106 protein-coding genes, 1 tRNA gene and 2 pseudogenes (2 of these 109 cut by a window edge) are annotated in these 115343 nt (G+C 59.2%); 61 read left to right on the top strand and 48 right to left on the bottom strand.

Going from position 1 to position 115343, the window contains the following annotated elements; all coding sequences use genetic code 11:
• Positions 1–242: the start of a sensor histidine kinase gene (locus tag ACA052_RS23130; protein WP_497646949.1), read on the bottom strand. It extends 1525 nt beyond the left edge of the window; 242 of the gene's 1767 nt are visible here — the first part of the coding sequence; its start codon is at positions 240–242; the stop codon falls past the left edge of the window.
• A gap of 212 nt (positions 243–454) precedes the next feature.
• Entirely contained in the window at positions 455–1978 is a 1524-nt protein-coding gene (locus tag ACA052_RS23125) for a fumarate hydratase (RefSeq protein WP_003214142.1), read from the bottom strand.
• Between the two features lie 471 nt (positions 1979–2449).
• On the opposite strand from ACA052_RS23125, the gene ACA052_RS23120 reads away from it, so the two are divergent.
• Genes ACA052_RS23120 through ACA052_RS23110 form a run of 3 tightly spaced genes read left to right on the top strand, consistent with a single transcriptional unit; the run spans position 2450 to position 5262 of the window.
• Positions 2450–3556, top strand: a complete 1107-nt coding sequence (locus ACA052_RS23120; RefSeq protein ID WP_497646948.1) for a GGDEF domain-containing protein — start codon at positions 2450–2452, stop codon at positions 3554–3556.
• Positions 3549–4484 carry an iron-sulfur-binding ferredoxin reductase gene (locus ACA052_RS23115; protein ID WP_497646947.1) on the top strand — a complete coding sequence of 312 codons (936 nt, stop codon included), beginning with the start codon at positions 3549–3551 and terminating at the stop codon, positions 4482–4484. The genes ACA052_RS23120 and ACA052_RS23115 overlap by 8 nt, the downstream gene beginning before the upstream one ends.
• 28 nt (positions 4485–4512) lie before the next feature.
• A complete protein-coding gene (locus ACA052_RS23110; RefSeq protein ID WP_497646946.1) occupies positions 4513–5262 on the top strand; it encodes an enoyl-CoA hydratase-related protein in 750 nt (249 codons plus the stop codon).
• A gap of 158 nt (positions 5263–5420) precedes the next feature.
• Here the strand turns inward: ACA052_RS23110 and pyk are convergent, their stop codons facing one another.
• Positions 5421–6872 (bottom strand): pyruvate kinase, encoded by a 1452-nt coding sequence (pyk, locus tag ACA052_RS23105; protein ID WP_497646945.1) that lies wholly within the window; start codon positions 6870–6872, stop codon positions 5421–5423.
• 158 nt (positions 6873–7030) lie between these two features.
• Here pyk and ACA052_RS23100 point away from each other — a divergent pair, with 158 nt between their 5' ends.
• Together ACA052_RS23100 and ACA052_RS23095 are read left to right on the top strand one after the other, a co-directional pair.
• The gene (locus tag ACA052_RS23100; protein ID WP_497646944.1) at positions 7031–7405 is read left to right on the top strand and encodes a tetratricopeptide repeat protein; all 375 of its coding nucleotides are present in this window, start codon (positions 7031–7033) and stop codon (positions 7403–7405) included.
• A gap of 229 nt (positions 7406–7634) precedes the next feature.
• Positions 7635–7994: a PilZ domain-containing protein gene (locus ACA052_RS23095; RefSeq protein WP_497646943.1), complete on the top strand. Its 360-nt coding sequence runs from the start codon at positions 7635–7637 to the stop codon at positions 7992–7994.
• A 107-nt stretch (positions 7995–8101) separates the two neighbouring features.
• On the opposite strand, the gene ACA052_RS23090 is transcribed toward ACA052_RS23095, so the two are convergent.
• The 6 genes from ACA052_RS23090 to ACA052_RS23065 form a co-directional block, all read right to left on the bottom strand.
• On the bottom strand, positions 8102–9433 hold the full coding sequence (locus tag ACA052_RS23090) for a DUF58 domain-containing protein (RefSeq protein WP_497646942.1): 1332 nt from the start codon (positions 9431–9433) through the stop codon (positions 8102–8104).
• Between the two features lie 97 nt (positions 9434–9530).
• A complete protein-coding gene (locus tag ACA052_RS23085) occupies positions 9531–10532 on the bottom strand; it encodes an AAA family ATPase (RefSeq protein ID WP_497646941.1) in 1002 nt (333 codons plus the stop codon).
• Positions 10529–11692: a DUF4350 domain-containing protein gene (locus ACA052_RS23080; protein ID WP_497646940.1), complete on the bottom strand. Its 1164-nt coding sequence runs from the start codon at positions 11690–11692 to the stop codon at positions 10529–10531. The genes ACA052_RS23085 and ACA052_RS23080 overlap by 4 nt, the downstream gene beginning before the upstream one ends.
• The gene (locus tag ACA052_RS23075) at positions 11689–13233 is read right to left on the bottom strand and encodes a DUF4129 domain-containing protein (RefSeq protein ID WP_497646939.1); all 1545 of its coding nucleotides are present in this window, start codon (positions 13231–13233) and stop codon (positions 11689–11691) included. The genes ACA052_RS23080 and ACA052_RS23075 overlap by 4 nt, the downstream gene beginning before the upstream one ends.
• Positions 13220–14197, bottom strand: a complete 978-nt coding sequence (locus ACA052_RS23070) for a stage II sporulation protein M (protein ID WP_497646938.1) — start codon at positions 14195–14197, stop codon at positions 13220–13222. The genes ACA052_RS23075 and ACA052_RS23070 overlap by 14 nt, the downstream gene beginning before the upstream one ends.
• Positions 14194–14919 carry an RDD family protein gene (locus ACA052_RS23065; RefSeq protein ID WP_497646937.1) on the bottom strand — a complete coding sequence of 242 codons (726 nt, stop codon included), beginning with the start codon at positions 14917–14919 and terminating at the stop codon, positions 14194–14196. Before ACA052_RS23065 ends, ACA052_RS23070 begins: the two co-directional genes overlap by 4 nt.
• A gap of 185 nt (positions 14920–15104) precedes the next feature.
• Between ACA052_RS23065 and sbcB the strand changes: the two genes are divergently transcribed.
• The gene (sbcB, locus tag ACA052_RS23060; protein WP_497646936.1) at positions 15105–16535 is read left to right on the top strand and encodes an exodeoxyribonuclease I; all 1431 of its coding nucleotides are present in this window, start codon (positions 15105–15107) and stop codon (positions 16533–16535) included.
• 102 nt (positions 16536–16637) lie between these two features.
• Here the strand turns inward: sbcB and mvaT are convergent, their stop codons facing one another.
• Positions 16638–17015 carry a histone-like nucleoid-structuring protein MvaT gene (mvaT, locus tag ACA052_RS23055; protein WP_497646935.1) on the bottom strand — a complete coding sequence of 126 codons (378 nt, stop codon included), beginning with the start codon at positions 17013–17015 and terminating at the stop codon, positions 16638–16640.
• Positions 17016–17353: 338 nt separating this feature from the next.
• Between mvaT and purU the strand changes: the two genes are divergently transcribed.
• Together purU and ACA052_RS23045 are read left to right on the top strand one after the other, a co-directional pair.
• Positions 17354–18202, top strand: a complete 849-nt coding sequence (purU, locus tag ACA052_RS23050; protein ID WP_497646934.1) for a formyltetrahydrofolate deformylase — start codon at positions 17354–17356, stop codon at positions 18200–18202.
• 86 nt (positions 18203–18288) lie between these two features.
• The gene (locus ACA052_RS23045; protein WP_497646933.1) at positions 18289–18465 is read left to right on the top strand and encodes a hypothetical protein; all 177 of its coding nucleotides are present in this window, start codon (positions 18289–18291) and stop codon (positions 18463–18465) included.
• Between the two features lie 72 nt (positions 18466–18537).
• On the opposite strand, the gene gpgF is transcribed toward ACA052_RS23045, so the two are convergent.
• From gpgF to ACA052_RS23020, 5 genes and pseudogenes are all read right to left on the bottom strand, one after another.
• A complete protein-coding gene (gene gpgF, locus ACA052_RS23040; protein WP_497646932.1) occupies positions 18538–19533 on the bottom strand; it encodes a glucosaminyl phosphatidylglycerol flippase in 996 nt (331 codons plus the stop codon).
• Positions 19530–20306, bottom strand: coding sequence for an N-acetylglucosaminyl phosphatidylglycerol deacetylase (gene gpgD / locus ACA052_RS23035; protein ID WP_497646931.1), 777 nt, complete (start codon positions 20304–20306; stop codon positions 19530–19532). Before gpgD ends, gpgF begins: the two co-directional genes overlap by 4 nt.
• Positions 20299–21420 carry an N-acetylglucosaminyl phosphatidylglycerol synthase gene (gene gpgS, locus ACA052_RS23030; protein WP_497646930.1) on the bottom strand — a complete coding sequence of 374 codons (1122 nt, stop codon included), beginning with the start codon at positions 21418–21420 and terminating at the stop codon, positions 20299–20301. The genes gpgD and gpgS overlap by 8 nt, the downstream gene beginning before the upstream one ends.
• A gap of 188 nt (positions 21421–21608) precedes the next feature.
• Positions 21609–22373, bottom strand: a complete 765-nt coding sequence (locus ACA052_RS23025) for a methyl-accepting chemotaxis protein (RefSeq protein ID WP_497650382.1) — start codon at positions 22371–22373, stop codon at positions 21609–21611.
• Between the two features lie 93 nt (positions 22374–22466).
• Positions 22467–23498, bottom strand: a pseudogene (locus tag ACA052_RS23020) (HAMP domain-containing protein); the annotation flags it as partial.
• 188 nt (positions 23499–23686) lie between these two features.
• Here ACA052_RS23020 and ACA052_RS23015 point away from each other — a divergent pair.
• The gene (locus tag ACA052_RS23015; RefSeq protein ID WP_497646929.1) at positions 23687–25174 is read left to right on the top strand and encodes a helicase HerA-like domain-containing protein; all 1488 of its coding nucleotides are present in this window, start codon (positions 23687–23689) and stop codon (positions 25172–25174) included.
• A gap of 89 nt (positions 25175–25263) precedes the next feature.
• Here ACA052_RS23015 and ACA052_RS23010 read toward each other — a convergent pair whose 3' ends face one another.
• Positions 25264–25719, bottom strand: a complete 456-nt coding sequence (locus tag ACA052_RS23010) for a DUF721 domain-containing protein (protein WP_497646928.1) — start codon at positions 25717–25719, stop codon at positions 25264–25266.
• A gap of 307 nt (positions 25720–26026) precedes the next feature.
• Between ACA052_RS23010 and secA the strand changes: the two genes are divergently transcribed.
• The 4 genes from secA (at position 26027) to ACA052_RS22990 (ending at position 31829) form a co-directional block, all read left to right on the top strand.
• On the top strand, positions 26027–28762 hold the full coding sequence (gene secA, locus ACA052_RS23005) for a preprotein translocase subunit SecA (protein WP_497646927.1): 2736 nt from the start codon (positions 26027–26029) through the stop codon (positions 28760–28762).
• A 120-nt stretch (positions 28763–28882) separates the two neighbouring features.
• On the top strand, positions 28883–30100 hold the full coding sequence (gene argJ, locus ACA052_RS23000) for a bifunctional glutamate N-acetyltransferase/amino-acid acetyltransferase ArgJ (protein ID WP_497646926.1): 1218 nt from the start codon (positions 28883–28885) through the stop codon (positions 30098–30100).
• 149 nt (positions 30101–30249) lie between these two features.
• Positions 30250–30882, top strand: a complete 633-nt coding sequence (locus ACA052_RS22995; RefSeq protein WP_497646925.1) for a glutathione S-transferase family protein — start codon at positions 30250–30252, stop codon at positions 30880–30882.
• On the top strand, positions 30879–31829 hold the full coding sequence (locus tag ACA052_RS22990) for a Nudix family hydrolase (RefSeq protein WP_497646924.1): 951 nt from the start codon (positions 30879–30881) through the stop codon (positions 31827–31829). Before ACA052_RS22995 ends, ACA052_RS22990 begins: the two co-directional genes overlap by 4 nt.
• 97 nt (positions 31830–31926) lie before the next feature.
• Here the strand turns inward: ACA052_RS22990 and ACA052_RS22985 are convergent, their stop codons facing one another.
• Genes ACA052_RS22985 through ACA052_RS22975 form a run of 3 tightly spaced genes read right to left on the bottom strand, consistent with a single transcriptional unit; the run spans position 31927 to position 35510 of the window.
• On the bottom strand, positions 31927–32508 hold the full coding sequence (locus ACA052_RS22985) for a cob(I)yrinic acid a,c-diamide adenosyltransferase (RefSeq protein WP_497646923.1): 582 nt from the start codon (positions 32506–32508) through the stop codon (positions 31927–31929).
• A gap of 2 nt (positions 32509–32510) precedes the next feature.
• The gene (locus ACA052_RS22980) at positions 32511–34547 is read right to left on the bottom strand and encodes a sensor histidine kinase (protein ID WP_497646922.1); all 2037 of its coding nucleotides are present in this window, start codon (positions 34545–34547) and stop codon (positions 32511–32513) included.
• Between the two features lie 45 nt (positions 34548–34592).
• Positions 34593–35510, bottom strand: coding sequence for a putative 2-dehydropantoate 2-reductase (locus tag ACA052_RS22975; protein WP_497646921.1), 918 nt, complete (start codon positions 35508–35510; stop codon positions 34593–34595).
• Positions 35511–35651: 141 nt separating this feature from the next.
• On the opposite strand from ACA052_RS22975, the gene ACA052_RS22970 reads away from it, so the two are divergent.
• A complete protein-coding gene (locus tag ACA052_RS22970; RefSeq protein ID WP_007906601.1) occupies positions 35652–36137 on the top strand; it encodes a YajQ family cyclic di-GMP-binding protein in 486 nt (161 codons plus the stop codon).
• A gap of 182 nt (positions 36138–36319) precedes the next feature.
• On the top strand, positions 36320–37162 hold the full coding sequence (locus tag ACA052_RS22965; protein ID WP_497646920.1) for a mechanosensitive ion channel family protein: 843 nt from the start codon (positions 36320–36322) through the stop codon (positions 37160–37162).
• Between the two features lie 78 nt (positions 37163–37240).
• Here the strand turns inward: ACA052_RS22965 and ACA052_RS22960 are convergent, their stop codons facing one another.
• On the bottom strand, positions 37241–38602 hold the full coding sequence (locus ACA052_RS22960) for an OprD family porin (protein WP_497646919.1): 1362 nt from the start codon (positions 38600–38602) through the stop codon (positions 37241–37243).
• Positions 38603–39497: 895 nt separating this feature from the next.
• On the opposite strand from ACA052_RS22960, the gene ACA052_RS22955 reads away from it, so the two are divergent.
• Together ACA052_RS22955 and ACA052_RS22950 are read left to right on the top strand one after the other, a co-directional pair.
• A complete protein-coding gene (locus ACA052_RS22955; protein WP_497646918.1) occupies positions 39498–39923 on the top strand; it encodes an HIT domain-containing protein in 426 nt (141 codons plus the stop codon).
• Between the two features lie 3 nt (positions 39924–39926).
• On the top strand, positions 39927–40133 hold the full coding sequence (locus tag ACA052_RS22950) for a SlyX family protein (RefSeq protein ID WP_008029236.1): 207 nt from the start codon (positions 39927–39929) through the stop codon (positions 40131–40133).
• Positions 40134–40207: 74 nt separating this feature from the next.
• Here the strand turns inward: ACA052_RS22950 and ACA052_RS22945 are convergent, their stop codons facing one another.
• The gene (locus ACA052_RS22945) at positions 40208–40810 is read right to left on the bottom strand and encodes a cold-shock protein (RefSeq protein WP_497646917.1); all 603 of its coding nucleotides are present in this window, start codon (positions 40808–40810) and stop codon (positions 40208–40210) included.
• 307 nt (positions 40811–41117) lie between these two features.
• Here ACA052_RS22945 and ACA052_RS22940 point away from each other — a divergent pair, with 307 nt between their 5' ends.
• From ACA052_RS22940 to nadA, 19 genes are all read left to right on the top strand, one after another.
• Positions 41118–41588: a Dps family protein gene (locus ACA052_RS22940; protein WP_497646916.1), complete on the top strand. Its 471-nt coding sequence runs from the start codon at positions 41118–41120 to the stop codon at positions 41586–41588.
• Positions 41589–41810: 222 nt separating this feature from the next.
• Positions 41811–42149, top strand: coding sequence for a ribbon-helix-helix domain-containing protein (locus ACA052_RS22935; RefSeq protein ID WP_497646915.1), 339 nt, complete (start codon positions 41811–41813; stop codon positions 42147–42149).
• Positions 42150–42285: 136 nt separating this feature from the next.
• Positions 42286–42507 (top strand): FmdB family zinc ribbon protein, encoded by a 222-nt coding sequence (locus tag ACA052_RS22930; RefSeq protein ID WP_010457489.1) that lies wholly within the window; start codon positions 42286–42288, stop codon positions 42505–42507.
• A gap of 122 nt (positions 42508–42629) precedes the next feature.
• Complete coding sequence (aspS, locus tag ACA052_RS22925) at positions 42630–44405, top strand: aspartate--tRNA ligase (protein WP_497646914.1); 1776 nt, start codon at positions 42630–42632, stop codon at positions 44403–44405.
• 120 nt (positions 44406–44525) lie between these two features.
• Positions 44526–45272: a YebC/PmpR family DNA-binding transcriptional regulator gene (locus tag ACA052_RS22920; RefSeq protein ID WP_056741401.1), complete on the top strand. Its 747-nt coding sequence runs from the start codon at positions 44526–44528 to the stop codon at positions 45270–45272.
• A gap of 130 nt (positions 45273–45402) precedes the next feature.
• Entirely contained in the window at positions 45403–45927 is a 525-nt protein-coding gene (ruvC, locus tag ACA052_RS22915) for a crossover junction endodeoxyribonuclease RuvC (RefSeq protein WP_019693260.1), read from the top strand.
• Between the two features lie 116 nt (positions 45928–46043).
• Positions 46044–46661 (top strand): Holliday junction branch migration protein RuvA, encoded by a 618-nt coding sequence (gene ruvA, locus ACA052_RS22910; protein WP_497646913.1) that lies wholly within the window; start codon positions 46044–46046, stop codon positions 46659–46661.
• On the top strand, positions 46662–47723 hold the full coding sequence (ruvB, locus tag ACA052_RS22905) for a Holliday junction branch migration DNA helicase RuvB (RefSeq protein WP_219095501.1): 1062 nt from the start codon (positions 46662–46664) through the stop codon (positions 47721–47723).
• A gap of 127 nt (positions 47724–47850) precedes the next feature.
• A complete protein-coding gene (gene ybgC / locus ACA052_RS22900; RefSeq protein ID WP_149657887.1) occupies positions 47851–48318 on the top strand; it encodes a tol-pal system-associated acyl-CoA thioesterase in 468 nt (155 codons plus the stop codon).
• Positions 48308–49003 (top strand): protein TolQ, encoded by a 696-nt coding sequence (tolQ, locus tag ACA052_RS22895; RefSeq protein WP_497646912.1) that lies wholly within the window; start codon positions 48308–48310, stop codon positions 49001–49003. The genes ybgC and tolQ overlap by 11 nt, the downstream gene beginning before the upstream one ends.
• A gap of 23 nt (positions 49004–49026) precedes the next feature.
• Positions 49027–49479: a protein TolR gene (gene tolR / locus ACA052_RS22890; protein WP_172681793.1), complete on the top strand. Its 453-nt coding sequence runs from the start codon at positions 49027–49029 to the stop codon at positions 49477–49479.
• Positions 49479–50558, top strand: a complete 1080-nt coding sequence (gene tolA, locus ACA052_RS22885; protein WP_497646911.1) for a cell envelope integrity protein TolA — start codon at positions 49479–49481, stop codon at positions 50556–50558. The genes tolR and tolA overlap by 1 nt, the downstream gene beginning before the upstream one ends.
• Positions 50555–51856 (top strand): Tol-Pal system beta propeller repeat protein TolB, encoded by a 1302-nt coding sequence (gene tolB, locus ACA052_RS22880; protein WP_497646910.1) that lies wholly within the window; start codon positions 50555–50557, stop codon positions 51854–51856. The genes tolA and tolB overlap by 4 nt, the downstream gene beginning before the upstream one ends.
• Before the next feature lie 52 nt (positions 51857–51908).
• Positions 51909–52406: a peptidoglycan-associated lipoprotein Pal gene (gene pal, locus ACA052_RS22875; protein ID WP_003178634.1), complete on the top strand. Its 498-nt coding sequence runs from the start codon at positions 51909–51911 to the stop codon at positions 52404–52406.
• A 6-nt stretch (positions 52407–52412) separates the two neighbouring features.
• Positions 52413–53273 (top strand): tol-pal system protein YbgF, encoded by an 861-nt coding sequence (ybgF, locus tag ACA052_RS22870; protein ID WP_497646909.1) that lies wholly within the window; start codon positions 52413–52415, stop codon positions 53271–53273.
• Between the two features lie 166 nt (positions 53274–53439).
• Positions 53440–54087, top strand: a complete 648-nt coding sequence (gene queE / locus ACA052_RS22865) for a 7-carboxy-7-deazaguanine synthase QueE (protein WP_046032066.1) — start codon at positions 53440–53442, stop codon at positions 54085–54087.
• A 1-nt stretch (position 54088) separates the two neighbouring features.
• The gene (gene queC / locus ACA052_RS22860; RefSeq protein ID WP_497646908.1) at positions 54089–54781 is read left to right on the top strand and encodes a 7-cyano-7-deazaguanine synthase QueC; all 693 of its coding nucleotides are present in this window, start codon (positions 54089–54091) and stop codon (positions 54779–54781) included.
• A 63-nt stretch (positions 54782–54844) separates the two neighbouring features.
• Positions 54845–54920 (top strand) — tRNA-Lys (locus ACA052_RS22855).
• Positions 54921–55193: 273 nt separating this feature from the next.
• Positions 55194–56252, top strand: a complete 1059-nt coding sequence (gene nadA, locus ACA052_RS22850) for a quinolinate synthase NadA (protein WP_497646907.1) — start codon at positions 55194–55196, stop codon at positions 56250–56252.
• Positions 56253–56341: 89 nt separating this feature from the next.
• Here nadA and ACA052_RS22845 read toward each other — a convergent pair whose 3' ends face one another.
• The 12 genes from ACA052_RS22845 to arcD all read right to left on the bottom strand — a co-directional run bounded on the left by ACA052_RS22845 (position 56342) and on the right by arcD (position 70828).
• Positions 56342–56830 carry an RDD family protein gene (locus ACA052_RS22845; RefSeq protein WP_497646906.1) on the bottom strand — a complete coding sequence of 163 codons (489 nt, stop codon included), beginning with the start codon at positions 56828–56830 and terminating at the stop codon, positions 56342–56344.
• A gap of 95 nt (positions 56831–56925) precedes the next feature.
• A complete protein-coding gene (locus tag ACA052_RS22840; RefSeq protein ID WP_003175786.1) occupies positions 56926–57138 on the bottom strand; it encodes a cold-shock protein in 213 nt (70 codons plus the stop codon).
• A gap of 402 nt (positions 57139–57540) precedes the next feature.
• Entirely contained in the window at positions 57541–58665 is a 1125-nt protein-coding gene (gcvT, locus tag ACA052_RS22835; RefSeq protein WP_497646905.1) for a glycine cleavage system aminomethyltransferase GcvT, read from the bottom strand.
• A 41-nt stretch (positions 58666–58706) separates the two neighbouring features.
• Positions 58707–60083: an L-serine ammonia-lyase gene (locus ACA052_RS22830; protein WP_497646904.1), complete on the bottom strand. Its 1377-nt coding sequence runs from the start codon at positions 60081–60083 to the stop codon at positions 58707–58709.
• Positions 60084–60241: 158 nt separating this feature from the next.
• Complete coding sequence (gene gcvP, locus ACA052_RS22825; RefSeq protein ID WP_497646903.1) at positions 60242–63094, bottom strand: aminomethyl-transferring glycine dehydrogenase; 2853 nt, start codon at positions 63092–63094, stop codon at positions 60242–60244.
• A gap of 11 nt (positions 63095–63105) precedes the next feature.
• Entirely contained in the window at positions 63106–63489 is a 384-nt protein-coding gene (gene gcvH, locus ACA052_RS22820) for a glycine cleavage system protein GcvH (protein WP_497646902.1), read from the bottom strand.
• Between the two features lie 431 nt (positions 63490–63920).
• A complete protein-coding gene (gene gcsR, locus ACA052_RS22815; protein WP_497646901.1) occupies positions 63921–65429 on the bottom strand; it encodes a transcriptional regulator GcsR in 1509 nt (502 codons plus the stop codon).
• A 181-nt stretch (positions 65430–65610) separates the two neighbouring features.
• A complete protein-coding gene (locus ACA052_RS22810) occupies positions 65611–65973 on the bottom strand; it encodes a DUF5064 family protein (protein ID WP_497646900.1) in 363 nt (120 codons plus the stop codon).
• Positions 65974–65985: 12 nt separating this feature from the next.
• Positions 65986–66915: a carbamate kinase gene (gene arcC, locus ACA052_RS22805; protein ID WP_497646899.1), complete on the bottom strand. Its 930-nt coding sequence runs from the start codon at positions 66913–66915 to the stop codon at positions 65986–65988.
• 170 nt (positions 66916–67085) lie between these two features.
• Positions 67086–68096 (bottom strand): ornithine carbamoyltransferase, encoded by a 1011-nt coding sequence (locus ACA052_RS22800; protein WP_497646898.1) that lies wholly within the window; start codon positions 68094–68096, stop codon positions 67086–67088.
• Positions 68097–68108: 12 nt separating this feature from the next.
• A complete protein-coding gene (gene arcA, locus ACA052_RS22795) occupies positions 68109–69365 on the bottom strand; it encodes an arginine deiminase (RefSeq protein WP_497646897.1) in 1257 nt (418 codons plus the stop codon).
• Positions 69366–69400: 35 nt separating this feature from the next.
• Positions 69401–70828, bottom strand: coding sequence for an arginine-ornithine antiporter (gene arcD, locus ACA052_RS22790; protein WP_497646896.1), 1428 nt, complete (start codon positions 70826–70828; stop codon positions 69401–69403).
• A gap of 372 nt (positions 70829–71200) precedes the next feature.
• Here arcD and ACA052_RS22785 point away from each other — a divergent pair, with 372 nt between their 5' ends.
• Entirely contained in the window at positions 71201–71740 is a 540-nt protein-coding gene (locus ACA052_RS22785; protein ID WP_497646895.1) for an AlkA N-terminal domain-containing protein, read from the top strand.
• Positions 71741–71861: 121 nt separating this feature from the next.
• On the opposite strand, the gene ACA052_RS22780 is transcribed toward ACA052_RS22785, so the two are convergent.
• The 8 genes and pseudogenes from ACA052_RS22780 to ACA052_RS22745 form a co-directional block, all read right to left on the bottom strand.
• Positions 71862–73193, bottom strand: coding sequence for a CoA transferase (locus ACA052_RS22780; RefSeq protein WP_497646894.1), 1332 nt, complete (start codon positions 73191–73193; stop codon positions 71862–71864).
• Between the two features lie 114 nt (positions 73194–73307).
• A complete protein-coding gene (locus tag ACA052_RS22775) occupies positions 73308–74063 on the bottom strand; it encodes a methyl-accepting chemotaxis protein (protein ID WP_411738967.1) in 756 nt (251 codons plus the stop codon).
• A gap of 102 nt (positions 74064–74165) precedes the next feature.
• Positions 74166–75173 (bottom strand): annotated as a pseudogene (locus tag ACA052_RS22770) (methyl-accepting chemotaxis protein); the annotation flags it as partial.
• Positions 75174–75647: 474 nt separating this feature from the next.
• The gene (locus ACA052_RS22765) at positions 75648–76049 is read right to left on the bottom strand and encodes a YbaN family protein (protein ID WP_497646893.1); all 402 of its coding nucleotides are present in this window, start codon (positions 76047–76049) and stop codon (positions 75648–75650) included.
• Between the two features lie 95 nt (positions 76050–76144).
• Positions 76145–76753 carry a biliverdin-producing heme oxygenase gene (locus ACA052_RS22760; RefSeq protein ID WP_497646892.1) on the bottom strand — a complete coding sequence of 203 codons (609 nt, stop codon included), beginning with the start codon at positions 76751–76753 and terminating at the stop codon, positions 76145–76147.
• 114 nt (positions 76754–76867) lie between these two features.
• Positions 76868–79432: a TonB-dependent receptor gene (locus tag ACA052_RS22755; protein WP_497646891.1), complete on the bottom strand. Its 2565-nt coding sequence runs from the start codon at positions 79430–79432 to the stop codon at positions 76868–76870.
• A gap of 122 nt (positions 79433–79554) precedes the next feature.
• Positions 79555–80463, bottom strand: a complete 909-nt coding sequence (locus tag ACA052_RS22750) for a FecR family protein (RefSeq protein WP_497646890.1) — start codon at positions 80461–80463, stop codon at positions 79555–79557.
• 155 nt (positions 80464–80618) lie between these two features.
• Positions 80619–81137 (bottom strand): RNA polymerase sigma factor, encoded by a 519-nt coding sequence (locus ACA052_RS22745; protein ID WP_497646889.1) that lies wholly within the window; start codon positions 81135–81137, stop codon positions 80619–80621.
• Between the two features lie 296 nt (positions 81138–81433).
• Between ACA052_RS22745 and ACA052_RS22740 the strand changes: the two genes are divergently transcribed.
• Genes ACA052_RS22740 through ACA052_RS22720 form a run of 5 tightly spaced genes read left to right on the top strand, consistent with a single transcriptional unit; the run spans position 81434 to position 88254 of the window.
• Positions 81434–82288, top strand: a complete 855-nt coding sequence (locus ACA052_RS22740; protein WP_497646888.1) for a hypothetical protein — start codon at positions 81434–81436, stop codon at positions 82286–82288.
• 11 nt (positions 82289–82299) lie between these two features.
• A complete protein-coding gene (locus ACA052_RS22735; RefSeq protein ID WP_497646887.1) occupies positions 82300–83145 on the top strand; it encodes a hypothetical protein in 846 nt (281 codons plus the stop codon).
• Between the two features lie 11 nt (positions 83146–83156).
• Complete coding sequence (locus ACA052_RS22730; RefSeq protein WP_497646886.1) at positions 83157–85319, top strand: lipase family protein; 2163 nt, start codon at positions 83157–83159, stop codon at positions 85317–85319.
• A 33-nt stretch (positions 85320–85352) separates the two neighbouring features.
• Entirely contained in the window at positions 85353–87413 is a 2061-nt protein-coding gene (gene tssI / locus ACA052_RS22725; protein WP_497646885.1) for a type VI secretion system tip protein TssI/VgrG, read from the top strand.
• Positions 87406–88254 carry a DUF4123 domain-containing protein gene (locus tag ACA052_RS22720; protein ID WP_497646884.1) on the top strand — a complete coding sequence of 283 codons (849 nt, stop codon included), beginning with the start codon at positions 87406–87408 and terminating at the stop codon, positions 88252–88254. Before tssI ends, ACA052_RS22720 begins: the two co-directional genes overlap by 8 nt.
• 14 nt (positions 88255–88268) lie before the next feature.
• Here ACA052_RS22720 and ACA052_RS22715 read toward each other — a convergent pair whose 3' ends face one another.
• Positions 88269–88733 (bottom strand): methylglyoxal synthase, encoded by a 465-nt coding sequence (locus ACA052_RS22715; protein WP_497646883.1) that lies wholly within the window; start codon positions 88731–88733, stop codon positions 88269–88271.
• A gap of 284 nt (positions 88734–89017) precedes the next feature.
• On the bottom strand, positions 89018–90019 hold the full coding sequence (gap, locus tag ACA052_RS22710) for a type I glyceraldehyde-3-phosphate dehydrogenase (protein WP_497646882.1): 1002 nt from the start codon (positions 90017–90019) through the stop codon (positions 89018–89020).
• A gap of 220 nt (positions 90020–90239) precedes the next feature.
• Between gap and edd the strand changes: the two genes are divergently transcribed.
• From edd to ACA052_RS22655, 11 genes are all read left to right on the top strand, one after another.
• A complete protein-coding gene (edd, locus tag ACA052_RS22705; protein ID WP_497646881.1) occupies positions 90240–92066 on the top strand; it encodes a phosphogluconate dehydratase in 1827 nt (608 codons plus the stop codon).
• Positions 92063–93022, top strand: coding sequence for a glucokinase (locus tag ACA052_RS22700; protein ID WP_497646880.1), 960 nt, complete (start codon positions 92063–92065; stop codon positions 93020–93022). The genes edd and ACA052_RS22700 overlap by 4 nt, the downstream gene beginning before the upstream one ends.
• Positions 93023–93206: 184 nt before the next feature.
• Positions 93207–93938 carry a response regulator gene (locus ACA052_RS22695; RefSeq protein ID WP_497646879.1) on the top strand — a complete coding sequence of 244 codons (732 nt, stop codon included), beginning with the start codon at positions 93207–93209 and terminating at the stop codon, positions 93936–93938.
• Positions 93928–95397: an ATP-binding protein gene (locus ACA052_RS22690; RefSeq protein WP_497650381.1), complete on the top strand. Its 1470-nt coding sequence runs from the start codon at positions 93928–93930 to the stop codon at positions 95395–95397. Before ACA052_RS22695 ends, ACA052_RS22690 begins: the two co-directional genes overlap by 11 nt.
• Before the next feature lie 183 nt (positions 95398–95580).
• Complete coding sequence (locus ACA052_RS22685; RefSeq protein ID WP_497646878.1) at positions 95581–96840, top strand: D-mannose isomerase; 1260 nt, start codon at positions 95581–95583, stop codon at positions 96838–96840.
• A gap of 117 nt (positions 96841–96957) precedes the next feature.
• Positions 96958–98259, top strand: a complete 1302-nt coding sequence (locus ACA052_RS22680; RefSeq protein ID WP_497646877.1) for an ABC transporter substrate-binding protein — start codon at positions 96958–96960, stop codon at positions 98257–98259.
• A 156-nt stretch (positions 98260–98415) separates the two neighbouring features.
• On the top strand, positions 98416–99324 hold the full coding sequence (locus tag ACA052_RS22675; protein ID WP_497646876.1) for a carbohydrate ABC transporter permease: 909 nt from the start codon (positions 98416–98418) through the stop codon (positions 99322–99324).
• The gene (locus ACA052_RS22670) at positions 99317–100162 is read left to right on the top strand and encodes a carbohydrate ABC transporter permease (protein WP_497343160.1); all 846 of its coding nucleotides are present in this window, start codon (positions 99317–99319) and stop codon (positions 100160–100162) included. The genes ACA052_RS22675 and ACA052_RS22670 overlap by 8 nt, the downstream gene beginning before the upstream one ends.
• A 2-nt stretch (positions 100163–100164) precedes the next feature.
• The gene (locus ACA052_RS22665) at positions 100165–101325 is read left to right on the top strand and encodes an ABC transporter ATP-binding protein (RefSeq protein ID WP_497646875.1); all 1161 of its coding nucleotides are present in this window, start codon (positions 100165–100167) and stop codon (positions 101323–101325) included.
• 229 nt (positions 101326–101554) lie between these two features.
• Entirely contained in the window at positions 101555–102901 is a 1347-nt protein-coding gene (locus ACA052_RS22660) for a carbohydrate porin (protein ID WP_497646874.1), read from the top strand.
• Positions 102902–103016: 115 nt separating this feature from the next.
• Entirely contained in the window at positions 103017–103871 is an 855-nt protein-coding gene (locus tag ACA052_RS22655) for a D-hexose-6-phosphate mutarotase (protein ID WP_497646873.1), read from the top strand.
• A gap of 90 nt (positions 103872–103961) precedes the next feature.
• On the opposite strand, the gene ACA052_RS22650 is transcribed toward ACA052_RS22655, so the two are convergent.
• Positions 103962–104822 carry a MurR/RpiR family transcriptional regulator gene (locus tag ACA052_RS22650; RefSeq protein WP_175649041.1) on the bottom strand — a complete coding sequence of 287 codons (861 nt, stop codon included), beginning with the start codon at positions 104820–104822 and terminating at the stop codon, positions 103962–103964.
• 226 nt (positions 104823–105048) lie between these two features.
• Here ACA052_RS22650 and zwf point away from each other — a divergent pair, with 226 nt between their 5' ends.
• The 4 genes from zwf to ACA052_RS22630 all read left to right on the top strand — a co-directional run bounded on the left by zwf (position 105049) and on the right by ACA052_RS22630 (position 108971).
• On the top strand, positions 105049–106518 hold the full coding sequence (gene zwf / locus ACA052_RS22645; protein WP_497646872.1) for a glucose-6-phosphate dehydrogenase: 1470 nt from the start codon (positions 105049–105051) through the stop codon (positions 106516–106518).
• Positions 106505–107218 carry a 6-phosphogluconolactonase gene (gene pgl, locus ACA052_RS22640; protein ID WP_497646871.1) on the top strand — a complete coding sequence of 238 codons (714 nt, stop codon included), beginning with the start codon at positions 106505–106507 and terminating at the stop codon, positions 107216–107218. The genes zwf and pgl overlap by 14 nt, the downstream gene beginning before the upstream one ends.
• 17 nt (positions 107219–107235) lie before the next feature.
• On the top strand, positions 107236–107901 hold the full coding sequence (locus tag ACA052_RS22635; protein WP_497646870.1) for a bifunctional 4-hydroxy-2-oxoglutarate aldolase/2-dehydro-3-deoxy-phosphogluconate aldolase: 666 nt from the start codon (positions 107236–107238) through the stop codon (positions 107899–107901).
• Between the two features lie 344 nt (positions 107902–108245).
• Entirely contained in the window at positions 108246–108971 is a 726-nt protein-coding gene (locus ACA052_RS22630) for an intradiol ring-cleavage dioxygenase (protein WP_497646869.1), read from the top strand.
• A 2-nt stretch (positions 108972–108973) separates the two neighbouring features.
• On the opposite strand, the gene ACA052_RS22625 is transcribed toward ACA052_RS22630, so the two are convergent.
• Both ACA052_RS22625 and ACA052_RS22620 read right to left on the bottom strand, forming a co-directional pair.
• Complete coding sequence (locus ACA052_RS22625) at positions 108974–110155, bottom strand: aminotransferase class V-fold PLP-dependent enzyme (RefSeq protein ID WP_497646868.1); 1182 nt, start codon at positions 110153–110155, stop codon at positions 108974–108976.
• A 17-nt stretch (positions 110156–110172) separates the two neighbouring features.
• On the bottom strand, positions 110173–110409 hold the full coding sequence (locus tag ACA052_RS22620) for a DUF3820 family protein (RefSeq protein WP_003213031.1): 237 nt from the start codon (positions 110407–110409) through the stop codon (positions 110173–110175).
• Between the two features lie 203 nt (positions 110410–110612).
• On the opposite strand from ACA052_RS22620, the gene ACA052_RS22615 reads away from it, so the two are divergent.
• From ACA052_RS22615 to ACA052_RS22600, 4 genes are all read left to right on the top strand, one after another.
• Complete coding sequence (locus ACA052_RS22615; RefSeq protein ID WP_497646867.1) at positions 110613–111080, top strand: ferritin-like domain-containing protein; 468 nt, start codon at positions 110613–110615, stop codon at positions 111078–111080.
• A 233-nt stretch (positions 111081–111313) separates the two neighbouring features.
• Positions 111314–113302 (top strand): FUSC family protein, encoded by a 1989-nt coding sequence (locus tag ACA052_RS22610; protein ID WP_497646866.1) that lies wholly within the window; start codon positions 111314–111316, stop codon positions 113300–113302.
• Positions 113289–113495: a DUF1656 domain-containing protein gene (locus tag ACA052_RS22605; protein ID WP_497646865.1), complete on the top strand. Its 207-nt coding sequence runs from the start codon at positions 113289–113291 to the stop codon at positions 113493–113495. The genes ACA052_RS22610 and ACA052_RS22605 overlap by 14 nt, the downstream gene beginning before the upstream one ends.
• 11 nt (positions 113496–113506) lie before the next feature.
• Entirely contained in the window at positions 113507–114367 is an 861-nt protein-coding gene (locus ACA052_RS22600; RefSeq protein WP_497646864.1) for an efflux RND transporter periplasmic adaptor subunit, read from the top strand.
• A gap of 80 nt (positions 114368–114447) precedes the next feature.
• Here the strand turns inward: ACA052_RS22600 and ACA052_RS22595 are convergent, their stop codons facing one another.
• Positions 114448–114918 (bottom strand): MaoC family dehydratase, encoded by a 471-nt coding sequence (locus ACA052_RS22595; protein ID WP_008151121.1) that lies wholly within the window; start codon positions 114916–114918, stop codon positions 114448–114450.
• A 40-nt stretch (positions 114919–114958) separates the two neighbouring features.
• On the bottom strand, positions 114959–115343 hold the final stretch of the coding sequence (locus tag ACA052_RS22590; RefSeq protein ID WP_497646863.1) for an alpha/beta hydrolase. It continues 560 nt past the right edge of the window; the window shows 385 of its 945 coding nt (coding positions 561–945); its start codon lies off the right edge, out of view; its stop codon occupies positions 114959–114961.

The raw sequence follows: 115343 nt of genomic DNA, 5'->3' as shown, positions 1-115343 counted from the left end.
CCGTTGAGTGCCGAACGCAACTCCGGGTCCAGCGCCAGCACGGCGGGCAGGGCGCGGTATCGTTCGATCAGGGTGTGCAGGGACGTGGCGTACAAGCCCAGTTGCTGATTGGCGCGGGCGGCGTCTTCCACCAGGGCCTGACGCTCGGCGTGACGCATGGCCAGGGTAGCGGCGATGGCTGCACCGGCGAGGATTACAACGGTGTACAGCGCCAGGCGCAGGGGACGGGAAAACTCAGACATGCCGGGCATTACACAATGTTTACAGGGGGCCGCACCATAACACGGGGCCTGGTAGGAGCTGCCGCAGGCTGCGATCTTTTGATCTTGATTTTTTTGATACCGCCGAAGATCAAGATCAAAAGATCGCAGCCTGCGGCAGCTCCTACAGGACAACCATAAAAAAGGCGACAGGAGCGTGACCCCTGTCGCCTTTGCTTAGCCGGTCGAAGCGCTTATTGCACTTCTACCGCCAGGCTTTCACTGATCTTTTTCTGCCAGATGGCAGGACCGGTGATGTGTACCGATTCACCCTTGCTATCCACCGCAACGGTCACCGGCATATCTTTAACGTCGAACTCGTAGATCGCTTCCATGCCCAGCTCGGCGAACGCCACCACGCGGGATTTCTTGATGGCTTGCGCCACCAGGTACGCCGCGCCGCCGACTGCCATCAGGTAAACGGCCTTGTGGTCCTTGATCGCTTCGATCGCGGTCGGGCCGCGCTCGGATTTGCCGATCATGCCCAGCAAGCCGGTTTGCTCGAGGATCTGACGGGTGAACTTGTCCATCCGCGTCGCGGTGGTCGGACCGGCAGGGCCAACCACTTCTTCGCGCACCGGATCGACCGGGCCAACGTAGTAGATGAAGCGACCCTTCAGGTCCACCGGCAAGGTTTCGCCCTTGTTCAGCATCTCGACCATGCGCTTGTGCGCCGCGTCGCGACCGGTGAGCATTTTGCCGTTGAGCAGGACGGTTTCGCCCGGCTTCCAGCTCTGCACGTCTTCCGGGGTCAGCGTGTCGAGGTTGACGCGACGGGCCGAAGGGCCAGCTTCCCAGACGATCTCCGGGTAGGCGTCCAGCGGTGGTGCTTCCAGCGAAGCCGGGCCGGAACCGTCGAGCACGAAGTGCGCGTGACGGGTGGCGGCACAGTTCGGGATCATGCACACCGGCAACGAAGCGGCGTGGGTCGGGTAATCCATGATCTTCACGTCGAGCACGGTGGTCAGGCCACCCAGGCCCTGGGCGCCGATGCCCAGTTGGTTGACCTTCTCGAACAGCTCCAGGCGCATCTCTTCGATACGGTTGGACGGGCCGCGCTTTTTCAGCTCGTGAATGTCGATGGACTCCATCAACACTTCCTTGGCCATGACGGCGGCTTTCTCGGCGGTACCGCCGATGCCGATGCCGAGCATGCCCGGTGGGCACCAGCCGGCGCCCATGGTCGGAACGGTCTTCAGCACCCAGTCGACGATCGAGTCGGACGGGTTGAGCATGGCCATTTTCGACTTGTTCTCGGAACCGCCGCCCTTGGCCGCCACGTCCACTTCCACAGTGTTGCCCGGAACGATGGAGTAGTGGATAACGGCCGGGGTATTGTCCTTGGTGTTTTTACGAGCGCCCGCCGGGTCGGCGAGGATCGAGGCACGCAGGACGTTTTCCGGCAGGTTGTAAGCCTGGCGCACGCCCTGGTTGATCATGTCGTCCAGGCTCATGGTGGCGCCATCCCAACGCACGTCCATGCCCACACGGACGAACACGGTCACGATGCCGGTGTCCTGGCAGATCGGGCGGTGACCGGTGGCGCACATCCGCGAGTTGATCAGGATTTGCGCCATCGAATCGCGGGCTGCCGGCGATTCTTCACGCAGGTAGGCCTCGTGCATCGCCTGGATGAAATCAACGGGGTGGTAATAGGAAATGAACTGCAGGGCGTCGGCAACGCTCTGAATCAGGTCGTCTTGCTTGATCACGGTCATGAGTCGCGCTCCTCTAAAAGACGGGAACATTCAATAAGGTGCTTGCAGCTTGGGTGCATCGGTCGGTTGCAAGCACCTTTCAAGGCACGCCGGGGCTGCTGGCGCGACGCTAAAAAGGCGCGGCAGTATACCGCGGCTCGCTGACGGGTACACGCGCCGGCAGTCAATCGTTGGTCGCATACCGCCCACAATCCCTGTAGCAGCTGGCGAAGCCTGCGTTCGGCTGCGCAGCAGTCGTGTAAATGCGCACCGAGATATGTCAGGTAAAACGCGGCGTCTGTGGTACGACTGCTACGCAGGCTTCGCCAGCTGCTACAAGGGGTGGTGTTTTAGGGCGAGCAGGGTCATGGTTTTGACGCCAGTTTTTCGCTCTAAAATTGAATGGTCATTTATCAGACACGCCACTAAAGTGGCATCCGGCCTGTAGAGTAGGACACTCAAACAGCCTCCCTTCGCACGGTGAGTCAACGATTGACCCATAACGCCATCCAACGTCTTCTGCTCAAACGCTTTGCCCTCGCAGCCGGCACTTACGCCCTGGCTTTGATTCTGCTGTGGCTGGCGTTTTTCACCGGTCACTTTGATGAGTCTTTAGCCAGCGTGGCCACCGGCAGTGCGCTGATAGTGATCAGCCAGGCGGCGCTTTTTGCGGTGTTTTATTCAGGTTGCAACCTGCGGTTCAGCGACCCTAGCCTGACCGAAGCGCAAGTGCTGCTGGGGCTGTGTTGGCAAACCTGGCTGATCGCCCATCTGGATGTGGCGCGCGGCGCGTTTCTGGTTTTCTACGTACTGATTCTGATGTTCGGCCTGTTCCATCTATCCCGACGAGCCTTGATTCGTTGTGCGCTATTGGTGTTCTTCAGCTTCTGCGCGATCAATCTCTGGGAGGGCTACCACTTCGAGTTGGCCGATCCGGCGCTGGCCGTCTTGCAGGTGTGCGTGCTGTTTATTGTGCTGGTCTGGCTGGTGTTTTACGCCCGTTACGTCCAGGCCTCGAGGCAACGCATGCGTCAGCGGCGCTTCGCTTTGCAGGCCCACCAGGACACATTGCGCGGAATGATGCGCCAGCTTGAAGACCTGGTGGCCACCGACGAATTGACCGGCCTGTTCAATCGCCGGCATTTCCTGCGCCTGGCTTCCCGCGAGCTGAACGCCATGGAAGCCGGGGTGGTGCATGGCCTGGCACTGATCGACCTCGACCATTTCAAACGGATCAACGATGTGCACGGCCACGCCGCCGGCGATCAGGTGCTGCAAGCCTTTGCCGGCGTCGCCACCGCCTGCCTGCGCGAGGGTGATGTGCTGGCCCGTTACGGTGGCGAAGAGTTTGTGGTGTTGTTACCCGATTGCAACGCCGAGCGTTTGACTTCGTGTTGCGAACGGCTGCGCATCGCATTCACCGATGTCGAGTTGATCGGCCTTAAAGTGGGCAATCTCAGCCTTTGCGCCGGCATGACCCTGCTGGAGCTCGGTGATGATCTGGACGACGCGTTGCAACGCGCCGATCAGGCGCTCTATCGCGCCAAGCGCGACGGCCGCAATCGTTGCGCGGCGGCATGGGAGAACGTCGATGCCTGAGCTACGGGTCGGCGATCGCCATTGGTCGGTGGCGGCCGGCAGCAATTTGCTCGATGCCTTGAATCAGAACGGCGTGTCGGTGCCTTACAGCTGTCGCGCTGGCAGTTGCCATGCGTGCCTGGTGCAGTGTGTGCAAGGACTGCCCAGCGACAGCCGACCCGATGCCTTGAGCGCCGAGCAACGTCAGCAAGGCTGGCGCCTGGCGTGCCAGTGCCAGGTGACTGAAGACTTGCAGGTCCACACCTTTGACCCGGAGCAGGACGGGAGTCCCGCCGAGGTCATCGCCGTCGATTGGTTGAGTGCCAGCGTGTTGCGCTTGCGCCTGGTCACTCAGCGTCCATTACGCTACAACGCCGGGCAGCATCTGGTGTTGTGGACGGGGCACGTGGCACGCCCGTATTCCCTTGCGAGCCTGCCGGAAGATGACCGATTCCTGGAGTTCCATCTTGATTGTCGCCAATCGGGGGCATTCAGCGACGCCGCCCGCCAATTCAAGATCGGTGATTCGATCCGCCTCGGTGAGTTGCGCGGCGGCGCATTGCACTACGACGCCGACTGGCACAACCGACCGCTGTGGCTGATGGCCGCCGGCACGGGGCTGGGGCCATTGTTCGGTGTCTTGCGCGAAGCATTGCGTCAGGATCATCAGGGCGCTATCCGCGTCATTCACCTGGCCCATGACGGCAACGAGCATTATCTGGCCAAACCCCTGCAAGCCATGGCCGCCAGCCGCCCGAACCTCATTATCGAGCTCTGGACCCCGGCCGAGCTGCCAGCAGCTTTGGCGCAACTGCGGCTTGTTTCCCGGCAAACCCTGGCCTTACTCTGCGGTGCCCCCGACAGTGTCGACGCCTTTGCCCGGCGGCTTTACCTGGCGGGACTGCCGCGCAATCAACTGCTGGCCGATGTCTTCCTGCCCCGTGGTTGAGCGCTGATTTTCAGACGCGAGACTGACCATGATCGATGCCATCCAGATTGAACGCGAACGCGGCTTGCTGACCCTGCGGCTGAACCGCCCGGACAAGAAAAACGCCCTGACTCGCGCCATGTACAGTCACTTGGCGCAAGCGCTGAAGCAGGCCGACAGCGATCCCGAAATCAACGCTGTGCTGATCACCGGCAGCAGCGAATGTTTTACGGCTGGCAATGACATCGCCGACTTCCTGCAGCAACCCCCGAGCAATCTCGATAGCCCGGTTTTTCATTTCATGCTCAATTTGCTCGAATGCCGCAAGCCGGTGATCGCAGCCGTGGCCGGTGCGGCGGTGGGGATTGGCACGACGATGCTGCTGCATTGTGATCTGGTGTACATCAGCCGGGATTCGCGGTTGCGCATGCCGTTCGTCAATCTTGGGTTGTGCCCTGAGTTCGGTTCCAGCTTGATCCTGCCGAATTTGCTCGGGCACGCGAAAGCCGCCGAATTGTTGTTGCTCGGCGAAGGCTTCAGTGGCGAGCAGGCGGCTGCATGGGGCATTGCCACTGAAGCGCTCGGCAGCGGCGAAGCCGCATTGGCCAAGGCGCGGGAGATGGCGATGCGTTTCGAAGCCTTGCCACCTGAGGCGGTGCGCATCAGCAAGCAGTTGATGAAAGCCCCGGGTCGGGAGCAGTTGCGCAAGGTCATCGAAGAAGAGGGCGCGTTGTTCACCCAGCGACTGCGCTCGCCGGAAGCGATTGCGGCGTTGTCGGGGTTTATCCGCCGGCGGTGAATGTGTGGTGCGCCCGAAAAGATCGCAGCCTTCGGCAGCTCCTACATGGACCGCAATCCCCTGTAGGAGCTGCCGAAGGCTGCGATCTTTTGATCTTCAAAACGCAAAAAGCCCCGCCATTCACATGGCGGGGCTTTTGTTTTTCAGTGGTCGATCACTCAGACCATCGGGTCGCCAACGTGCAGGATTTTCATGCCGTTGGTGCCGCCGATGGTGTGGTAGCTATCACCTTTGGTCAGGATGACCCAGTCGCCTTTCTCCACAACACCGCGCTTGAGCAACTCGTCGATTGCGGCCTGGCTGACTTGCTCAGGCGGCAACGATGCCGGGTCGAACGGTACGGTGTAGACGCCACGGAACATCGCCGCGCGGGCCTGGGTTTCACGGTGCGGGGAGAACGCATAGATCGGCACCGAGGAACGGATGCGCGACATGATCAACGGCGTGTAGCCGCTTTCGGTCAGGGCGATGATCGCCTTCACGCCCGGGAAGTGGTTGGCGGTGTACATGGCCGCCAGGGCGATGCTCTGGTCGCAGCTTTCGAAGACCTTGCCGATGCGGTGGCTGGAGGTCTTGCTGGTCGGATGCTTTTCAGCGCCGACACAGATGCGTGCCATGGCTTGCACCGCTTCCAGCGGGTACAGGCCGGCAGCACTTTCCGCCGAGAGCATCACGGCGTCGGTGTAGTCGAGCACGGCGTTGGCCACGTCGGACACTTCGGCGCGGGTCGGCATCGGGTTCTGGATCATCGACTCCATCATCTGGGTCGCGACGATGACTGCCTTGTTGTGGCGGCGTGCGTGCAGAATGATTTTCTTCTGAATGCCCACCAGCTCGGCGTCGCCGATTTCCACGCCCAAGTCACCACGGGCCACCATGACGGCGTCGGATGCATTGATCAGCGCGTCGAGGGTGTCGTCGTCAGCCACGGCTTCGGCGCGTTCGATCTTCGCCACCAGCCAGGCAGTACCGCCGGCTTCGTCGCGCAGTTGACGGGCGTATTCCATGTCGGCGGCGTCACGCGGGAAGGACACCGCGAGGTAGTCGACTTCCATTTCGGCGGCGAGCTTGATGTCGGCCTTGTCTTTTTCAGTCAGGGCCGGAGCAGTCAGGCCGCCACCGCGACGGTTGATGCCTTTATGGTCCGACAGCGGACCGCCGATCAGTACGGTGCAATTCAGTTCGGTGGCGGTGGCGGTATCAACGCGCATGACCACTCGGCCGTCGTCGAGCAGCAGCTCGTCGCCCACGCCACAGTCCTTGACCAGGTCCGGGTAGTCGATGCCGACTACTTGCTGGTTGCCTTCGGTCAACGGATGGCTGGTGGAGAAGGTGAACGTGTCACCGATCTTCAGCTCGATCTTCTTGTTGGCGAATTTGGCAATACGGATTTTCGGGCCTTGCAGGTCACCCAGCAGGGCGACGAAGCGGCCGTGCTTGGCAGCGAGCTCACGCACCAGCTTCGCGCGAGCCTTGTGCTCGTCGGGAGTGCCGTGGGAGAAGTTCAGTCGGGCGACGTCCAGGCCAGCCAGAATCAACTGTTCGAGAACTTCCGGCGAGTTACTGGCCGGGCCAAGGGTAGCGACGATTTTGGTACGACGGACGGACATGCAAAGACTCCTGAGTTCAAGCGCTGAGTGAGGCTACTATGCTCTCTGGTTGTAGTCATTGTTCATGTGCACTACTTATTCGCTTGTTTCTTTAAAACGAACATTCCTGAAGATTTTCACAAACGGGTCGATAAAGAGCTCAAGACAGGAGAACCCCCATGCGATTTGCGCTCATTGCCGTCCTTGCCCTCAGTGTTGTGGGCTGCACCCGTTGGTCGATGAACCATCATTTGAATAACGCCTACAGTGCCTATGACCGTGGCAATTGCGAGCAAGTGATGCTCGAACTGTCCAAGGTCGATCGCGCCAGCCGCGAGCGGCGTTACGTGCAACCTGAAGTGTCGATGATGCGCGGCCAGTGCCTGGAGCGTCAGAAGTTGTTTATCGATGCGGCCCAGACCTATCAGTACATCATCGCGTCCTATCCGCAAAGCGAGTACGCCTACCGCGCCCGCGCGCGGCTGGAAACCTTGCAGAGCCTGGGTCATTACCCGACCCGCTCTGCCGCAGTCGTGCGCCCGACGCAGTTCTGATTGCACGTATCATTTAAAGGCTGGCCGACCGGTGGTGGTGAGCTATAGTCGAATAAACCGGTGTTGGAGTCGTGTCTCTAAACCGAGGTAACACCTGTGATCGGCGGATGTAAGCGGCAGCGGTTTCATCGACTGTCGCACCGGGATCAGGGAGAGCGCGTCTGCCACGCAGATCCGTTCCGAAGCATTAGTGCGGTCCTGCTTAAGGGCCTTGCATAGCGAATTCAGTATGTTCACTGACCGCCGGATCGAGCGGCATCAACTGCCGTATTTTCTGAAAGTGTTTAACAGCGTCACCGACAAACCCATCGGCTTCCTGGGCAACGTGTCCGAAGACGGGCTGATGCTGATCAGCCATCTGCCGATGATGATCGGCGCGGACTTCGATCTGCGCCTGAAAATCCCATCCATCGATGGCCTCCTGCAGGTCATTGATGTGCGGGCGTGTTGTTTGTGGTGCCATGAAGACGCGACACCTCATCACTATGACGCAGGGTTCAGCCTGCAACGGGCGCCTGCGGAATATGGGCAGTTGGTCAGTGCGTTGCGGACGTACTTCAGTTTTCAGCCGATGCCTGCGTCTGCCTAAAATCAAAAGATCGCAGCCTGCGGCAGCTCCTACATGAACGGTTTCACCGCCAATATCGCGGATAAATCGATCCTGTAGGAGCTGCCGCAGGCTGCGATCTTTTGATCTTAACTGCCACCCCCACGTTTCCAGTTCAAGTAATGCGTCACCAACGTAGTCCCCAACTCGCTCGGCCGCGCATCCAGTACAGGAACACCATGGGCGCTCAAACGTTCATGGAGTTCTGCGCGTGCATTCAAATACTCGACAGTCCCGCAATAGTTCAGCGCTTCGGCCAAGGTTTGAACCGGCGATTGTCGGGTAGCGTCGAGCGTTTCCTCGCGCAGGCTCGCCACGAGTACGCGATGCTGTCTGCTTAGCCGCTGGACCGCGCTCAACAGTTCGTCATCGTCTTCGTCGCGCAAGTTGGTGACCAGCACCACCAGTCCTCGACGTTTCTGGCGGGCCAGTAGCTGGCTGGCTGCCGCCTGATAATCTGCCGGTCCCTGGGTGGTGTCCAGATCGTAAACCGTGTTGAGTAGCACGTTGAGCTGGCCGCTGCCTTTGACCGGGGCCAGGTAACGTGGCTGCTCGCTGGCAAATGTGCTCAACCCCACCGCATCACCCTGGCGCAACGCGACATAACTCAGCAGCAGGCAGGCATTGAGCGCGTGATCGAAATGCGCGAGTTCACTGTCCTGGCTGCGCATGCGGCGACCGCAATCGAGCATGAAAATGATCTGTTGGTCACGCTCGTCCTGATACTCCCGGGCGATCGGCGTGCGCTGGCGGGCAGTGGCTTTCCAGTCGATCTGGCGCAGGCTGTCGCCTTCGCGAAATTCGCGAAGCTGATGAAACTCCAGGCCCAGGCCGCGCCGTTGATGTTGGCGCACGCCGAGTTGGCTCAGCCAGTTGTCCACCGCCAAAAGCTGTCCGCCATAAAGGCGGGCGAAGTCGGGGTAGACGCGGGTGATGTCGGTCACGTTCACCATGCGTTTGCCGGACCACAGTCCCAACGGACTCGGCAGGCTGATTTCGCAATGTTCGAAGCTGAAGTGCCCGCGTTTGAGCGGGCGCAGGCGGTAGCCGATCTGACAGCGCTGGCCGGGCTGCAATTCGACCGACAGCGGGAGGTTTTCGAAGCTCAGGCCTGCGGGCACATGGTCGAAGATCTCTATGTTCAGTGGTTGAGCAAAATCGTGCGCGACCTCCAGCCGCACTTCACCCCAACGGCCCAACGAGAGGCTGCCAGGCATCTGCCGCTGCACGTGGGGGGAGGGCAGGCGTTTGAGGCGGATGGCGTCAAGTATCGCCAAGGCCAGTAGTGCCAGCAGCAGTCCCCAGTTGATCCGTAGCAGGTTCTCGGGCACGGCAAAATCCAACGCCCGCAATGCGCCCAGCACGATGCCGATGGCCAGCAGCACGGTCAGCCAGATGAGCAGCAGGCGTGAGGGTTTCATGGTGTGACACCGGGGAGCCAGATCAAAAGATCGCAGCCTTCGGCAGCTCCTACAGGGGGATGCGAAAGGCTGCGATCTTTTATTCCTGCCGCGCCGTTCACAGGCGCGGCGCCGGTACTTGGTCGAGCAGTTGCCGCAGTACGTGATCGACCTCCAGTCCTTCGATATCCAGCTCCGGGGCGATGCGCACGCGATGGCGCAGTACCGCCAATGCACAACCTTTTATGTCATCCGGAATCACGAATTCTCCGCCGCGCAACAAGGCACGCGCCCGGGCGCAGCGTACCAGGGCAATGGAAGCCCTGGGGCCGGCGCCGAGGGTCAGCCCCGGCCAGCTGCGGGTGCTGCGGGCCAGGCGCACGGCGTAATCGAGCACCTGGTCGTCCAGCGGCAGGTCGCTGGCGATGCGTTGCAAAACCAGCACGTCCTTGGCTTGCAGCACGGTGCGCAGGGGGTGCACGTCGAGCATGTCGGCACGGGTCGAGCGACTGACCTGGCGCACCATATTCAGTTCTTGTTCCGCGTCGGGGTAATCCATGCGCACCTTGAGCATGAAGCGATCCAGCTCGGCTTCCGGCAGCGGGTAGGTGCCTTCCTGTTCGATGGGGTTTTGCGTGGCGAGCACCATGAAGGGTTGCGCGATGGGAAGGGCGCGACCTTCGAGGGTGACCTGCCGTTCCTGCATGGCTTCAAGCAGTGCGGCCTGGGTTTTGGCCGGGGCGCGGTTGATTTCATCGGCCAGCAACAGGTTGGTGAACAGCGGACCTTTGCGCAGTTTGAATTGCTCGGTCTGCAAGTCATACACCGCGTGCCCGGTGACGTCGCTGGGCATCAGGTCCGGGGTGAACTGGATGCGCGCAAACTCGCCGCCGAAGCAGCGAGCCAGTGCCCGCACCAGCAAGGTCTTGCCCAGCCCCGGCACCCCTTCGAGCAGCACGTGGCCACCGGCGATCAGTGCCGTGAGCACGTCGTCGATCACGCTGTTCTGGCCGATCACGGCTTTTTGCAGTTCAAGGCGCACGGCCTGGGCCAACTGGCTGGCACGTTGGCGTTGTTGAATGGCGTGGCTGGGTGCTTCAGGCTCGATCTGTTCAGTCATAAGGCATTCCTCAAGGTTTGCAGGTGAGCCACCTGGCGGCTGAATTCAACGCTTGCAAGCCGTTGCTTCGGCCGCGGGCTCATGGCCTGGCTGATTGCGCGTGTGGGTTGGCCGCTCAGGCGCGCGAGCACCAGCCATTGTTCGGCAACGCCGAGCTGTTCAAAACCAGGGTGGCGGCGCCGCACGCGCCGCAAGATGTCCTGTTGCAAGGCGTGCAACAGACGCTGCTGACCGTTGTGGCGCAACATGAAATCGGCACTGGCGTGCAGGTGCTCCTGAAGTTGCCGGCGGCCCTTCGAGGCGTGTTCCAGCAGCGGACCATGGCGCACCCCGACGTGCCAGAAGCCGAGACCGATCAAGGCAATCAATGCCACCAATGCTTGCGGGAAGTAACGCAGCAGCAAGGTCAGCAGGCTGTCGTGTTCGATGTTGAACAGCAATGTCACGCTCGTGTCCGTATTCAGGTACCACAGCAGCCAGGCATTGTCGTATTGGCCGATGGCCGGGGTTTTCCACAGATCGGCGTCGGTCACCACGGTGATCGAGCCTAGCCCGTGGTTCAGCTGCATCATGTGCGTGGCCTTGCCACTGTTGGCCCAGGCCTGTGCGAGGTTTTTCGGGTCGTCGAGATGGAATGCCGTGTCGAAACTCGCGTAGGCCGGCGCGTCTTCGTCTTCCAGATAGAGCTTGGTCAGGTTGGGGTAAGGGTCGTCGACTTTATCGGGCGGCGGGTCCTTGAGGTCTTTGCTCAGAGACTGGTGCAGTTGGACCCGGTCCAGCAGCAGGTCATTGCTTTGGCCGGTCTTGTCATCCCACAGCGATTGGGCGACAAACAATAGACGCCCGCCCGCGCGAGTCCAGTTCATCACTTGATCGATCTGGCGCGGGGTCATGTTGTACCGGTCCCCGAGCAACAACAGGCTGTGCTGACGCGGGTCCAGAGTGGGCAGGATGTCGAGGCTGTTGGCATGGCTGACGGTCAGTCCCTGTTGGCGCAGGAAATGCTCGGCGGCCAGGTAAGGATTGGCCAGGGCTTCAGGCGAGGGGCCGTGATCGATTTCTGCCTGATACGGCGTCGCCTTCACATACAGGTAAATACTCAGCGCACCCAACAGTACGGCGATGGACACGCCAGCCGTCAGCCACAGCCGGCGGCTCAATGGGTTGCTCCGGGGCTGAACAACGTTCGCCAACCGTCACACAACTCCTGTTGCAAATGCGCGGGTGGCAGGCGATGCCCATAGGCCATGTTTTGCCAGTGCCCGGTCAGCTTTTTGCTGAAGGCCAGCAAGGCCGGTTGTTGCAATTGTTCAACATGCTCCAGCACCTGGCCTTCGGTATCGGCGGGTTTCAACGCCATGTTGTAGTCGTGCAGCAAGTGGCTGAGCAGGGCGCGATAGAGCAAGCCGAGCGCCTCGCGAGGACTGGACTGCCAGAGGCTTTCAGCAGTGCCGGCAATGTCCGGGGGCAGGGATTCGCGGTTGAGGTCCAGGCCGAACGCCTGCTGCGGCAACGGGCGTGCGACTTTGTTTTTCAAGGACGGTCGACGACTGACGAAGGCCTGCAACCAGTCACGGTAACGCCAGATCAACAAGCCTATGGCTCCGACCACCGACCCCCACAGCAACACTTCAATCAAGGTCGCCAATGCGCCGAAGCGTTGGTTACCCAGCAGCTTGAGCAGCGCCTTCAGCCATTCGGGTGCCTGGTCATCGTTCGCGGTTTCGGTGGCGGGCTTGTCCTCGCCAAAACGATAGCGCGTGATGGTTTCCTTGTTCTTGAACGGCGGCTGATCGAGGATCGCCTTGATGCTGTCCCGGGACGCCTGGCTGGTCAGCGGCTGGTCCAGCAGGCGCGGAGTGTCGGGTGAAATGACGGGGTCGGCGGCCCAGACGGAGTGCGCCGCAGGCATCAGCAGCAATGCCCCCATTAGCAGCGTGACGGCTACACTGCTCAAGCGTTGGCGCATGCGGCGGAACACCAGTTCGATATCCCAGGCCTCCAGCACCGTGCGCCGGTTCAGGTAAAGGCTGAAACCGCAGGCTACGTAGATCGGTTCCCAAATCACCAGCACTAACACGTAAAACACATTGGTCAGGTGCTCCAGCCAGCGCCAGTCTTGTGTGGCGGCGGACAGCAACGTCTGCCAGCTCCATTCGAGTTCCACCTGTTGCGGCAGGAGCATGTAGAACAACACCGTCAGGCCGATCCACAACGCGCTTTCCAGGTGCGCGCCGATGATCGTCAGCCACCGCGCCGCGCCGCCGTTGCGCTGCAGCAGCACCTGCAAGCGCTGTTGTCGTGCCTGTCCATTCAAGCCTTCGAGTTGCACCACCGGCAGCAGGAAGCTGCGAGTCAGGCTAAAACGTCGCCAGGTCAGGCTGGCCAGCAGTTGTGGCTTGAGCAATCGTGGCCATTGGCGCAGCGCCTGTTTGAGCGTGGGTGTTTCGCCGAACATGGCTTTGGAAAGGATGTACAGCGGCAGACGTTCGAACGCCGGTTTCAACCACCAGAAAATGAACGCCGCGAGGGAGGGGGAGTCCCACAGCAGCCAGGTGAGCAGGGTGAAAACAGGCACGGTCACGATGGCCCAACTGGTCATCAGCAGGCGTCGGTGACGCTGGCTCAGCAGCACCCCCAGGTCCATGGCTTCCCAGGTTGTTCGAGGGCGAATAACGACCGTCGCGTCACTCAGGCGCATGGCGCGTCCGTCCGGCAAACAGCAGATACATCGCCACCAGCCACCAGAGCGCCGTGCCGACCAGGTATTTGGTCATCGGTGCAGGCGCGGTCATGGACGACCAGTAGGCTTCGATAAAGGCCGCAATCAGCAGAAACAGCATGACCCCGCAAATCAACAGCACACTCTTGCGCGCTGCCAGGCGCAAGGCTTCGGCCCGAGGCAAGCGCCCCGGTGCGATCAAGGCCCAGCCCAGTTTCAGGCCTGCTGCCCCGGCGAGTGCGATGGCGCTGAGTTCGAAAGCGCCGTGGCCAATCACGAATGACCAGAAGGTCTGCCCGTAGCCGATATACGTCAGGTGCCCGGCCACCGCGCCAATCATCAAGCCATTGAAGAACAGGAAAAACACACTGCCCAGGCCAAACAGCACACCGCTGGCGAAGGTCTGAAAAGCGATGCCGATGTTGTGCATGATGTAGAAGCCGAACATCACCCAGTCTTCACTGGCCGCCCGTTCCGCCGAGCGCCCGAGGTGACCGGCAACGGGGTCGTACATGCTCTGCATCTCACTGACCTGCTCGGCCGGGATCAGGTTGTAGATCAGGTCCGGGAACAAATACACCAGCAGGGCGAAGCCGATCAGGCTGCCAAAAAACATCAGGCCGGAGGCAAGCACGAAACGCCATTGTTCGCGCACCAGCCGCGGGAAGCCCGCCAGGATGAAGCCCGCTACATTGGCCCCCAGACGACTGCGGTGGCGGTAAAGTTGTTGATGACCCCGCAGTACATATTGCTGCAAGGAATCAATCAGGAAACTGCTGTAGCCGCGTGCCCGGGCCAGCGCCAGGTGGTGGCACAGACGTCGGTAATCGCCTGCAAAACTTGCGACCTGCGAGGCTTCCTTGCCCTGTTCCAGCCGTTCAAGCGTCAGGGAAAACTGTTCCCATTCGGCCTGGTGGCGATTTTCGAAAAGGCTTTGTTTCATGCGGGGCCCAACAAGCCACGGGCGATGCCGTTGAGTTCGGCCACCGCGCGTGGCGCTGGAACCTGTAGCGGTTGGGCGAGGATGGAGGCGAGTTCGTTGACCCGCGCCTCGGAAAGTTCACCCTGGCGTTCGGCAAAGCCGAGAATCGCGCGTTGTTCGGTCAGCGTCAGGGCAAAGCCCGGGCGCCGGGGTTCGGCGGCGGGAAGTTGCGGTCGGATGAGCGGATGTTCCCGGTAGATCACCAGCGTACCGGCGGCCAGGTCGCCGAGGCGCTTGAAGCTGGGATGTTGCAGGCAGCTGATCGCCCCGAGGAAGTAGCCAAACGGCAGCATGTCGACGAATCGCAGCAGATTGCGCAGTAGCGAAGAAGACCAGCCGATCGGCGTGCCGTCATCTTGCACAACCCGCAGGCCCATCCACTGCTTGCCCGGCGATCGGCCCTGGTTGAGCACTTCGAACAGGACCATGTACCACCAGCTCACGACGAACAGCAGGATCGAGCCGAGACCTGCACCGAGCTTTCCCAGAAACGCCAGGACAATAAACAGCACACCAAGGATCAGCCCTCGCAGGCCGAGGTCGATGGAGAACGCCAGCGCACGGGCCATCAACCCGGCAGGGCGCAGTGGCAGGTCGATGCCTTCGGGCGTTTCGACTTGATACCGCGTATCCAGTGGCGGGGACAGCGTCGCTTTCCTTGGCAGTGCTGTGGTCTCGAGCATGGGCTACCTGATGATGTGGCCTGATCGGGATTCTCTATCCGTCCGATGCTAGCAGCCTCTCGGGGAAAAACGACATAACTATGTATTGCACGGTGAGTAGCGAGAGGTGATTGAATGACGAGACTACTGGCCTGGGCAGGATGTGAACGCCTAGACTTCGCCGATCTTCAGTTCAGGAATAGCCCGTGACCTCCATCTTCTGGTACGACTATGAAACCACGGGCATCAACCCCCGTTGCGACCGGCCACTGCAAATGGCGGGGCTGCGCACCGACTTCGATCTCAACGAAATAGACGAACCGCTCAACCTCTACTGCCAACCCAGTGAAGACATCCTGCCGCATCCGGCGGCCTGCGCGATCACCGGTATAACGCCAGGCCGATTGGCCGAACACGGTTTGAGCGAAGCGGACTTCATGACTCGGGTGCATGCCCAGCTCGCCGCGCCCGGCACCTGTGGGGCGGGGTATAACACGCTGCGTTTCGACGACGAGATGACCCGTTACAGTCTGTATCGAAACTTTTTCGATCCTTATGCACGCGAGTGGCAGGGCGGTAACAGTCGCTGGGACTTGATCGATGTGGTGCGGGCGGCTTATGCCTTGCGCCCTGATGGCATCGTTTGGCCGAAGGACGACGAGGGGCGGGTAACGCTCAAACTCGAGCGTCTGACCGCCGCCAACGGTATTGACCACGGAAATGCCCACGAAGCGCTGTCGGACGTTCGCGCCACCATTGCCCTCGCACGCTTGATTCGTGAAAAACAGCCAAAGCTATATGACTGGTTGTTTCAATTGCGCGGTAAACAAAAGGTCATGGACCAGATTCGGCTATTGCAGCCGATGGTGCATGTTTCCGGGCGCTTTTCGGCAGCTCGCCACTTCGTCGGCGTGGTGCTGCCACTGGCCTGGCATCCTCGTAATCGCAACGCCTTGATTGTCTGTGACCTGCACCTGGACCCTCAAGGCTTGCTCGATCTGGATGCCGACACCTTGCGCCAGCGGTTGTATACCCGGCGCGATGACCTGGCCGAGGGCGAGTTGCCAGTGCCGCTCAAACTTATCCACATCAATAAATGCCCGGTGGTGGCACCGTTGTCGGTACTTCGCCCGGAAGATCAGCAGCGGCTCGGCCTGGATATGGCGCTCTATCAGGCGCGGGCCCTGCGGCTAAGTGACGCACAAACAGTTTGGCAAGACAAAGTGCAGGCGATTTATGCGAGCGAGGATTTTTCCTCGAGCCAGGACCCTGAGCAACAGTTATACGATGGTTTTATCGGTGATCGGGATCGGCGTCTATGCGAGCAAGTCCGAGCGGCGGACCCTGCACAATTAGCGCAAGAGCAATGGCCTTTCGATGATGAACGTTTACCCCAATTATTGTTTCGATATCGCGCACGAAACTTCCCCGATACCTTGAGTTTCGAAGAGCAAGAGCGTTGGCGAATATTCTGTCAGCAACGTTTGTCAGACCTTGAGTGGGGGGCGCCCAATACACTGCAAAGTTTCGTAGACGCCGCAGCCCAATTGAACATTACGGCTACAACGTTTCAGCAGGAAGTGCTCAATGAATGGCAGGATTATGTGCAGGGATTACGCAAACGTTTGAATCTTTGAAAACGAATATGTCCGAGGGCTCGAATAGCGGGCATAAAAAAACGCCAGCATTTGCTGGCGTTCTTTTTTTGTCGCGGATCAGTCTGCGACAAGCTCTGTGGCTTAGCCCAGCAGAGTAGCCCAGCCTTCAACCACGTCACCGCCCCACTTGGCTTTCCACTCTTTCAGAGTTTTGTGGTTGCCACCTTTGGTTTCGATGACTTCGCCGTTGTGCGGGTTTTTGTATTGTTTAACTTTGCGAGCACGCTTGGTGCCAGTAGCTTTTACTGCGCCGCCACGTGGAGCTTTGGTTTTGGCTTCCGGATCCAACAGCGCAATGATGTCACGCAGGGACTTGGAGTACTCGCCCATCAGGGTACGCAGTTTGCCTTCGAATTCCAGCTCGGTTTGCAGTTTGTCGTCTTGGGACAGGTTCTTCAAACGGGCTTGCAGCTCTTTGATAGCTTCTTCGGTGGCGCGATATTCGTTGATCAAGGACATGAGGACTACCTTATGTTGGGCGCTGGATGGCAGGGGACAGTGCCGCAATAATAGTCAGGGTGTTTCATCAAGTAAACATTTAACCGGAGTTTATTTAATTTAGTTGCGGTGAATAGGGCATAAATTGGATGTGCATTTAAAAAGTCTGATGCATTCATCACAGATATTCACAATTGGGCTATTGAAAGTGGTTGCAATAGCACCATCGCGCGGGCGGTGGGGCTAGCGGAATTTGTGTCACTGCAACGATCTGAGACCCAGGGCATCATCATATACTGCAGTTTTGCTGCGCAATCGCTAGAATGGCGGCCTTTGCGAAGTTCTGGAGTTTCCCCCTCATGCGCACTTTTCGGCTGGTGATTTCTTGCCCGGACCGCGTCGGTATCGTTGCTAAAGTCAGTAACTTTCTGGCGTCACATAACGGCTGGATCACTGAAGCGAGCCATCACTCGGACAATCTCAGTGGCTGGTTCTTCATGCGTCACGAAATTCGTGCCGACTCGCTGCCGTTTGGCATTGAAACCTTTCGCGAGGCGTTTGCGCCGATTGCCGAAGAGTTTTCGATGGACTGGCGCATTACCGATACCGCGCAAAAGAAGCGGGTGGTATTGATGGCCAGCCGCGAGTCACACTGCCTGGCCGACTTGCTGCACCGCTGGCACAGCGATGAACTGGATTGCGAAATTTCCTGCGTGATTTCCAACCATGACGACTTGCGCAGCATGGTTGAGTGGCACGGCATTCCTTACTATCACGTTCCGGTCAATCCACAGGACAAAGAGCCAGCATTTGCCGAAGTTTCGCGCCTGGTCAAACTGCACGATGCCGAAGTGGTCGTACTTGCCCGTTATATGCAAATCCTGCCGCCGGAGTTGTGCCGCGAATATGCACACAAAGTCATCAATATTCACCACAGCTTCCTGCCATCGTTCGTCGGTGCGAAGCCGTATCACCAGGCTTCCTTACGCGGTGTGAAGTTGATTGGCGCTACTTGCCACTACGTGACCGAAGAACTGGACGCCGGCCCGATCATCGAGCAGGACGTGGTGCGCGTCAGTCACAGCGACAGTATCGAAGACATGGTGCGTTTCGGTCGTGACGTCGAGAAGATGGTGCTGGCTCGCGGACTGCGCTATCACCTGGAAGACCGGGTGTTGGTGCACGGCAACAAGACAGTCGTGTTCTGACCGCAGCACGGAACGGTTGATATTCGAAGGGCCTGGGCGTTCAATCGCTGCAGGCCCTTCGCCGTTTTTGCACTGAGGACATGATCATGGCCGATCCACTGGACAAAGCTACCTCCAAGGCGCCCGCCACATTGGGCGAAGGCTGTTTGAGCCGTTATGACCCGGAAGACATGAGCGCGGAAGATGGGACGGAGTTTCCCGGTGCGGCGGAGTTGTGGGAGCAGTTGCAAGAGAAGTCTTACGATAAAACCGGGGACGCCTGAAAAGATCGCAGCCTGCGGCAGCTCCTACATGGATCGCATTCCCCTGTAGGAGTTGCCGAAGGCTGCGATCTTTTAGGCTTGTTTGACCTTCATCAACCTCTTCAACAGCGGCCGCCCCAGCATCAGCAAAAATACCGGGCCACCGACCACTAGATAGAAGTAATACGTCACCGCCCGCCAAATCAGTATGGCCGCCGCCGCCGTGGATTTTCCCACCATCGGCGCCAACAGCGCCGCCGAGGTCAGCTCTGCCGCGCCGGCACCGCCCGGCAACAGACTGAACTGCCCCGCGCTCAGTGAAAGCATCTGGATCAGAAAGCTCCAGGCCCACTGCAAATCCGCGCCAAGCCCGCGCAGCGCCAGATACAGCACGCTGTAGCGCAGCACCCAATGCACGCAGGTGAGGGCGAAGACTTTGATCAGCGTCTGATAGGGCAACTTCAACGTGTCGGTAAAGGCCGCCAGGAAGTGCAGGAGTTTTCGCGCCCAGCGCAGGCGCGTGGTGCTTTTGACATTGAGGCGGGCCAGCAACCGACCGCTCAACCGAATCAGCAGACGGTGATACCGGGCGACCACGACACAACTGAGTAATCCGCCGAACATCGAAATCGCGCTCACCATCAATAGCCATTCCATGCGCTGGCTGAGGTGCTGGAACAAGGCGTAGATCAGAATGCCGCTCAACGCGCAGAGAAAAAACAGCAAATCGCTCAGTTGATCCATGGCAAACACCGCACTGCCCCGGGCCGGCCGCACGCCATTGCGCGCCAGTAGCGCCATGATCGTCAGGGGCCCACCGCTGCCGCCCGGTGTGGCGCAGTAGGCGAATTCGGCGGCCATTACCACTCCGAGGCTTTTGACCGGGCTCACCTTGTCGCACTGATCACCCAGCAACAGGCGTAAACGCAGGGTGTTGACCACCCAACACAGCAGGATCATGCCAAACATGATCAACAGCCACGTCAACGGAAAGCTTTGCAGTCGCGACCATGTCTGGTTACCGCCGAGCAGCAGCGGGATCAGCACCGCAGCGAGCAGGGCGACGAACAGCAGAATTCCGCGACTCATGCGGCTTGACCGATACGGTCGTCGTGCAGCGCCAGCCAGTTGACCTTGGTCATCGGCATGCGACCTGCGTCGAGCAAACGCTTGAGGGTTTGCAGCCAGTAAGTTCGCGAAAATTCATGACGCATGTCCACCGGATGCAGGCCGAGGCGAATCACCGGCGCCTGGCGCCAGCGTCCCTCGCGCTGATCGCTGACCAGTTTTGACAGGCCTCGGCGCCAGGCACTGCGGGCACTCCAGACCAGTCCTGGTGCATCGATCGGGGTGAAGTCCGGCAGGCGGTATAAATGCTGTGGATCGCTGGTGTAGCTCAGCGGTAACCGGCGCAAAGCCTCGCGGGTGCCATCGCTCATCAACCACGCCGGGGCGACGAACCCCTGCAGCGGCCAGTCATATCGCTGGAAGACTTCGATGCCAGCGCGTAGACGGACCAGTGCGGCCTCCTGCGACAGGCCGTAAAATTCGCCTTCATGGGTGTAGACCCGGCGCATGAACCAGTCTCGGGGATTGCTCGCCATGGGGCCGTCATCGCAATGGAAGTAACCGTGCAACGCCAATTCGTCGCCCCGGGCAACCCGGCGGGTCAGCAGGCGTCGAAAGCCCGGATGGGCATCCAGGTCGTTGTGCTTGTGGAAATTCGGCACCACCAGCCAGGTAATCGGTACGGCACCTAACGCATCGACGGCTTCGACGAAGGGTTGGTAATCGGCCCAGGTTTGCGGTGCGACGTCGTGCAGCACCAGTAGAAGGCTCGGCACGTTCATGAGCTCATCCATTGGCGGCCAGCGGCCATTGGCTGCCGAGGACGGCGTGATAGTGTCCCAGCAGGCTGTTAACCACTGCATCCCACGAGTAGTGCTGTTCAACATGGCTGCGGGCCTGTTTGCCCAAAACCGCGCTGCCCGAATTGAACAGCTCGCGTATGGCATTGGCCATCGCCAGCGGATTGTTTGGCGCACAGAGCAGGCCGCATTGATCGGTGACAATTTCCTGAAACGCCCCGGCCGCCACCGCTACCACGGGAATGCCACTGGCCATGGCTTCCAGTATGACCAGGCCGAAGGTTTCCTGATCGCCGGCATGCACCAGCGCATCAGCACTGGCCATCAGTCGCGCGACTTGCGTCGCCGGGCAGAACTCATCGATCACGGTGACATTGTCCGGTACCTCGGCTGGCATCGATGAGCCCACCAGCAACAGGTGATAGCGCCGTCCCAGGCGACGCATGCAATCGAGCAGCACCGGCAGGTTTTTTTCCTTGGAGCCGCGTCCGGCGAAGATCAGCAGGTGGGTGTTTTCATCGATGCCCAATTCCGCCCGCAGCTCTGGATCACGCGCATCGGGATTGAAGATTTGCAAGTCGACGCCCAGCGGCTGCACGAATACTTTTTTCACGCCTAGCCCGATCAGCTTGTCGGCCATGACCTGGCTCGGCGCCAAAACCCGGTCGAAGTTGCCGTACAGCTTGCTGACATAGGCTTCGACATTGGTGGTGACCCAGTTGCCCATGCGGTTGCTGACCAGCAGCGGCAGGTCCGAGTGATAAAAGCCGATCGCCGGGACATCGAGTTGGCGTTTGGCATCGAGCGCCGCCCACGCCGTGAGGTAAGGATCGCCGACCTCGATCAGGTCCGGCTGCAGATCCTGCAAGACATTGCGCCAGGGCGCGAGACGGAGGGGGAAGCGATAACCCTTGCCGAAGGGCAGGGCGGGGGCCGGCACCGTGTAGACGCCATCCCGTTCACTCAAGGACGCCCCGGGAATCAACAGGCTATGGCGAATGCCCGGCTTGATGCCCAGGCGACGGTGTTTTGCATCCAGATAAGTGCGCACGCCACCGCTGGCAGGGGCGTAGAACATAGTTATGTCAGCGATATGCACGATGAGCATCCCTCCGGTCCGTTGTTCTCCCTTGGTTGACCTTTATGAAGGATAGATGTTCGTTTGGGGTTTTGTGGTGGGGTGTCAGTGAGTTGTGTGTAGCTGGGCGTGACGCCTTCGCGGGCAAGCCTCGCTCCTACAGGGGCGGTGTGAATCTGTAGGAGCGAGGCTTGCCCGCGAAGACGCCAGTTCAGACACTAAATACGGAAACTGCCCACCAATTGCTTCAGGCGCGCCGCCTGATGCTCAAGGTCAGAACACGCCCGCAATGTCGCTTGCAGGTTTTCCACCCCTTCCTGGTTCAACGTGTTGATCTCGGTAATGTCCACGTTGATCGACTCAACCACGGCATGCTGTTCCTCGGTCGCCGTCGCCACCGACTGGTTCATGCCGTCAATTTCACCAATACGCAAGGTCACGCTGTTCAGACGCTCGCCGGCCAGGTTGGCGATTTCCACGCTGTCCTGGCTGTGGCGCTGGCTGTCGCTCATGGTGCTGACGGATTCGCGGGCCCCGACTTGCAGCTCCTCGATCATGGTCTGCACCTGTTGAGCCGATTCCTGGGTGCGGTGCGCCAGGTTGCGCACTTCATCGGCCACCACCGCAAAACCACGACCGGCTTCACCGGCCCGTGCCGCTTCGATGGCCGCGTTCAGCGCCAACAGGTTGGTTTGCTGGGAAATACTGGTGATCACTTCCAGAATCTGCCCGATGTTCACGGTTTTGCTGTTCAGCGATTCGATGTTGGTACTCGATGCGCTGAGCATGCTCGACAGCTGGTTCATCGCGGCAATACTGCGATCCACCACCTGCTGGCCGTCCTCGGCCAGGCTGCGGGCATCGCTGGCCTGGTTCGACGCTTGCGCGGCGTTGCGGGCAATTTCCTGGGCGGCGGCACCGAGCTGATTGATCGCGGCGGCGACGCTGTTGGTGCGCGAGGCTTGCTGGTCGGAGTTGAACATCGACGAGTTCGAGGCGGCCACTACCCGCAGGGCCACTTCGTTGACTTGCCCGGTCGCCGAGGACACTTCGCGGATCGAACCGTGAATACGCTCGACGAAACGGTTGAACGCGGTGCCGAGAATGCCGAATTCGTCGTTGTTCTGGATGGTCAGGCGTTTGGTCAGGTCGCCTTCACCGTCGGCAATGTCGGCCATGGCGCGGGTCATGACGTGCAGCGGCTGGATCAGGATGCGGATCAGCATGCCCAGCAAGGCAATGATAACTGCCACGGCAATAATGGTCGCGACCACTGCCGAGGTGCGGAACTGGCTGAGCATCGAGTAGGCTTTTTCTTTATCAACCGACAGACCGATGTACCAATTAACCGAAGGCAGTCCTTTGATCTGGGTGAAATTGAAGATGCGGGTCTTGCCGTTGACCTCGACTTCGCTGAAGTCCCTGCTGATGCGCGGCGTTCCTTGCGGGTACGCCTCAGTCAACGACTTCATCACTAGCGTTTTATCCGGATGGACCAGGATTTTGCCGTCGGCACTGACCAGAAACGCATAGCCCATGCCGCCGAAGTCGCGGGCACTGAGGTTGTCGATCAGGGTTTGCAGGCTCAGGTCGCCGCCGACTACGCCAACGCTTTGCCCGGCCTTTTTCGAGGCGGTGGCGATGGAGATGATGGTCTGGCCGGTGGCCGCATCGATGTAGGGTTCAGTCAGGGTCGCCGTACTGCTGCTTTCTGCACCTTTGTACCAAGGGCGCACCCGAGGATCGAAGCCCGAGGGCATTTTTGCGTCCGGACGAATAATGAAACTCCCGGTGGCATCGCCCAGGTAGGACGCCATGAAGGTCGATGTCAGGGCTTTCTGCTCAAGCAGGCTGGTGACCGTGCCTTGCTCCGGGTTGATGGCGATGTTCTGCGCGAGGTTATCGATGAGCAGGATGCGGCCGTTCAGCCATGTCTGGATGTCATTGGCGGTGACATCCCCCATCTCGTTGAAATAGCTGTTCAAGTCGTCGCGGATAGCGTTGCGCTGCAAGTAGTCGTTATACAGAGTGAACGAGGCAAAAGCGGCAATGACGATAAGCGCGGCGGCAAGCAGGATTTTGTGGCTGAAACGCAGATTTTTGTTCATGGCATGGACTGTCCGCTAAGGTCTTATTATGTGTAAGGCGTGTTGCTGATAACGCGCGCAAATGGCTGCGCAGAGGCGCGGTCGTATATTCCAGGCCTCCATGCGGAACGTAAGACCTTGCGATCCGTTGGGTCTCTTGCTTTTCTCTATCGGCCGTGAAGGATCAAAGATTAACCATGGGTGACCAAATGCCTGATTCATTGCAACTCGTTATCGGTGCCGATCTCGCCGGGCAGCCGATCGCTCAGGCCATGCGCCTGGCAAACCGTCATGGTCTGGTCGCGGGCGCCACCGGGACGGGTAAAACCGTCACCTTGCAACGCATGGCCGAAGCGTTCAGCGATGCCGGCGTAGCGGTATTTGCCGCGGATATCAAAGGCGATTTGTGCGGTTTGGGTGCCGCCGGCAACCCTCAAGGCAAGATCGCCGAGCGAATCGCCGGGATGCCTTGGCTGAACCACAAACCTCAGGCTTATCCGGTGACCCTGTGGGATATTCACGGCGAGTCCGGTCATCCATTGCGCACCACCTTGAGTGAAATGGGCCCGTTGCTGATTGGCGCGCTGCTGGAATTGACCGACAGCCAGCAATCAGCGCTGTACGCCGCCTTCAAGGTGGCGGATCGCGAAGGCTTGCTGCTGCTGGACCTCAAGGATTTGAAGGCACTGCTCAATCATCTGCGTGATCACCCCGAATTGCTCGGGGATGACGCTGCGCTGATGACCACTGGTTCCAGCCAGGCACTGCTGCGGCGCTTGGCTACTCTGGAACAACAAGGCGCTGAAGCCTTGTTCGGCGAACCGGCCCTGCAACTCGAAGACATCCTGCAGCCGACCGCCGATGGCCGTGGGCGCATTCATTTGCTCGACGCTAGCCGTCTGGTGCATGAAGCGCCGAAGGTCTACGCGACGTTCCTGCTGTGGTTGCTGGCCGAACTGTTCGAGCAACTGCCGGAGCGCGGTGATGCCGACAAACCATTGCTGGCGCTGTTTTTCGATGAGGCGCACTTGTTGTTCGCGGGTACGCCCAAGGCGTTGCAGGATCGCCTGGAACAGGTGGTGCGACTGATTCGTTCGAAAGGCGTGGGTGTTTATTTCGTCACCCAGTCACCGGGCGACTTGCCAGATGACGTGCTGGCGCAACTGGGTCTGCGGATCCAGCATGGCTTGCGCGCATTCACCGCCAAGGAGCAGAAGTCCCTGCGTGCGGTGGCGGAAGGCTTCCGGCCGAACCCGGCGTTCGATGCCTTGTCGGTGCTGACCGAGTTGGGGATTGGCGAGGCACTGGTCGGTACCTTGCAGGACAAGGGCACGCCGGAGATGGTCCAGCGTGTACTGGTCGCGCCGCCACAATCGCGGATCGGACCGTTGACCGAAACGGAACGCACGATGCTGATCGCGGGTTCGCCGTTCAAGGGACGTTATGACAAACCGGTTGATCGAGAGTCGGCGTATGAAGTGCTGATGGGACGCAAGGGCCTGGCGCCAGAGGCCGAAACGGTTCCGGGCAAACCGGCGGCTGAAGAGCCGAGCTTCACCGACAAGGCCGGGGAGTTCCTGGGAACGGCGGCGGGGCAGGCACTGAAATCGGCGATGCGGCAGGCGGCTAATCAATTGGGCCGGCAATTGGTACGCGGCTTGATGGGCTCCCTACTCGGCGGCAGCAAACGCCGCTAAAAGTAAAAGATCGCAGCCTTCGGCAGCTCCTACATTGGATGGCGTACCCTGTAGGAGCTGCCGAAGGCTGCGATCTTTTGATCTTGCTTCTATTCCTTGGGTTTGGCGTGAGCCGCGAGTCGTTCAAGCGCCGCTCTTAGTTTCGGATCACTGATCCCATCCGCCGTGGCCTGAATGGTCGCACCCGCATCGCTGGACAAACTGATGGTATGCCCCACTGCCCCTTGCTGAACGGTCGGCGGCTGAACCTTGAACAGAATCCGCGTCAGGCTGGCGAATTCGTCGAACATCTGCAGTTGCCGTTGCAGCCGCTTTTGCTGGTAGCGCAGACGGGTTGCCCAATGACCATCGGTGACAATCAGCAACAAACTGCCCTCGCGCCACGACGCTACATGGCAGTGCTCGCGCGCGGCGGGCTGCAATTGGCTTTCCACCAGGCGTTGTAAATGACCCAGGCGTTGAGCATGGCCGAAGATGGCTTTCAGCGGTTTGGCTTCGCGAAGCAGAACGGCGGGTGCTCTGGCCGTAAGAGGGCGAAATGCCATGATCAGACACCTGAAGTAACAGAGCCGCCATGGTAGCAGAAAGCACCCGATTGGCCCGACCCATTGCTTTGCGAGCGCTTTACCCATTAAATCAACAAGTAACTTATGCCGTGAATGGCTTGAAGTTCAGTAAAAAGCCCTTATTTTAAGTGAGCCCCGTCACAGCGCTGTGCCAGCATCGTGGAATAACGCCACTTTCCTCACCATCGTTTCCGGGTAGAATGCTCGTTCGCATGCGGCCATGAGGGCTGCACGGGCGACTCACGGGGCCGCCCTCCATCCCTTTAGTGTGGAAGATCCTGCCGATATGTTTGCGCCTTTGTTAAAGAAACTTTTTGGAAGCAAGAACGAGCGTGAAGTCAAACGCATGCTCAAGACGGTGCAATTCGTCAATGCCTTCGAAGAGCAAATGGTGGCCCTTTCGGACGATCAATTGCGTGCCAAGACAGACGAGTTCAAGGCCCGCATCGCCAAAGGGGAAACCCTCGACAAACTGCTGCCAGAAGCCTTTGCGGTCGCCCGCGAAGCCGGTAAGCGTGTCATGGGTATGCGCCACTTCGATGTCCAGCTGATCGGCGGCATGACCTTGCATGAAGGCATGATCGCGGAAATGCGTACCGGTGAAGGCAAGACCCTGGTGGCAACACTGGGCGTTTACCTGAACGCGCTGTCCGGGAAAGGCGTGCACGTTGTTACCGTGAACGACTACCTGGCCCGTCGTGACGCCAACTGGATGCGTCCGCTCTACGAATTCCTCGGCCTGACGGTCGGCGTGGTCACGCCATTCCAGCCGCCGGAAGAGAAACGTCTGGCCTACGCCGCCGACATTACCTACGGCACCAACAACGAATTCGGTTTCGACTACCTGCGCGACAACATGGCGTTCAGCATGGAAGAAAAATTCCAGCGCGAACTCAATTTTGCCGTCATCGACGAAGTCGACTCCATTCTCATCGACGAAGCCCGTACCCCGCTGATCATTTCCGGTCAGGCCGAGGACAGCTCCAAGCTGTACATCGAAGTCAACAAACTGATCCCGCAGCTGGAATTGCACGTCGAAGAAGTGGAAGGCGAAGTCACCAAGGCCGGTCACTACACCGTCGACGAGAAGACTCGCCAGGTCGAGCTCAATGAAGCCGGGCACCAGTACGTGGAAGAAACGCTGACCCGCATCGGCCTGCTGGCTGAAGGCGAAAGCCTGTACTCGGCGCACAACCTGAGCCTGCTGACTCACGTGTATGCCGGTCTGCGCGCGCACAAACTGTTCCATCGCAACGTCGAATACATCGTGCAAGACGGTCAGGTTGTCCTGGTCGACGAACACACCGGTCGTACCATGCCGGGTCGTCGTTTGTCCGAAGGCCTGCACCAGGCCATCGAAGCCAAGGAAAACCTCAACATCCAGGCCGAAAGCCAGACGTTGGCGTCGACCACGTTCCAGAACTACTTCCGTCTTTACAACAAGCTGTCCGGCATGACCGGTACGGCCGATACCGAAGCGTTCGAGTTCCACCAGATCTATGGCCTGCAGGTCCTCGTCATTCCGACGAACAAGCCGTTGGCCCGTAAAGACTACAACGACCTGGTGTTCCTGACCGCCGACGAGAAATACACGGCTATCGTCGCCGACATCAAGGAAAGCATGGCGTCGGGTCGTCCGGTGCTGGTCGGTACTGCGACCATCGAAACTTCCGAGCGCATGTCCGACCTGCTCAACAAGGAAGGCATCGAACACAAGGTCCTGAACGCCAAGTTCCACGAAAAAGAAGCCGAGATCATTGCGCAAGCCGGTCGTCCGGGTGCACTGACCATCGCCACCAACATGGCCGGTCGTGGTACCGACATCCTGTTGGGCGGCAACTGGGAAGTGGAAGTTGCTTCGCTGGAAGACCCGACCCCTGAGCAGATTGCCCAGATCAAGGCCGACTGGCAGAAACGTCACCAGCAAGTGCTGGAGTCGGGAGGTTTGCAGGTGATCGCTTCCGAGCGTCACGAATCGCGCCGTATCGACAACCAGTTGCGTGGTCGTGCCGGTCGCCAGGGTGACGCCGGTTCCAGCCGTTTCTACTTGTCGCTCGAAGACAGCCTGATGCGCATCTTCGCCTCGGACCGGGTGAAGAACTTCATGAAAGCCCTGGGCATGCAGCCTGGCGAAGCGATTGAGCACCGCATGGTGACCAACGCCATCGAAAAGGCGCAGCGCAAGGTTGAAGGCCGCAACTTCGACATTCGTAAGCAACTGCTTGAGTTCGACGACGTCAACAACGAACAACGTAAAGTGATCTATCACATGCGTAACACGTTGCTGGCTGCCGACAACATTGGTGAAACCATCGCCGATTTCCGTCAGGACGTACTCAACGCCACGGTCAGCGCCCACATTCCTCCGCAATCGCTGCCTGAGCAGTGGGATGTGGCGGGTCTGGAAGCGGCGTTGCAGAGCGACTTCGGTGTGGCGCTGCCGATCCAGCAATGGCTCGACGAAGACGATCACCTGTATGAAGAAACCCTGCGCGAGAAGCTGCTGAACGAATTGCTCGCTGCCTACAACGAGAAAGAAGAGCAAGCGAGCGCCGAAGCGCTGCGCACCTTCGAGAAACAAATCGTTCTGCGTGTGCTTGATGACCTGTGGAAAGACCACCTGTCGACCATGGATCACCTGCGTCACGGCATTCACTTGCGTGGTTATGCGCAGAAGAACCCGAAACAAGAGTACAAGCGCGAGTCCTACACGCTGTTCTCCGAGCTGCTGGATTCGATCAAGCGCGACTCGATCCGTGTGCTGTCGCACGTCCAGGTTCGCCGCGAAGATCCAATCGAGGAAGAGCAACGCCTGCGTCAGGAAGCCGAAGCACTGGCGGCACGCATGCAGTTCCAGCACGACGAAGCACCGGGTCTTGAGCAACCGGAACTGCTGGGTGAAGAGGTCGATGTAGCCCTTGCCACCGCGCCGGTCCGTAACGAACAAAAGCTGGGCCGTAACGAACTGTGCTACTGCGGTTCGGGCAAGAAGTTCAAGCATTGCCACGGGCAGATCCAGTAAAACCCGTTTCATACGCTGAAATACCCGCGCCGCGACCGGCATCAGCCGTCGCGGCGTTTTGCCATTTAAACCACCGTCCTTCCTGACGACGGTGCTGACATCTTTATAAGGAGCGCATTCATGGCTGTTGGTCTTGGTCCTTTGCCAACGTTGCACCCGGTTGCCGGTTTTGAACTCGGTATCGCCTCGGCCGGCATCAAGCGCCCGGGGCGCAAGGATGTTGTGGTCATGCGCTGTGCCGAAGGCTCCACGGTAGCGGGTGTGTTCACCTTGAACGCCTTTTGCGCCGCGCCAGTGATCCTGGCCAAGCAACGCGTGCAAGGTCCGGTGCGCTACCTGTTGACCAACACCGGCAATGCCAACGCCGGTACTGGCGAACCTGGCCTCGCCGCTGCCGAACGCACCTGCGCCAAACTGGCTGAGCTGACCGGCGTCGATGCCAGCCTGGTGCTGCCGTATTCCACCGGCGTGATCGGCGAGCCGCTGCCGGTCGAGAAGATTGAAGGCGCATTGCAAGCCGCCCTCGACGACCTGTCGGTCAACAACTGGGAAGCTGCCGCCACCGGCATCATGACCACCGATACCCTGCCCAAAGGCGCCAGCCGCCAGTTCGAGCATGACGGCGTGACCATCACCGTCACCGGTATCAGCAAAGGCGCGGGCATGATTCGTCCGAACATGGCGACCATGCTCGGCTACATCGCTACCGACGCCAAAGTCTCCCGCGATGTCTTGCAAAACCTGTTGCTGGATGGCGCCAACAAGTCGTTCAACCGCATCACCATCGACGGCGACACTTCGACCAACGACTGCTGCATGTTGATCGCCACGGGTCAGGCTGCGCTGCCGGAAATCACCCGCGCCGAAGGCGAGTTGTTCGCCAAGTTGAAACAAGCGGTGTTCGAAGTGTGCATGGACGTGGCCCAGGCCATCGTTCGCGATGGCGAAGGCGCGACCAAATTCGTCACCGTTGAAGTCAACGGCGGCGGCAATCACCAGGAATGCCTGGATGTGGGTTACACCGTGGCTCACTCGCCGCTGATCAAGACCGCACTGTTCGCCTCGGACCCGAACTGGGGCCGTATCCTTGCCGCGGTCGGTCGTGCCGGTGTGCCGAATCTGGATGTGAGCAAGATCGACGTTTTCCTCGGTGATGTGTGCATCGCCAGCCGTGGCGCTCGGGCCGCGACTTACACCGAAGCCCAAGGCGCGGCCGTGATGCAGCAGGAAGAAATCACCATCCGTATCGAACTGGGTCGCGGCGATTGCAGCGAAACCATCTGGACCACCGACCTGTCCCACGAATACGTGAAGATCAACGCCGAGTACCGTACCTGATCAACCGTTAGACCGAGTCGCTGCCTTCGCGGGCAAGCCTCGCTCCTACAGGGTTTTGCGCGAACCCGTAGGAGCGAGGCTTGCCCGCGAAGGCAGCCTTCCAGTCACCACCTAGACTGGCTTGTTTCCCTCATTGAAAGGTCCCGAACATGAGCCTCCACCTGATCATCGGCGACAAACTGCTTTCCTCCTGGTCCCTGCGCGGCGCTCTGGCCCTCGACCTGACTGGCGCCCCTTACACCGAAGAACTGATCAAGTTGAACCAGCCGGACACCCGTGACCGTCTGCTCAAGCATTCGCCGACCGGCAAAGTCCCGTTGCTGAAAACCGAACACGGCACCGTCGCTGATTCCCTGGCCATTGCCGAGTACCTGGCCGAGCAATTTCCCGAGGCTGGCCTCTGGCCCAAAGACATCGCCGCCCGTGCCCAGGCGCGTTCGGCGTGTGCGCAGATGCACGCCGGGTTCTTTGCCATGCGCGGCAACATGCCGTTCGACCTCAGTCGCGACGCCGCGCTGTCGCCGACACCGGCTGACGTCAAGGCCGATATAGAACGCATGCTGGCGTTGTGGGCGGAATGTCGCGCCGCCGCGACTGAAACCGGGCCGTACCTGTTTGGCGGTGCAACCCTGGCCGATGCTTTCTTCGCCCCGATTGCCGTTCGCCTGCGCACCTATCAGGTGAAACTGCCGGCGGCGGACGAGGCCTACGTCAACACCCTTTATCAATGGCCTGCCTTCAAGGCCTGGCAGAAGGCGGGGCTGGAGGAGGTCGGACAGTGAAACGAGTACACGTAGCCGCCGCCGTCATTCGCGATGGCAGTGGCAAGATCCTCATCGCTCGGCGCGCTGATACTGCGCATCAGGGCGGCTTGTGGGAATTTCCGGGGGGCAAGGTCGAGGCTGATGAATCCGTCGAAACCGCCCTGGCCCGCGAACTCCATGAAGAGTTGGGCATCGTGGTCAGCGCGGCGCGCCCGTTGATCAAGGTTCATCACGACTACCCGGACAAGCAGGTATTGCTGGATGTCTGGGAAGTGTCGGCTTTTACCGGCGAGCCCCACGGCGCCGAAGGTCAGCCTTTGGAATGGGTGGCGCCGCGTGATTTGTTGAACTATGAGTTTCCGGCAGCCAACCAGCCAATCGTCTCCGCTGCACGGTTACCGGCCGAATACCTGATCACCCCCGAAGAGCTGGAAACTCCGGCATTGCTGCGTGGCATCCAGAAAGCCATCGCCGGTGGTATCAAGTTGATCCAGCTGCGGGCGCCCAACGGCTATGATCCGAAATACCGCGACCTGGCGGTGGATGCGGCGGGGCTGTGTGCCGGCAAGGCGCAGTTGATGATCAAGGGGCCTTTCGAATGGCTCGGTGATTTTCCCTCCGCTGGTTGGCACATCACCTCGGCCCAGTTGCGTAAATACGCGGCGGCGGGGCGACCACTGCCCGCGTCGCGCTGGTTGGCGGCGTCGTGTCATAACGCTGAAGAACTGACGCTGGCCGAGCAGATGGGTGTGGACTTTGTGACGCTGTCACCCGTGCAGCCGACCCTGACGCATCCAGGGGCTGAGCAGTTGGGTTGGGAAAAGGCTTCGGTTTTGATCGAAGGTTTCAGTAAACCGGTGTTCTTGCTCGGTGGCGTTGGCCCGGAAGACCTTGAGAAAGCCTGGGCAGCGGGTGCGCAGGGTGTGGCGGGGATTCGGGCGTTTTGGCCTGATCCTTTGGTGTAGCTGCCGGCCTCCTCGTGGGCAAGCCTCGCTCCGACAGATTCGCGCGAAAACCTGTAGGAGCGAGGCTTGCCCGCGAAGGCGTCCTTGAAGACGCCAACTAAACCTGAGGTTTCGCCGCCGGCTGCCACAATATCTCGGCAATCCCCTGACGCTTCGCAATCATCCGCGCCATCACAAACAACAAATCCGACAACCGATTGATATACGCCAGGCCAACCCCGGCCAATGGTTCGACCGCATTCAAATGCTGGCATCGCCGCTCCGCAGTACGCGCGAGGCTCCTGCACACGTGAGCCTGGGCAATCAGCGCTGAACCGCCCGGCAAGATGAAATTCTCCAGCGGCCCCAGTTCCTCATTCCACACATCAATCGCCGCTTCCAGCCGCTCTATTTCTGCCGCGTCCAGCGCCTGATACACCGGCATCGCCAGCTCGCCACCCAGATCGAACAACCGATGCTGGCAGGGCGCCAACACCTCGATCACTTCGCTCAAGCCCGGATGCTTGGCACTCTGTTCCGCCAGCCCGGCCAGCAGCACGCCGACCTGGCTGTTCAGCGTATCGACTTCGCCAATGGCTTCGATCCGTGGATGATCCTTGGGTACGCGGCGGCCGTCGCCGAGCCCGGTTTCGCCTTTGTCGCCGGTGCGGGTGTAAATCTTCGACAAGCGAAAGCCCATGGTTACCTCGATAGCTGATTGAGTTCTTGAGAGACCACCGGGGTGCCCGCCAAGGGCAGGCGTAGCGTGAAACACGTGCCTTGGCCCAGGGTCGATTGCACTTCCATCTGTCCCTTATGGTTGTTGGTGATGATGAAATACGAGACCGACAGGCCAAGGCCGGTGCCCTGGCCGATTTCCTTGGTGGTAAAGAACGGCTCGAATGTGCGTTTGCGTACGCTTTCGCTCATGCCGATGCCATTATCCTCGACCTGGATTTCCGCCCACGGCGGATTCAGTTTGGTGCGCAGAATGATTCGCCCCGGTTCGCGGTCATCTTCGCGTTGGTGAATGGCTTGCGCGGCGTTTTTCAGCAGGTTGAGCAGCACCTGCTCCAGTTCGTTGGCGGTGCCGGGAACCGGCCCCAGCGCCGGATCGAACTGGCGAGTGATCGCCTGGCCTTTAAAGTCGAAACCAATCGCCAGGTCGAAGTCGTTGCCAGCGATTTCCACGGCCTGATCGATCAGCGCCGGCAAATCGCACGGCGCCATTTGCCGAGTGCTGCGGCGGCTGAAACTGAGCATGTGGGTCACGATCTTCGCCGCCCGTGCGCCAGCCTGCTGAATGCCGTCGAGCAGTTGCGGTACTTCGCGCGCTTGCAGGTATTTATTGACCGTGTCCAGTTCGATGCCGATGTGTTCCGCCTGTTCGAGGTTCTTCGGCAATTCTGGGGACAGGCGTCGGCGAATGTTTTGCACGTTATGCAGAATCGCGCCGAGCGGGTTGTTGATTTCATGGGCCATGCCAGCGGCGAGGCCGCCGACCGAGAGCATTTTTTCCGACTGCACCATCATTTCTTCGAGGGACAGGCGCTGGGTGATGTCATCGATCCGGATCACCACGCCACGCCCGGCGCCGCCCATCAGCGGATAGAACGTCAAGGCGTAATGCTTGGGCTCTTCGTCCTTGAACCAGGTCACGCGCTCGATTTTCGCGACGGTGTGCTGTTCGACGGTTTGCTTGAGCTGCGGCAGAAACGGCTTCAGCGGTTCAAAGGCGAGGAAAATCGGCTGGTTCAAGGCTTCGTCCAGGCGTGTGCCGGACAGTGCGCTGGCCTCCTGATTCCACTGCGTCACGTAGAGCTGTTCATCAAGGGCGATCAGCGCCGAGGGCATGGAGTCGATAATGCTGTTGAGGTAGTTCTGGAACCCGGTGAGTTTCTTCTCGATCTTGCTCCGCACCTGGACTTCGAGCTCCAGTTTGCGGTTGGTGTGGCGGGTTTCTTCGGCCAGTCCCTGCGCCTGGTCATACGCGGCCTGGGAGTCATCCCGTGCCCGTTTCAATTGCTGCTCCCGCGCTTCGATGCGCGAGAGCATGGTATTGAAGGCCTCGGCCAGGCTGCCGATTTCGTCGTGATTGCCGCGGGAAGCCCGCAGGGCGTAGTTCTCTTCCCGTGTCACTTGCCGGGACAACTCTTCGAGTTGATGGATCGGCCGGGTGATTAGGCGTTTGATCTGCCGTGCAATCACCAGCCACAACAGCACGCTGAAGATCAGGATTCCCAGGCTTGCGGTCAATGTGCCGGTGTAAAACGCGACGGGCAGCTCGCTGCTGGCGACCAGTAGCAGGTGGCCGGGCGCGGTGCCGGGGCGGGGCAGGGTGATTATTTGATTGCTGCGAAATTCGGTGGCTTGCCAGGACTCGATGTGCCGGAAACGCTCCGGCAGATTGAGTTTTTCGCCATGTTGCAATTGTGCCAGGCGCTCGCCTTTTCCGTCATAAAGCGCCGCTGCACGCAGCGGGGAATAGCTGTTGAGTTCATTGAGCAGGCGCTCGGCACTTTGTGGCGACTGCAACGCTTCGGACACCAGGCTCGGGTTCGACACCAGGCGGCCGATGGTCTGCAAGGCCTGAGGTGCCATGCTTTCCTGGGAGATGTAGTACGCGGCGCTGATAAAGGTCAGGTTGGCGACCAGCAGGACGGTGGTCAACAGCACCAGCAGGGCGGCCAGGAGTTTCTGGCCGACCGGAAGGTTTTCAAGGCGCTGGCGCAATGGCATCAGGTTCATCGCTGAATAGGAACAAGTGGCCAGCGTAGCCGCTGCTCAGTCGCTGGGCAATCCGAGGCTGTGCAGATGGGCGATCAACCGTGACTCCAGCTGATTGAGGTGGGGCAGGTTCAACTGGTGCCGTGCGGCCACTTTGCAAACATGGCCGAGCAGGTAGCTGATTTCGGTCCGGCGCTGGTTCGCCACGTCCTGGTGCATCGAAGAGTAGTTGGCGGCTGTGGCGTGGATCACTCGTTCAACTTCCTGCTGGAGGTCCTCGGCCGCTGCCGGCTGGCCACAGCGTTCAAGCAACTCAGTCAGTTCGCCGCAGAGGGTCGCGACTTCGCAATGATGTTCCTGTAACCCGCCATTGCGGCAATCGTGCAGCACCGTCAGCGGATTGATCGCGCAATTGAGCGCCAGTTTTCGCCACAGCCGGGTCAGAATTTCGGTGCTCCACTCGTGCGGAATACCTGCGGCGCTCAGATCATCCAGCCAGATGGGTGCCACGGGATGACCGGCATCGCCGAGCCAGGTGTAACCGTGGCCGGCGAATACCACGCGCCAGTCGCCATCGCGAAAAGCGCCTTCAGTGCTCGAGGCCCAGATGCAGCGCGCCTGTGGAACCTGCGCCGCCACGGCGTCCTGGCTGCCGAGGCCGTTCTGCAGCAGGATCAATTCGGCGCCGGGCGCCAGGCGCGGCGCCAGTTGCGCCACTGCTTTTTCCGCATCGTAGGCTTTGCAGGCCACCAGCAGACGGTTGATCGGCTCGCTGTTGTCGGGTGTCTCACCGGGGATGTCGTAGGTTTTTGCTGCGCCGTGTTCCACCAGCGTCAGTCCACCCGTCGCCTCATAGGCCTGCAAGCGCACCGCGTCCCTCACGATCAGTCGGACCGGTACGCCGGCCCGTGCCAGACGCGTGGCCCATAAAGTGCCGAGACTACCCGCGCCCAGGACATGCCAGGTGGTGGCCATCAGCTTTTTGCTCTGTTTATCGCGCGCATGGGAGGCTCGCAGTGAATGATGGGAAAGACCCGTTATAATCAGCGCGGATTTTAACCGCAAGCCAGGCGTGCTCCCTCGTGATTGAGCGCGCCCTTTTATTGGAGAGATTACATGCCGTCGTTCGACGTGGTATCCGAACTGGACAAACACGAAGTCACCAACGCGGTCGAGAACGCCGTCAAGGAACTCGATCGTCGTTATGACCTGAAAGGCAAAGGCACCTTCGAGTTCAAGGAAAAAGACCTGACCGTCAACCTGACCGCGGAAGCCGATTTCCAGCTCGAAGCGATGATTGAGATCCTCAAGCTGGCGCTGGTCAAGCGCAAAATCGACGTGCAGTGCCTTGAGGTCAAGGATGCCTATGCGTCGGGCAAGTTGATGAAACAGGAAGCGGTCCTCAAGGAAGGCATCGATAAAGAGCTGGCGAAGAAAATCGTCGCTCACGTCAAAGACGCCAAGCTCAAGGTCCAGGCGGCCATTCAGGGCGAGCAGGTGCGTATCACCGGCAAGAAGCGTGACGACTTGCAGGAAGCCATCGCCGCCCTGCGCGCCAAGACTTTCGATATGCCGCTGCAGTTCAACAACTTCCGCGACTGACCTTCGAAGCGGGAACCTGTGGGAGCGGGCTTGCTCGCGAAGAGGGCGTGTCAGTCGACATCACTGTTGAATGACACACCGCCTTCGCGAGCAAGCCCGCTCCCACCAATGAGCTAACCCGGCGGTTTTTTCTGCCGCTTATTTTTTCGCGTGCCGGGTAGCCGGAAATCAGGAGAAAGTAGATGGATTTGAATGCTGAAGTAGACAACCTGGTCAAGGCGTCTCAAGCCTGGATTCCAATGATCATGGAATACGGTAGCCGCGTGCTGCTGGCGGTCATCACCCTGGCCGTTGGCTGGTGGCTGATCAACAAAGTGACGCAAAAGCTCGGCGGCCTGTTGGCACTGCGCAACGCCGACCTGGCGCTGCAAGGATTCATCAGCAGCCTGGCAAATATCATTCTCAAGGTGCTGTTGATTGTCAGCGTAGCGTCGATGATTGGTGTTGAAACCACCTCGTTCGTTGCGGCGATCGGTGCGGCAGGCCTGGCCATAGGTCTGGCGCTGCAGGGTAGCCTGGCGAACTTCGCCGGCGGCGTGCTGATTCTGTTGTTCCGTCCGTTCCGTATTGGTGACTGGATCGAAGCCCAAGGTGTTGCCGGTACTGTCGATAGCATCCAGATCTTCCATACCGTACTGCGTACCGGCGATAACAAAACCATCATCGTGCCTAACGGCAACTTGTCGAACGGCATTATTACCAACACTAACCGTCAGCCGACCCGTAAGGTTGTGTTTGATGTGGGCGTAGATTACGAAGCGGACTTGCAGAAAGCCCGTCATGTATTGCTGGAACTGGCCAAAGACGAGCGTGTTTTGGCTGAACCGGCACCGCAGGCCGTGATTTCTACCCTGGGCGACAGTTCGATTACTGTTTCTCTGCGAGTGTGGGTGCAGACGGCGGATTACTGGGATGTGATGTTCATGTTCAACGAACAGTCCCGTGATCGTTTGAAAACGGCGGGTATCGACATTCCTTTTCCGCAGAGGACGATTCGAGTGGTTCAGGAATCGGCAGTGCAGTAAGTAACAAACAGGCAACAAAAAAAGGCCCATCCGAAGATGGGCCTTTTTGTTTGTTACCGCAAAACTAACTGCTAGCGATTACAAAACCGACAGCGGGTAGTCGACGATGAAACGGAACTCTTTCACGTCGCCTTCACCTTCGTCGGCGTTAGCAGTGTGCCAAGCCTGACGAATACGGAAGGACAGGTCTTTTGCTGGGCCAGTCTGAACAACGTACTTGGCTTCGAAGTTGGTTTCGTGGTGTTTGCCGTCTTCGCCGTAAAATGGTTGGCCGAAGTTAGCCGCCGTTGGATCGCTGAAACGGTACGCGCTGTTGGCAGGTGCACCGGAACCGTCGATGTTCCAACCGTTCACGTAACGGGTCATGAAGCTCAGGCCTGGAACGCCGTACTCAGCCATTTTCAGGTCGTAACGAATCTGGGCAGATTTCTCGCCAGGGGCGTTAAAGTCAGAGTACTGGATGGAGTTGGCGAGGAAGATCGAGTCGCCGCCGCGATCGTTCTTGCCCACACCGATGTAGTCAAACGGGGTGTCGCCGTTAACCTTCTGGAAGGCAAGAGTGATCGTGTGTGCTTTCAGGAACGAGAAAGCAGCAGCCAAAGAGTAGGCGGTGTTGCTGATGTCACCGGCTTTGGCATCACCAGTATCTTTGGTGCGGTAGATGTTACCGTCCAGGTTAACCGACTGATCGCCACCCAATGGGATGGTGTAGTTCAGGTTGGCGTAGTACTGGTTCCAGATATCTTCCAGCTTGGCGCCATACAGCGATGCGGAAAGGTTATCGGTAATACCGTACTTGCCACCGAAGTAGTCGATGGAGTTGGCTTGCACGCCAGCGTAGGTTGCCCACAGGCTACCATCACGGGCGTTGCGGTCCTGGCTGGTCGACGAGTAGAAGTGACCGCCTTCGAGGTCAAGGTCTTTGACTTCGCTGCTCTGCAGTTGGATACCGCTGGCAGTTTGAGGAAGAATACGGGAACCGCCAACAGCGAACACTGGAGCAGTGCTTGGCTGCATGTCACCGATTTTCAGCTCGGTTTTGGAAATGCGGAACTTAGCGGCTGCGCCTGCTTTGCCCTGGCTGTCGTTGACGTGGCCATCGGCGTCGCGGCTCATATTGCCCGTACCGCCAGTGCCGTCGCCACCGTCCAGCTTGATAGCCAGGTAACCGAATGCATCAACACCAACGCCGATAAGACCTTGAGTGTAACCGGAGCTGAAGTTGCCCCAAATGCCCTGGGTCCAGTCTTTCTGGTCGGCGTTGCCATTCTTGTTGTCACGGTTGAAGTAGTAGTTACGAACCAGCAAGTTCAAATGCGAGTCTTCAACAAGACCTTTGGCTTCAGACTGGTCAGTTACAAAAGGTGCGGCCGTAGCCAATTGAGTACTGGCTGCTGCTGCAACTGCCAGTGCGATCATGCTCCACTTCATCACGCGCATCGTGATTTGCTCCTTTGGTTTTATAAGAGTACTGCCGTCCCACCTGATTTATTATCTGGGCGGCTCTTTCTTTTTGTGTCGGCGCAAACTTATATCACGCCGACCATGTTGGCGATACTTGCGAATCTAACCTTTCAGCTTCTTTACGACGGTGTCGCAAACAGCTTCGTAGGTGTCGCAAATTTACAGCCCCGACGCAAGCGGACTGACAACTTTAGCGTTGTTTTCCAGGGCCTGAGCATCGGTGAATAAGAGTCCCTGGTAAAACGCTTGAATCTCCATCGGGCTACCTTGCCACTGTTTTTATTTGCCTTGAGGCTTCCACTTCCAGCGGAGGCTTGCAAGGCGATGTGGGTGTGAATGCAACAAGCGTGCACAAAACAGAATTCCTGCGTTTTTTTTTCTGAATACCTGCCTGTCGCTGTAAAAATCTCATAAATCCGGGGGGTTCAAGCCTGTTTATGCGGGCTTGACGCCATGAATTGCCGTGTGGTGCACCGTCGTGTTCGACGGCATGACAACCAAAAACGTTACCGGTTCACCCCATCGGTGAGTAAATGGCGGATACCCGAAGGAGTCAGCGTAGACGCACTGTACGATTTTGGTGCAAAAAATTTCAATCGGTGTACTGATTTCATACAGCAGGGCCAGTAGCCGGACGTGGACGCGTCGTTATTTATCAGTCGTTTCGGCATTTTCTGTGGGGGCATTGGTCCAGAAGTGGTGCGTTCCGTCGGAAAATGTCTCAAGTCAGGGCGTCCGCCGACCTGTTTGGGGAGGCACTTCACCATGAAGCGCGCGACGTTCGCAGGTATGCTGCCGTCCTGTCGCTTGGTGCGCCGTCTCTCGATACGGGCACTAAGCTGAAATTGATGACCCGGCGGGAGTGCGCGCAGTGTTCGCTTTAGATCCACGACTTCAACAAGACACGGTAACGATCGGGGATTTCCCACTGTGCCGGTTGCTTTTGTCCAATGATTCGAACTACCCCTGGTTCATCCTGGTGCCACGCCGTGACGGTATCAGTGAGATATTTCAGTTGGGTGTCGCGGATCAGCAGCTGCTCTGGCAGGAAACGACCGCGCTAGCGGAAATCCTCAACGACTTGTTCGATGCCGACAAGATGAATGCTGCGGCCTTGGGTAACGTCGTCAGTCAGTTGCACATGCATGTGATTGTGCGCAAACGCGAGGATGCCGCTTGGCCAGCCCCGGTATGGGGCAAGCATCCAGCCAAACCGTACACTCCCGAACAGATTGCGCAGGTTCGCGAGCGGCTGCGCCCGGTGTTAACCAATGACTTCACGTTTCTGGAGGGTTGAATCATGAGCCTGGAAGAACGCGTTACCGATCTGGAGAGCCAGTTGGCGTTTCAGGATGACACCATCCAGGCATTGAGTGATGTGCTGGCCACCCAGCAGCGCGCCGTTGAGCGTCTGCAGCTGCAAATGGCGGCATTGCTCAAGCGGCAGGAAGAAATGGCCGGCCAGTTCGAAACGTTCGAAGAAGAGGCGCCACCACCGCATTACTAAGTGGTTAGTAAAAAGAGCAGGCAATAAAAAACCGCGAACAGCCAGGCTGCTCGCGGTTTTTTTTCAGCCTTGAATCAGCGTCGCGGCAGTGCGGCGATCACGTCTTCGGCTTGCAGGCCCTTGTCACGATTCATGACAGAGAATTCCACGCGCTGGCCTTCGACCAGGACGCGGTGGCCTTCGCCACGAATAGCCCGAAAATGCACGAAAATATCATCGCCGGAATCACGGGAAATAAAGCCGAAGCCTTTCGAGGTGTTGAACCACTTGACGGTGCCAGTATCGCGGTTGCTCATGTCATAGCTTGGCGAGTTAGCGGTCGGAGAAGACTTGTAGAAGCTGATGGCCAGGTGCAAAAGAACAGCGATCAGAGCTGCCACGAGGCTGAACAGAACGGCAGGCTGACCGGCGATGACAGGCATCGGCGCGAGCAGCGTCAGGATTTGCAATACAACAGCCAGGATCAGCAGGGCGCTGACCAGGTTTTGCAATTGATGACGCGGGCCTTTGTTCCAGTAAGGGATAACAGGAGCGAGGGTGAGGTTGAGGAGGCCGAAAAAGGCCAGGTAAAGCGCATCGGGTTGTTGCAGGTACGGTGCCGCTTCAGATCGCAGGCTAGGGATGAAGGACAGCAGCAAAGCAGCTGCGCCCGTTAGCAGGTGGACGATTTTCAACATTTTGATTAACTCACGTTAAGACGGATCGCAAGGAAGAGCTGATAGGGCACGGTTCGCTTCAGAACAATAAGAGGCGTTGGACACGTACCGGCTACCAGCCTATGCGCTGCCCCCGGAAAATAGGGAGTAGCGACACACTGCCTATTTAACAGCAAAGCCTGCAGCTACTCAAATCAGCCAGTCCGGCGGTGTATGTCGGTCGATTTGTCGCAGCTCGCCGGGGCATTCGGGGCTGCGACGTGGTAGCGGGCTTGCTAGAGTAGGGCGGCACCTGTTGGATGAATTTCATCACCTTTAGGGGAAACACATGGCAATCGATATCGGTATCAGTGAAGAAGATCGCAAGTCTATCGTCGACGGACTGTCGCGGCTGCTGTCGGACACTTATGTACTTTATTTGAAAACCCATAACTTCCATTGGAATGTCACCGGCCCGATGTTCCGGACCCTGCACCTGATGTTCGAAGAGCAATATAACGAGTTGGCGCTGGCCGTCGACTTGATTGCCGAGCGAATTCGCGCGCTCGGGTTTCCTGCTCCGGGGGCCTATTCCATTTATGCGCGACTTTCTTCTATCAAGGAAGAAGAGGGCGTTCCCGCTGCCGAAGACATGATCAGGCAACTGGTCCAGGGCCAGGAAGCCGTCACGCGTACTGCGCGCGGGATCTTTCCACTGCTCGACAAGGTCAGCGACGAGCCCACGGCCGATTTGCTGACGCAGCGCATGCAGGTTCACGAGAAAACTGCGTGGATGTTGCGCTCGCTACTGGATCAGTGACCCTCCGACTGTACGTAGAGTGGCCTGATTGTTGAGTGATTTTGCATCAGGTCATGTAGGAGATTTTACGGAGTAGGACGCACTCCGCGATCTCCCAACAGTTGTTGGCTTATCCTACGACGATGGTCATAAAGTCATCTGGATATACCTTTGCGCCTGCGGTTTTATAAGCAACAGGATTGCTCTTATAGAAGGCAAGGATGGCAAAGGAGTGTCAACGATATGGATTACGAACACAGGCGAAGTGAAGGGAGGATCAGTCCGGCCAAGGACATAAGGATTGATCCATTTGTCAGCGAATTCGATATGGGGCTGGCCCAGCCGCTGTCTCGATCAGTACGACTCAACGGTTTTGCCACCTGTTTGCGGCTTGAGCAGGTGTATTGGGATATTTTGGGCGAAATGGCCAAGGTCAATTGCTGTTCGGTCAGTGCGCTCCTGTCCCACGTGGACCGCGAAGTGCATTTGCGCCACGGCGGGGTGAAGAATTTCAGCGGGCTGGTGCGGGTTGTCTGTGTCGTACACAGCTTGAAGGACGGGAGTTGCGCCGTCATGGCCTGACCGTGGCGGTGGAATGGGCAGAGTGTCGGCCTGTGCAGTCTTACGGCTGCACAGGCTGCATTTAATGGATATAATCCCGCTCTTTGCCGCAAAACCCAGTGTAAGCGGTAGCAATCTGATCGCCGAGACAACCCCCATGCCGATGTACGACTATCAATGTGCTTCCTGTGGTCATCAGTTGGAAGCCATTCAAAAGATCAGCGCAGCACCGCTGGTCGACTGCCCTGCCTGCCAGGCGCCAGAGCTGAAAAAGATGCTGTCCATGCCAGGCTTCCGCCTTAGCGGCACCGGCTGGTACGAAACCGATTTCAAGACCGGTTCCAAGAAGAATCTGGCCGGCGGCGACAAAGCCGACTAGGGTCTGGAACCTGAGTTGAACGACACGTGCGAGCGCTTGCAACCTCCAGCACCTTTATCAGGGGCGGGATGTACGCAAGGTCTCCAACCGAATTTCGAATTACGAGAAGTGAAACCACTACCATGATGCGCAGCCATTATTGCGGCCAACTGAACGAAAGCCTGGAAGGCCAGGAAATTACTCTTTGCGGTTGGGTTCACCGTCGCCGTGACCACGGTGGGGTGATTTTCCTCGATATCCGTGATCGTGATGGTCTGGCCCAGGTGGTGTTCGACCCGGACCGCGCTGAATCCTTCGCCGCCGCCGATCGCGTGCGCAGCGAATACGTCGTGAAGATCACCGGCAAGGTTCGCCTGCGTCCGGCCGGTGCCACCAACGCCAACATGGCGTCGGGCATGATCGAAGTCCTCGGCTATGAGCTGGAAGTGCTGAACGAATCGGAAACCCCGCCGTTCCCGCTGAACGAGTTCTCGGATGTCGGCGAAGAAACCCGCCTGCGCTATCGCTTTCTTGATCTGCGTCGTCCGGAAATGGCCGAGAAGCTGCGCCTGCGTTCGCGCATGACCACCAGCATCCGTCGCTTCCTGGACGAGAACGGCTTCCTCGACGTCGAGACGCCGATCCTGACCCGTGCCACCCCTGAAGGTGCGCGTGACTACCTGGTGCCAAGCCGTACTCACGCCGGTTCGTTCTTCGCCTTGCCGCAATCGCCGCAACTGTTCAAGCAACTGCTGATGGTGGCCGGCTTCGACCGTTACTACCAGATCGCCAAGTGCTTCCGTGACGAAGACCTGCGGGCCGACCGCCAGCCGGAATTCACCCAGATCGACATCGAGACCAGCTTCCTTGATGAAAAAGAGATCATGGGCATCACCGAACAAATGATCCGCAACCTGTTCAAGGAAGTGCTGGACCTGGAATTCGGCGATTTCCCGCACATGACCTTCGAAGAGGCCATGCGTCGTTACGGCTCCGACAAGCCGGACCTGCGTAACCCGCTGGAACTGGTTGACGTTGCCGACCAACTGAAAGAAGTCGACTTCAAGGTGTTCAGCGGTCCGGCCAATGATCCGAAATGCCGCATCGCCGCCTTGCGCGTTCCAGGCGCGGCAAGCATGCCGCGCAAGCAGATCGACGACTACACCAAGTTCGTCGGCATCTACGGTGCCAAGGGCCTGGCGTACATCAAGGTCAACGAGCGCGCGAAGGGCGTCGAGGGGCTGCAATCGCCTATCGTCAAAAATATCCCTGAGGCCAACCTCAACGTGATCCTTGATCGCGTTGGTGCAGTCGATGGCGACATCGTGTTCTTTGGCGCCGATAAAGCCAAGATCGTCAGCGAAGCCCTGGGCGCGCTGCGGATCAAGGTCGGTAACGACCTGGACCTGCTGACCTGCAAGTGGGCGCCAATGTGGGTCGTCGACTTCCCGATGTTCGAAGAAAACGACGACGGCAGCTTCAGCGCCTTGCACCACCCGTTCACCGCGCCGAAGTGCACCCCGCAAGAGCTGGAAGCCAACCCGGCGACCGCTCTGTCCCGTGCCTACGACATGGTCCTGAACGGCACTGAGCTGGGTGGCGGTTCGATCCGTATCCACCGCAAGGAAATGCAGCAGACCGTATTCCGCCTGCTGGGTATCAATGAGGCCGAACAGGAAGAGAAGTTCGGCTTCCTGCTCGACGCCCTGAAGTACGGTGCACCGCCGCACGGTGGCCTGGCCTTCGGCCTGGACCGTCTGGTGATGCTGATGACCGGCGCCCAGTCGATCCGTGAAGTGATCGCCTTCCCGAAAACCCAGAGCGCGGCGGACGTCATGACTCAGGCACCGGGGCAGGTGGACGCCAAGGCACTGCGCGAGCTGCACATCCGTCTGCGCGAAACGCCAAAGGCTGAGTAAGGCTGACCGCAAAGGCGCATCCTTATGGGATGCGCCTTTTCTTTAGGTCGAGATTTTTTGCTTGCTGGCCGGCACCCTGTGTGTGGCGGGCAATGTTTCAAAGAGAATTCGGAGCGAGATATGGCGGGTCATTCCAAGTGGGCGAACATCAAGCACCGCAAAGAACGTCAGGATGCCAAGAAGGGCAAGATTTTCACCAAGTGGATTCGTGAACTGACCGTTGCTGCCCGTCAGGGTGGCGGTGATCCGGGTTCCAACCCGCGCCTGCGCCTGGCGCTGGACAAGGCCCTTGGTGCAAACATGAGCCGCGACATCATCGATCGCGCGGTGGCACGCGGTGCCGGTGCTGCCGATACCGACGACATGGTCGAGCTGAGTTACGAAGGTTACGGCCCGGGCGGCGTGGCGGTGATGGTCGAGTGCATGACCGACAACCGCAACCGCACTGCAGCCGCTGTCCGCCACGCGTTCAGCAAGTGCGGCGGCAACCTCGGTACTGACGGTTCGGTGGCTTATTTGTTCGAGCGCAAGGGGCAGATTTCCTTCGCGCCGGGCGTCGATGAAGACGCGCTGATGGAGGCGGCCATGGAAGCCGATGCCGATGACGTGGTGACCCACGAAGACGGATCGATCGACGTGTTCACCTCGTTTGCCGGCTTCTACTCGGTGCGTAACGCATTGGAAGCCGCGGGTTTCAAAGGTGATGACGCGGAGATCGTCATGTTGCCGACCACCAGCGCCGAGCTGGATCTGGAAGGCGCCGAGAAGGTACTCAAGCTGATCGACATGCTCGAGGACCTGGATGACGTGCAGAACGTTTATTCCAACGCCGACATTCCCGAATCGGTCGCCGCCCAGCTCGGTTGACCGCAGCCTCCTGTGTAGGAGCTGCCGCAGGCTGCGATCTTTTGATTTTTAAAATCAACATCAAAAGATCGCAGCCTTCGGCAGCTCCTACAGTTAACCTCTGATATCGCAGTAAACCCCCGCAGGCGTTATGACTTTAATCCTTGGTATCGACCCCGGTTCGCGCATTACCGGTTATGGCGTGGTACGCGATACCGGGCGTGGCTGCGTCTACGTGGCATCTGGCTGTATTCGCACCGGTTCCGGCGAGTTGCACGAACGCCTGCAAATCGTCTATCGCGGCGTGCGTGAAGTCATCCAGACCTACGGCCCGGTCACCATGGGCATCGAAAAGGTGTTTATGGCGCGCAACGCCGACTCAGCGCTGAAACTCGGCCAGGCCCGTGGCGCGGCCATCGTGGCCGGCGCCGAAGAAAATCTGGAAATCGCCGAATACACCGCAACCCAAGTTAAACAGGCCGTAACCGGCACCGGCGCGGCGAATAAAGAGCAAGTGCAAATGATGGTCATGCACATGCTGAAGTTGACCAGCAAGCCGCAAATCGATGCCTCGGACGCCCTGGCCATCGCCATTTGCCATGCTCACACCCGTTCCAGTCTGTTACCGCATGGCCTGGGCACGGCACGCAGTCGTGGCGGGCGCCTGCGTCTCTGATAGCATCAGCAATCATTTTTTATGGAATGAGGACTTTGCGCCTGTGTTGCCGGCGCAAAACCCTCGCTCTGTCAGTCGCTAGCCATTGAACTGGCCAACGCTCAAGGATTTGAAACGTGATTGGACGCTTGCGCGGCACACTGGCTGAAAAACAGCCGCCGCACCTGATTCTTGATGTAAATGGACTGGGGTATGAGCTGGAAGTGCCCATGACCACGCTATATCGCTTGCCGTCGGTCGGTGAACCGCTGACGCTGCACACCCATTTGGTCGTACGCGAAGACGCGCAGTTACTCTATGGCTTCTTCGGCAAGCGGGAGCGAGACTTTTTTCGCGAATTGATCCGTCTCAATGGTGTAGGTCCGAAACTGGCGCTGGCGTTGATGTCGAGCCTGGAAGTCGATGAGTTGGTCCGTTGCGTGCAGTCCCAGGACACCTCGGCGCTGACCAAGGTGCCGGGCGTGGGCAAGAAGACCGCCGAGCGTTTGCTGGTGGAACTCAAGGATCGCTTCAAGGCCTGGGAAACCGTACCGGCGATGTTCGCCCTGGTGCCTAACCAGCCGGGAGGCCTGGATGCGCCGGCCCCGGTGGCCACCGCCGAAAATGATGCGGTCAGCGCGCTGATTTCCCTGGGCTACAAACCGCAGGAAGCCAGCAAGGCGATTTCCGCGATCAAGGAGAAAGGTTTGAGCAGTGAAGACATGATTCGCCGTGCCCTGAAGGGAATGATCTAAGTGATTGAAGCTGATCGTCTGATTGCCGCCACGCCGGGCCCTCGCGACCGCGAGGAAGTCCAGGATCGCGCGATTCGTCCTGTCAGCCTGGCCGAATACATCGGCCAGCCGACCGTTCGCGAGCAAATGGAGCTGTTTATCCAGGCTGCCCGTGGGCGTAACGAATCCCTGGACCACACCCTGATTTTCGGCCCGCCAGGCCTGGGTAAGACCACGCTGGCGAATATCATTGCCCAGGAAATGGGCGTGTCGATAAAGAGTACTTCCGGGCCGGTACTTGAGCGCCCGGGTGATCTCGCGGCGCTGCTGACCAACCTTGAGCCGCACGACGTGTTGTTCATCGACGAAATTCATCGGCTGTCGCCGATCGTCGAAGAAGTGCTGTACCCGGCCATGGAGGATTTCCAGCTCGACATCATGATCGGCGAAGGGCCGGCGGCGCGTTCAATCAAGCTCGATCTGCCGCCGTTCACCCTGGTCGGCGCCACGACGCGTGCCGGCATGCTGACCAATCCGTTGCGTGACCGTTTCGGTATCGTGCAGCGTCTTGAGTTCTATAACACCGCTGATTTGGCGACGATTGTCAGCCGTTCGGCAAACATTCTCGGCTTGCCGCTGGACCCGGAAGGCGCCTTCGAAATCGCCCGTCGGGCCCGTGGCACGCCGCGTATCGCCAACCGGCTGCTGCGCCGGGTGCGCGATTTTGCCGAAGTTCGCGCCAAGGGTCACATCACCAAGCCGATTGCCGATCTTGCCTTGAATCTGCTGGATGTCGATGAGCGTGGCTTCGACCACCAGGACCGACGTCTGCTGTTGACCATGATCGAGAAATTCGACGGTGGGCCGGTCGGCGTCGACAGCCTGGCGGCCGCGATCAGTGAAGAGCGTCACACCATTGAAGACGTGCTGGAGCCGTACCTGATCCAGCAGGGCTACATCATGCGCACACCCCGGGGGCGGGTGGTCACTCGTCATGCGTACCTGCATTTCGGATTAAACATTCCGTCACGAATGGGCGAGATGCCTGTGGTAGACGAGTTCCTCGATGCCGTGGACGATTAATTAACTTTTGCGCGCTGAATTTTCGGGCATTGTGCTGTCCTAGGACCGTACTTTTGCAAGAAAGCCGCAGAACAATGAAAAACAGTTGCCTGGCCGGATTGGCAACCCGAGGAGTAAGCACTAGAGTATGCGCGCGCAAAACGGGCTTGAGCCTTTCGCACATCGTTGTCGCGTTTATTACGAGGACACCGATGCGGGCGGCATCGTGTATTACGTTAATTACCTCAAGTTTATGGAACGGGCTCGAACCGAGCGGCTCCGGGAGCTGGGCTTTGCCCAATCCCAGCTGGCAGGGGAAGACCTGTTGTTCGTCGTGCATTCCAGCGAAGCGCGTTACCACGCGCCGGCGCGACTGGACGACGAGCTTCTGGTAAGCGCTGAAGTAATCGAATTGAACCGTGTCAGCCTGCGCTTTAAACAGCAGGTCAGGCGGGCTACGGATAATGTGCTGCTCTGCGAAGGGCAGTTTTTGGTGGCCTGTGTGCGCACTAACAGTTTGAAACCCCGGGCCATTCCCGAAGCTCTACGTGCGGCCTTTGCCGACGTGAGCGGCGCGGGTACACACTCAAAGCAGGAGATAAAGCGTGGAAGCTAACGTCGTCGACCATTCCTCCATGTGGAGCCTGGTCAGCAATGCCAGCGTCGTGGTGCAGTTGGTAATGCTGATTCTGGTAGCCGCATCGGTGACCTCATGGATCATGATCTTTCAGCGCAGCAACCTGCTGCGCGCCGGTCGACGTGCCCTGGAGAGCTTTGAAGAGCGCTTCTGGTCGGGTATCGACCTGTCCAAACTCTACCGCCAGGCCGGCAGCAACCCTGATCCGGATTCGGGCGTCGAGCAGATCTTCCGCGCGGGCTTCAAGGAATTCTCCCGCCTGCGTCAGCAGCCTGGCGTTGATCCTGAAGCGGTCATGGAAGGCGTGGCCCGTGCCATGCGTGTCGCGATTTCCCGCGAAGAAGAAAAGCTCGAACAGAGCCTGCCGTTCCTCGCCACCGTCGGTTCCGTCAGCCCGTACATCGGTCTGTTCGGTACGGTCTGGGGCATCATGAACTCCTTCCGTGGCCTGGCTACTGCCCAGCAAGCGACCCTGGCCACTGTGGCACCCGGCATCGCCGAAGCGCTGATTGCTACCGCGATCGGCCTGTTCGCCGCCATCCCGGCCGTTATCGCTTACAACCGCTTTGCTGCCCGCAGCGAAACGCTGATCAGCCGTTACTACACCTTCGCCGATGAATTCCAGGCGATCCTGCACCGTAAAGTGCACACCAGCGAAGAATAAGCAGGTAATTACCAATGGCTTTAATCGCTCGAGCTCGCAAAAAGCGCAAGCCGGTTGCCGAGATGAACGTGGTGCCTTACATCGACGTGATGCTGGTACTGCTGGTCATCTTCATGGTGACTGCTCCGATGCTCAATCAGGGCGTGAAGGTTGATTTGCCCAAGGTTTCCAGCGAAGCCTTGCCGCAGGACAACAACACCCAGGTTCTGACCATTTCGATCAAGGCTGACAAGACCTATTACTGGAACCTTGGCAGCGAAGTCGACACCGAAAAGCAGCAGGACAAGGCCATGACCTTGCCGCAAATGACCGATGCGGTGACCAAAATCATTCGCGCCGGCAACGAAGGCGGCAAGCACACCCAGGTCTTCATTCGCGGCGACAAGACCGTCGATTACGGTGCCGTCATGGGCGCCATGGGCGGATTGCAGAAAGCCGGGGTCGGTAATGTTGGCTTGATTACCGAGGCACCCTGATGCAGCAAATGCGAGAGCCGTCCGCCTCGGAAAGCTACTTCTGGCCCAGTGTCCTGGCGATCGTCTTGCACGTGCTGGTATTCGGCATGCTGTTCGTCAGTTTCGCCTTCACGCCTGAGCTGCCGCCAGCCAAACCGATTGTCCAGGCGACCTTGTACCAGCTGAAGTCGAAAAGTCGGGCGACCACCCAGACCAATCAGAAGATTGCGGGTGAGGCGCAGAAATCTGCTGCGCGTCAGACCGAAGTCGAACAGATGGAACAGAAAAAGGTCGAGCAGGAAGCGGTGAAGGCTGCGGAACAAAAGAAAGAAGAAGCGGCTCAAAAGGCCGAGGAAGCCAAGAAGGCCGACGAGTCGAAGAAAGCGGATGAGGCGAAAAAGGCTGATGAAGCCAAGAAAGCCGATGAAGCGAAGAAGACCGCCGAAGCCAAGAAGGCAGAAGAGAAACAATTGGCTGATATAGCCAAGAAGAAATCTGAAGAAGAAGCCAAGAAAGCCGCTGAAGAAGAGGCCAAGAAAGCGGCCGCTGAAGAAGCGAAGAAAAAGATCGTCGAAGACGCGAAGAAGAAAGCCGCGGAAGACGCCAAGAAGAAAGCTGAAGCTGAAGAGGCGAAGAAGAAAGTCGCCGAAGACGCGAAGAAGAAAGCTGCTGCCGATGCTGCGAAGAAGAAATCGCAGGATGCGGCACGTAAATCTACCGAAGATAAAAAGGCCCAGGCCCTGGCAGATTTGCTTTCCGACACGCCGCAGCGCCAGCAGGCCTTGGCGGATGAGCAGGGTGACGAAGTCGCCGGCAGTTTCGATGATTTGATTCGTGCTCGTGCAGCGGAAGGTTGGGCTCGTCCTCCTTCGGCACGCAAAGGCATGACGGTCGTGCTGCAAATCGGCATGTTGCCGGACGGTACGGTGACTTCGGTCAGCGTGATCAAGTCCAGTGGCGATGGACCGTTTGACGCTTCGACTGTAGCGGCGGTCAAGAATATTGGACGTTTGACAGAAATGCAGGGAATGAAGCCGAGCGATTTCGCTCCGTATCGTTCATTCAAGATGACATTCACACCTGAGGATCTAGCCTTGTGAGAAACCTTCTTCGAGGAATGCTTGTCGTTATTTGCTGCCTGGCAGGAATAGCGGCGGCGGATGAAAAAAACATTCTGGTCACCAGTGGCAGTGACCGGGCAACCCCGATCGCGGTAGTGCCGTTCGGTTTCCAGGGCGGCACTGTCCTGCCGGATGACATGGCCGAAATTATCGGCAATGACCTGCGCAACTCGGGCTACTACTCGCCGATTCCAAAGCAGAACATGATCAGCCAGCCGAGCCAGGCCAGCGAAATCATTTTCCGTGACTGGAAGGCTGTTGGCGCGCAGTACATCATGGTCGGCAGCATTGTTCCGGCGGGCGGTCGCCTGCAGGTCCAGTACGCTCTGTTCAACGTCGCTACCGAGCAGCAAGTGCTGACCGGCAGCGTCTCGGGCAGCGTCGACCAACTGCGCGACATGGCGCACTACATCTCCGACCAGTCGTTCGAAAAACTCACCGGCATCAAAGGTGCGTTCTCGACACGCCTGCTGTACGTGACGGCCGAGCGTTTCTCCGAGAAGAACACGCGCTACACGCTGCAACGTTCGGACTATGACGGTGCCCGCGCGGTGACTCTGCTGCAATCGCGCGAGCCGATCCTGTCGCCGCGTTTCGCACCGGATGGCAAGCGCATCGCTTATGTCTCGTTCGAGCAGAAGCGCCCACGTATCTTCATGCAGAACATCGACACGGGTCGTCGTGAGCAGATCACCAACTTCGAAGGCCTGAATGGCGCGCCAGCCTGGTCGCCGGATGGCAATCGCCTGGCGTTCGTTCTGTCGAAAGACGGCAACCCGGACATCTATGTGATGAACCTGGGTTCGCGTCAGATTTCACGCGTTACCAACGGTCCCGGCATCAACACCGAACCGTTCTGGGGCAAGGATGGTTCGACCATCTACTTCACGTCCGACCGTGGCGGCAAGCCACAGATCTACAAAACCAGCGTCAGCGGCGGCGGTGCGGAGCGTGTGACCTTCATTGGTAACTACAACGCCAACCCCAAGCTTTCGGCTGATGAAAAGACCCTGGTGATGATTCACCGCCAGGATGGCTTCACTAATTTCAAGGTGGCGGCCCAGGATTTGCAGCGCGGAAGCGTAAAAATCCTCACTGATAGCACTCTGGACGAGTCGCCTACTGTTGCGCCCAACGGCACCATGGTAATCTACGCCACCCGCCAGCAGGGCCGGGGAGTCTTGATGCTCGTGTCCATTAATGGACGCGTAAGGCTCCCGCTTCCTACCGCACAAGGCGAAGTCAGAGAACCTTCCTGGTCCCCTTACCTGAACTGACGCGGCGCTACACGTTGTACTTAACACACTGGGGTTCATTAGGAGTTTCACGATGGAAATGCTGAAGTTTGGTAAATTTGCTGCGCTGGCTCTGGCCATGGCTGTAGCTGTAGGTTGCTCGTCCAAAGGCGGCGACAACGCCGGTGAAGGCGCTGTTGATCCAAACGCTGGTTACGGCGCAAACACTGGTGCCGTTGACGGTTCCCTGAGCGAAGAAGCTGCTCTGCGCGCAATCACCACCTTCTACTTCGAATACGACAGCTCGGACCTGAAGCCAGAAGCCATGCGCGCTCTGGACGTTCACGCCAAAGACCTGAAAGCAAACGGCGCTCGCGTTGTTCTGGAAGGCAACACCGACGAACGTGGTACTCGTGAGTACAACATGGCACTGGGCGAGCGTCGTGCGAAAGCCGTTCAGCGCTACCTGGTACTGCAAGGTGTTTCCCCAGCTCAGCTGGAACTGGTTTCCTACGGCGAAGAGCGTCCAGTTGCTACCGGCAACGACGAGCAGTCCTGGGCTCAAAACCGTCGCGTCGAACTGCGTAAGTAATTCGTCATGCGAACGTGCCGTCGTGCTGTAACTGTTCTGGCTCTCAGTCTCGCACCGCTTGCGGTGTGGGCTGCGGTTCCTGTGGTCGATAATGACTCCGGCTATAACAATAGCGGGAGCAGTTATCCGCCTGCGGGTTACGGTACGAACGGCGCCTATGCCGGGGGAGGGGTTTCGGCCCCTGTCTCGGCACAGGGCGAGCTGTTCAACCAACTGCAATCCATGCAGGAGCAGATCTCGCGCCAACAAGGCATCATCGAAGTTCTGCAAAATGATGTAGCGCGCATGAAGCAGGAAAACCTGGAGCGATACCAGGATCTTGATCGGCGCATTGGATCCGGCGTTGCACCAGCCGCGACTCCTGAAAATTCTTCCACCGGTGGCGATTTGAATGCCCCCGGTGCAGCAGCAGGCGCAAGTGCAGGAGCGGCAGCCGCTGCCACTTCAACAAAAGCGCCTGCCGCGGGTAGCGAGCCGGCTGATCCGGCTGATCCGGCGAAGGAAAAACTGTATTACGATGCAGCCTTCGACCTGATCAAGGCCAAGGATTTCGACAAGGCCAGCCAGGCTTTCACCGCGTTCCTGCGCAAATACCCGAGCAGCCAATACGCGGGCAATGCCCAGTACTGGTTGGGCGAAGTCAATCTGGCCAAAGGCGATCTGCAAGGTGCAGGTCAAGCATTTGCCAAGGTTTCGCAGCTGTACCCAAAGCACCCAAAAGTGCCTGATTCGCTGTACAAGCTCGCAGATGTAGAGCGCCGCCTCGGTCATCCCGACAAGGTCAAAGGCATTCTGCAGCAGGTAGTGTCGCAATATCCGGGCACTTCTGCCGCTCAGCTGGCTCAGCGCGATCTGCAGCGCATGTAAGCCTGATTGGCTCGTTTTGAAGAAACCCGCACTTGTTGCGGGTTTTTTCGTTAGAATTCACGCCCTTTTTATGAAACACGCTTTTTGGGATCTGCGCGTTGGCGGGGTTCCTTGAAGTGCCTGACGGAGGCGGACAGCCTGTTTAGCTGTTATGCCCGTGGCGACTATGCAAGACACATTGAGAATTACTGAAGTTTTTTACTCGTTGCAGGGTGAAACGCGGACCGCCGGGCTGCCCACTGTATTTGTGCGCCTGACCGGTTGCCCACTGCGTTGCCAATACTGCGACAGCGCCTATGCGTTCACGGGCGGCACCATTCGCCCGCTCGACGATATCCTCGAGCAAGTGGCCGGTTTTCGTCCGCGCTATGTCTGTGTCACCGGCGGCGAGCCGCTGGCGCAACCCAACGCCATCCCATTGCTCAAGCAGTTGTGTGACGCCGGTTACGAAGTGTCACTGGAAACCAGTGGTGCCCTCGACATCTCGGCAGTAGATTCTCGGGTCAGTCGCGTCGTCGACCTGAAAACCCCGGGATCGAAGGAAGCGCACCGCAACCGCTACGAGAACATCGAACTGCTCACGCCCAACGACCAGGTGAAGTTTGTCATCTGCTCACGGGAAGACTACGACTGGGCCGTGTCCAAGCTGATTCAGTACGGTCTGGATCGGCGTGCGGGTGAGGTGCTGTTTTCGCCCAGCCACCATGACCTGAACGCTCGAGATCTCGCGGACTGGGTGGTAGCGGACAACCTGCCAGTGCGACTGCAATTGCAGCTGCATAAATATCTTTGGAATGACGAGCCGGGGCGCTGATATGACGGAACAACTGAACACTGCTGAAAAACGTGCGGTCATCCTGCTGTCCGGCGGCCTCGACTCGGCAACGGTTGTTGCCATGGCGCGTGCCGAAGGCTACCGCTGCTACACGATGAGTTTCGACTACGGCCAACGGTCCCACGCAGAATTGCACGCTGCCGAACGTGTTGCCCGAGACTTGGGTGTGGTCGAGCACAAGGTGATCGGTCTGAACCTGAACGGCATCGGCGGTTCGGCGCTGACCGACAGCAGCATCGATATACCGGAAGTCGCGGGTGAGGGTATTCCGGTGACTTACGTACCGGCGCGCAACACCGTGTTTCTGTCCCTGGCGTTGGGTTGGGCGGAGGTGCTTGGCGCGCGTGACATCTTTATCGGTGTGAACGCGGTGGATTATTCCGGTTACCCGGATTGCCGTCCCGAGTTCATCGAGTCCTTTGAGCGAATGGCCAATCTGGCGACCAAGGCCGGCGTGGAAGGCAATGGTTTCCGTATCCAGGCGCCACTGCAGAACCTGAGCAAGGCACAGATCGTCCAGGCAGGCGTGAAGCTGGGTGTTAATTATGGGCTGACCGTTTCCTGCTATCAGGCCGACGATAAAGGCTACGCTTGCGGCAAATGCGACAGCTGCCGTCTGCGTGCAGAAGGCTTCGCAGCGGCCGGAATCAGTGACCCAACACCTTATTTTTGAAATATTTCAAATTAGGTGTTGAATAGTCCTTAAAAATCAGTATTATACGCGCCACCACACAGCGGGTCGTTAGCTCAGTTGGTAGAGCAGTTGGCTTTTAACCAATTGGTCGTAGGTTCGAATCCCACACGACCCACCATTTTTGTAGCAGTTTTAAAAGTCTGGAAGGCCCACGCAAGTGAGGATTTCCGGATTTTTTTTTGCCCGGAATTTAAGGTGGCCCCCAGTAAGGGCCGCACTGCGTGACACAGGTCAGAATCATCTTTTGCATCCGCCGGATATTCTGTAGCCTTGCGCAGCTTCAACGCTGTCCGTGCCTGATGAATACTCACTTTCCCGGCGGTACCCTGTAGGGTCCGGAGCCGGGTGTATACTCGACTTTCGCGCGAAAGCGCCTGCAGGTCTTGCGAACATGACGCAGATTTCCGAACGCCTTCTGGTTCAAGCCCACCTCGACGCCAAACAGCCCAAGCTGCTGACGGTTGAGGAAGAGGCCTATTACCGTGCCGCCATCGCCGCCGAGCTCAAGGCTCAGGACGCGGTGCTGGTTGCGCACTTCTATTGCGATCCCGTTATTCAGGCCCTGGCCGAAGAAACCGGTGGTTGCGTCTCCGATTCCCTGGAGATGGCCCGCTTCGGCAATGCTCATCCGGCCAAGACCGTGGTGGTCGCCGGTGTGAAGTTCATGGGCGAAACCGCCAAGATCCTCAATCCTGAAAAACGCGTGCTGATGCCGACCCTGGAAGCGACGTGCTCGCTGGACCTGGGTTGTCCGGTGGACGAGTTCTCCGCGTTCTGCGATCTGCATCCGGAGCGCACGGTGGTGGTGTATGCCAACACGTCGGCGGCGGTCAAGGCCCGGGCGGATTGGGTGGTGACGTCCAGCTGCGCGCTGGAAATCGTCGAAAGCCTGATGGATAACGGCGAAACGATCATCTGGGGACCGGACAAGCATCTGGGCACTTATATCCAGCGAAAGACCGGTGCCGACATGCTGCTGTGGGACGGTGCCTGCATCGTTCACGAAGAGTTCAAATCCAAGCAGCTCGAAGACATGAAGGCGCTGTACCCGGATGCAGCGATCCTCGTGCACCCGGAGTCGCCGACCTCGGTGATCGAGCTGGCGGATGCCGTCGGTTCTACCAGTCAATTGATCGCAGCGGCGCAGAGCCTGCCGAACAAGACGCTGATCGTCGCCACCGACCGCGGCATCTTCTACAAGATGCAGCAGCTGTGCCCGGACAAGGTCTTCATCGAGGCGCCAACGGCCGGTAACGGCGCAGCTTGCCGCAGTTGCGCGCACTGCCCGTGGATGGCGATGAATACCCTTGAGCGGACGCTGAAGAGCTTGAAGGAGGGCGCGAACGAGATCTTCGTTGATCCGGCGTTGATTCCGCAGGCGATTCGGCCGTTGAAGCGGATGCTCGATTTCACCCAGGCTGCACGGATGAAACTGGCTGGTAACGCTTAAGAGCAAGATCAATAGATCGCAGCCTTCGGCAGCTCCTACATAGGTATCCCTGTAGGAGCTGCCGAAGGCTGCGGTCTTTTTTGTGGCCGTTACTTGGTTTTCTTCGGAATCCGCACCAGTTGCGTATTGGAATACATGTCATGCCAGCTGCGTTTCTGTTTGTCGAACAGCGACCAGAAGAACCCAAGCCCCACGCACAGCCAGGACGCAATCGATACCACAAAGCGCAGCAACGCCTGCCACAGGCTGATCGATGAACCATCCGCATTCTGTACGCGAATGCACCACACCTGCATGCCCAGGGTCTGGCCGGACCAGGTCCAGAACTTGGCGAAGAAACCGAACAACACGAACAGCAGCACGGTCGACAACAACGGGTCACCGTCCAGCGCGCCCGCCTCGGTGAGGCTGCGCATCTTGTCTTCGCCGATGATTGCCATCTGAATCATCTTGTAAGCGCCACTGGTGACAATCAGCAGGGCGGTGCACAACAGAAAGTCATAGAACATCGCTGCCAGACGACGACCCAGGCCAGCGGCGGGAAATTCGCCCTGGGGAGTAAGCAGGTGTTTCGACATGGCAGGCTCTCGGCGGAAAAAGAAGCCATTTTACGGATTTACGCGCACAAAAAAGCCCCTGATGTCAGCATCAGGGGCTTTTTCGTTACAGAAGATTAGGCTTCTGCTTGTACTTCGTCAGCCTGCATGCCTTTCTGGCCTTGCACAGCAACGAAAGTCACTTTTTGGCCTTCTTTCAGGCTCTTGAAGCCGTTGCCCTGGATGGCGCGGAAATGCACGAACAGATCCGGACCGCTTTCAGGAGTGATAAAACCAAAACCTTTCTCGTCGTTAAACCACTTGACGGTACCGCTCTGACGTTGGGACATTTCTTATTTCCTTTGACGCAAAAATTAATGACAGCCTCCTTCTCATGAAAGAGTACTGGGGCTGGTTGCAGGAGAGTAAGAAGACGTCGAACGGGATGTAGCTAACTTGTAGGCTACTGCCCAGGTCACGATTCCAAGCGACCCATGCAAACACAGTGAACAAACTCTACGCCAACTACGGGAGAAAAAACAAGCCCTGTGCAGAGCCCGGTTTTGCTGAGCTTGGCGACTGTAGTGAGTGTACTAGTGCTGTCTTATTCGATAGAGGTGTTCAATTGTTTTCGATCGTTATAAGGAACGTTCACAATCGAAGCTTACAGAAAGGTATGCACTGTTTTATGGCAGTTGCGTTACACATTAGTGCACTGTTAACGCAACTGCGTTACTTATAGAAACAGTCAATCAACCGCGATAGTAGCGTAGCGGAACAAATGGCATTTTGCTTACAAGCAATGGCACCTTTTTCCCACGAACAATCGCCCAGACGGGTGTGTCGATCGCGATGTAATCGCTGTCGAGGTAACCCATGGCCAACGGACCGCCCAGCGTCGGGCCGAAACCACCGCTGCAAACAGCGCCGATGATGTCGCCGGCTTCGTTGACGATCTCTGCACCTTCTCGCACCGGGGTGCGCTCCTGAGGCAACAGGCCAACGCGTTTGCGGCTGACGCCTGCTTGCTGTTGGGCGAATACGGTTTCAGCGCCAGGGAAGCCACCGGCCCGTCCGCCGTCTGCGCGACGTGGCTTGGAAATGGCCCACAGCAGGCTTGCTTCAATTGGCGTGGTGTCGGTGTTCATGTCGTGGCCATAGAGGCACAGGCCGGCTTCCAGGCGCAGAGAGTCGCGAGCGCCAAGGCCGATGGCCGCTACTTCCGGTTCGGCCAGCAAGGCACGGGCCAGCGCGTCGGCGTCAGCGGCCGGTACGGAGATTTCGTAACCGTCTTCACCGGTATAGCCCGAGCGGCTTACAAAGCAGTCCACACCGAGCAGCTTCACGCGAGCGAACTGCATGAAGGTCATTTTTGCCACTTCAGGCGCCAGGCGTGCAAGCACGGTGACAGCAGCCGGGCCTTGCAACGCCAACAGTGCGCGCTCTTCGAACAGCGGCTCGATCGAGCACTGCTCGCCGATGTGCTGGCGTAGGTGCGCCAAGTCCTGATCCTTGCAGGCGGCGTTGACCACCAGGAACAGCTTGTCGTTGCCGAGGTTGGCGACCATCAAGTCGTCGAGGATGCCGCCGGTTTCGTTGGTAAACATCGCATAACGCTGCATGCCCACCGGCAGGTCGATGATGTCCACCGGCACCAGCGTTTCCAGGGCCTTGGCGGCATTGGCGCCGGAGAGGCGGATCTGGCCCATGTGCGACACATCGAACAGCCCGGCCTGGTCACGGGTGTGCTGGTGCTCTTTCATCACACCCAACGGGTATTGCACCGGCATGTCGTAGCCAGCAAACGGCACCATGCGGGCGCCGAGTTCGATGTGAAGTGCGTGCAACGGGGTTTTCAGCAATTGTTCGGTGGACATATTCAGCTCCTGAAAAAGTCTGCAGATGCAGTGAGCGCGCATCAGCACTCGATAATGTTGACCGCCAAACCGCCACGGGCGGTTTCCTTGTATTTGCTTTTCATGTCGGCGCCGGTCTGGCGCATGGTGCGGATGACCTTGTCGAGGGAGACGAAGTGCTGACCGTCGCCGCGCAGGGCCATGCGTACGGCATTGATCGCTTTCACCGAACCCATGGCGTTGCGTTCGATGCAAGGCACTTGCACCAGTCCGCCAATCGGGTCGCAAGTCAGGCCGAGGTTGTGTTCCATGCCGATTTCGGCGGCGTTTTCCACTTGCTGCACCGTGCCGCCAAGCACTTCACACAAGGCGCCGGCGGCCATGGAGCACGCCACGCCGACTTCACCCTGGCAGCCCACTTCGGCGCCCGAGATCGAGGCGTTTTCCTTGTAGAGAATGCCGATGGCGGCGGCTGTCAGCAGAAACCGCACGACGCCGTCTTCATTCGCGCCGGGAATAAAGCGCATGTAGTAGTGCAAGACGGCCGGGACAATGCCCGCTGCACCGTTGGTGGGTGCAGTGACGACGCGTCCGCCGTTGGCGTTTTCTTCGTTGACCGCCAGGGCATACAGGTTGACCCAGTCCAGCACCGACAGCGGGTCGCGCAGTGAGGATTCCGGGTTCTTGCACAATTGCCGATGCAGCGCTGCGGCCCGACGCTTGACCTTCAGACCTCCGGGCAAAATGCCTTCGTTGCGGCAACCGGCGTCGACGCAATCCTGCATCACTTGCCAGATTTTCAGCAGGCCGGCGCGGGTTTCCGCTTCCGGGCGCCAGGCACTTTCATTGGTCAGCATCACCTGGCTGATGGACAAGCCATAGGTGGCGCAGTGACCCAGCAGGTCCTTGGCGCTTTTGAAGGGGAACGTCAGCGGTGTGGCATCTTCGACGATGCGGTCGGCGCCGGCGGCGTCTTCATCGACCACAAAACCGCCACCGACCGAGTAGTACTCGCGGCTGCGGATTTGTAGGCCCGCGACGTCGAAGGCGCGAAAGATCATGCCGTTGGGGTGATAGGCCAACGGTTTGCGAATCATCGCCAGGTGTTCTTTCTCGTTGAACGCAATGCTGTGTTCGCCGAGCAGGTTCAAGCGCCCGCTGTCACGAATGGCGTGCAGGCGGGCGGCGACGGTTTCGGTATTCACGGTATCCGGGTGTTCGCCTTCCAGGCCGAGCAGCACCGCTTTGTCGCTGCCGTGGCCCTTGCCGGTGGCGCCGAGCGAGCCATAAAGCTCGACTTTGACCGTGGTGGTTGCCGACAACAGCTCTTCACGCCGTAACCCTTCGGCAAACCGCGCTGCTGCGCGCATCGGGCCGACGGTGTGGGAGCTGGAGGGGCCGATGCCAATCTTGAACAGGTCGAACACGCTTAACGACATGGTTGTTCTCCGGTTTTCTTGTTATAGGCGCAGGAGATGCACTGTAGGAGCTGCCGCAGGCTGCGATCTTTTGATCTTGCTCTTGAAACGCAAGATCAAAAGATCGCAGCCTGCGGCAGCTCCTACAGGGGGAGCGGTGTGCCCGCTCCCTCATTGGTTTAAGCGTAGCTTTCGATCGACGGGCAGGCGCACACCAGGTTGCGATCGCCGAAGACATTGTCGACACGACCGACCGGTGGCCAGTATTTGCCTTCGATCAACGACGCAACCGGATACACCGCTTGCTCGCGGCTGTACGGGTGCGTCCACTCGCCAACCAACTCCGCCGCCGTGTGCGGGGCGTTTTTCAGCGGGTTGTCGTCCTTGTCCAGGGTGCCGTTTTCCACCGCGCGGATTTCTTCGCGGATGCGGATCATGGCGTCGCAGAAGCGGTCCAGTTCTTCCTTGGATTCGCTCTCGGTCGGTTCGATCATCAGCGTGCCAGCCACCGGGAACGACATGGTCGGGGCATGGAAGCCGAAGTCGATCAGGCGCTTGGCGACGTCATCGACACTGATGCCGCTGCTGTCTTTCAGCGGGCGCAGGTCAAGGATGCATTCGTGCGCCACCAGGCCGTTACTGCCGGTGTAGAGCACTGGGTAGTGCTCTTCGAGGCGACGGGAAATGTAGTTGGCATTCAGGATCGCCAATTGCGAAGCGCGCTTGAGACCTGCACCACCCATCATCCGAATGTACATCCAGGTGATCGGCAAAATGCTCGCGCTGCCGAACGGTGCGGCGCAGACCGCGCCTTCCTTGCGTTCCATCTGGGCATGGCCCGGCAGGAACGGGGTCAGGTGCGATTTCACGCCGATCGGGCCGACGCCCGGGCCGCCACCGCCGTGGGGGATGCAGAAGGTTTTGTGCAGGTTCAGGTGCGACACGTCGCCGCCAAACTTGCCCGGTGCGCAGAGGCCGACCATCGCGTTCATGTTCGCGCCGTCGATGTACACCTGGCCGCCGTTGTCATGAATGATGCCGCAGATTTCGCGGATGCCTTCTTCGAACACGCCGTGAGTCGACGGGTAAGTGATCATCAGTGCAGCGAGGTGTTCGCGGTGCTCGATGGCCTTGGCGCGCAGGTCTTCGATGTCGACGTTGCCGCGGGCATCGCACGCGGTCACGACCACGCGCATGCCGGCCATGTTGGCGGTAGCCGGGTTGGTGCCGTGGGCGGACGACGGGATCAGGCAGATGTCGCGACGGTCTTCGCCACGGCTCTGGTGATAGGCGCGAATCGCCAGCAGACCGGCGTATTCACCTTGGGAACCGGCGTTCGGTTGCAGCGAGATCGAGTCGTAACCGGTGGCGGCGCAGAGCATCGCTTCCAGTTCATCGGTCAGTTGCTGGTAACCGGAGCTTTGCTCGGCCGGAGCGAACGGGTGCAAAGCACCGAATTCAGCCCAGGTCACCGGGATCATTTCGCTGGCGGCGTTGAGTTTCATGGTGCACGAGCCCAGCGGAATCATGGTGCGGTCCAGCGCCAGGTCCTTGTCGGCGAGCTTGCGCAGATAACGCATCAACTCGGTTTCCGAGTGATAGCGGTTGAACACCGGGTGGCTGAGGATCGGCGATTGGCGAACCAGGGCGGCCGGGAGGGTGCTTTGGACGCTTGCAGCCAAGGCGGCGAAGTCCGGCAGCGCTTTGCCGTCGGCCAGCAGGCTCCACAGGTTTTCGACGTCGGCTTGCGACGTGGTTTCGTCGAGGGACAGGCCCAGACGTTCAGCATCGACGACACGCAGGTTGATCTGCTGGGCGTGAGCCTTGTCGTGCAGGGCGGCGGTGTTGGCGCCGGTTTTGATCGTCAGGGTGTCGAAGAAGCTTTCTTGTTCGACGGTCAAGCCCAGTGCGCTCAAGCCCTTGGCCAGGATCGCGGTCAGGTGATGCACGCGATTGGCGATCTGCGTCAGGCCTTTCGGACCGTGATACACGGCGTACATGCTGGCGATGTTGGCCAGCAGCACTTGGGCGGTGCAGATGTTGCTCGTGGCCTTCTCGCGGCGGATGTGTTGCTCGCGAGTCTGCATCGCCAGGCGCAGGGCCGGCTTGCCGAAGCGGTCCACGGAGACGCCGACCAGACGGCCCGGCATGTCACGCTTGAATGCATCTTTGGTGGAGAAATAAGCGGCGTGCGGGCCACCGAAGCCCAGCGGCACGCCGAAGCGCTGCGCGCTGCCGATGGCCACGTCAGCACCGAATTCTCCCGGAGGCGTCAGTACGGTCAACGCCAGCAGGTCCGCGGCGACCGCGACCAGCGCGTTGGCGGCGTGGAAGCGTTCGGTCAGTGCGCGATAGTCGAACACGTCACCGTTGCTCGCCGGGTATTGCAGCAAGGCGCCGAAGAACGGCGTCACGTCAGTCAATTCGAGTTCGTCGCCGACCACCACGTCAATGCCCAGCGGCTCGGCACGGGTGCGCAGCACGTCGAGGGTTTGCGGGTGGCAATGCACGGAGGCGAAGAAGGCGTGGCTGCCCTTGTTCTTGCTCAGGCGTTTGCAGAAGGTCATCGCTTCGGCGGCGGCGGTGGCTTCGTCGAGCAGCGAGGCGTTGGCAATCGGCAGGCCGGTCAGGTCGCTGATCAGGGTCTGGAAGTTCAGCAGCGCTTCGAGACGGCCCTGGGAAATTTCTGGCTGGTACGGGGTGTACGCGGTGTACCAGGCCGGGTTTTCCAGCAGGTTGCGCAGGATCGGCGACGGCGTGTGGGTGCCGTAGTAGCCCTGGCCGATGTAGGTCTTGAACAGCTGGTTTTTGCCGGCGATGGATTTGATCAAGGCCAAGGCATCGGCTTCGCTCAGGCCGTCTTCGAGGCCGAGCACGCTGGTGCCTTTGATGCTGTCCGGAATGACGCTGGCGCTCAGGGCTTCCAGCGAATCGAAACCGAGGCTGTTGAGCATGGCTTGCTCGTCGCCGGAACGCGGGCCGATGTGGCGGGCGATGAATTCGTTGGCGGTGGTCAGGTTGACTTGAGTCATGTGTTCGCTCCTCAGGCTTCGGCGTTGGCTTTGATCAGGCGGTCGTAGGCGTCTTGATCCAGCAGTTTGGCGACGGCAGCAGCGTCGGCGGGCTGGAAGCGGAAGAACCAGCCTTCGCCCAGCGGATCTTCGTTGACCAGTTCAGGGCTGCTATCGAGTGCCGGGTTCACTTCCAGCACTTCACCGTCCAGTGGCATGTACACGCCGCTGGCGGCTTTTACCGATTCCACGGTGGCGGCTTCGGCGCCTTTGTCGTAGGACTGCAGCTCAGGCAGTTGTACGAAAACCACGTCGCCCAAGGCGTTCTGCGCGAAAGCGGTGATGCCGACGGTGACGGTGCCGTCAGCTTCAGTGCGCAGCCATTCGTGATCTTCAGTAAAACGCAACTCGCTCATGGAAACTCCTAAGGGGCCAGACTCGTCTGGTGGACGCGATTGAATGCTTGGGCTAAAGCCCTGCTTTATGACTGGTTACTAAGCAAAATCGCGGCCAATGTTTTTTATTTGTTATAAATCAATTGGTTAGTAGTTTTTTGAAGGTGTAGGTCTGCGCCGGTTGTAGCGAAATCGCTACAGCTGGAGGTAAAGAAAAAAGCGTAGTGGGATCAAAGCCTTGCACAGCGGTGATCAGGAGCGGGTGTAGCGATATCGTTCCGCTGTAGCGCTTTCAGTACAGATGGAGGTCGCTTTTAAAACAGGGTAGAAGCCTTTGAATTGGAATACGCCCCGTAGGAGCTGCCGAAGGCTGCGATCTTGTCGCAGGCAACACAAGGTCAAAGTCAAAAGATCGCAGCCTTCGGCAGCTCCTACAGTTGACCGCGTATAGTTTAAGGCTTGTTTGGGATGCCGTATTTGCGCAATCGATGAGCGATGGCGGTGTGGGAGGTTTGCAAGCGATTGGCCAGTTGGCGGGTCGAGGGGTAGCTGACGTAGAGTTTTTCCAGCAGGGTTTTCTCGAACTCTTCCATGGCCTGCTCCAGGCTGTCGACGTCGCTATCGCTTTGCCGCGCCACCGAGGTGCCGGCGATGTCGAGGTCGCCGATGTCCACCAGGGTGCTTTCGCAGATCGCCGCCGCGCGGAAAATCACGTTCTGCAATTGCCGCACGTTACCCGGCCAGCGATTGCCCAGCAGCGCCGGATAAGTCCCGGGTGCCAGGCGACAGACCGGGCGCTGGATCTGCGCGCAGGCCTGCTGCATGAAGTAACGCGCCAGCAGCAGGATGTCTTGGCCGCGGTCGCGCAGGGGCGGGACTTCGACGTTGAGGACATTGAGGCGATAGAACAAGTCTTCGCGGAACGAACCTTCGCTGACCATTTTTTCCAGATCGCGGTGGGTCGCGCTGAGGATCCGCACGTTGACCTTCACTTCACGATCACCGCCCACCCGACGAAAACTGCCGTCGTTCAAGAACCGCAGCAACTTTGCCTGCAAGTACGGCGACATCTCGCCGATTTCGTCGAGAAATACCGTGCCTTGGTTGGCCAGTTCCATCAACCCCGGTTTGCCCCCGCGTTGCGCGCCGGTGAAAGCGCCGGGCGCGTAGCCAAACAGCTCGCTTTCGGCGAGGTTCTCCGGCAATGCCGCACAATTCAACGCCAGGAACGGCGAGCTGTGACGGGCGCTGATGGCGTGGCAGGCACGGGCCACCAACTCTTTGCCGGTGCCGGTTTCGCCCTGGATCAATAACGGTGCATCAAGGGTCGCCACGCGCTGGGCGCGGGCCTTGAGCGTGCGAATCACCGGCGACTCGCCGAGCAGCGCATCGAAACCTTCGGCGTGGTCGTGGTGCAGCGCGGACAGGCGTTCGCCGATGCGGTTCGGTTGATACAGGGTCAGCAGGGCGCCGGCGTCAGTGATGGGCGTGGCGTCCAGCAGCAAGGTCTGGCCGTTGACCGTGATCTCGCGCAGCGGCAAGCGGAAACCGTGCTCCAGCAAGGCGTCGAGCAGTCCCGAATCGGAAAAAAGCTCGGCAACACTTTCGCCCGCCGGTTCGCGGCCGTACAACGCAATCAGCGCCGGGTTCGCCAGCAGCACTTTACCGGCACTGTCCAATGCCAGGACCGGGTCAGTCATGGCCGCGAGCAATGCGTCCAGTTGCAGGTGCCGGCGCTGACCCGGAAGGATGTCGACCACCGTCATTGCCTGCACGCCACGCACGCTGAGCAGCGCATCACGCAGCTCTTCGAGCACGTCGGGGCTCAGCGTCGGAGCGTCGATGTAGACATTGGGCGGAACCATTTCCACCGCGTCCAGATTGAGATTGCGCCCACCGAGTAAGGCCAGGACTTCCTGGGTAATACCGACGCGGTCGATGAAGCTGACGTGGATACGCATGGGGCGGTTTTTGGTTCTGACGTGCGGAGGGTGGCAAGTATGCCTTGGAGGAGGGTTGGAGGTGAAATCGGCGATGGGGGATCGCCCAAAAGATCGCAGCCTTCGGCAGCTCCTACAAGGTTATGCGTACACCTGTAGGAGCTGCCGAAGGCTGCGATCTTTTGATCTGGGGGATAAAAAATTATTCCAGGTGTTCGGGTTTTACCGGGTCCCCCGATTTCATGTCCAGTTGCACCCGCACGTCTTCGAACATCGCATCGTAATGCGTGTGGACCGAACCAATACTGCTATGGGTCTTGGGAAGGCCGTACTTCTCGGCGATTTTCGTCACGTTGCTGGCGAAGTTGTACGCCTGATCCTTGGGCAGGAAAAACTCTTCGTTCATGTCCTTGCCCTCGATGCTGCCGTGCATCTTGAACAACATCCCCGTGCCTTCCTTGGGATCCTGTGACACCTCATAGTCGATGCACACGTCGTAGCTGAAATCGTCATCGTTCAGCGCATGACGCTCCATGTGCAGCTTGCCCGGCTCGAACGTTGCCATGGACGTTTCTCCTTATGAATAAGTTATGCCAGGTTGAGCCGTGCTGATACGGGTGCCGGCCGTGCCCTGGACGATCGCTTCGATGTCCGAGAGTGAACCGATCACCGCGGTTTTTCCAGTGTGGCGGGCGAACTCGCAGGCAGCCTGAACCTTGGGGCCCATGGAGCCGGCGGCGAAGCCGAGTTTTTCCAAGTCGTCGGGGTGGGCCTGGGCAATGGCTTTCTGGGTGGGTTTGCCGAAATCGATGAACGCCGCGTTGACGTCGGTGGCGATCACCAGCAGGTCGCTGTCCAGCTGTTCGGCCAGCAGCGCCGAGCACAGGTCCTTGTCGATCACCGCTTCCACGCCTTGCAGCTTGCCGTGGGGACCGTACATCGTCGGAATGCCGCCACCGCCGGCGCAGATCACGATGCTGCCTTTTTCCAGCAGCCACTTGATCGGGCGGATTTCGAAAATGCGTTTGGGTTTGGGGCTGGCCACCACACGCCGGAATTTATCGCCGTCCGGGGCAATCGCCCAGCCTTTCTCGGCGGCAAGTTTTTCCGCCTCGGCCTTGGTGTATACCGGGCCGATGGGTTTGCTCGGGTTCTGGAACGCCGGGTCGTTGGCGTCGACTTCGACCTGGGTCAGCAGGGTGGCGAACGGCACTTCGAAGTCCAGCAGGTTACCCAGTTCCTGTTCGATGATGTAGCCGATCATGCCTTCGGTTTCGGCGCCGAGCACGTCCAGCGGGTAGGGCGACACCGAGGTGTAGGCGGCCGCCTGCAGCGACAGCAGGCCGACTTGAGGGCCATTGCCGTGAGCGATCACCAGTTCATTGCCGGCATGAATCCTGGCGATTTGTTCGGTGGCGATCCGGATGTTGGCGCGTTGATTATCCGCGGTCATGGGTTCACGACGGCGGAGCAGGGCGTTACCGCCCAGAGCAACGACGATACGCATAATGCAGTCCTTCTACAGAGAGCTGGCAAACGGCCCGGTCTACTGTGGGAGCGGGCTTGCTCGCGAAGGCAGTGTTTCAGTCACCGTTCAAGTTGCCTGACACTCCGCTTTCGCGAGCAAGCCCGCTCCCACATTTGACCGTGTTTCGTCAGTGGGAGCCGGGTGGGTCTTTAGATATCCGCCAGCGCTGACACCAGGATCGCCTTGATGGTGTGCATGCGGTTTTCCGCTTGCTCGAAGGCGATGTTGGCCGGCGATTCGAAGACTTCTTCGGTCACTTCGACGCCATTGGCCAGGTGCGGATACCGCGCGGCGATGTTCTTGCCGACCTTGGTTTCGCTGTTATGGAAGGCTGGCAAACAGTGCATGAACTTCACGCGCGGGTTGCCGGCGGCCTTCATCATCGCGGCGTTGACCTGATACGGCAGCAGTTGTTCGATGCGCTCGTCCCACGCTTCCACCGGCTCACCCATCGACACCCAGATGTCGGTGTGGATGAAGTCGACGCCCTTGACCGCGGCTTTCGGGTCTTCGGTGATGGTAATGCGCGCGCCGCTGTCTTCAGCGAACGCCTTGCACTGGTCGATGAAATCCTGATGCGGCCACAACGCTTTCGGCGCGGCAATGCGCACGTCCATGCCCAGTTTGGCGCCGATCATCAGCAGCGAGTTGCCCATGTTGTAGCGGGCGTCGCCGAGGTAGGCGTAGCTGATTTCATGCAGCGGTTTGTCGCTGTGTTCACGCATGGTCAGGGTGTCGGCGATCATTTGCGTCGGGTGGAACTCGGCGGTCAAGCCGTTGAATACCGGCACGCCGGCGAACTTGGCCAGCTCTTCGACGATTTCCTGTTCGAAGCCCCGGTACTCGATGGCATCGAACATCCGCCCGAGCACGCGGGCGGTGTCTTTCATGCTTTCCTTGTGGCCGATCTGTGACGATACCGGGTCGATGTAGGTGACGTGGGCGCCCTGGTCATGGGCCGCCACTTCGAAGGCGCAACGGGTGCGGGTCGAGGTTTTTTCGAAGATCAGCGCGATGTTTTTGCCTTGCAGGTGCGGACGCTCGGTGCCGGTGTACTTGGCGCGCTTGAGGTCGCGGGACAGGTCCAACAGGTAATGCAACTCGCGCGTGGTGTGATGCATCAGCGAGAGCAGGCTGCGGTTGCGCATGTTGAAAGCCATGATGGAATCTCCTTAATAGTCGATAGGATCGCGGATGATCGGGCAGGTCATGCAGTGGCCACCGCCACGCCCACGACCCAATTCACCGGCGCTGATGGTGATGACTTCCACACCGGCCTTGCGCAACTGCGTGTTGGTGTAGGTGTTGCGGTCATAACCGATCACCACACCGGGCTCAACGGCCACCACGTTGTTGCCGTCATCCCACTGCTCACGTTCGGCGGCGAAGCTGTTGCCGCCGGTTTCCACCACGCGCAACGCTTTCAGATTGAGCGCCTTGGCCACGGTCTCGAGGAAGCTGGTTTCTTCGCGGCGGATGTCGATGCCGCCTTGTTTGCTGTCGTCCGGGCGCAGGGTGAAGGCGACGATCTGGTTCACCACTTCCGGGAAAATCGTCACCAAGTCGCGGTCGCAGAAGCTGAACACGGTGTCCAGGTGCATCGCGGCGCGGGACTTCGGCAGGCCGGCGACGATGATTTTTTCGACGGCGTTGTGCTTGAACAGGTTCAGTGCCAGTTGGCCGATGGCCTGGCGGGACGAGCGTTCGCCCATGCCGATCAACACCACTCCGTTGCCGATCGGCATGACGTCGCCACCTTCAAGGGTCGAGTTGCCGTGATCCTTGTCCGGGTCGCCGTACCAGATGTCGAAATCGGCGTTGGTGAACTGCGGGTGGAATGTGTAGATGGCGGCGGCCAGCAGGGTTTCCTGGCGGCGGGCCGGCCAGTACATCGGGTTGAGTGTCACACCACCGTAAATCCAGCAGGTGGTGTCACGGGTGAACTGAGTGTTGGGCAGCGGCGGCAGAATGAAGCTGGAGTGGCCGAGGAAGTCGCGGAACATTTGAATGGTCTTGCCGCCGAAGCTGTCCGGCAGGTCATCGGCAGAGACGCCGCCAATCAGGAATTCGGCGATGTGGCGCGGTTCCAGACTGCGCAACCACGAGCCCACTTCGTTGATCAGGCCGAGGCCGACCGAATCGGCCGTGACCTTGCGATCCAGAATCCAGTCCAGGGCTTCAGGGATGGCAACGATGTCGGTCAGCAGGTTGTGCATTTCCAGCACGTCGATGTTGCGTTCACGCATCTTGGTGACGAAATCGAAATGGTCGCGTTTGGCCTGGGCGACCCACAGCACATCATCGAACAGCAGTTCGTCGCAGTTGTTCGGGGTCAGCCGCTGGTGAGCCAGGCCGGGGGAGCAAACCATGACTTTGCGCAGTTTTCCGGCTTCGGAGTGGACGCCGTACTTAACTTTTTCCGTGGTCATTACCGTGTTCCTCCAGATGACAAATAAGGCGGGTGCTACAGGGTCAGGAAGCCGTCATACAGGCCATAGGCTGCCACCAGGGCGCCCACGACGACTGCGGCGAAAATCAGCTTCTCGACATTGGTGAAAATCGGTTTGTTGAGCTCCAGCTTGGCCTTGGCGAACAGGATCGCGCCGGGCGCATAGAGCAGGGCCGACAACAGCAGGTATTTGACGCCGCCGGCGTAGATCAGCCAGAGCGCGTAAATCAACGCGACGGCGCCGATGAACAGGTCTTTGCGGCGCTCAGCCGCTGCGTTTTCATAACTCTCGCCGCGCACCGCCAGCAGCAGCGCGTAGGCCGCCGACCACAGGTAGGGCACCAGAATCATCGAGGTGGCGAGGTAGATCAGCGACAGGTAAGTGCTGGCCGAAAACAGGGTGATGATCAGGAACACCTGCACCATGGCGTTGGTCAGCCACAAGGCGTTGACCGGCACATGGTTGGCGTTTTCCTTGCGCAGGAACGACGGCATGGTGTGGTCCTTGGCGGCGGCGAACATGATCTCCGCACACAGCAGCACCCACGACAGCAGGGCCCCGAGCAACGAGATGATCAAGCCGACGCTGATCAGCACCGCGCCCCAATGCCCGACCACGTGTTCGAGCACGGCGGCCATAGACGGGTTCTGCAGTTTGGCCAATTCCGGTTGGGTCATGATGCCCAGCGACAGCACGTTCACCAGCACCAGGAACAGCAGCACGGTGATGAAACCGATCACCGTGGCCTTACCCACGTCGCTGCGTTTTTCCGCGCGGGCCGAGAAAATGCTCGCGCCTTCGATACCGATGAACACCCACACGGTAACCAGCATCATCTTGCGCACCTGGTTCATCACGCTGCCCAGGTCCGGGTTTTTCACGCCCCAGATGTCAGCGGTGAAGATGTCCAGCTTGAACGCGAAAATCGCGATCAGCACAAACAACAGCAATGGCACGACCTTGGCCACGGTGGTCACCAGGTTGATGAACGCCGCTTCCTTGATCCCGCGCAGCACGAGGAAGTGCACGGCCCAGAGCAGCACCGACGCGCCGATCACGGCGGCAGGAGTATTTCCCTCTCCAAATAGTGGGAAGAAATAACCGAGGGTGCTGAACAGCAGAACGAAGTACCCCACGTTGCCCAGCCAGGCACTGATCCAGTAACCCCAGGCGGACGAGAAACCCATGTAGTCGCCGAACCCGGCCTTGGCGTAGGCGTAGACCCCGCCGTCCAGATCAGGCTTGCGATTGGCCAGGGTTTGAAAAACGAAAGCCAGGGTCAACATGCCCACGGCGGTGATGGCCCAACCGATCAGCACGGCGCCGACGTCGGCACTGGCGGCCATGTTCTGCGGCAAGGAGAAGATCCCGCCACCGATCATGGAGCCGACCACCAGCGCAACAAGTGCACCGAGTTTCAATTTTCCGGGGGATTCAGACATTGCATGACTCCAATGCAGGAGAAAAGAGGCAACAGATTAATTCCGTTGGCCATTCAATCAGCTGACTTAGATCAGTGCATTGGGCACATTCCATTGTTAATTAAAGATTTATGAAGCTTCCCCGGATATAGCGATGTTGCCGGAAAAGCCCTATTTCAAAGGCATCCTGCCGGAAAATAGGAATTAAGTCAGATCCTTGGAGTGTTTAAGCTAGTTTGTTTAACGATTTCCGCAAATTTGGGTTTGGCGCTATTTAATAAACGTTATTACGCTGTCTCTATTTAGTTAAAAACAACTCTGTGGAGACGCAGGAATGTCGCAACCGACGTAAAAACTTCGACTGAGCGCGCTGTGTAACGCGGTGTGGTTACTGTGAGGTTGTTGCTTGAGTATCAACCACCCTATGACTGGGCCGCGATGCTGGGTTTTTTATCCGCTGGGGCGGTGACCGGGATGGAAACAGTGGTCGACGGCGTTTACTCGCGCAGCATCAGTTTGAACGGAGTTCATGGCACGTTTTCGATCAAGCCTGCGACGACGGACGCCTTTGAGCTGACGCTGGAATTTCCAGGTAGCGCGTCGGTGCCGGATATCGTTGTGCGACTGCGACGGATGTTTGATCTGGACACGGATCTGGTAGCGATTCATCGGCAGCTGGCGGTTGATCCGTTGATGGCGCGGTTGCTGGCGCTGCACGGGGTGGGTGACTGGACGGCGCAGTACATTGCATTACGGCAGTTGCGGGAGATGGATGCATTTCCGAGTGGGGATGTGGGGTTGATCAATGCGCTGGCGGCGCTTGAGGGAGGGCCGGTGACGGCGCGGGAATTGTTGCAGCGTGCTGAAATCTGGAGACCTTATCGAGGGTATGCGGCGCAGTTGCTTTGGACATCGCTGAGCCGGTCTGACTGAACTGATCCAAGGTGTGGGTTGATTATTCTGGCCTCTTCGCGAGCAAGCCCGCTCCCACATTGGCCTTGCGTCGATCACAAAACCTGTGGGAGCGGGCTTGCTCGCGAAGACGCCCGGTCAATCACCACCACTGCGCGCGATGGGAACCCAATTTAGAAGCCGCCAGCGCCCATTGCAACGGCGTCCCCGTGATCTTCAGCGGCACATGCAGTCGATGCGCCGCCCCCCAGGGTGTCTGCTCAATGAGCATCCCTTGATCGTTTTCATCCTCCGCCCGTAACGCCTCGTCAGTCCCTGCGCCCTGTTCAATCAACAACTTCGCCGTCCGCGCCAACGACAGCCTTGCCGATCCACCACGGCCCAACAACGTGATCGCTGCCGCCGCCATCAAATACCCGGTGGCGTGATCCAGCGCTTGCACCGGCAACGGCGTCGGCTTGTCCGTTTTCTTCCACTGCATTCCCGCCTCGGCAATCCCGCTGCTCATTTGCACCAGGCTGTCGAACCCGCGACGGTTCTGCCAGGGGCCACTCCAGCCATAGGCGTTGAGGCAAACATCAATCAGGCCGGGCGCCAGGTGTTGACGTTGGGCGACACCGTAACCCAAACGCTCCAGTGCGTCGGCACGGTAGCCGTGGAGCAGGATGTCGGCGTCCTTGAGCAAGTGTTCAAAGACTGCGCGATCGGTTTTGTCGTGGAGGTCGAGCCGCGCACAGCGTTTGCCCAAGGTGACTTCCGGCACTACACCCGGTTCGTTCCAGGTCGGTGGATCGATACGCAAGACATCGGCGCCGAGGCCCGCGAGAAAACGGCTGGCGACGGGGCCGGCGAGAACACGCGTGAGGTCCAGCACTTTGATTCCGGCCAGCGGTTGCGCCACAGAGCCTTGCCACGGTTTCGGCAGTAGATGGCTGCTGGAGCTGAACTCAATCAATGGCTCGGCGTTCACCGCCAAACCCTGGGGATGCGTTTGCCATTGCGCCCAATTGCGCATTTCGGCTGCGCAACCACCGGCGTCGACCACGGCGTGCTCCAGATCACTTTTCGCCCACTGCGCGACCTTGCTCGCCATCGCGGCGCGGTCGGCACAGGCGCCCAGCACACGTTCGGCCGCCGCACGATGATGAGGCGCGTTGGTGTGCAAGCGGATCCAGCCATCCTGGGTCGCGTAGTCCCCGGCCACCGGGTCCCATAACGATGGAGCACTCCAGCCGACAGGGCGGATCGACGTCGAGAACCAGAAAGACGCGAGACGACGGTCGACTTCAAGGGTGGGCAAACGACCGGTTTGTTGCTGCAACAGTTCACCGACAGCCTGACCGGCAGCGGCAATGCTGGCGCACGCAAGGTCGGTGACGGCGAACGCCGAGGGCAGGGCGCCACTCGAGGTAAAGGGTATCGGCGTGTGAGGCAAGCCGAGCGCGGCTTGAATGGACGTGAGTAAACCAGTCATCGAAGGCCCTCCGGAGGAAAGGGCAGCATAGAACAAAAGGTCAAAAGATCGCAGCCTGCGGCAGCTCCTGCAGAGATCAATGTAGGAGCTGCCGCAGGCTGCGATCTTTTAGGGTTACACCCGGAACTGGTCCATCAATTTCATCTGGTGGGTGGTCAGGGAGTTGAGCTGGCTGCTGATCTGAGCCGACTCGGTGGCCTGGCCGGTCAGCGTTTCGGTGACGGTGCGGATCGCCGAGACATTGCGGTTAACCTCTTCCGCCACAGCGCTTTGCTGTTCGGCGGCGCTGGCGATTTGCAAGTTCATGTCGCTGATCACGGTGACCGCATCGCTGATTTTGCTCAGGGCCTGCACCGCTTGCTGGATTTGCCCGGCGTTGCTGTGGGCCTGGGTCTGGCTTGAATGCATGGTCGCAACCACGCCCCGGGTGCCAGTCTGGATGCGTTCGATGACGATGCGGATTTCTTCCACCGAATCCTGCGTGCGTTTGGCCAGGTTGCGCACTTCGTCGGCGACCACCGCAAACCCGCGACCGCTTTCGCCGGCACGGGCGGCTTCGATCGCTGCGTTGAGGGCCAACAGATTGGTCTGCTCGGCGATGCTGCGGATCACTTCCAGTACCGAACCGATCTGCTCACTGTTGACGGCCAACGCTTCCACTTCAGTCACGGCTTTGCTGACCTCGTCGGCCAGCTGATTGATGTCGCGGGTGCTGCGCTCGATGATCGACATGCCGTCGCGGGCCGATTGATCGGCACCTTTGGCGGCATTGGCCGCATTCGAGGCACTGTTGGCGACGTCGTGGGCGGTGGCGCTCATCTCATTGGACGCCGTGGCGACTTGATCGATTTCGCGGAATTGCACCTGCATGCCTTCGCTGGTCTGGCGGGCGATTTCCGAAGACTGGTCGGCCGTGCCGCGGGCATCGGTGATGCTTTGCTTGATCTGCGCGATCGTCGGTTGCAGCTTGTCGAGGAAGCGGTTGAACCAACTGACCAGTTCGCCCAGTTCGTCCTTCTTGCTGTAGTGCAGGCGTTGGGTCAGGTCACCGTCGCCGCTGGCAATGGCCTTGAGCATCTCGGCGACGCTGTTGATCGGCCGTGTCACGCCCGAGGCGGTGAGCCAGATCAGCAACAGTCCCACCAGACCGGCAACGACCGCGACCAGAACCGCTTTGATCGTGCCGCTTTGCTGGGCGTCATCGAGGACCATTTGCAGCTTCACCGAATCGGCGAGCAACACTTGTTTCGGCAGGTCGATCACCACCCCCCAGGCTTTGGACTCGGTAATCGGGCTGACCGGATAAACGGCGCGAATCAGGTCGCCTTGTTCGAGAATCTTCGGCGTGCCAGCGCTGAGCAACTGCAGGACATCCTTGCCCTCTGCGCCGAGGGTGTCCGCGATGCTTTTACCCACCTTGCTCGCGTCGACACTGTAACCGGCGAGGACGCCGCTGCCCGAGACGATCAGCATGTGCCCGGCGTTGTTGAACAGTTCACGTTGGGAGTCCACCGACGCCGCTTGCAGCGCATCGAGGGCTATATCCACACCGACCACGCCGATGGGTTTTCCGTCCACCAGCAGCGGCACGGAAATAGTGGTCATCAGCATTTCCTTGCCGCCGACGGTGTCGGCGTAAGGGTCTAGCAGGCAGGTACGTTTGCTGTCGCGAGGGCAGGTGTACCAGCTGTTGTATGGAATGCCGCTGATATTCTGGGTGGTCTTGGTCATGTCGTCTTCGACCATGATCGTGTTCAGCGCTTCACCTCCGGCACGGCTCCAGTAGCTGGCGAAACGTCCTGCTTCGTTGGACTGACGGGGCGCGTCATTGGCAAATTCGCTGTCCTTGCCGTCCAGGCCATTGGGTTCGAACGCCAACCAGATCCCCAATACCTTGCTGTTACGCTCGAAGGCGGTTTTCAGGCTCTGGTTCAACTCTTCACGCAGGGCACCAGCGTCAAGCGAACGCTTGGCGGCCATGTTGCGCATGTCCTTGATTTGATCGGCCAGGGCGGTGACCACCAGCAGGCTTTCACCGAACGTCTTCTGCACCCGCACCGCTTGCTCGGCAGCCTTGGCCTGGAGCAGGTCCTGCACACTCTCGGTGAGCATCTTGCTGCTGGAGGCGCTGACCAGTTCGTCGTTCTGATTGGTCTGGTAGAAGTTCATGCCAACGATCAGCGCGACCACGCCCAGCAGGCACAGGCCTGAAAGCAGGACGATTTTCAGACGGATTGAGAGAGAGTCGAACATAGGGCGAACTCGCGAATGAATGAGATGTTGGCTGTGAGTCGGGGCCGACCCGGTTCGCCAAATCCATTCAGCGCCATTAATTGCACATCGGCGAGCAGTGGAGGTTGCATGAGGGGGATGCCGACGAACGGTATTGGTTGATCGTTTGCGCGGGAAAATGTGCCGAAATGCGGGTTAAAACGGGAAAAAACTCGGTATCGATCAGGAAGGTTGCGGCAGCGATTCCGGGCGTGACCAGATCCATAGATTGCCCAGGCTCATGCCCGCGATGGCCAGGTAAATCGGCCAGCCGTGATCGAGCATCACCAGCATCAACCCGGCGCACAACAGCATGCTCACGGTGGCGCTGACCTTGGCCCGGCGGGCAATGATTTTGCCGTTGCGCCAGTTGCCGAGTATCGGGCCGAACAGTCGATGATTTTCCAGCCAGGCACTCAAACGCGGCGAACTCCTGGTTGCTGCCCAAGCGGCGAGCAGGATGAATTCGGTGGTCGGCAGGCCCGGCACGACAATGGCGATCAGGCCGATGCCGAGGCTGACATAGGCGAGCAGGCCGAAGAGGATGCGGGCGATTTTCGAGGATGTTCGAGATTTGCGGGTCATGGTGTAGGAGCTGCCGCAGGCTGCGATCTTCAAGATCAAAAGATCGCAGGCTTCGCCAGCTCCTACAGGGAGTTGGTGAGCCTGCGAAGTGGGGATTACGCGAGTTCCGGGGTGGGGATGTAAGCCTGTTCCAGCAACACAGTGAAGCGGTTGAACGCGTCGATTGCGCCTTTATCCAGATCGGCTTCTTCTTGCGCACTGAGCGCCAGCCCATCCAGGGTTTTGACGAAGCTTTTCCAGCCCTCGGCGCGACCACCGGCCGGTTCGCCGAGGTGACGGGCGCCGAAGATTTCGCTCAAGCCCAGGCCCACGGCACGCTTGATCAAAAACGCCGCCCCGAGTTTCGAGCCCTCAGACACGAACAGCCAACCCAGCGCTTCGGCTTTGCTCGGGTTGTTCACGGCGCCCACAACGGGAGCCGGGACTTCGGTTTCCAGGTCAGCGAGATCAGCCTTGGCCGCTTCCGCACGGCAGCGAGCCGACAGGTCCGGGACGATGGCGGTCAGTTCTGCGTCGTTGTACAGCGCTACCAGTTCTGACTGGAACAGGTACTGCGCCACCACGAAACGGGCGAAGTTGGCTTGGGTTTCAAACGGAGCGTGGGCTTTGACCAGGGCATCGAGCTTGGTGTGTGGCTCATTGGTGATCTGGTTCAAGCGTTGTGAACGCAGGGCGGGGCGTTGAGCAGTGTCCTGAATCGTCATGAGAAATCCTTGATGAGTAGAGGCGCTTGGTAACGAGACGAATAAGAAAGCGCCTGACAGTAAAAAAACTTCACTGCCCTGTTTTGAAAAAGCAGGGCAGTGAGGTCGGCAGGGTCAGATATCCCAGACCAGATTGATCGCGAAGTTGCGCCCCGGTTGGGTCAGGCGATCGAGATTGGCCGGTTGCGTGATCGAGGCTTCGCCGACGCTGTCGTAACCGCGCACGTCATCCCACTGCCAGTACTTTTTGTTGGTCAGGTTGTAGAGGCCGGCGTTGACGGTTACGTCGTCGGTCACCTTGTAGAAGCCTGCGAGGTCGAGCACGCCATAACCCGGCGTCTTGAATTGGGTGCTGGTACCGTCCGGAGTCTTGAAGCTGGTGCTGTCGACGCGGGTCTTGCGTTTGACCAGTGTCCAGTTCAACAGGGCGCCGTAGTTGTCCTGGTCATACCCCAGGCCGAAAACACCGGTCAGCGGATTGATGCTGTTCAGCGGCTGGCCGCTGTCATCGTTGCGACCATACAAATAGGCCACCGAGCCTTGGGTATAAAGACCGGCCGGGGCGCCGAAGCTGTCCAGGTTCAGACGACCCTTGAGCTCAACGCCTTTGATGGTGGCGTGGGCGATGTTGTTGCTCTGGAACGTGGTCTCGGTGTAACCGGGTGTGATGGCATTCTCGTCAATGAAGTCGCGGTATTTGTTGTAGAACACCGCCATATCGAATGTGCCTGCCTCGAACTGCCCACGCAGGCCGGTTTCATAGCTTTTGCTCTTTTCCGGTTCCAAATCAGGATTCGGAGCGACCTGATAGCCGCCGGCCAGGTTTTCGAAGCGACCATACAGGGCCTTGGCGGTCGGCGTGCGGAACCCTTCAGCGTACTGGCCATACCAGGTGTAGTTATCGTTAAAGCTGTAGGTGGTGCCAAGTTTTGGCGACACACGATGCCAGGTTTTGGTGTCGTCGCTTACGACGCCATTGCCGCTCTGGTCGGCGGTGACCAGGAACTTGTCGGTGATATGAGGCTTGAGTTCGGTGTAGTCGTAGCGTGCGCCAGGCAGGAAGGTCCAATTGCCCCAGCTGATTTGATCCTGCGCGAACAGGCTGTAGGTGTTAGTGGTCGGGTCCGGGAAATCGCTGGCCGGTTTCAGGGTGTCGGCGGCGCTTGGGGCACCGATGACCCGACAGGCGCCGGCCACGGTCAGACAGGTTCCGCTGCCTGTACGCAGCCCGGTGACTTTGTCCTGTTTGAGAGTGGTGCCATAGGTCACACGATGTTCGGTGTCGGCGATGGCAAACGACTTGTCAGCCTGGGCATCGAACACCCATTGACGGTCCTTGTAGGTGGTATCGCGGTTACGCAGCACGGTACGCGACGGCGCGTAGATTTCTTCGGTGCTCTGGTCGGTCTTGGCGATCTGATAGTTCAGCGACCACTTGATGTTGTCGGCCAGTACGGTGTCAAGGCCGAAGCGGTGCTCCAGGCCGAAGCGTTCGCGAGTGATGGTGTCGTTGCCGGTACGCGATTTGTAGAAGCCCAGGCCGCGTCCTGCGGCGAAGGGACCGCCAGCGGCGCTCAGTTGATTGGTGTCGCTATCATCCTTGTAGTGCTCGTAGGTCAGGCCAAGGCGCCCGTCGTCGGCGTAGTCCCAACCCAGCTTGGCCAGCACGTTGGTGGTGCGTACGTCCTCGGGGTTGGCCTCGGTGCGGTTCAAGCCTGTGCCGCCGGTCTCGCCATAGGATTCGGTTTCATGACCGTTGCGTTGGCTCAGGTGCAGCAAGCCATCGAATTCCCCGGTGCGGCCTGCCACCGTGCCCGAGGTCAGCCAACTGTCGTCAGCCGAGCTGTAACCGGTTTTCAGGCGCGCGCCTACGTCTTTGCCCGGTTTGATGATGTCGTCCGGGTCCAGCGTGTAGTAGCTGACCGCGCCACCGATGGCGTTGCTGCCGTAGAGGACGGACGCTGGGCCGCGCAGGATCTCGACGCGTTTGACGATCTCGGGGTCGACGTAGTTGCGGTTGGTCTGGGCATAAGGTCCGTTGAAGAAGCTGTCGGGCACTTGCACACCGTCGACCTGAGTCAGTACGCGGTCACCGTCGATACCGCGGATGTTAAAGCCAGTGAGACCACCGCGCTGACCGGCACCACCCACCGAAACCCCCGGTTCGTAGCGCACCAGTTCCTTGATGGTGTTGACGTTGTTGCGGTCCAGGTCTTCGCGCGTCTGCACGGTGACAGTGCTGGGCACGCTGTTCACGCTCTGTTCGTTACGAGTGGCGCTGATGGTCACCTGGTCAAGATTGAGCGCGCCGCCGTTGTTGCGCTTCTCCAGCACGATGTTGTTATTGCCCAGTTTGCGATAGCTCAGGTTGGTCCCCACCAACAGGCGATCCAGGGCTTTTTCCGGGGGCAGCGAACCACGTACGCCCGGCGAGGCGACGCCTTCAGCCAGTTCGGCCGGCAAGCCGACCTGCCAGCCTGTCACGGCGGTAAACGCATTGAGCGCCGACACCAATGACTGTTGCGCGATAGCGAACGAATAATCGCCCATGCTGCGGGTTGGCTGCTCGGCGGCGGTGGCGGCCATCAGCGGTGCAGCGCCTGCCATCAGGATGGCGGCGGTCAGCAGCGATAGCACGCGAGAGGGTGAAGAGGACTGGCGGGTAAGGCGAGAGGACATCGATAGCGCTCCGTGTCGCACGAATCTTTATAGGTGCTGATTGGCATTCAGAGATGCGAATCAATTGCATTGGCTATAACGAGACGTACGAGCTTTGGCTATCGAGTAAAAATAATTCTCATTTAGTTCAAAATCACCAGCGCCGGGAATTCCTGAAGCCGCGCAGAGGTGATGTGAGCGAGGGAGCGGACCACGTCCAGCGGCTGGTCGAGGCGGTAATTGCCCGTCACGGCGACATCAGCCAACTGCTCGTTGTTGTTGATGATCCAGCCCGGATAGTAGCGACGCAGTTCCGCCAGTACCTGGCTCAGCGGGCAGTTTTCGAACACCAGTCGACCCTGGATCCACGCCAGGTCTGTGGCCGCATCGAGCTTGGCGGGACGATCAAAACCGTTTGGGCCGATGCGAATGCTTTCCCCGGCAGTCAGCCGAACCCTGGCATCGTCGCGGGTTGCCCGCAGGTCGACATCGCCACGCTGCACGCGAACCTGTGCCACGCCGTCCAGATAACGTACGGCAAATGCAGTGTCCTGAACGCTAGCCTTGACCGGGCCGGCGTCAATCTCCAGTGCTCGGCCGCGCTCGGCTGGCACTTCGAAAAACGCCTCGCCCTGATACAAGCGGGCGACACGTTGCTGATCGTTGATGGTGCTGGAAAACGCCGAGTTGGTATTGAGCAGGACTTTCGAACCGTCCTCCAGTTGCAGGCGCTGACGTTCACCGACGACGGTCAAGTGATCGGCCTGGAGGCGCATGGGCAAGTTGCTGAAACTGAACAAGCCGAGGATCAGCACGGCGGCGGTGGCCAAGGGTTTCCAATGCGGACGAAGACGCGACAGGACCGTCACTTTCGGCGGCAGGGTGGCCAGGTTTTGTGCGCATTGCACGACGTGCGGGCCATCCCAGATCGCTTGGGCCTTGGCAAATGCTTCGGCATGTAATGGACTGGCGGCCATCCATTCGTGGAATTGTCGAGTCTGCTCTTCGTTCGGACTGCCCAGCACAATCAGCCAGTCCAACGCCTGGTCCATCGCGCTTGCGGGGTCCCGCGCCGGGGAGGGCGGAGGGGGGGCGGGGGGAGACGCTCGTTGAGTGTCCGTCACGGTGTTTCCTCGGCAGTGTCTGTGCACGGCTGTTTTTTTAATGAAGCTCGAAAGAGAGGCAAGGGTAGCAAAGCCTTGCCGGCTCAGTCGCCGTTTAACCGCTCGGCGACGCCAATGCAGATCGCCATGATCAGCTTCAGTTCCTTTTGCACGGTACTCAACGACACATCGAGCTTCTCGGCAATCTCCAGATAGCTGTGCCCGTGCAATCGGCTGAGGATGAAAATCTGTTGCTGACGGCGGCTGAGTTGACTGAGGCTCACGTTCAAACGCTCCAGCAGTTGTTCGGCGTGGGCGGCATCCTCGGCACTGCTGGCGGGGGCGGCAATGCTTTCCACCACCTCCGGCGGGACGTCGTCGAGCAGGGTCCGCGACTGGATGCGTCGCGCACGCAAATGGTCCAGCGCCAGGTTGCGAGCGGTCTGGAAAACAAAAGGTTCAAGGTGATCGATCGCCCGTTCACTCAGCGCGCGGGTCACTCGCAGGTAGGTCTCCTGCAAGAGATCTTCGGCGGTGCTGTGATTGTTGACCATCCGCTCCAACGTGCGCAGCAGCGAGACTCGCTGGGCGATGAAGACGTGATTGAAGCGAGATTGACTCACGGGAGGACCTGATCCATTTCGAGTTAATGATAATGCTTATCATCTTTGTCGGCGGTCAAGTACTAGTTTGTAAGCGTTATCACTAGGTTCAGAGCGTGAGGACGTTGATGAAGCGGTGTTCGCTTGGCAGAAAGTTGCGCACTTTTACCCACCGCAGGGCTGCATATGTCAGATATTTCAGAGACTGGCGTAGGCGTGTTCCCAAACGTTTCCTGGCCCCTCAGACAGTTCTGGATGACTGCTATACCCCCTATTGATACTTCGTTTTTTACGGGGGCAAATGGCAGGGGCATCAAGTGACGGCACTCCAGGAATGGGAAACGCCAGTTCTCAACAACGGCACATTATTGTGTTTCGCCAACCGGCCATTTGCCCGCGCATTGGCAATCGCTTTTCTGGCGCTCGCCACTGGCGGTTGTGTTTTTGCGCCGGCGCAGAGCTTTACCTTGCAGGCCGAAGTGCCGGCTGATTTCAGGGTCAAGGCTGATGCCTTTTATGTGCCGGCCACCGGCGAAACGTGTGAGGCGCCGCCGCGTGAGAGCAGAAAAGTGGCCCCCAATCGCAAGTTCTTTACCAGTGAATACCAGAGCGTTGCGCGCACGGCCGAGTTTCAGATTCCGCTGACGACGCGTGCGGGTGGGTGTCCGTTGGTGTTGAGTAGTTTGAGGCTGAACCTCGACGCGAAGTGGGGCTCGCGCTGGTCTGACATAGGTGGCGACTTTGCCAGCCTGTCCTTTCGCGATGTGCTTGGTGCTGATCTTCCAGCCTTTTCGAGCGTTGGTGTTCAGGCGTTTCAAGGGCAATGCCAGTGGCTGTTTCGTACCGTTGGCCCCAAACGCAATATCCGGAAAATCCTGCACTGCCGCGCCGTCGACGCGGACGCGGACGGGCAGATGGTGAAACGCATGGCAGGCGGGGTGTTGCAGCGTGATCAGTTACCGGGCAGGGAGGCGAGGATGGTGTTCAGGATGGCAGAACAGGAAACGCCTTATTTCGATCTGTATTGGTTCAAAACACTGAGTGGCTGGAAACCCTGTGGGGGGCGGTGGGGACGAGATATAGAAGAACTCTGTCTGGAGCCGCCTCAATTCAAGGATTTCAAAATGCCTGATGGCAGGACCTGCACCATCTATCCCAACTGTACTGAATAAGGAAATCAGACATGGCACTCCAGGAATGGGAAACGCCAGTTCTCAACAACGGCACATTATTGTGTTTCGCCAACCGGCCATTTGCCCGCGCATTGGCAATCGTTTTTCTGGCGCTCGCCACTGGCGGTTGTGTTTTTGCGCCGGCGCAGAGCTTTACCTTGCAGGCCGAAGTGCCGGCTGATTTCAGGGTCAAGGCTGATGCCTTTTATGTGCCGGCCACCGGCGAAACGTGTGAGGCGCCGCCGCGTGAGAGCGGAAAAGTGGCCCCCAATCGCAAGTTTTTTACCAGTGAATACCAGAGCGTTGCGCGCACGGCTGAGTTTCAGATTCCGCTGACGACGCGTGCGGGTGGGTGTCCGTTGGTGTTGAGTAGTTTGAGGCTGAACCTCGACGCGAAGTGGGGCTCGCGCTGGTCTGACATAGGTGGCGATTTTGCCAGCCTGGCCTTTCGCGATGTGCTTGGGGCTGATCTTCCAGCCTTTCCGAGCGCTGGCGTTCAGGCGTTTCAAGGGCAATGCCAGTGGTTGTTTCGCACCGTGGGGCCCAAACGCAACATCCGGAAAATCCTGCACTGCCGGGCCGTCGACGCGGACGGGCAGATGGTGAAGCGCATGGCGGGCGGGGTGTTGCAGCGCGATCAGCTATCGGGCAGGACGGTGAGGATGGAGTTCAGGATGGCTGCTCAGGACCAGCCGTATTACCGCGGATGGTGGTTCGAAACGACCAATGGTTGGAAACCATGCACAGGGCGTTGGGGAACTAACAATGAGGAAAGATGCACCGAGCCTCCCCAATTTACTGATTTCAAATTTTCTGATGGCAGAGCCTGCACCGTTTATCCCAATTGCACTGAATAAGGAGATCAGTCATGACACTTCAGGAGCGAGATATCCTTTGTTTCAGCAAAAAAATGCTGGCTTGCCCGCTACGGGGGCATTGGACGAGTTTTCGATTAGTTGACGAGCAGGGTGACGGTAAACCTTATGGTGGTTTGCCTTTTACCGCTGTGGACAGCGTTGGTCAGCAATACACCGGACGATTGAATGGTGAAGGTTTCGCAAAGGTGGAAAATCACTATCGAGGCTCTGTCGTACTCAAATTGGACGCTTCGTATCAAGGCATGGAGGCAACTTACCGCGACTTGATGATACGGAAGTCTTACCCCCTCCCCATCACCGAACTCCAGTTCCGCGCCGAACAAACCCGCTTCTTCCACGAAGACGGATTTCGTCGCGAACATAACCCGGTGATGAAGGAAGCCGACATTTTCCTCCAGATCGAGGTGCGGGACCTGGTCCGTGAATGCGCGCATTTACCACCGGTGGTCAAGCGCTTCTACGAACCACAAAGGACACTGCTCAGGGCCATGGGCGAACTGGGGTTCGGTCCGGAACAGTCGTTCGGCGTTGCGTTGAGCCCCAACAAACACAATGTGCTGGAAGTGCGGCCGATGCGGGCCTTGCGGCCCATGCTGTCCACCGATGACGAATTCTGTGCGCTGAACCTCTATCAATTGGCGCTGATGGCAACGCTGAGTTACACCGACTTCGCGCAGGACCCGACGAAAAATCCGCTGGACAAGGTGCGCTTCGCGCTGGACCCAAGCATCGGAAATCTGTTTGGCGAGGCGTTGGCCAGTTACCGGGAGAGCTGGCGAATCGACAAGAATCAGTCCCACCGGTATTACCCGTTGTACGAGGATGTGCCGTATTCAAAGCGACTGGAGATCCTGCCGTTCGACCCCACGCTGTATGAGCAAAACCACCCGGACAAAGGCAAAGACCAGGAACACCCGGCAAACCAGCATTTTTTCGATGATCAGGAAGATGGTGGCGATACCCAGGCGTTTATCTGTCATCACGACGAGGTCGTTCTGATTGCGGTGCGCGGCACGGCCAGCCTGAAAGACACGCTACGTGATGTGCACGCGCTGCAAGTTCCGTTTGAGGAAGGTATCGGGAGCGTCCATCAGGGTTTTTACAGCGCTTTTCAGGCGATGAAAGCGTTTGTCTTGCGGTATCTGGATAAATTTCACTCCGGCCAAAAGATCATCATTTGCGGCCACAGCCTGGGCGGCGCCATCGCCTTGTTGTTGGCAGAAGCATTACGCCGTTTCCCGGATGAGGATTACAACATCCTCCTCTACACCTACGGCGCCCCACGCGCCGGCGACTCGACCTTCGTCAAAGGCGCCGCCGACCTCGTCCACCACCGCATGGTCAATAACAACGACCCGGTGCCCGGCGTGCCGGCGCCGTGGATGGACGCTAACTGGAAGGTCTGGGTCCCGGGCCTGGCGACGACGGTCCTTTCCGGGCCGTATGGCATGTTGCTGTTTGGCGCCGGTCTGGTGCGCGTCGGCGGTGATCCCTATCAGCATCACGGGCAACAACAGCACTTCATGCCCGTGCTCTTTAATGACAAAGAGTGGTCGTCGGTTTTATGGGACCCGGATTGCGAGTCCATCGAAGACGCCGCCTGTACCGCCATGCTGGAAAAGACGCGGCGGGGCGATATGCCGGTGCGCGACGGCCTGCTCGCCCAACTGATCAACTACAAAGACCACATGATGGTTGCCAGTTACATTCCTTTCGCCTGGGCGACCTTGCGCCGCTGGCAGCAAACCCAGGAAGCCAAGGTGACCATCGTCACCGAGCGTGAGTACGGCGCTGTCGATGACGCCATCACGATGCTCAAGGACAAACTGTACGAGTATGCCCGGTGGACGCGCCAAAACGAGGGACCGCGTGGCGCGACGAAAGTTGAAAGCGCCACCATGGATGCCTTGTTCCGTGAGCGTACTCGACTGGAGAGAACCCGCGAACGCCTGGAAACCCTGCGCTATAGCCGTCTCACCCTGGCTGACGTGTATGGCAGCGCTGCGCAACTTCCGGAGTTCGCCGGGGGCGTGGAGCGCTGGTTCAAACACGCTGAAAATCAGCGTTTGGAGCAGTACGCAATGATTCCAAGGCAATTGGATGATGGATTTCGGCTGGCCCGCGAGCCGTTCGATATCGATTCGTACAGCTGAGTGTGGCCAACCTTGCATTTAAAGGACTATCCAATGCATGACGCAATCTCCAAACCTCGCTTCTATCTCGATATCAGCGGGTTGCAACATGACTTCCAGGTGCTGGCCTTCAAAGCCAGTGAATCGATCAGTGAGCCCTATGAAGTCAATCTGGAACTGGTCAGCGAACGATCAGACGTTGATCTTGAGAGGCTGCTGCACAAACCTGCCTTCCTTGGCTTTGGGCCTCCCGGCGAGGGCATGCACGGATTGATTGATGGCTTTGCGCAGCGTGAAACGGGTAATCGACTGACGCGTTATGAGCTGAGACTGGTCCCCCAACTGGCGTATCTGGGCCTGTGTAGCGACCGGCGAATTTTTCAGCAACGCAGCGTCGAGCAGATCATCACCGAAGTCCTGAACAAGCACGGCATGCTCGGCGATGTGTTCACTTTTCAACTGGGCCCAAGTGTCTATTTGCCACGCGAGTATTGCGTTCAGTTCAACGAAACAGATCTGGGGTTTATTCAGCGACTCTGTGAAGAGTCGGGTATTCACTACCATTTTCAGCACAGCCCACAAGGGCACCTGTTGGTCTTTGGCGATGATCAGACGTGTTTCCGTCGGTTAGCCCCGTCCACCTTTCGACAAAAAAATGGTCAGGTGGCTGATCACCCGGTGATTGACACCTTCGGCGTGCGTTTGGCCACTCGTCCCAGTCAGGTGGCGATTCGGGACTATGATTTCGAAAAACCGAACCGACGACTCGAACAAGTGAGCAGAAGCCCGGTCGCTCCGCGCCTGGAGGATTACCGGGCGCCGGGACGTTTTAAAACCGGTGATGAGGGCAAGCGTTTGGCCGCCCGCCAGCTGGAGCAGCATCGCAGCGATTACCGGTTGGCCGACGGCGCCAGCGACCTCGGTAACTTGCACAGCGGTCATTTCCTCGTCTTGTGTGAACATCATCGTGTTGAATGGAATGACCTTTGGCTGCTGACCGGGCTCACGCATGAAGGCCAGCAATTACAAGTGCTTGAAGAGGCGATGCACAGCCAAATTCATTCCTCGGACTTTCAGGGCTATCGCAACACCTTTGCCGCGACGCCTTGGGATGCACCGTATCGGCCGCCGGTCAAACACCCTAAACCCACCATTTCCGGCAGTCAGACCGCCAAAGTCACCGGGCCGGAGGGAGAGGAGATTCACTGCGATGAATACGGCCGGGTCAAAGTCCGTTTTTACTGGGATCGTACTGATCCGCAAACCGATAAAAGCAGTTGCTGGTTGAGAGTCTCGACCGTTTTGGCTGGCGACGGCTACGGGGCGGTCAGCATTCCCCGTGTCGGCATGGAAGTATCGGTCACCTTTTTGGATGGCGACCCTGATCGCCCCATGATTACGGGCTGCCTGCCTCACCTTACCAACCCGGTGCCCCATGAATTGCCGGCGAACAAAACCCGAAGCGTCTTTCGAAGTCGCAGCTCACCCAAGAGCACAGGGTTCAGCGAGTTGCACATCGAAGACCGCGTCGGGCAAGAGCTGATCTACCTTCGAGCGCAGCGGGACCTTGAGCAAAACATTAAAAACGACAGTCGGCTGGAAGTCGGCCGCGAACGTCGGGAAACGATCAAGGGCACCAGCACCAGTGTGTTCGAGGCGGAAGAACATCGAACGACCACAGGCGACCGAAAAACCCGGCTGATGGCCAATGATCATCTGCACGTCGCGCAAAGCAGCCATACCTATGTGGGCCAGGTGCTGGTCACAGAGGCGGGTCAGGAAATTCATTTAAAGGGCGGTGTAAAACTGGTGCTCGATGCCGGCGAAAACATGACCTTGTGTGCTGGCGATAATCATTTAGTGATCAGTTCGAGTGGCATTTACAGCAGTTGTGCAATCGAGGTGGGAGGCAGGCCCGCGCAGGGTACGTTGGCTGCGCCGCTGCTACCGGGTACATCCCAGGGATTGAAAGCTCCCATCGAAAGAGCGCCGGTTATCGCCCTTGGTCAACAGGCGTTGATGACGCTGGCTGGCGAGCAAGCTGCAGCCTTCTGCCCAGTCTGCGAAGCCTGTTGCGAGGGGATTTGTTCAGATGAAGGAGCTGCGTATGAATAACTTGCCTGATCAGTGGATGGCACAGCAATCACAACTTGGCCGTAGCCTGTGCCTGATCCTCGATTCGGCGGCTGTGCCCGGTATTCATCAGGTCTTGTTACGCCAGTTGATACCTGAGCACTGTCACAGTGTCTACAGCCAGAGCGCCGTTGCCGCGCTGGTTGTGGGCGGTCCGATGATTTTTTTAATTGATAGCCTGAATCCGTCATCGCTCAATGAGATGTTCGAAGGGCAGCCAAGGAATTGGGGTTGGCTGGCGAGCATCGAAACTCACTCAATCGGGAGACTGGTCAAACATTGGCGAGAACGCCTGTTCATCGGGAAACGGCCGCACCAGGCGCTCTACCGTTTCCACGACAATCGGGTGTTGGCGCGGGCTCTGGCTCATCTTCCCGAGTCGGTGTATCCCCAATACCTCGGCCCGGTCATCAGTATCTGTTACTGGCTGGGCGAGCAATGGACGACAACCGAGAATTCGGCACCTGGCGAATATCCTGTCCCTGGCAGTCCGCCATGGCTGGATGTCCCTGCGCCGGTCAGTCAGGAACAGGCGATATTGTTGGCTAATATTGGTCAGTACCTGTTGGCCGAGCACAGTCAGGACCTGGCCAGAATGCCCGAACACCTTTCGCCAAAAACCTGGCTGACGGAGCAACTCGAACTGGCACAACAATGGGGATGGCAGACACCGGAGCAACTGCATTTTTTGATTACCGAACGCTTGCAGGAGATGCACACGCCCGGTATCAAAAACTGGAACCCGCAACCTGAAGAGCCGCCTCAGGCTCATTTTGAACGCCTGCGCGGTGAGTTGCTGCCCGAGCTCAAAACCTGGCCGTAGACCGCAGCTCTGTACTAACCCCGTCCCGATAAATACGTCGCGTAATCCGGGATGCGCTGCGAGTGAGCCTGATCCATCAATGGACTGCTGAGCAGGTAGTCGGCGCTGCATTCATTGCACGCCACCGGAATATTCCAGACCGCCGCGACGCGCAGCAACGCCTTGATATCCGGGTCATGGGGTTGCGGTTCGAACGGGTCCCAGAAAAACACCAGCATATCGACCCGTTGCTCGGCGATGCGCGCGCCGAGCTGTTGATCGCCACCCAAGGGGCCGCTGATCATGCTCTCCACTTGCAGGCCGAGGCGTTGTTGCAACAACAATCCCGTGGTGCCAGTGGCGACCAGTTCATGTTGTGTGAGTTTGTCTTTGTGCCGCTCGGCCCAGTCCAGCAAAAACACCTTGCAATGGTCATGGGCGACCAGGGCGATCCGCTTGCGCGCCGCCACGGTCTTGTGCGTAAAGCTGATACCGATCATCAATCACTGCTCCAAAACGTACTGCACTGCACTGCGCAAACACCCGTAGGAGCTGCCGAAGGCTGCGATCTTTTGATCTTGATCTTCTTCGGATAGCTAAGAATCAAGATCAAAAGATCGCAGCCTTCGGCAGCTCCTACAGGTCCGCGCCGATGCGGTTTCATGCCCAGTCATTGCGGGAGGCGCCAACACGTAGTGCGGTTTCGTGCCCCGACATTGCGGGGGGAGCGCCAGCACTTAGTGCGGTTTCGCGCCCGGTTATTGCGGGAGGCGCGTCGCGTCGATTACTCGGCGTTACAGAGCGCCAGGCAGTTATCGAGCATGCGGTTGGAGAAGCCCCATTCGTTGTCGTACCAGGCCAGCACTTTGAGCAGCTTGCCGCTGGATTTGGTGTGGTTGGCGTCGAAAATCGACGACAGCGGGTTGTGATTGAAGTCACTGGAAACCAGCGGCAGGGTGTTGTAACCGAGAATTTTCGAGTGCTGGCTGGCTTCTTTCAGCAGCGCGTTCACTTCATCGGCCGACGCTTCGCGCTTGAGCTGCACGGTCAGGTCCACCAGCGACACGTTGATCACTGGGACACGCACCGCCATGCCAGTCAGCTTGCCCGCCAGTTCCGGCAGCACCAGGCCAACGGCTTCGGCGGCGCCGGTCTTGCTCGGGATCATGTTCTGCGTGGCGGAACGCGCGCGGTACGGGTCGGTGTGGTAGACGTCGGTCAGGTTCTGGTCATTGGTGTAGGCATGAATCGTGGTCATCAGACCGCTTTCGATGCCCAACTCGCGGTGCAGCACCTGAGCCACCGGGGCCAGGCAGTTGGTGGTGCACGACGCATTGGAAATAATCTGGTGGGACTGGCGCAAAATATCGTGGTTAACCCCATAAACCACGGTGGCGTCAGCGCCTTTGGCCGGGGCGGAGATGATCACTTTGCGCGCGCCGGCCGTAATATGCGCGGCGGCTTTGGTGCGATCGGTGAACAGGCCGGTGCATTCGAACACGACATCAATCTTTTCCGCGGCCCAAGGCAGGTCAGCCGGATTGCGAATGGCGCTGACGGCAATACGGTCGCCGTTGACGGTCAGGCTTTCCTCATCATGCTGAACATCGGCGTCGAACGTGCCGTGAACGGTGTCGTACTTGAGCAGATGAGCGTTGATCGAGCTGTCACCCAGGTCGTTGATGGCAACGATCTGTAAATCCTGACGGTAGCCTTGGGTATACAGTGCGCGAAGGACGTTGCGGCCAATCCGGCCAAAACCATTGATTGCAATTCGAAGAGTCATTTAACTGGGCCGCCGTCGTTTTGTTGTTGGAATTACAAGATTATTCGCATAAAAATAGAAAACAAGCCTTTTTAATGGCAATATTTTGTTCAATCTACAACGAGTGACCTGAATCAACTGGTCCGACCGATCAAGAAAGCCGTTTGTCATCCCAATCACAACGGTCCTTGTTCAGCATAGACAATCAGGTCGCCACATCCGTTAGCCTGGAGTTCTAAACATGCATCCCCGCGTCCTTGAGGTCACCGAACGGCTTATCGCCCGCAGCCGCGCAACCCGCGAGGCTTACCTTGCGCTCATTCGCGGTGCAGCCAGCGACGGTCCGATGCGCGGCAAACTGCAATGCGCCAACTTCGCCCATGGCGTGGCCGGTTGCGGCACCGACGACAAGAACAGCCTGCGCATGATGAACTCGGCAAACATTGCGATTGTTTCGTCATATAACGACATGCTGTCGGCGCATCAGCCGTACGAAGTCTTCCCCGAACAGATCAAGAAAGCCCTGCGCGAGATCGGCTCGGTCGGCCAGTTCGCCGGTGGTACCCCGGCCATGTGCGATGGCGTGACCCAAGGCGAGCCAGGCATGGAGCTGAGCCTGCCGAGCCGTGAAGTGATTGCGATGTCCACCGCCGTGGCGTTGTCCCACAACATGTTCGACGGTGCGCTGATGCTCGGCATCTGCGACAAGATCGTGCCGGGCCTGATGATGGGCGCGTTGCGTTTCGGTCATTTGCCAACGATCTTCGTGCCGGGCGGGCCGATGGTCTCGGGCATTTCCAACAAGCAGAAAGCCGACGTCCGTCAGCGCTACGCCGAAGGCAAGGCCAGCCGCGAAGAGCTGCTGGAGTCGGAAATGAACTCTTATCACAGCCCGGGCACCTGCACCTTTTACGGCACTGCCAACACCAATCAGCTGCTGATGGAAGTCATGGGCCTGCACTTGCCGGGCGCCTCTTTCGTCAACCCGAACACCCCATTGCGCAATGCCCTGACCCGCGAAGCGGCGCATCAGGTCACCCGCCTGACCAAACAGAACGGCGACTTCATGCCGATCGGCGAAATCGTCGACGAACGTTCGCTGGTCAACTCGATCGTGGCCCTGCACGCCACCGGCGGCTCGACCAACCACACGCTGCACATGCCGGCCATCGCCATGGCGGCGGGCATTCAATTGACCTGGCAGGACATGGCCGACCTCTCCGAGGTGGTGCCGACCCTGAGCCACGTCTACCCGAATGGCAAAGCCGACATCAACCACTTCCAGGCGGCGGGCGGCATGTCGTTCCTGATTCGCGAATTGCTGGAAGCCGGGTTGCTCCACGAAAACGTCAACACCGTGCTCGGCCATGGCCTGAGCCGCTACACCATGGAGCCGTTCCTCGACAACGGCGAACTGGTCTGGCGCGAAGGCCCGACCGAAAGCCTCGACGAAACCATCCTGCGTCCGGTCGCTCGTGCGTTTTCGCCAGAGGGCGGTCTGCGTGTGATGGAAGGCAATCTGGGGCGCGGCGTCATGAAGGTCTCAGCCGTCGCCCTGGAAAACCAGATTGTTGAAGCACCAGCCATGGTGTTCCAGGATCAGCAGGATTTGGCCGATGCCTTCAAGGCTGGTTTGCTGGAGAAGGATTTTGTCGCGGTGATGCGCTTCCAGGGCCCGCGTTCCAACGGCATGCCGGAACTGCACAAGATGACCCCGTTCCTCGGCGTGCTGCAGGATCGAGGCTTCAAGGTCGCGTTGGTCACTGATGGCCGCATGTCTGGCGCCTCGGGGAAAATCCCGGCGGCGATTCACGTCAGCCCCGAAGCTTATGTGGGCGGCGCTTTGGCGCGGGTGCAAGAGGGCGATATCATCCGCGTCGATGGCGTTAAAGGCACCCTGGAGCTTAAGGTGGACGCCGAAGAATTTGCAGCGCGCGAACCTGCCAAGGGCCTGTTGGGCAATAACATCGGCAGCGGTCGCGAACTGTTTGGTTTCATGCGCATGGCCTTCAGCTCCGCAGAGCAGGGCGCCAGCGCCTTTACTTCTGCCCTGGAGACGCTTAATTGAAACTGGCTTTGGTCGGTGACATCGGTGGGACCAACGCACGTTTCGCGTTGTGGAAAAACCAGCAGCTGGAATCAATCCAGGTGCTGGCGACGGCCGATCATGCCAGCCCGGAGGAGGCCATTGGTGTCTACCTGGGCGGGTTGGGCTTGAAACCGGGTGCCATCGGCTCGGTGTGCCTGTCGGTCGCCGGTCCCGTGAGTGGTGATGAATTCAAGTTCACCAACAATCACTGGCGCCTGAGTCGCAAGGGTTTCTGCAAGTCCTTGCAGGTCGATCAACTGCTGCTGGTCAACGACTTCTCGGCCATGGCGCTGGGCATGACCCGTTTGCAGCCGGACGAATTTCGCGTGGTCTGCGCAGGCACGCCGGAACCGTTGCGGCCAGCGGTGGTGATCGGCCCGGGCACTGGCCTGGGTGTCGGCACCTTGCTCGACCTCGGTGAGGGCCGTTATGCGGCGTTGCCGGGGGAGGGTGGTCACGTCGATTTGCCCCTGAGCAGTCCGCGCGAAACTCAACTGTGGCAACACATCTTCAACGAGATCGGCCATGTCAGCGCTGAAACCGCCTTGAGCGGCAGCGGCTTGCCACGGGTTTATCGGGCGATCTGCGCGGTGGATGGTCACGAAGCGGTGCTCGACACCCCGGAGGCGATTACCGCCGCCGGGTTGGCGGGGGATCCGATTGCCCTGGAAGTGCTGGAGCAATTCTGCTGCTGGCTCGGCCGCGTCGCGGGCAACAACGTGCTGACCACCGGTGGCCGCGGTGGCGTGTTTATCGTCGGTGGGGTGATTCCGCGGTTTGCCGATTTCTTCATCGAAAGCGGTTTCGCCCGGTGCTTCGCCGACAAGGGCTGCATGAGCGACTACTTCAAAGGCATTCCGGTGTGGCTGGTGACGGCGCCGTATTCCGGCCTGGTTGGCGCAGGTGTGGCGTTGGATCAATCCATCCCAGCCTGAATGCAGTTACCTGTAGGAGCGAGCTTGCTCGCGATGGACTTGAGAGCGCCGCGCGCATCCGGAAATGACGAGTTATCGTTGACGTCCATCGCGAGCAAGCTCGCTCCTACAGTGTTTTGCGGTGTTTGCAGGTTCTGTGGTTAAGGCATAATCCGCCCAATTCAAACAACAAGGACGCCGCCCCGTGAGCTCAGTCAACAAGTCGATTTTGTTGGTCGATGACGATCAAGAGATACGCGAGTTGCTGGACACCTACCTGACTCGCGCCGGTTTTCAGGTCCGCACCACGCCCGATGGCGCCGGTTTCCGTCAAGCCATGAACGATGCGCCGAGCGATCTGGTGATCCTCGATGTGATGTTGCCGGACGAAGACGGTTTCAGTCTGTGCCGCTGGATTCGCCAGCACCCGCGTCAGGCGCAGGTGCCGATCATCATGCTCACCGCCAGCTCCGACGAGGCCGATCGCGTCATCGGTCTGGAGTTGGGTGCGGATGATTACCTCGGCAAACCCTTCAGCCCCCGCGAGTTACAGGCGCGCATCAAAGCGCTGTTGCGCCGCGCGCAGTTCGGTCAGGAACGCTCCGGCAGTGAAGTGCTGGCCTTTGACGACTGGCGCCTGGACATGGTCAGCCATCGGCTGTTCCACATCGACGGCGAAGAAGTGATTCTCTCCGGCGCCGATTTCGCGCTGTTGAAACTGTTCCTCGATCATCCTCAGGAAATCCTCGACCGCGACACCATTGGCAACGCTACCCGTGGCCGTGACCTGATGCCGCTGGATCGCATCGTCGACATGGCTGTCAGCCGCTTGCGCCAGCGCTTGCGCGACACTGAAAAACCGCCACGGCTGATCCGCACCGTGCGTGGCAGCGGCTACCAACTGGCGGCCAATGTGGTTGCCACTAATGGTCACTGAGTTTTTCCGCACGCTCATCGCACGGGTGCCGGTGCCGCGCTCACTGCTGGGCCGGATGTTGCTGCTGACACTGTTGGCTGTGCTGTTCGCCCAGACGTTGTCCAGCGTGATCTGGGTCTCGCAACTGCGCGCCACGCAGCTTGAAGGCCTGGTCACCAGCGCCCGTAGCCTCGCCCATTCGATGACCGCCAGTGTCAGTTATTTCCGTTCGTTGCCTGTGGCGTTCCGGCCGTTAGTGCTCGACCAGTTGCGCAGCATGGGCGGCACCCGGTTCGTGGTCACCCTCAACGACAAACCCTTGGGCATGGAAGTGCTGCCGATCACCCCGCGCAAAGAAGCCGTGCTCAAGGCGGTGGACCAGGTATTGCGCGAGTCCCTGGGCCACGATACGGACATCTCCGTGACCTTCGTCAGCCCCGAAGACCTGCGAATCTTTAACAGCGGTTTGAAGCTCGACGAATTGCCGCGTTCCTGGGCGCATTACGCATTGACCCTGGAACCGGTGAACCCACCGGTGCTGGTCACGCAAATCCAGATGGCGCCGGGTGAATGGCTGTACATCGCCTCGCTGTTGCCTGAACCCTACACCAGTCTTGAAGAGCAAGGCCTGCCGGCGCAACAGGTCTGGTTCATCGTCCTCACCAGTGGCTTTTTGCTGTTGTTCATCGGCTTGCTGGTGCATTGGCAGAGCCGGCCGCTCAAGCGCCTGGCGCGTGCCGCGCGGGACATGTCCCTCGGTGCGGAAGTCGAGCCGGTGGCCGAAGGCGGTGGCAGTGAAGTGGTCGAAGTGGGTCGTGCCTTCAATGCGATGCGTGAACGCATCAGCCGATACCTGACCGAACGAAGTCAGTTATTCAGTGCGATTTCCCACGATTTGCGTACACCCATTACCCGGCTGCGACTGCGCGTGGAGTTGCTCGAAGACGAAAAGCTGCAGGCCAAGTTCGGTCGCGATCTGGATGAGTTGGAGTTGCTGGTCAAAGGTGCGCTGCAATGCGTGAAAGACACCGACATCCACGAGAACATCGAACCGGTGGACCTCAACCATGTGCTCGATTGTCTGGTGGAGCCGTATCTGGCGCCCAATGGCAATGGTCGCGTCACCCAGCAAGGGCGGGCACTGGCGGCGTATCCCGGCAAGCCGTTGGCGCTTAAGCGCTGCATCGGCAACCTGATCGACAATGCCCTGAAGTACGGGCAGAACGCGCACCTGCACATCGATGACGATGAAAACGCATTCGTGCTGCATGTCGACGATGAAGGCCCTGGTGTGCCGGAGCAGCGGCTGGAGCAGGTCTTCGAGCCGCACTTCCGCTTGGCCGGACAGCAGCAGGGTTACGGGTTGGGGTTGGGGATTGCGCGCAACATCGCCCATAGCCATGGCGGGGAAGTCAGCCTGCAGAATTTACGTGAAGGCGGGTTGCGGGTGACGTTGCAGTTGCCGCGGTCGATGGATTGAGAAGATCAAAAGATCGCAGCCTGCGGCAGCTCCTACAGGGATCTGTGTAGGAGCTGCCGCAGGCTGCGATCTTTTGATCTTGTTTTGTCACTGATTGGTGACAAACCCTGCCTCCTTCGTTACAAGCCCAGCACCGCCCGTTGTTTAGACTGCCTCCAGTCATAACAACAAAAAAGGCACCCCATGGACACCTTCCAACCGGCCTTCAGCAGTTGGCTGAACGCACCTGCCCATCAGCAATGGCTTGCCGCTGAGGGCCTGCGCCTGCTGGCGTTCGCCAAGGCCTCGAAGCTTCCCGAAGGCTCTGGCAATCTCGATGAAAAGGGCCGCCTTGCGGCCAATGCCCACGCCGAAACCATGAACACCGCACGCATGACCCACAGCTTCGCCATGGCCCATATCCAGGGTCTGCCAGGGTTTGCTGAACTTGTGGATCACGGCGTCCGAGCTCTCAGCGGCCCGCTAAAGGATGCCGAGCACGGCGGCTGGTTCGCCACGGCCCATCATCGCGACGGCAACACCGGCAAGGCCGCTTACCTGCATGCCTTCGTTGCCCTGGCCGCCAGTTCCGCCGTGGTCGCCCAGCGCCCCGGTGCGCAAGTCTTGCTCGATGAGGCGATCAACATTATCGACACGCATTTCTGGAGCGAGGAGGAGGGCGCGATGCGCGAATCCTTCAGCCGCGACTGGAGTGAAGAAGAAAGCTATCGCGGCGCCAACAGCAACATGCACGCCACCGAAGCGTTCCTCGCGCTGGCCGATGTCACTGATGACAACCGTTGGCTGTGCCGCGCGCAGCGCATCGTCGAACGCGTTATCCACAACCAAGCGGCAGCCAATGACTATCTGGTGGTCGAGCATTTCGACCGCGACTGGCAACCGCTGCGCGACTACAACCACGACAACCCGGCCGATGGTTTCCGCCCGTTCGGCACCACGCCCGGGCACGGTTTTGAATGGGCGCGCCTGTTGCTGCACCTCGAAGCCGCGCGGGTACAGGCGGGGATGCTGACCCCAGGCTGGCTCGCCACTGACGCGCAAAAACTCTTCGACCACAACTGTCGTCACGGCTGGAACGTCGACGGCGCGCCGGGGATTGTCTACACCCTCGACTGGGACAATCGCGCCGTGGTTCGTCATCGCCTGCACTGGACCCATTGCGAAGCCAGCGCTGCCGCCAGTGCCCTGCTGAAACGCACCGGCGATGAACAATACGAAACCTGGTACCGACTGTTCTGGGAATTCTGTGACGGTCATTTCATCGACCGCTGTTATGGCAGTTGGCACCATGAACTTGATCCGCAGAACCTTCCCAGTGCCGATATCTGGGCCGGAAAACCCGACCTGTATCACGCCTGGCAGTCGGTATTGATTCCGCGCTTGCCGTTGGCGCCGAGCATGGCCACGGCCCTGGCGAGGTTGTCCCAGAGCGCTCCTGTGTAACCATGTGGTGACATTCAAGCGTCCCTTCGTTACCTGCGAAGGCAAAACTCCTGTTTAAAATCCTATGCAGCGCAAGCACCAGACTTGCATGCATAACAACAAGAAAGGTAATTCTAGATGAATGCGATTTCTCGCCTCGCTACTGTCATTTCTCTTGCCTCATTGCTTCCTATCTCTGCATTCCCTGTCAGTGCGCTTGCCGCCGATTCCAAAGGTTCGGTAGAAGTCGTTCACTGGTGGACCTCCGGTGGCGAGAAAGCTGCCGTTGATGTCCTCAAGGCCCAAGTCGAAAAAGACGGCTTCACCTGGAAAGACGGCGCAGTCGCGGGCGGTGGCGGTGCCACGGCCATGACCGTACTGAAAAGCCGCGCCGTTGCCGGTAACCCGCCGGGTGTAGCGCAGATCAAAGGTCCGGACATCCAGGAATGGGCGTCCACCGGTCTGCTCGACACCGACGTCTTGAAAGAAACTGCAAAATCAGAGAAGTGGGACAGCCTGCTCGACAAGAAAGTCTCCGATACCGTGAAGTACGACGGTGACTACGTGGCCGTGCCGGTGAACATTCACCGCGTCAACTGGCTGTGGATCAACCCGGAAGTCTTCAAGAAAGCCGGCATCGAAAAAGCCCCGACTACCCTTCAGGAATTCTATGCGGCCGGCGACAAGCTCAAGGCTGCGGGCTTCATCGCGCTCGCCCACGGTGGCCAGCCTTGGCAGGACAGCACCGTGTTCGAAGCGGTGGTGCTTTCGGTCATGGGCGTCGATGGCTACAAGAAGGCCCTGGTCGACCTGGACAACGCTACGCTGACTGGCCCGGAAATGGTCAAGGCGCTGACCGAGCTGAAGAAAGTCGCGACCTACATGGACGTCGACGGCAAAGGCCAGGACTGGAACCTGGAAGCGGCCAAGGTCATCAACGGCAAGGCCGGCATGCAGATCATGGGTGACTGGGCCAAGAGCGAGTGGACGGCAGCCAAGAAAGTCGCCGGCAAAGACTACGAGTGCGTAGCCTTCCCGGGCACCGACAAGGCCTTCACCTACAACATCGACTCCCTGGCCGTGTTTAAACAGAAAGACAAGGGCACTTCTGCTGCTCAGCAAGACATTGCCAGGATCGTGCTGGGTGAAAACTTCCAGAAAGTCTTCAGCATCAACAAGGGTTCGATCCCGGTTCGAAACGACATGCTGAGCGACATGGGCAAGTACGGTTTCGACTCCTGCGCCCAGACCGCTGCCAAGGACTTCCTGGCGGACGCCAAGTCCGGCGGCCTGCAGCCGAGCATGGCGCACAACATGGCGACCACGTTGGCGGTGCAGGGTGCGTTCTTTGATGTCGTGACCAACTTCATCAACGATCCGAAAGCCGATCCTGCCACTGCCGCCAAGCAACTGGGCACGGCGATCAAAGCTGCCAAGTAACCGTTAGAGCGCAGGCCCCTCCTGTGGGAGCGGGCTTGCTCGCGAATGCGGTGTGTTAGTCGACATTTGTTTTGAATGACACACCGCATTCGCGAGCAAGCCCGCTCCCACAAGGGAATGCGTTTGTAATCCTTTTTCCAAGTACGGGATCTTCCCATGAGTTCTGTTGCTGTGTTCAGCAAGGCCTCGCCGTTCGATGCACTGCAGCGCTGGCTCCCCAAACTGGTGCTGGCGCCCAGCATGTTCATCGTCCTGGTGGGCTTCTATGGCTATATCCTGTGGACGTTTGTCCTGTCGTTCACCAGTTCGACCTTTCTGCCGACTTACAAATGGGCGGGCCTGGCGCAATACCAGCGGCTGTTCGACAACGACCGTTGGTGGGTAGCGAGCAAGAACCTGGCGGTGTTCGGCGGCATGTTTATCGGCATCACCCTGGTGATCGGTGTGCTGCTGGCCGTGTTTCTTGATCAGCGCATTCGACGCGAAGGTTTCATTCGCACCATTTACCTGTACCCGATGGCGCTCTCGATGATCGTCACCGGTACCGCGTGGAAGTGGCTGCTCAACCCGGGCATGGGCCTGGACAAATTATTGCGGGACTGGGGCTGGGAAGGCTTTCGCCTGGACTGGCTGATCGACCCGGATCGCGTGGTGTATTGCCTGGTGATCGCTGCGGTGTGGCAAGCCTCGGGCTTTATCATGGCGATGTTCCTCGCCGGCCTGCGTGGCGTTGATCAATCGATCATCCGTGCCGCCCAGATCGATGGCGCGAGCATGCCGCGGATTTACCTGAGAGTGGTGTTGCCCAGCCTGCGCCCGGTGTTCTTCAGCGCGGTGATGATCCTGGCCCACATCGCGATCAAGAGTTTCGACCTGGTGGCGGCGATGACTGCCGGTGGCCCGGGTTACTCCTCCGACTTGCCTGCGATGTTCATGTATTCCTTCACGTTCAGTCGCGGGCAGATGGGCATGGGCTCGGCCAGTGCGATTCTGATGCTCGGTGCGATTCTCGCAATCATCGTGCCTTACCTGTACTCCGAGCTGAGGACCAAGCGTCATGACTAGTTTCGCTGCCAAACCTTCCATCAGCCTGAGTCGCATCGCGATTTATGGCGTGTTGATCCTTGCCGTATTCCTGTACCTGATACCGCTGGTGATCATGCTGTTGACCAGTTTCAAGACGCCGGAAGACATCAACACCGGCAACCTGCTGAGCTGGCCGACCGTGGTCAGCGGCATTGGCTGGGTCAAGGCCTGGGGCACGGTCGACGGTTATTTCTGGAACTCGATCAAGATCACCGTCCCGGCGGTGCTGATCTCCACCGCCATCGGTGCGCTGAACGGCTACGTGCTGTCGATGTGGCGCTTTCGTGGCTCGCAGTTGTTCTTCGGTCTGCTGCTGTTCGGTTGCTTCCTGCCGTTCCAGACTGTCCTGCTGCCGGCCTCGTTCACCCTCGGCAAGATGGGCCTGGCCAGCACCACCACCGGCCTGGTGTTCGTGCACGTGGTCTACGGCCTGGCGTTCACCACGCTGTTCTTCCGTAACTACTACGTCAGCGTTCCCGATGCGCTGGTGAAGGCGGCGCGGCTCGATGGCGCGGGTTTCTTCACCATCTTCCGCTTGATCATCCTGCCGATGTCCACCCCGATCATCATGGTCTGCCTGATCTGGCAGTTCACCCAGATCTGGAACGATTTCCTGTTCGGCGTGGTGTTCTCCAGCGGTGACTCGCAACCCATCACAGTGGCGCTGAACAACTTGGTCAACACCAGTACCGGGGCCAAGGAATACAACGTTGATATGGCGGCGGCGATGATCGCCGGGCTGCCGACCCTGCTGGTCTATGTGGTCGCAGGCAAGTATTTCGTGCGCGGGCTGACGGCCGGCGCAGTCAAGGGGTAATCATGGCAACGCTCGAACTTCGCAATGTAAACAAGACCTATGGCCCCGGCCTGCCGGACACCCTCAAGAACATCGAACTGTCGATCAAGGACGGTGAGTTCCTGATCCTGGTCGGACCTTCGGGTTGCGGCAAGTCGACCCTGATGAATTGCATCGCTGGCCTTGAGACCATCACCGGCGGCGCGATCATGATCGGTGACCAGGACGTCAGCGGCATGAGCCCGAAAGATCGCGACATCGCCATGGTGTTCCAGTCTTACGCGCTGTACCCGACCATGAGCGTGCGCGAGAACATCGCCTTCGGCTTGAAGATTCGCAAAATGCCCGCAGCCGACATCGAAGCGGAAGTGGCGCGGGTGGCCAAGCTGCTGCAGATCGAACACTTGCTCAACCGCAAACCCGGCCAGCTCTCCGGTGGCCAGCAACAGCGCGTGGCCATGGGTCGTGCCTTGGCGCGGCGACCGAAGATTTACCTGTTCGACGAACCGCTGTCCAACCTCGACGCCAAGCTGCGGGTCGAGATGCGTACCGAAATGAAGCTGATGCACCAGCGCTTGAAAACCACCACCGTCTACGTGACCCACGACCAGATCGAAGCCATGACCCTGGGCGACAAAGTGGCGGTGATGAAGGACGGGATCATTCAGCAGTTCGGCACGCCGAAGCAGATCTACAACGACCCGGCCAACCTGTTCGTGGCGAGCTTCATCGGTTCGCCGCCGATGAACTTCATCCCCCTGCGTTTGCAGCGCCAGGACGGTCGTCTGATCGCCTTGCTCGACAGTGGCCAGGCGCGCTGCGAATTGCCCATGGGCATGCAGGACGCCGGCCTCGAAGATCGCGAAGTGATCCTCGGCCTGCGTCCGGAACAGATCGTGCTGGCGAACGGCGAGCCGAACGGTTTGCCGACCATTCGCGCCGAAGTCCAGGTCACCGAGCCGACCGGTCCCGACACGCTGGTGTTCGTCAATCTCAATGACACCAAAGTTTGCTGCCGTCTGGCGCCGGACGTCGCGCCCAATGTTGGCGAGACCCTGACCCTGCAATTCGATCCATCGAAAGTGCTGCTGTTCGATGCCAAGACCGGGGAACGCCTGGGGGTGGCCGGTGTGCCGAAGACCGAAGCGTCGGTGGGTAACATCGCGCAATTTAAAGGCCGCTGAAGATCAAAAACTGTAGGAGCGAGCTTTTGTGGTGAGGGGATTTATCCCCGTTGGACTGCGCAGCAGTCCCATTTTTTAGGGCCGCTTCGCGACCCAACGGGGATAAATCCCCTCGCCACAGGAGCAGTTGCCACAGGGGGAATCCGCGGTGGATAGCCTGTTATCCGCCGCAACTGATGTAACCGCGTTAGATAAAAACAGTTAATAACAATAAAACGAGGATGTAGGGATGAAGAAGAACAACAACGCTCAGCTTATCTGCCAATTGACTGCCATTGCGGCAATGATGCTGGCCGGTAGTGTGCACGCGGCTGACGCGTTCAGCGCCGATTCCGAATGGATGACCGGTGATTGGGGCGGCGAGCGGACCAAGCTGATCGAGCAAGGTATCGACATCAAGATGGATTACGTCGGTGAAGTGGGCGGCAACCTTCACGGCGGCTACAACAACGACAAGACTGCACGGTACTCCGACCAGTTTGGCCTGGGCGTGGCGCTGGACCTGCAAAAATTGCTGGGCTGGGATAACACCCAGGCCAAGGTCCAGTTCACCAACCGTAACGGTGAGAACATCTCCAATGACCGTGTCGGCGATCCGCGTGCCGGCACCTTGAGTTCTTCCCAGGAAGTCTACGGTCGTGGCCACATGGTCCGTCTGACGCAGTTGTGGGTCAAACACCAGTTCCTCGACGGCAAACTGGACGTCAAGGCCGGTTACTTCGGCGAAGGCGAAGACTTCAACACCTTCCCTTGCGAGTTCCAGAACCTGGCGTTCTGCGGTTCCCAAGTGGGTAACTGGGCGACCAACATCTGGTACAACTGGCCAGTCAGCCAGGCCGCGATACGCGTGAAGTACAACATCTCGCCTGAGTTCTATGCGCAGATCGGCGCGTACAACCAGAACCCGTCGCAACTGGAGCACGGCAACGGCTTCAAACTCAGCGGCAGCGGTACTGCAGGCACCGTCCTGCCGGTCGAACTGGTGTGGTTGCCTAACCCGAACAACCTGCCGGGCGAATACCGTGTCGGTTACTACAAAAGCACGGCCGAGGCCAATGACGTTCTTGAGGACGACAACGGCAATAATGCGGCAACCAGCGGCAACGCCTATCGCAGCCACAGCAGCAAGCACGGCTACTGGTTCGTTGCGCAACAACAACTCACCAGCCACAACGGTGACGCTACTCGCGGTCTGAACGTTGCCGCCAACGCCACTTTCCACGACAAGGACACCAACGTCGTCGACAACTACCAGTCGCTGATGTTTGTGTACAAGGGCCCGTTCGATGCACGTCCAAAAGATGACGTCGGTATCGGTTTCGCCCGTATCCATGTCAACGATGACGTGAAGAAAAACGCCGAGTTGGTCAACGCTTCCAATGGCGTCAGCGACTACGAAGATCCACTGTTCTCGCCACTGCGTACGACCGAGTACAACTACGAGCTCAACTATGGCTTCCACGTTACCAATTGGCTGACCGTGCGTCCTAACCTGCAATACATCACTCACCCGGGTGGTGTTGATGAAGTCGACAACGCGCTGGTGGCCGGCCTGAAAATTCAGTCCGTGTTCTAACGCTGTTGCGATAAGCTCCTCTCTATATGTGCGCATATTTGCGGACAGCCCAGGCTGTCCGCTTTTTTTTGGGGCGGCGCACCTCGGGTGACAGATGATTTCAGGACAGTGGCACATGCATGAGCATCCGCTACAACGCTTCTTCAAATCCTTGCGCGAACGTCCGGTGTTTGCGTGGGAGCGCTATCAGATGCGCGACGTGCTGGTGATCGATCATCCACGGTGTCAGGCGGTATTCAGTCGACAGGGCGCGCAATTGCTGCACTTCCAGCCAACGGGGCAGAAGCCCTGGCTCTGGTGCGCGGCGAAGTGGCCGCACGTCGGCGCGATTCGCGGCGGCGTGCCGGTGTGCTGGCCTTGGTATGGCCGTCATCCAAGCGAAAACGCGTGGCCGTCCCATGGCTGGGCACGGTTGCTGGACTGGAAACTGCTCGACAGCAGTCATGACGAAGAGGGTGTGCGTCTGCATTGGCAACTGCAGTTGTGTGACTGGCAAGTGGACCTGCATGCCCACTTGGGTGAACGGATGGATTTGCGCCTGAGCACCGAGCATCAAGACAGCTTGCCGTGCCAATTGAGCCAGGCCTTGCACGCTTACTGGCGTATTGGTGATGTTGGTGAGGTAGCGCTGTCCGGGCTTGAAGGCGCGCAGGGTTACGACCAGTTGAACCGTCAGGTGTGTCTTCAGGAAGGCGAGTTGCGCGTCGACGGTGGCTGTCAGCGCGTGTTTCAGCATGACGGCGAATTGCAGCTCAAGGACCACGCCTGGCAGCGGGAATTGTGCATCGATACTGGGGATGATGCGGACACGGTGGTCTGGCACCCGGGTTCACGGCCGTTGCTGGGAGTGAGTTGGAATGAGATTTCCGAGTTTGTCTGCGTGGAGGCGGCCAGCGGCGGGACGGATAGCCTGAGCCTCGCGCCCGGGGAAAAAGCGCATTTGAGTTTGCAGGCGCGGGTTGGCGTTTAAAGCAAGATCAAAAGATCGCAGCCTGCGGCAGCTCCTACAGGTCTACGCAATCCTTGTAGGAGCTGCCGAGTGAAACGAGGCTGCGATCTTTTAATTGAATTCGTCGCCCACCGGATACCGGCTCGCATTCAAGCTCTCTTTGATCTTGCGCAGATGCGGCTGGAAGTCCACGCCCCGGCGCAAGGTCATGCCGGTCGCCAGTACGTCCAGCACCGTCAGCTGAATGATCCGCGACGTCATCGGCATATAGATGTCGGTGTCTTCCGGCAGCGGAATGTTCAGGCTCAACGTACTGGCCTTGGCCAATGGCGAACCTTCGGCGGTCAAACCCAGCACTGAGGCGCCGTTTTCCCGGGCGATGCGTGCTACTTCCACCAGTTCGCGGGTGCGGCCGGTGTAGGAAATGATCACGAACAATTCGCCGGTGTGCGCCACCGACGCAATCATGCGCTGCATCAGCACGTCGGCATGGGCAGTGACGGCCAGGTTGAAGCGGAAGAACTTGTGTTGCGCATCCAGCGCCACCGGGGCCGAGGCGCCGAGACCGAAGAAGTGGATCTGCCGGGCCTGGATCAGCAAGTCGACCGCGCGGCTGATCAGGTTCGGGTCCAGCGCCTGCAAGGCGCTGTCCAGCGACGCGATGGCGCTGCCGAAAATTTTCTTGGTGTACGCTTCCGGATTGTCGTCGGCCTCGACCGCGCGGCTGACATAGGCAGCGCCGCTGGCCAGGCTTTGGGCCAGTTGAAGTTTGAGCTCAGGGTAGCCGCTGACACCGAATGAACGGCAGAAACGGTTGACCGTCGGCTCGCTGACCTTTGAGGCCTGGGCGAGGGCGGCGATGCTGAACCGGGTGGCCTGCTGTGGATTAAGCAGGATCACTTCGGCGACTTTGCGTTCCGCCTTGTTCAGGTCTTCAAGGCGATTCTGGATCTGCTCCAGTAAGTTTCGCACGCGGTCCATATATGTTCCTTGGGTCAGCTGCGCAAATTAGAGTTCGGCTATGCCAAAAGGGCCTTTGATGCGGCCCCAAACGGTGGCCTATCCTACTGATGGCTCCGACCGACCACCACTCGGAATCTGTATTTTGCGAAAATGTTGTGGTTATTACTACATTTTCCCTTGAGTGATGCCTTGAAAAAAGGTATTTGTAGCTTAACTTGATAAAAGAACAAACATCATGCCTTCGATTACGGTTGAACCGTGCACCTTTGCCTTGTTCGGCGCCCTCGGCGACCTGGCCTTGCGCAAACTGTTTCCTGCCCTTTATCAACTGGATGGAGCAGGCCTGCTGCACGAGGACACGCGGGTTATCGCGCTGGCCCGTGAGCCCGGTAGTGAGCAAGAGCATTTGGCGTTCATCGCTACCGAGCTGCGTCGCTACGTCGGTGCCAAAGAGCTGGACGAAGCGGTGGTCGAACGTTTTCTGGCCCGCCTGACCTACCTGCACGTCGACTTCCTCAGGGCCGAAGATTATGTGGCCCTGGCCGAGATGGCCGGCACCGCCCAGCGCGTGATTGCCTACTTCGCCACGCCGGCCGCCGTTTACGGCGCGATCTGCGAGAACCTGGCGAAAGTCGGTCTGGCTGAAAACACCCGCGTGGTACTGGAAAAACCCATCGGTTCGGACCTGGAATCCTCGCGCAAGGTCAACGACGCCGTGGCGCAGTTCTTCCCGGAGAACCGCACTTACCGCATCGACCACTACCTGGGCAAAGAGACCGTTCAAAACCTGATCGCCCTGCGTTTTGCCAACAGCCTGTTCGAAACCCAGTGGAACCAGAACTACATCTCCCACGTGGAAATCACCGTGGCCGAGAAGGTCGGGATCGAAGGTCGCTGGGGTTACTTCGACAAGGCCGGGCAGCTGCGGGATATGATCCAGAATCACCTGCTGCAACTGCTCTGCCTGATCGCCATGGACCCGCCGGCCGACCTGTCCGCCGACAGCATCCGTGACGAGAAAGTCAAAGTGCTCAAGGCGCTGGCGCCGATCAGCCCCGAAGGCCTGACCACTCAGGTGGTGCGCGGCCAGTACATTGCCGGTTACAGCGAAGGCAAACCGGTGCCCGGCTACCTGGAAGAGCCGAACTCCAACACCCAGAGCGACACCGAAACCTTCGTCGCCCTGCGCGCCGACATTCGCAACTGGCGCTGGGCGGGTGTGCCGTTTTACCTGCGAACTGGCAAGCGCATGCCGCAGAAGCTGTCGCAGATTGTCATCCACTTCAAGGAACCGTCGCACTACATCTTCGCTCCCGAGCAGCGCTTGCAGATCAGCAACAAGCTGATTATCCGCCTGCAACCGGACGAAGGCATTTCCTTGCGCGTGATGACCAAAGAACAAGGCCTGGACAAGGGCATGCAGCTGCGCAGCGGTCCATTGCAGCTGAATTTTTCCGACACCTGGCGCAGCGCACGGATTCCCGATGCCTACGAGCGGTTGTTGCTGGAAGTGATGCGCGGCAATCAGAACCTGTTTGTCCGTAAAGATGAAATCGAAGCCGCGTGGAAGTGGTGTGACCAGTTGATCGCCGGGTGGAAAAAATCCGGTGATGCGCCCAAGCCGTACGCGGCCGGGTCCTGGGGACCCATGAGCTCCATTGCTCTGATCACGCGGGATGGGAGGTCGTGGTATGGCGATATCTGAATTGAAACTGCCTCAGGGCGTCAGCGCCCATGCGTTCAAGAGCCCGGTGTTGCTGGCCGACGGTTTGGCACTGAAGGTGACCCAGCAACTGAGTGACGCCATCGACGCTCGCGGCAGCGCGACGCTGGTGGTGTCCGGTGGGCGCAGCCCGGTGGCGTTTTTCCAGAACCTGGCCAAGCAGAAACTGGACTGGTCCAAGGTGGTCGTCACCCTGGCCGACGAGCGCTGGGTGCCGGTCGAGCACGCCGACAGCAATGCCGGCCTGCTCAAGCGTTATCTGCTGCAAGGCCCGGCGGCCAAGGCTAAGTTCCTGAGTCTGTACAGCGCCACCGCAAACCTTGAGCTGGCAGCCGAGCAGGCAGACCGTTTGCTCGCCGAGTTGCCGCCGATCGACGTGTTGATACTCGGCATGGGCGATGACGGTCACACCGCGTCGCTGTTCCCGAACAGCCCGAACCTGGCCGACGCCCTGAAGGTTGACGGCACCCGCCGTTGCTACCCAATGCTGGCGCCGACCGTGCCACATCAGCGCCTGACCATGAGTCGTGCGCTGCTGGCATCCGCGAAGAACACCGTTTTGTCGATTTCCGGTCAATCCAAATTGACCACCCTGAGTGCCGCATTGGCCGGTGATGATGTCGCCGCCATGCCGATTCGCGCGTTTCTGCAACCTACGTTAGAGATTTACTGGTGCCCATGAGCCAAGGATCACCCGCTATGACAAACACATCCCCAACCGTTTCCATGGCGGACAAAGTCGCCCTTATCGACAGCCTCTGCGCCAAGGCGCGGATCCTGCCGGTCATCACCATCGCCCGCGAGCAGGACATCCTGCCACTGGCCGACGCTCTCGCGGCCGGTGGCCTGACGGCGCTGGAAGTGACGCTGCGTTCGCAGTTCGGCCTCAAGGCCATCCAGATTCTGCGTGAGCAGCGTCCGGAACTGGTCACCGGTGCCGGCACCGTGCTGGACCGCACCATGCTCGCCGCTGCCGAAGCCGCCGGTTCGCAGTTCATCGTCACGCCGGGTATCACCCGTGACCTGCTGGAAGCCAGTGTCGACAGCCCGATTCCGCTGTTGCCAGGCATCAGCAATGCGTCGGGCATCATGGAAGGTTATGGCCTGGGCTATCGCCGCTTCAAGTTGTTCCCGGCGGAAGTCAGCGGCGGTGTCGCAGCGATCAAGGCACTGGGCGGCCCGTTTGGCGAAGTGAAATTCTGCCCGACCGGCGGCGTCGGTCCGGGCAACATCAAGAGTTACATGGCGTTGAAAAACGTCATGTGCGTGGGCGGCAGCTGGATGCTGGATCCGGAGTGGATCAAGAACGGCGACTGGGCCCGCATTCAGGAATGCACCGCCGAGGCATTGGCGCTGCTGGACTGATTCGGCTTTTACCAAACACTTCGTTGTGTGTTCTACGGCTTTACGGTGCGCTCGGTCGGTGCACCGTTTTTTTTTGCCCTGAAAATCTCCTGGCTGCCCACACGCCCCTTGCCGACACGCCCTTTGTAGCAGCTGGCGAAGCCTGCGTTCGGCTGCGTAGCAGTCGTAAATCCGGATTGCAGGGCCTGCCTGACACACCGCGAACCCTGATTTTACGACTGCTACGCAGCCGAACGCAGGCTTCGCCAGCTGCTACACAAGTCGAAACGCTGCGATACATAGTTACCGCATTTCGCTGCGCGTCCGGCGCTAACCTGCGTTCATCTTATTGAAGAGAGAACGTCATGGACGACAACACCTCGGTTGCACCCACACCTGCGGTCTACCTGCTTGCTCCCGAACAGATCGCCGGTCCGTATTTTCGAAATCCGAAACTGATCAGACGAAACATCAGTGAAAGCTCCGAGGGTGTTCCGTTGGTGCTGCGGCTGACCATCGTCGATGCCATGACCGGTCAGCCAGTGACCGATGCATTGGTGGACATCTGGCACTGCAATGCGCGGGGGGCGTACTCGGGCTGGGGCAAGGTCAATCCCGATCAAGAGGTCGATGTCGGTGACATCGGCTCGATCCCGCGCACCGACGACGATACCTATCTGCGTGGCGGACAATTCACGGACCAGAAGGGCATCGTGCGGTTTACCACGACTTATCCTGGGTTCTATGCCGGGCGGGCGCTGCATATTCATGTCGCCGTGCGCATCACGGCCGGCAACAATTATCTGGAAGAGCGCCATGTCGCCTGGGTCGGCCAGTTGTACTTTCCGGACGTCGCGTCGCGGTCTGTGCTCAAGTCCAGGGACTACGGCGGTCGCACGGTATCCGCGCTGACCAACGATGAAGACTTTCACTACACACGCCATGGCGGCGAAGCCTCGACCTTGAACGTCCACACCCTCGGTCGGGACTCGAAAGAGGACGGCTTTTTCGGATACCTGACCATCGGTGTCGATACGTTTGCGGTTTCATCGCAGATCAAGCCCGAGGACTTCGACAAGTACACCGTGTGACGTCAGCGCAGTTCGTCCAGTGCCTTGGTCAGTAACGCCATGTCCGCAGCGGTGGTGGTAAGTCCAGGTGTGATGCGTATACACGGACCACATGCCGCGCCACTGCGCATCACGGTAAACAGGTTGTACTCATTGAGCAGCCGCTCGACCAGCGCCTGCTGATCGGCATGCCGGGTGAAGCGCAGCGCCGTGATGCAGCAATAAAGGCGCGGGTCGTCCGGGGTCAGGACTTCGATCCCCGGCAGGTCCCGCACCGCACTCACCCACAGGTTGCGCAGGTAATTGAGCCGTGCACCCTTGGCGGCGGAACCGCCCATCGCGTGATGTTCCTCGAACACCAGCGGCAGGGTTCGCAGTGCCGGAATATTCGGCGTGCTGTACGGCGTGCGGGCGCGAATGTCGCTGAGCGGAAAATGCATCTCACCCATGTCCGGGTCGATATCGGCCAGACGATGCGACGCGATGTAGATAAACCCCAGGGTCAGTGGCGCACCGATCCACTTATGCAGGTTATAGCCGGCGAAGGCGATGCCCAGATCATCAAGATTGAACTCGATCTGACCGAGCGCATGAGCGCCGTCGAGGATCACGTCGATGCCGTGCTCCTTCGCGGCGGCGGCAATCGCCCTCACCGGCATCACCAGGCCGGTGCGATGCGTAACGTGGGTCAGGGCCATCAGCTTGAGTTTTGGATAACGCTCGAAGGCTTCGCGGTAAGTGGCCAGCAAGCTGTCGAAACTCGCGGGGTGCGCGTGCTCGATCTCGATCACCTCGACCCCGCGATGGCGCGCGAGCCAGCGCATTGCGCCTTTGACCGTGTCGTATTCAAGATCACAAAACAGCACCTGGTCGCCTGGCTCCAGGCGGTTGTAGTTGCGGATCAGCGATTGCAAACCCTCGGTAGCGTTGCGCGTGAGGGCGACTGTTTCGGCGGGAACGCTAACCAACTCGGCCAGCCGCGCGCGAATTTCCAGGCTTTCGCCCTGTTCGAAACGCTGGCGCACGTGCACCGAGTTGCTGCGGTTGATGAGTTCGATGTTGCGCTGATATTCCTCGACCACCGTGCGCGACATGCGCCCGAAATAGCCGTTTTCCAGGTTTATCGCACCGGGTTCTACGGTGTATCGGTCGGCAAATGTCTGCCAGAAGGCTTCATCACGGGCGCGGAGGGTGTTATCGGGCATGGGCTACTCAGTCAGGCTCAATGGCGGGGTGCGGGTTTGCCATGTTTGGCGCGCAGGGGTTCGAGTAATTCCGACAATCCGTTGTGGTCGATTTCCTGCATCAGGGCCAGCAAGCCGCCGAGTTCGCCATGAGGGAATCCTTCCCGGGCGAACCAGTTCAGGTACGGACCGGGGAGGTCGGCAATGATTCGGCCCTTGTATTTGCCGAAGGGCATTTCACGGGTAATCAGCAGTTCGAGCTTTTCAGGGTTCATCGATCAGTCGTCTTATTCAAACAGTCTGGAAAATACAGGCATTCTGCATGCAGGCCAAATGACAGATCATGCAAAAAAAGCGGATACAGATTTGGCTTTAAAAACTAACCAATTGAAAAATAACAATTAAATCTTCAATTCGAAGCTGGCATGCAGGGTGCAATAGTTATTGCACCTTTCATCAACCCGCAAGGAATTGAAAAATGACCGACATGAATAAAGAAGCCATTTCTGTACTCAACGACCTGATTGAAACCAGCAAGGACGGTCAGGAAGGGTTCAAGACTTGCGCTGAAGACATCAAACACCCAGAACTGAAAACCCTGTTCATCCAGCGTTCCGCCGATTGCGCGACCGCAGCCGCCGAATTGCAGAGTACCGTACGTTCGATGGGCGGCGATCCTGAAACGTCGACCAGTGTCAGCGGTGACCTGCACCGTCGTTGGGTCGACGTAAAAGCCATGTTCACCGGCAAGGATGAAGAAGCCGTGCTGAACGAAGCCGAACGCGGTGAGGACCATGCGCTGAAGGCTTACAAAGAAGCCATCGAAAAAATCAACAAACACAACCTGGTGGGCATTCGTGACCTGGTTGAGCGTCAGTATCACGGCGTGCAACGCAATCACGATCAGGTAAAAGCCCTGCGCAACCAGGCTCGCGCACGCTCGTAAGCGCTCAACGCCTGTAAAAAACGCCAGCCAGCCTGGCGTTTTTTTGTGCCCGGCAATCAACCCTTGTAGGAGCTGCCGCAGGCTGCGATCTTTTGATCTGTGGCGTCTTCAAGGCCGCCAAAAATCAAGATCAAAAGATCGCAGCCTGCGGCAGCTCCTACAGGAACCGTGATCTTTTGTCGGTTTGCCAACGAACCCGCTATCGTTAAACCGTTCCTTCAAGAGTGTTTTACGTGCCGATCACTTTGCAGGCTTTATTCGCGCCTGACCGCCGCGCCATTCAGTTCGCGATCAAGACGTTGATTGGCGGCGGCCTGGCGCTGTGGCTGGCGTTGCGCTGGGGTCTGGAGCAACCGGCCTGGGCGTTGATGACAGCGTTCATCGTTGCTCAGCCGTTGTCCGGAATGGTGGTGCAGAAAGGTTTGGCGCGGCTGCTGGGTACGCTGATCGGGACGATCATGTCGGTGGTGTTCATGGGCTTGTTCGCCCAGACACCCTGGCTGTTTTTGCTGGCGTTGGCGCTGTGGCTCGGGTTGTGTACCGCCAGTTCGACCCTGCTGCGCAGTGCCTGGTCCTATTCTTTTGTATTGGCGGGTTACACGGTGGCGATCATTGCGTTGCCGGCCATCAGTCATCCGCTGACGGTGTTCGACCAAGCCGTGGCGCGCTGTACGGAAATCTGCCTGGGCATTCTTTGCGCGACCGCCGCCAGTGCACTGCTGTGGCCGATGCGGGCTGAGCGACAACTGTCGGATCAAGCGCGAGCAGCCTGGCAAAGTGGCACGAATGCGGCCCGCGCGACCCTGGCTGGCGATGGACAGGCGCGCAGAGGTTTGCTGGAAATTCTTGGCAGAATCGTCGCCGTGGATGCCCAGCGCGAGCATGCCTGGTTCGAAGGCGGCCTCGGTCGGCAACGGGCGCGGGCCATCAGCGGGCTGAGCCAGAAGCTGCTGATGTTGCTGCGCATCGCGCGTGCGGTGCGCCGCCAGTGGAAGCAGTTGGAGCCCCGGGAAGCCGAGCAACTGTTGCCATGGATGACCGAGGTTCAGCAGGCGCTCATCGGTTCCGATGCGGCGACGCTGCAAGCCTTGCGCCCGAGGTTGCTTGATGCCTCTCACGATCCGCACATCAGCTCGGCACAAAGTTACTGCCTGGCGCGCTTCACCTTGCTGCTCGATACTGCCATGGCAGCGATTGTGGCGCTGCAAGCGGTCGAGGAGGGCAAGGAAACCGTTGATCCGCCGCGAACCCTGACGCCGCACCGCGACCTGTCATTGGCGCTGGTCTTTGGAACGCGCAGTGCCTTGGCTTTTTTGGTGGTCTCGTGTTTCTGGCTGGCGACGGCGTGGCCCGCCGCCTCGGGGGCGCTGGTGCTGACCTGCGTGGTGTGCAGCTTGTTCGCCAGCCGCGAAAACGGTGCGCAAATCGGCATGAGTTTCCTGCGCGGCATCCTGCTGGCGATTCCTTCGGCGTTTATCGTCGGACAGATTCTGCTGCCGCAATGGAGCGGTTTTGCAATGCTCTGCATGGGGATGGGGGTGCCGCTTTTTTTCGGCGCGCTGGGCATGGCCAAGCCGCAGATCGGCGCCACGGCGACCTCATTCTGTCTGCACTTCATCGTGTTGGTCTCACCGCTCAACACCATGAAATTTGATGTCGCCAATTTCTTCAACAGTGCCCAGGCCATGCTGATCGGTGTCGGCGCCGCGGTGCTGGCGTTCCACTTGCTGATCCTGCGCAACCCGGCGTGGCATGGCCGCCGTTTGCTGGCAGCGACGCTCGACGATCTGGTGCGCCTGACCCGGCGCAATCTGCGCGGTGCCGAAAGCTGGTTCGGTGGGCGAATGGCCGACCGTTTGCTGCAACTGGCGCGGCATTATCCGGAGCTGCCGGAACCGGCGCGCAGTCGTTGGGATGACGGCTTGCTCGGCTTGGACATCGGCGACGAATTGCTGCATTTGCGCTTGAGCCTGGCGGTGGCGCAGGCACCGGTCAGTACGCCGCAACGGCGTTATCTTGAGCAACTGGAAAAAGTCCTTGAGCGAGGCCCGACCGGCAGCAGTGCCGATGCGCTGGAGCAACCCAGCGAAGAATTCTTGAAAACCTTGTACGCGTTACCACCCAGCGATGCGGTGAAACTGGCCCAGGGTGCCGTGCTGCAGTTGCAGAGCAGCTGGCGTGCCTGGTGTCGTCAACAGGAGCAAAGCCATGGGCTTGCGTGAATGGTCGGTGGGCGGCGTGCTGCTCAGTCCGTTTCTGATTTATGTGTTGCTGGCGCTGCTGGTGACCGGTGCCTTGCGCATGCTGTTGCGCCTGACGCCGGCGGGCCGCTGGATCTGGCACGAAGCGCTATTCGATTGCGCCCTGTACGTTTGTATATTGACCTTGGTCACCGTCGTCCTCGGACCTTTATAAAGGAGTTGAACATGCGTACACCCGTACGTGTCGCGGTCACCCTGTGCCTGGTCGCGGTGGCGATCTTTGCCGGATTTCATTTGTGGCAGTACTACATGCTCACGCCGTGGACCCGCGACGCGCGGATTCGCGCCGACGTGGTGGTCATCGCCCCGGACGTCTCGGGTTGGGTGCGTGAACTCAAGGCGTTCGATAACCAATCAGTGAAGGCTGGCGACCTGCTGTTGAGCATTGATCGCGGTCGGTTCGAAGCCGCGCTGGAGAAGGCTAAAGCCGTGGTGGAAACCCGCCAGCAGCAACTCAATCTGCGCGAGCGTGAAGCCAGTCGCCGCGCGGCCCTCGGTCCGCAAGCGATCAGTGCCGAGCTGCGGGAGAACGCACAGATCAACGCCGGCATCGCCCGGGGCGAACTGCGCGAAGCCCAGGCCGAAGCCAAGGTCGCGGAACTCAATCTGGCCCGCAGCCAGGTGCATGCACCCCGCAATGGCCACATCACCAACCTGCGTCTGGCAGAAGGCAATTATGTGAATGCCGGGCAGGCGGTGATGGCGTTGATCGACGATTCTACGTTCTATGTGCAGGCGTATTTCGAAGAGACCAAGTTGCCGCGGATTCGTGTTGGCGACCCGGTGAAGGTCTGGCTGATGAGTGCGGGAGAGGCGCTGGACGGGCGTGTGGAAAGCATCAGCCGCGGGATTACCGATCGCAACACCACGCCGGATGGGCAATTGCTGGCGGAGGTGGAACCGACGTTTAACTGGGTGAGGCTGGCGCAGCGGATTCCGGTGCGGATCAAACTGGACAAGGTGCCGGAGGGGATCAATCTGAGTTCGGGGATGACGGCGAGTGTGCAGGTGCGGGAGGTCCCTTAAGATCAAAAGATCGCCGCCTGCGGCAGCGCCTACACGGGGTACCTGTAGGAGCTGCCGCAGGCTGCGATCTTTTAATGCCATCAGCCAATGCTGATGGCGGGCAATGTCGGCAATGTCACCGTCTGCTGCTTGCGCGGCGCCAGGATCTCCGCCTCGCCATCCACCACCAACTCATCGCGCTGGTTGAACACACGAGTGGCAATGCGCACACGAAACTTTGGCAGCTTCTCGAGAATCTCCAGACGCACGGTCAGTGTGTCGCCAATTTTCACCGGCTTCTGGAAGCTCATCTGCTGGCCGATATAAATAGTGCCCGGCCCAGGCAATTCGCAGGCCACGGCCGCACTGATCAGCGCGCCGCTGAACATGCCGTGCGCGATGCGCTCCTTGAACATGGTGCCGGCGGCGAATTCAGCATCCAGGTGCACCGGGTTGTGATCGCCGGACATCGCGGCGAACAACTGAATGTCACGTTCTTCGACCGTCTTGCTGTAGCTGGCGGTCTGGCCGACTTCGAGGGCTTCGTAAGGGGTGTTGGTAACCTGGGTCATGTGTTTCGATTCCTGTCACGAATAAAAAAATGTACAAAAGCTATTCGGTTCTTTGTGGTCGGCCAGTGCTCAGCGTCTGGGCGATCCAGTTCAGCACATCGGCAATCACTTCATCACGGTTGCTCTCGTTGAACAGTTCGTGCCGTGCCTGTGGATAAACCGTCAGTTGCAGATGGCGGCTGCCAGCCTCGCGCAGTGCGTCAGCCAGATCTTTAAGACGTTTGCCTTCGCTCACCGGATCACATTCGCCACCGATCACCAGCAGCGGCAGGCCCGGATCGATCTGGGCGAGATTGGACGCTTTGCTGATTTGCTGCAACCCGCCGAGTAAATCGATCCACAGCTGATTGGTGCAGCGAAAGCCGCAGAGCGGGTCGTTGGCGTACAGGTCGACCTCCGCCGGATCACGGCTAAGCCAGTCGAAG

Source organism: Pseudomonas sp. LBUM1644, from assembly GCF_059716195.1.
This window is presented reverse-complemented; position numbering and strand designations above follow the sequence as displayed.

What these genes read in the sequence shown, in the direction of transcription:
- ACA052_RS22605 (WP_497646865.1), top strand. Translation starts at nt 113,289, where the DNA reads ATGGGCTTGCGTGAATGGTCGGTGGGCGGCGTGCTGCTCAGTCCGTTT.
- edd (WP_497646881.1), top strand. Translation starts at nt 90,240, where the DNA reads ATGCATCCCCGCGTCCTTGAGGTCACCGAACGGCTTATCGCCCGCAGC.
- queC (WP_497646908.1), top strand. Translation starts at nt 54,089, where the DNA reads ATGACGGAACAACTGAACACTGCTGAAAAACGTGCGGTCATCCTGCTG.
- gpgS (WP_497646930.1), bottom strand. Translation starts at nt 21,420, where the DNA reads ATGCTCATCGTGCATATCGCTGACATAACTATGTTCTACGCCCCTGCC.
- ACA052_RS22940 (WP_497646916.1), top strand. Translation starts at nt 41,118, where the DNA reads ATGGCAATCGATATCGGTATCAGTGAAGAAGATCGCAAGTCTATCGTC.
- arcA (WP_497646897.1), bottom strand. Translation starts at nt 69,365, where the DNA reads ATGACCACGGAAAAAGTTAAGTACGGCGTCCACTCCGAAGCCGGAAAA.
- ACA052_RS22780 (WP_497646894.1), bottom strand. Translation starts at nt 73,193, where the DNA reads ATGACTGGTTTACTCACGTCCATTCAAGCCGCGCTCGGCTTGCCTCAC.
- ACA052_RS23085 (WP_497646941.1), bottom strand. Translation starts at nt 10,532, where the DNA reads ATGACTGAACAGATCGAGCCTGAAGCACCCAGCCACGCCATTCAACAA.
- purU (WP_497646934.1), top strand. Translation starts at nt 17,354, where the DNA reads ATGCGCACTTTTCGGCTGGTGATTTCTTGCCCGGACCGCGTCGGTATC.
- ACA052_RS22920 (WP_056741401.1), top strand. Translation starts at nt 44,526, where the DNA reads ATGGCGGGTCATTCCAAGTGGGCGAACATCAAGCACCGCAAAGAACGT.
- nadA (WP_497646907.1), top strand. Translation starts at nt 55,194, where the DNA reads ATGACGCAGATTTCCGAACGCCTTCTGGTTCAAGCCCACCTCGACGCC.
- arcD (WP_497646896.1), bottom strand. Translation starts at nt 70,828, where the DNA reads ATGTCTGAATCCCCCGGAAAATTGAAACTCGGTGCACTTGTTGCGCTG.
- ACA052_RS22810 (WP_497646900.1), bottom strand. Translation starts at nt 65,973, where the DNA reads ATGGCAACGTTCGAGCCGGGCAAGCTGCACATGGAGCGTCATGCGCTG.
- pgl (WP_497646871.1), top strand. Translation starts at nt 106,505, where the DNA reads ATGGCGATATCTGAATTGAAACTGCCTCAGGGCGTCAGCGCCCATGCG.
- ACA052_RS22970 (WP_007906601.1), top strand. Translation starts at nt 35,652, where the DNA reads ATGCCGTCGTTCGACGTGGTATCCGAACTGGACAAACACGAAGTCACC.
- gcvT (WP_497646905.1), bottom strand. Translation starts at nt 58,665, where the DNA reads ATGTCCACCGAACAATTGCTGAAAACCCCGTTGCACGCACTTCACATC.
- pal (WP_003178634.1), top strand. Translation starts at nt 51,909, where the DNA reads ATGGAAATGCTGAAGTTTGGTAAATTTGCTGCGCTGGCTCTGGCCATG.
- ACA052_RS22965 (WP_497646920.1), top strand. Translation starts at nt 36,320, where the DNA reads ATGGATTTGAATGCTGAAGTAGACAACCTGGTCAAGGCGTCTCAAGCC.
- arcC (WP_497646899.1), bottom strand. Translation starts at nt 66,915, where the DNA reads ATGCGTATCGTCGTTGCTCTGGGCGGTAACGCCCTGCTCCGCCGTCGT.
- ACA052_RS22800 (WP_497646898.1), bottom strand. Translation starts at nt 68,096, where the DNA reads ATGGCTTTCAACATGCGCAACCGCAGCCTGCTCTCGCTGATGCATCAC.
- ACA052_RS22665 (WP_497646875.1), top strand. Translation starts at nt 100,165, where the DNA reads ATGGCAACGCTCGAACTTCGCAATGTAAACAAGACCTATGGCCCCGGC.
- ACA052_RS22720 (WP_497646884.1), top strand. Translation starts at nt 87,406, where the DNA reads ATGAATAACTTGCCTGATCAGTGGATGGCACAGCAATCACAACTTGGC.
- argJ (WP_497646926.1), top strand. Translation starts at nt 28,883, where the DNA reads ATGGCTGTTGGTCTTGGTCCTTTGCCAACGTTGCACCCGGTTGCCGGT.
- ACA052_RS23115 (WP_497646947.1), top strand. Translation starts at nt 3,549, where the DNA reads ATGCCTGAGCTACGGGTCGGCGATCGCCATTGGTCGGTGGCGGCCGGC.
- ACA052_RS22675 (WP_497646876.1), top strand. Translation starts at nt 98,416, where the DNA reads ATGAGTTCTGTTGCTGTGTTCAGCAAGGCCTCGCCGTTCGATGCACTG.
- ACA052_RS23125 (WP_003214142.1), bottom strand. Translation starts at nt 1,978, where the DNA reads ATGACCGTGATCAAGCAAGACGACCTGATTCAGAGCGTTGCCGACGCC.
- ACA052_RS22930 (WP_010457489.1), top strand. Translation starts at nt 42,286, where the DNA reads ATGCCGATGTACGACTATCAATGTGCTTCCTGTGGTCATCAGTTGGAA.
- pyk (WP_497646945.1), bottom strand. Translation starts at nt 6,872, where the DNA reads ATGTCCGTCCGTCGTACCAAAATCGTCGCTACCCTTGGCCCGGCCAGT.
- ybgF (WP_497646909.1), top strand. Translation starts at nt 52,413, where the DNA reads ATGCGAACGTGCCGTCGTGCTGTAACTGTTCTGGCTCTCAGTCTCGCA.
- ACA052_RS22945 (WP_497646917.1), bottom strand. Translation starts at nt 40,810, where the DNA reads ATGTTGAAAATCGTCCACCTGCTAACGGGCGCAGCTGCTTTGCTGCTG.
- ACA052_RS22600 (WP_497646864.1), top strand. Translation starts at nt 113,507, where the DNA reads ATGCGTACACCCGTACGTGTCGCGGTCACCCTGTGCCTGGTCGCGGTG.
- ACA052_RS22750 (WP_497646890.1), bottom strand. Translation starts at nt 80,463, where the DNA reads ATGGACCAGGCGTTGGACTGGCTGATTGTGCTGGGCAGTCCGAACGAA.
- ACA052_RS23070 (WP_497646938.1), bottom strand. Translation starts at nt 14,197, where the DNA reads ATGAAACAAAGCCTTTTCGAAAATCGCCACCAGGCCGAATGGGAACAG.
- gap (WP_497646882.1), bottom strand. Translation starts at nt 90,019, where the DNA reads ATGACTCTTCGAATTGCAATCAATGGTTTTGGCCGGATTGGCCGCAAC.
- ACA052_RS23065 (WP_497646937.1), bottom strand. Translation starts at nt 14,919, where the DNA reads ATGCTCGAGACCACAGCACTGCCAAGGAAAGCGACGCTGTCCCCGCCA.
- ACA052_RS22680 (WP_497646877.1), top strand. Translation starts at nt 96,958, where the DNA reads ATGAATGCGATTTCTCGCCTCGCTACTGTCATTTCTCTTGCCTCATTG.
- tolA (WP_497646911.1), top strand. Translation starts at nt 49,479, where the DNA reads ATGCAGCAAATGCGAGAGCCGTCCGCCTCGGAAAGCTACTTCTGGCCC.
- ACA052_RS23075 (WP_497646939.1), bottom strand. Translation starts at nt 13,233, where the DNA reads ATGCGCCTGAGTGACGCGACGGTCGTTATTCGCCCTCGAACAACCTGG.
- gpgD (WP_497646931.1), bottom strand. Translation starts at nt 20,306, where the DNA reads ATGGATGAGCTCATGAACGTGCCGAGCCTTCTACTGGTGCTGCACGAC.
- ACA052_RS22775 (WP_411738967.1), bottom strand. Translation starts at nt 74,063, where the DNA reads ATGCAGGTGCAATTCCGCGAAATCGATCAAGTCGCCACGGCGTCCAAT.
- ACA052_RS22980 (WP_497646922.1), bottom strand. Translation starts at nt 34,547, where the DNA reads ATGCCATTGCGCCAGCGCCTTGAAAACCTTCCGGTCGGCCAGAAACTC.
- ACA052_RS22595 (WP_008151121.1), bottom strand. Translation starts at nt 114,918, where the DNA reads ATGACCCAGGTTACCAACACCCCTTACGAAGCCCTCGAAGTCGGCCAG.
- ACA052_RS22635 (WP_497646870.1), top strand. Translation starts at nt 107,236, where the DNA reads ATGACAAACACATCCCCAACCGTTTCCATGGCGGACAAAGTCGCCCTT.
- gcvH (WP_497646902.1), bottom strand. Translation starts at nt 63,489, where the DNA reads ATGAGCGAGTTGCGTTTTACTGAAGATCACGAATGGCTGCGCACTGAA.
- ACA052_RS22730 (WP_497646886.1), top strand. Translation starts at nt 83,157, where the DNA reads ATGACACTTCAGGAGCGAGATATCCTTTGTTTCAGCAAAAAAATGCTG.
- queE (WP_046032066.1), top strand. Translation starts at nt 53,440, where the DNA reads ATGCAAGACACATTGAGAATTACTGAAGTTTTTTACTCGTTGCAGGGT.
- ACA052_RS23095 (WP_497646943.1), top strand. Translation starts at nt 7,635, where the DNA reads ATGTTCACTGACCGCCGGATCGAGCGGCATCAACTGCCGTATTTTCTG.
- ACA052_RS22715 (WP_497646883.1), bottom strand. Translation starts at nt 88,733, where the DNA reads ATGATCGGTATCAGCTTTACGCACAAGACCGTGGCGGCGCGCAAGCGG.
- ACA052_RS22760 (WP_497646892.1), bottom strand. Translation starts at nt 76,753, where the DNA reads ATGACGATTCAGGACACTGCTCAACGCCCCGCCCTGCGTTCACAACGC.
- ACA052_RS23110 (WP_497646946.1), top strand. Translation starts at nt 4,513, where the DNA reads ATGATCGATGCCATCCAGATTGAACGCGAACGCGGCTTGCTGACCCTG.
- ACA052_RS23100 (WP_497646944.1), top strand. Translation starts at nt 7,031, where the DNA reads ATGCGATTTGCGCTCATTGCCGTCCTTGCCCTCAGTGTTGTGGGCTGC.
- ybgC (WP_149657887.1), top strand. Translation starts at nt 47,851, where the DNA reads ATGCGCGCGCAAAACGGGCTTGAGCCTTTCGCACATCGTTGTCGCGTT.
- ACA052_RS22960 (WP_497646919.1), bottom strand. Translation starts at nt 38,602, where the DNA reads ATGCGCGTGATGAAGTGGAGCATGATCGCACTGGCAGTTGCAGCAGCA.
- ACA052_RS23090 (WP_497646942.1), bottom strand. Translation starts at nt 9,433, where the DNA reads ATGAAACCCTCACGCCTGCTGCTCATCTGGCTGACCGTGCTGCTGGCC.
- gcvP (WP_497646903.1), bottom strand. Translation starts at nt 63,094, where the DNA reads ATGACTCAAGTCAACCTGACCACCGCCAACGAATTCATCGCCCGCCAC.
- ACA052_RS22985 (WP_497646923.1), bottom strand. Translation starts at nt 32,508, where the DNA reads ATGGGCTTTCGCTTGTCGAAGATTTACACCCGCACCGGCGACAAAGGC.
- ACA052_RS22995 (WP_497646925.1), top strand. Translation starts at nt 30,250, where the DNA reads ATGAGCCTCCACCTGATCATCGGCGACAAACTGCTTTCCTCCTGGTCC.
- ACA052_RS22655 (WP_497646873.1), top strand. Translation starts at nt 103,017, where the DNA reads ATGCATGAGCATCCGCTACAACGCTTCTTCAAATCCTTGCGCGAACGT.
- ACA052_RS22630 (WP_497646869.1), top strand. Translation starts at nt 108,246, where the DNA reads ATGGACGACAACACCTCGGTTGCACCCACACCTGCGGTCTACCTGCTT.
- ACA052_RS23010 (WP_497646928.1), bottom strand. Translation starts at nt 25,719, where the DNA reads ATGGCATTTCGCCCTCTTACGGCCAGAGCACCCGCCGTTCTGCTTCGC.
- ACA052_RS22765 (WP_497646893.1), bottom strand. Translation starts at nt 76,049, where the DNA reads ATGACCCGCAAATCTCGAACATCCTCGAAAATCGCCCGCATCCTCTTC.
- ACA052_RS23015 (WP_497646929.1), top strand. Translation starts at nt 23,687, where the DNA reads ATGCCTGATTCATTGCAACTCGTTATCGGTGCCGATCTCGCCGGGCAG.
- gcsR (WP_497646901.1), bottom strand. Translation starts at nt 65,429, where the DNA reads ATGCGTATCCACGTCAGCTTCATCGACCGCGTCGGTATTACCCAGGAA.
- ACA052_RS22935 (WP_497646915.1), top strand. Translation starts at nt 41,811, where the DNA reads ATGGATTACGAACACAGGCGAAGTGAAGGGAGGATCAGTCCGGCCAAG.
- ACA052_RS22620 (WP_003213031.1), bottom strand. Translation starts at nt 110,409, where the DNA reads ATGAACCCTGAAAAGCTCGAACTGCTGATTACCCGTGAAATGCCCTTC.
- ruvC (WP_019693260.1), top strand. Translation starts at nt 45,403, where the DNA reads ATGACTTTAATCCTTGGTATCGACCCCGGTTCGCGCATTACCGGTTAT.
- ACA052_RS22845 (WP_497646906.1), bottom strand. Translation starts at nt 56,830, where the DNA reads ATGTCGAAACACCTGCTTACTCCCCAGGGCGAATTTCCCGCCGCTGGC.
- ACA052_RS22735 (WP_497646887.1), top strand. Translation starts at nt 82,300, where the DNA reads ATGGCACTCCAGGAATGGGAAACGCCAGTTCTCAACAACGGCACATTA.
- ACA052_RS22685 (WP_497646878.1), top strand. Translation starts at nt 95,581, where the DNA reads ATGGACACCTTCCAACCGGCCTTCAGCAGTTGGCTGAACGCACCTGCC.
- ACA052_RS22615 (WP_497646867.1), top strand. Translation starts at nt 110,613, where the DNA reads ATGACCGACATGAATAAAGAAGCCATTTCTGTACTCAACGACCTGATT.
- ACA052_RS23045 (WP_497646933.1), top strand. Translation starts at nt 18,289, where the DNA reads ATGGCCGATCCACTGGACAAAGCTACCTCCAAGGCGCCCGCCACATTG.
- zwf (WP_497646872.1), top strand. Translation starts at nt 105,049, where the DNA reads ATGCCTTCGATTACGGTTGAACCGTGCACCTTTGCCTTGTTCGGCGCC.
- ACA052_RS22975 (WP_497646921.1), bottom strand. Translation starts at nt 35,510, where the DNA reads ATGGCCACCACCTGGCATGTCCTGGGCGCGGGTAGTCTCGGCACTTTA.
- ACA052_RS22690 (WP_497650381.1), top strand. Translation starts at nt 93,928, where the DNA reads ATGGTCACTGAGTTTTTCCGCACGCTCATCGCACGGGTGCCGGTGCCG.
- ACA052_RS22660 (WP_497646874.1), top strand. Translation starts at nt 101,555, where the DNA reads ATGAAGAAGAACAACAACGCTCAGCTTATCTGCCAATTGACTGCCATT.
- ACA052_RS22670 (WP_497343160.1), top strand. Translation starts at nt 99,317, where the DNA reads ATGACTAGTTTCGCTGCCAAACCTTCCATCAGCCTGAGTCGCATCGCG.
- tssI (WP_497646885.1), top strand. Translation starts at nt 85,353, where the DNA reads ATGCATGACGCAATCTCCAAACCTCGCTTCTATCTCGATATCAGCGGG.
- gpgF (WP_497646932.1), bottom strand. Translation starts at nt 19,533, where the DNA reads ATGAGTCGCGGAATTCTGCTGTTCGTCGCCCTGCTCGCTGCGGTGCTG.
- ACA052_RS22755 (WP_497646891.1), bottom strand. Translation starts at nt 79,432, where the DNA reads ATGTCCTCTCGCCTTACCCGCCAGTCCTCTTCACCCTCTCGCGTGCTA.
- ACA052_RS22830 (WP_497646904.1), bottom strand. Translation starts at nt 60,083, where the DNA reads ATGTCGTTAAGCGTGTTCGACCTGTTCAAGATTGGCATCGGCCCCTCC.
- ACA052_RS22625 (WP_497646868.1), bottom strand. Translation starts at nt 110,155, where the DNA reads ATGCCCGATAACACCCTCCGCGCCCGTGATGAAGCCTTCTGGCAGACA.
- ACA052_RS22840 (WP_003175786.1), bottom strand. Translation starts at nt 57,138, where the DNA reads ATGTCCCAACGTCAGAGCGGTACCGTCAAGTGGTTTAACGACGAGAAA.
- mvaT (WP_497646935.1), bottom strand. Translation starts at nt 17,015, where the DNA reads ATGTCCTTGATCAACGAATATCGCGCCACCGAAGAAGCTATCAAAGAG.
- ACA052_RS22950 (WP_008029236.1), top strand. Translation starts at nt 39,927, where the DNA reads ATGAGCCTGGAAGAACGCGTTACCGATCTGGAGAGCCAGTTGGCGTTT.
- aspS (WP_497646914.1), top strand. Translation starts at nt 42,630, where the DNA reads ATGATGCGCAGCCATTATTGCGGCCAACTGAACGAAAGCCTGGAAGGC.
- ACA052_RS23025 (WP_497650382.1), bottom strand. Translation starts at nt 22,373, where the DNA reads ATGTTCAACTCCGACCAGCAAGCCTCGCGCACCAACAGCGTCGCCGCC.
- secA (WP_497646927.1), top strand. Translation starts at nt 26,027, where the DNA reads ATGTTTGCGCCTTTGTTAAAGAAACTTTTTGGAAGCAAGAACGAGCGT.